The organism is Citrobacter sp. C13 (genome assembly GCF_014596815.2).
Taxonomy (GTDB): domain Bacteria; phylum Pseudomonadota; class Gammaproteobacteria; order Enterobacterales; family Enterobacteriaceae; genus Citrobacter; species Citrobacter portucalensis.
On sequence record NZ_CP115024.1, the window covers coordinates 229,918 to 345,260 of the forward strand.

107 protein-coding genes and 3 pseudogenes (2 of these 110 only partly in view) are annotated in these 115,343 nt (G+C 52.9%); 51 read left to right on the plus strand and 59 right to left on the minus strand.

Annotation, left to right across the window (positions count from 1 at the left end):
• Positions 1-76 carry the 3' portion of a universal stress protein UspB gene (gene uspB / locus IB222_RS01070; protein ID WP_003023371.1) on the plus strand. 260 nt of this gene lie to the left of the window's left edge, so the window shows 76 of its 336 coding nt (coding positions 261-336); its start codon lies off the left edge, out of view; it ends in the stop codon at positions 74-76.
• Between the two features lie 64 nt (positions 77-140).
• Here the strand turns inward: uspB and pitA are convergent, their stop codons facing one another.
• A complete protein-coding gene (gene pitA / locus IB222_RS01075) occupies positions 141-1,640 on the minus strand; it encodes an inorganic phosphate transporter PitA (protein ID WP_003827471.1) in 1,500 nt (499 codons plus the stop codon).
• Between the two features lie 229 nt (positions 1,641-1,869).
• Here pitA and IB222_RS01080 point away from each other — a divergent pair, with 229 nt between their 5' ends.
• The 4 genes from IB222_RS01080 to IB222_RS01095 all read left to right on the plus strand — a co-directional run bounded on the left by IB222_RS01080 (position 1,870) and on the right by IB222_RS01095 (position 8,402).
• The gene (locus IB222_RS01080) at positions 1,870-3,063 is read left to right on the plus strand and encodes an NAD(P)/FAD-dependent oxidoreductase (protein ID WP_008786394.1); all 1,194 of its coding nucleotides are present in this window, start codon (positions 1,870-1,872) and stop codon (positions 3,061-3,063) included.
• 403 nt (positions 3,064-3,466) lie between these two features.
• Positions 3,467-4,534: an HlyD family efflux transporter periplasmic adaptor subunit gene (locus IB222_RS01085; RefSeq protein ID WP_003827499.1), complete on the plus strand. Its 1,068-nt coding sequence runs from the start codon at positions 3,467-3,469 to the stop codon at positions 4,532-4,534.
• Entirely contained in the window at positions 4,531-7,278 is a 2,748-nt protein-coding gene (gene rbbA / locus IB222_RS01090; RefSeq protein WP_149384394.1) for a ribosome-associated ATPase/putative transporter RbbA, read from the plus strand. The genes IB222_RS01085 and rbbA overlap by 4 nt, the downstream gene beginning before the upstream one ends.
• Positions 7,278-8,402, plus strand: coding sequence for an ABC transporter permease (locus IB222_RS01095; protein ID WP_071687967.1), 1,125 nt, complete (start codon positions 7,278-7,280; stop codon positions 8,400-8,402). Before rbbA ends, IB222_RS01095 begins: the two co-directional genes overlap by 1 nt.
• A gap of 97 nt (positions 8,403-8,499) precedes the next feature.
• Here the strand turns inward: IB222_RS01095 and nikR are convergent, their stop codons facing one another.
• The 3 genes and pseudogenes from nikR to IB222_RS01110 form a co-directional block, all read right to left on the minus strand.
• Positions 8,500-8,901 carry a nickel-responsive transcriptional regulator NikR gene (gene nikR / locus IB222_RS01100; protein ID WP_003827507.1) on the minus strand — a complete coding sequence of 134 codons (402 nt, stop codon included), beginning with the start codon at positions 8,899-8,901 and terminating at the stop codon, positions 8,500-8,502.
• A gap of 14 nt (positions 8,902-8,915) precedes the next feature.
• Positions 8,916-8,996: pseudogene (nikE, locus tag IB222_RS01105) on the minus strand (nickel import ATP-binding protein NikE); the annotation flags it as partial.
• The gene (locus IB222_RS01110) at positions 8,993-9,853 is read right to left on the minus strand and encodes a LysR family transcriptional regulator (RefSeq protein WP_003827509.1); all 861 of its coding nucleotides are present in this window, start codon (positions 9,851-9,853) and stop codon (positions 8,993-8,995) included. The pseudogene nikE and the gene IB222_RS01110, both read right to left, overlap by 4 nt.
• Before the next feature lie 99 nt (positions 9,854-9,952).
• Between IB222_RS01110 and IB222_RS01115 the strand changes: the two genes are divergently transcribed.
• The gene (locus IB222_RS01115) at positions 9,953-10,459 is read left to right on the plus strand and encodes a phenolic acid decarboxylase (RefSeq protein ID WP_008786388.1); all 507 of its coding nucleotides are present in this window, start codon (positions 9,953-9,955) and stop codon (positions 10,457-10,459) included.
• On the opposite strand, the gene acpT is transcribed toward IB222_RS01115, so the two are convergent.
• The 20 genes and pseudogenes from acpT to IB222_RS01215 form a co-directional block, all read right to left on the minus strand.
• Complete coding sequence (gene acpT, locus IB222_RS01120; RefSeq protein WP_149384395.1) at positions 10,451-11,041, minus strand: 4'-phosphopantetheinyl transferase AcpT; 591 nt, start codon at positions 11,039-11,041, stop codon at positions 10,451-10,453. The genes IB222_RS01115 and acpT overlap by 9 nt on opposite strands.
• A gap of 1 nt (position 11,042) precedes the next feature.
• The gene (locus IB222_RS01125) at positions 11,043-12,272 is read right to left on the minus strand and encodes a beta-ketoacyl-ACP synthase (RefSeq protein WP_003827516.1); all 1,230 of its coding nucleotides are present in this window, start codon (positions 12,270-12,272) and stop codon (positions 11,043-11,045) included.
• Complete coding sequence (locus IB222_RS01130; RefSeq protein WP_003827518.1) at positions 12,269-13,000, minus strand: 3-ketoacyl-ACP reductase FabG2; 732 nt, start codon at positions 12,998-13,000, stop codon at positions 12,269-12,271. The genes IB222_RS01125 and IB222_RS01130 overlap by 4 nt, the downstream gene beginning before the upstream one ends.
• On the minus strand, positions 12,997-13,473 hold the full coding sequence (locus IB222_RS01135; protein WP_003827520.1) for a 3-hydroxy-fatty acyl-ACP dehydratase: 477 nt from the start codon (positions 13,471-13,473) through the stop codon (positions 12,997-12,999). The genes IB222_RS01130 and IB222_RS01135 overlap by 4 nt, the downstream gene beginning before the upstream one ends.
• A complete protein-coding gene (locus IB222_RS01140; protein WP_149280761.1) occupies positions 13,470-14,639 on the minus strand; it encodes a beta-ketoacyl-[acyl-carrier-protein] synthase family protein in 1,170 nt (389 codons plus the stop codon). The genes IB222_RS01135 and IB222_RS01140 overlap by 4 nt, the downstream gene beginning before the upstream one ends.
• Position 14,640: 1 nt before the next feature.
• On the minus strand, positions 14,641-15,225 hold the full coding sequence (locus IB222_RS01145; RefSeq protein ID WP_149280760.1) for a DUF3261 domain-containing protein: 585 nt from the start codon (positions 15,223-15,225) through the stop codon (positions 14,641-14,643).
• Complete coding sequence (locus IB222_RS01150; RefSeq protein WP_149384396.1) at positions 15,218-17,539, minus strand: MMPL family transporter; 2,322 nt, start codon at positions 17,537-17,539, stop codon at positions 15,218-15,220. Before IB222_RS01150 ends, IB222_RS01145 begins: the two co-directional genes overlap by 8 nt.
• Positions 17,508-18,113, minus strand: a complete 606-nt coding sequence (locus IB222_RS01155) for an outer membrane lipoprotein carrier protein LolA (protein WP_003827526.1) — start codon at positions 18,111-18,113, stop codon at positions 17,508-17,510. The genes IB222_RS01150 and IB222_RS01155 overlap by 32 nt, the downstream gene beginning before the upstream one ends.
• Positions 18,110-18,532 (minus strand): thioesterase family protein, encoded by a 423-nt coding sequence (locus IB222_RS01160; protein WP_003827529.1) that lies wholly within the window; start codon positions 18,530-18,532, stop codon positions 18,110-18,112. The genes IB222_RS01155 and IB222_RS01160 overlap by 4 nt, the downstream gene beginning before the upstream one ends.
• A 3-nt stretch (positions 18,533-18,535) precedes the next feature.
• Positions 18,536-20,227 carry a glycosyltransferase gene (locus tag IB222_RS01165; protein ID WP_149384397.1) on the minus strand — a complete coding sequence of 564 codons (1,692 nt, stop codon included), beginning with the start codon at positions 20,225-20,227 and terminating at the stop codon, positions 18,536-18,538.
• Positions 20,218-20,571 carry a hydroxymyristoyl-ACP dehydratase gene (locus IB222_RS01170; RefSeq protein ID WP_003827533.1) on the minus strand — a complete coding sequence of 118 codons (354 nt, stop codon included), beginning with the start codon at positions 20,569-20,571 and terminating at the stop codon, positions 20,218-20,220. The genes IB222_RS01165 and IB222_RS01170 overlap by 10 nt, the downstream gene beginning before the upstream one ends.
• Positions 20,558-21,919, minus strand: a pseudogene (locus IB222_RS01175) (AMP-binding protein). The gene IB222_RS01170 and the pseudogene IB222_RS01175 overlap by 14 nt, the downstream one beginning before the upstream one ends.
• Positions 21,916-22,497: a hypothetical protein gene (locus IB222_RS01180; RefSeq protein WP_003827535.1), complete on the minus strand. Its 582-nt coding sequence runs from the start codon at positions 22,495-22,497 to the stop codon at positions 21,916-21,918. Before IB222_RS01180 ends, IB222_RS01175 begins: the two are co-directional and overlap by 4 nt.
• Before the next feature lie 6 nt (positions 22,498-22,503).
• Entirely contained in the window at positions 22,504-22,755 is a 252-nt protein-coding gene (locus IB222_RS01185) for an acyl carrier protein (protein ID WP_003827536.1), read from the minus strand.
• Positions 22,756-22,767: 12 nt separating this feature from the next.
• Entirely contained in the window at positions 22,768-23,025 is a 258-nt protein-coding gene (locus tag IB222_RS01190; RefSeq protein ID WP_003827537.1) for a phosphopantetheine-binding protein, read from the minus strand.
• A complete protein-coding gene (locus tag IB222_RS01195) occupies positions 23,006-23,821 on the minus strand; it encodes a lysophospholipid acyltransferase family protein (protein WP_003827538.1) in 816 nt (271 codons plus the stop codon). Before IB222_RS01195 ends, IB222_RS01190 begins: the two co-directional genes overlap by 20 nt.
• On the minus strand, positions 23,818-24,540 hold the full coding sequence (locus tag IB222_RS01200) for a beta-ketoacyl synthase chain length factor (protein WP_003827539.1): 723 nt from the start codon (positions 24,538-24,540) through the stop codon (positions 23,818-23,820). The genes IB222_RS01195 and IB222_RS01200 overlap by 4 nt, the downstream gene beginning before the upstream one ends.
• A gap of 40 nt (positions 24,541-24,580) precedes the next feature.
• The gene (locus IB222_RS01205; protein ID WP_003827540.1) at positions 24,581-25,642 is read right to left on the minus strand and encodes a class I SAM-dependent methyltransferase; all 1,062 of its coding nucleotides are present in this window, start codon (positions 25,640-25,642) and stop codon (positions 24,581-24,583) included.
• Positions 25,643-25,710: 68 nt separating this feature from the next.
• Positions 25,711-26,088, minus strand: a complete 378-nt coding sequence (locus IB222_RS01210) for a hypothetical protein (RefSeq protein ID WP_149384430.1) — start codon at positions 26,086-26,088, stop codon at positions 25,711-25,713.
• Between the two features lie 470 nt (positions 26,089-26,558).
• A complete protein-coding gene (locus IB222_RS01215; protein WP_003827543.1) occupies positions 26,559-27,605 on the minus strand; it encodes an AI-2E family transporter in 1,047 nt (348 codons plus the stop codon).
• Positions 27,606-27,738: 133 nt separating this feature from the next.
• Between IB222_RS01215 and IB222_RS01220 the strand changes: the two genes are divergently transcribed.
• Positions 27,739-28,956 carry an MFS transporter gene (locus IB222_RS01220; RefSeq protein ID WP_149384398.1) on the plus strand — a complete coding sequence of 406 codons (1,218 nt, stop codon included), beginning with the start codon at positions 27,739-27,741 and terminating at the stop codon, positions 28,954-28,956.
• A 3-nt stretch (positions 28,957-28,959) separates the two neighbouring features.
• Here the strand turns inward: IB222_RS01220 and IB222_RS01225 are convergent, their stop codons facing one another.
• Both IB222_RS01225 and IB222_RS01230 read right to left on the minus strand, forming a co-directional pair.
• Positions 28,960-29,517, minus strand: a complete 558-nt coding sequence (locus IB222_RS01225; RefSeq protein ID WP_003827547.1) for a DcrB family lipoprotein — start codon at positions 29,515-29,517, stop codon at positions 28,960-28,962.
• 72 nt (positions 29,518-29,589) lie between these two features.
• Entirely contained in the window at positions 29,590-30,255 is a 666-nt protein-coding gene (locus IB222_RS01230; protein ID WP_149384399.1) for a 7-cyano-7-deazaguanine/7-aminomethyl-7-deazaguanine transporter, read from the minus strand.
• 168 nt (positions 30,256-30,423) lie between these two features.
• Here IB222_RS01230 and tusA point away from each other — a divergent pair, with 168 nt between their 5' ends.
• Positions 30,424-30,669, plus strand: coding sequence for a sulfurtransferase TusA (tusA, locus tag IB222_RS01235; RefSeq protein WP_003827551.1), 246 nt, complete (start codon positions 30,424-30,426; stop codon positions 30,667-30,669).
• 98 nt (positions 30,670-30,767) lie between these two features.
• On the opposite strand, the gene zntA is transcribed toward tusA, so the two are convergent.
• Together zntA and IB222_RS01245 are read right to left on the minus strand one after the other, a co-directional pair.
• The gene (gene zntA / locus IB222_RS01240; RefSeq protein ID WP_148361362.1) at positions 30,768-32,966 is read right to left on the minus strand and encodes a Zn(II)/Cd(II)/Pb(II) translocating P-type ATPase ZntA; all 2,199 of its coding nucleotides are present in this window, start codon (positions 32,964-32,966) and stop codon (positions 30,768-30,770) included.
• 74 nt (positions 32,967-33,040) lie between these two features.
• A complete protein-coding gene (locus IB222_RS01245; RefSeq protein ID WP_148361363.1) occupies positions 33,041-33,667 on the minus strand; it encodes a lysoplasmalogenase in 627 nt (208 codons plus the stop codon).
• A gap of 141 nt (positions 33,668-33,808) precedes the next feature.
• Here IB222_RS01245 and IB222_RS01250 point away from each other — a divergent pair, with 141 nt between their 5' ends.
• The 6 genes from IB222_RS01250 to IB222_RS01275 all read left to right on the plus strand — a co-directional run bounded on the left by IB222_RS01250 (position 33,809) and on the right by IB222_RS01275 (position 37,881).
• A complete protein-coding gene (locus IB222_RS01250; RefSeq protein ID WP_148361364.1) occupies positions 33,809-34,165 on the plus strand; it encodes a DUF2500 domain-containing protein in 357 nt (118 codons plus the stop codon).
• A gap of 233 nt (positions 34,166-34,398) precedes the next feature.
• Positions 34,399-34,878, plus strand: a complete 480-nt coding sequence (locus IB222_RS01255; protein WP_149384400.1) for an Hcp family type VI secretion system effector — start codon at positions 34,399-34,401, stop codon at positions 34,876-34,878.
• 6 nt (positions 34,879-34,884) lie between these two features.
• Positions 34,885-35,766, plus strand: coding sequence for a hypothetical protein (locus IB222_RS01260; protein ID WP_249415460.1), 882 nt, complete (start codon positions 34,885-34,887; stop codon positions 35,764-35,766).
• A complete protein-coding gene (locus tag IB222_RS01265) occupies positions 35,750-36,277 on the plus strand; it encodes a DUF1240 domain-containing protein (protein WP_223240771.1) in 528 nt (175 codons plus the stop codon). Before IB222_RS01260 ends, IB222_RS01265 begins: the two co-directional genes overlap by 17 nt.
• 211 nt (positions 36,278-36,488) lie before the next feature.
• The gene (locus tag IB222_RS01270; protein ID WP_232794693.1) at positions 36,489-37,370 is read left to right on the plus strand and encodes a hypothetical protein; all 882 of its coding nucleotides are present in this window, start codon (positions 36,489-36,491) and stop codon (positions 37,368-37,370) included.
• Entirely contained in the window at positions 37,354-37,881 is a 528-nt protein-coding gene (locus tag IB222_RS01275; protein ID WP_223240772.1) for a DUF1240 domain-containing protein, read from the plus strand. Before IB222_RS01270 ends, IB222_RS01275 begins: the two co-directional genes overlap by 17 nt.
• Before the next feature lie 52 nt (positions 37,882-37,933).
• On the opposite strand, the gene IB222_RS01280 is transcribed toward IB222_RS01275, so the two are convergent.
• Together IB222_RS01280 and rsmD are read right to left on the minus strand one after the other, a co-directional pair.
• Complete coding sequence (locus tag IB222_RS01280) at positions 37,934-38,209, minus strand: DUF1145 family protein (protein ID WP_149384401.1); 276 nt, start codon at positions 38,207-38,209, stop codon at positions 37,934-37,936.
• Positions 38,199-38,795 (minus strand): 16S rRNA (guanine(966)-N(2))-methyltransferase, encoded by a 597-nt coding sequence (gene rsmD / locus IB222_RS01285; protein ID WP_003827565.1) that lies wholly within the window; start codon positions 38,793-38,795, stop codon positions 38,199-38,201. The genes IB222_RS01280 and rsmD overlap by 11 nt, the downstream gene beginning before the upstream one ends.
• 151 nt (positions 38,796-38,946) lie before the next feature.
• Between rsmD and ftsY the strand changes: the two genes are divergently transcribed.
• From ftsY to livJ, 5 genes are all read left to right on the plus strand, one after another.
• Positions 38,947-40,488, plus strand: coding sequence for a signal recognition particle-docking protein FtsY (gene ftsY / locus IB222_RS01290; protein ID WP_149384402.1), 1,542 nt, complete (start codon positions 38,947-38,949; stop codon positions 40,486-40,488).
• A 2-nt stretch (positions 40,489-40,490) separates the two neighbouring features.
• A complete protein-coding gene (gene ftsE, locus IB222_RS01295) occupies positions 40,491-41,159 on the plus strand; it encodes a cell division ATP-binding protein FtsE (RefSeq protein ID WP_003023420.1) in 669 nt (222 codons plus the stop codon).
• On the plus strand, positions 41,152-42,210 hold the full coding sequence (gene ftsX, locus IB222_RS01300) for a permease-like cell division protein FtsX (RefSeq protein ID WP_149384403.1): 1,059 nt from the start codon (positions 41,152-41,154) through the stop codon (positions 42,208-42,210). The genes ftsE and ftsX overlap by 8 nt, the downstream gene beginning before the upstream one ends.
• Before the next feature lie 270 nt (positions 42,211-42,480).
• Positions 42,481-43,335 carry an RNA polymerase sigma factor RpoH gene (gene rpoH / locus IB222_RS01305; RefSeq protein WP_003023425.1) on the plus strand — a complete coding sequence of 285 codons (855 nt, stop codon included), beginning with the start codon at positions 42,481-42,483 and terminating at the stop codon, positions 43,333-43,335.
• A 320-nt stretch (positions 43,336-43,655) separates the two neighbouring features.
• Positions 43,656-44,759, plus strand: coding sequence for a branched chain amino acid ABC transporter substrate-binding protein LivJ (livJ, locus tag IB222_RS01310; RefSeq protein ID WP_140389828.1), 1,104 nt, complete (start codon positions 43,656-43,658; stop codon positions 44,757-44,759).
• Positions 44,760-44,842: 83 nt separating this feature from the next.
• Here livJ and IB222_RS01315 read toward each other — a convergent pair.
• Positions 44,843-44,969 (minus strand): annotated as a pseudogene (locus IB222_RS01315) (hypothetical protein).
• Positions 44,954-45,337, minus strand: a complete 384-nt coding sequence (gene panM / locus IB222_RS01320; RefSeq protein WP_003827573.1) for an aspartate 1-decarboxylase autocleavage activator PanM — start codon at positions 45,335-45,337, stop codon at positions 44,954-44,956. The pseudogene IB222_RS01315 and the gene panM overlap by 16 nt, the downstream one beginning before the upstream one ends.
• A gap of 423 nt (positions 45,338-45,760) precedes the next feature.
• Between panM and livK the strand changes: the two genes are divergently transcribed.
• The 11 genes from livK (at position 45,761) to ugpQ (ending at position 56,226) form a co-directional block, all read left to right on the plus strand.
• Entirely contained in the window at positions 45,761-46,870 is a 1,110-nt protein-coding gene (livK, locus tag IB222_RS01325; RefSeq protein ID WP_003023433.1) for a high-affinity branched-chain amino acid ABC transporter substrate-binding protein LivK, read from the plus strand.
• A 61-nt stretch (positions 46,871-46,931) separates the two neighbouring features.
• Complete coding sequence (gene livH, locus IB222_RS01330; RefSeq protein WP_003827575.1) at positions 46,932-47,858, plus strand: high-affinity branched-chain amino acid ABC transporter permease LivH; 927 nt, start codon at positions 46,932-46,934, stop codon at positions 47,856-47,858.
• On the plus strand, positions 47,855-49,132 hold the full coding sequence (gene livM / locus IB222_RS01335) for a branched chain amino acid ABC transporter permease LivM (RefSeq protein ID WP_048215381.1): 1,278 nt from the start codon (positions 47,855-47,857) through the stop codon (positions 49,130-49,132). The genes livH and livM overlap by 4 nt, the downstream gene beginning before the upstream one ends.
• Positions 49,129-49,896 carry a high-affinity branched-chain amino acid ABC transporter ATP-binding protein LivG gene (gene livG / locus IB222_RS01340; RefSeq protein WP_003023438.1) on the plus strand — a complete coding sequence of 256 codons (768 nt, stop codon included), beginning with the start codon at positions 49,129-49,131 and terminating at the stop codon, positions 49,894-49,896. Before livM ends, livG begins: the two co-directional genes overlap by 4 nt.
• Before the next feature lie 17 nt (positions 49,897-49,913).
• Positions 49,914-50,627, plus strand: coding sequence for a high-affinity branched-chain amino acid ABC transporter ATP-binding protein LivF (livF, locus tag IB222_RS01345; RefSeq protein WP_003827581.1), 714 nt, complete (start codon positions 49,914-49,916; stop codon positions 50,625-50,627).
• 101 nt (positions 50,628-50,728) lie between these two features.
• The gene (locus tag IB222_RS01350; protein WP_149280753.1) at positions 50,729-51,010 is read left to right on the plus strand and encodes a hypothetical protein; all 282 of its coding nucleotides are present in this window, start codon (positions 50,729-50,731) and stop codon (positions 51,008-51,010) included.
• 247 nt (positions 51,011-51,257) lie between these two features.
• Entirely contained in the window at positions 51,258-52,574 is a 1,317-nt protein-coding gene (ugpB, locus tag IB222_RS01355) for a sn-glycerol-3-phosphate ABC transporter substrate-binding protein UgpB (RefSeq protein WP_003827583.1), read from the plus strand.
• 110 nt (positions 52,575-52,684) lie between these two features.
• Complete coding sequence (gene ugpA / locus IB222_RS01360; RefSeq protein ID WP_126956409.1) at positions 52,685-53,572, plus strand: sn-glycerol-3-phosphate ABC transporter permease UgpA; 888 nt, start codon at positions 52,685-52,687, stop codon at positions 53,570-53,572.
• A complete protein-coding gene (ugpE, locus tag IB222_RS01365; protein ID WP_003023450.1) occupies positions 53,569-54,414 on the plus strand; it encodes a sn-glycerol-3-phosphate ABC transporter permease UgpE in 846 nt (281 codons plus the stop codon). Before ugpA ends, ugpE begins: the two co-directional genes overlap by 4 nt.
• A 1-nt stretch (position 54,415) precedes the next feature.
• Positions 54,416-55,486: a sn-glycerol-3-phosphate import ATP-binding protein UgpC gene (locus IB222_RS01370; RefSeq protein ID WP_149384404.1), complete on the plus strand. Its 1,071-nt coding sequence runs from the start codon at positions 54,416-54,418 to the stop codon at positions 55,484-55,486.
• Positions 55,483-56,226, plus strand: coding sequence for a glycerophosphodiester phosphodiesterase (gene ugpQ, locus IB222_RS01375; RefSeq protein WP_149384405.1), 744 nt, complete (start codon positions 55,483-55,485; stop codon positions 56,224-56,226). The genes IB222_RS01370 and ugpQ overlap by 4 nt, the downstream gene beginning before the upstream one ends.
• Here the strand turns inward: ugpQ and IB222_RS01380 are convergent.
• Entirely contained in the window at positions 56,223-56,663 is a 441-nt protein-coding gene (locus tag IB222_RS01380; RefSeq protein WP_149384406.1) for a DUF2756 family protein, read from the minus strand. The genes ugpQ and IB222_RS01380 overlap by 4 nt on opposite strands.
• A gap of 118 nt (positions 56,664-56,781) precedes the next feature.
• Here IB222_RS01380 and ggt point away from each other — a divergent pair, with 118 nt between their 5' ends.
• Positions 56,782-58,527, plus strand: coding sequence for a gamma-glutamyltransferase (ggt, locus tag IB222_RS01385; RefSeq protein WP_188055341.1), 1,746 nt, complete (start codon positions 56,782-56,784; stop codon positions 58,525-58,527).
• Positions 58,528-58,571: 44 nt separating this feature from the next.
• Here the strand turns inward: ggt and IB222_RS01390 are convergent, their stop codons facing one another.
• The 6 genes from IB222_RS01390 to yhhY form a co-directional block, all read right to left on the minus strand.
• On the minus strand, positions 58,572-59,606 hold the full coding sequence (locus tag IB222_RS01390) for a phosphotriesterase (protein WP_003827595.1): 1,035 nt from the start codon (positions 59,604-59,606) through the stop codon (positions 58,572-58,574).
• Complete coding sequence (locus tag IB222_RS01395; RefSeq protein ID WP_149384407.1) at positions 59,603-60,574, minus strand: DMT family transporter; 972 nt, start codon at positions 60,572-60,574, stop codon at positions 59,603-59,605. The genes IB222_RS01390 and IB222_RS01395 overlap by 4 nt, the downstream gene beginning before the upstream one ends.
• A gap of 53 nt (positions 60,575-60,627) precedes the next feature.
• Positions 60,628-61,389 (minus strand): glutamine amidotransferase, encoded by a 762-nt coding sequence (locus IB222_RS01400; RefSeq protein ID WP_149384408.1) that lies wholly within the window; start codon positions 61,387-61,389, stop codon positions 60,628-60,630.
• A 15-nt stretch (positions 61,390-61,404) separates the two neighbouring features.
• Positions 61,405-62,619, minus strand: a complete 1,215-nt coding sequence (locus IB222_RS01405; RefSeq protein ID WP_003827600.1) for a PfkB family carbohydrate kinase — start codon at positions 62,617-62,619, stop codon at positions 61,405-61,407.
• A 324-nt stretch (positions 62,620-62,943) separates the two neighbouring features.
• Complete coding sequence (locus IB222_RS01410; RefSeq protein WP_149384409.1) at positions 62,944-63,828, minus strand: hypothetical protein; 885 nt, start codon at positions 63,826-63,828, stop codon at positions 62,944-62,946.
• Between the two features lie 46 nt (positions 63,829-63,874).
• Positions 63,875-64,363: an N-acetyltransferase gene (gene yhhY, locus IB222_RS01415; RefSeq protein WP_003827604.1), complete on the minus strand. Its 489-nt coding sequence runs from the start codon at positions 64,361-64,363 to the stop codon at positions 63,875-63,877.
• Positions 64,364-64,791: 428 nt separating this feature from the next.
• On the opposite strand from yhhY, the gene IB222_RS01420 reads away from it, so the two are divergent.
• The 5 genes from IB222_RS01420 (at position 64,792) to gntU (ending at position 69,950) form a co-directional block, all read left to right on the plus strand.
• A complete protein-coding gene (locus IB222_RS01420; RefSeq protein ID WP_149384410.1) occupies positions 64,792-65,829 on the plus strand; it encodes an oxidoreductase in 1,038 nt (345 codons plus the stop codon).
• Between the two features lie 123 nt (positions 65,830-65,952).
• The gene (gene yhhW, locus IB222_RS01425; protein ID WP_003023472.1) at positions 65,953-66,648 is read left to right on the plus strand and encodes a quercetin 2,3-dioxygenase; all 696 of its coding nucleotides are present in this window, start codon (positions 65,953-65,955) and stop codon (positions 66,646-66,648) included.
• 294 nt (positions 66,649-66,942) lie between these two features.
• Positions 66,943-67,938 carry a gluconate operon transcriptional repressor GntR gene (gntR, locus tag IB222_RS01430; protein ID WP_003023473.1) on the plus strand — a complete coding sequence of 332 codons (996 nt, stop codon included), beginning with the start codon at positions 66,943-66,945 and terminating at the stop codon, positions 67,936-67,938.
• Positions 67,939-68,079: 141 nt separating this feature from the next.
• Positions 68,080-68,610, plus strand: coding sequence for a gluconokinase (gene gntK / locus IB222_RS01435; protein WP_003023475.1), 531 nt, complete (start codon positions 68,080-68,082; stop codon positions 68,608-68,610).
• Complete coding sequence (gene gntU, locus IB222_RS01440; protein WP_003827609.1) at positions 68,610-69,950, plus strand: gluconate transporter; 1,341 nt, start codon at positions 68,610-68,612, stop codon at positions 69,948-69,950. The genes gntK and gntU overlap by 1 nt, the downstream gene beginning before the upstream one ends.
• 95 nt (positions 69,951-70,045) lie before the next feature.
• Here gntU and IB222_RS01445 read toward each other — a convergent pair whose 3' ends face one another.
• A complete protein-coding gene (locus IB222_RS01445) occupies positions 70,046-70,492 on the minus strand; it encodes a hypothetical protein (RefSeq protein WP_003827612.1) in 447 nt (148 codons plus the stop codon).
• Between the two features lie 454 nt (positions 70,493-70,946).
• The gene (gene yhgN / locus IB222_RS01450) at positions 70,947-71,540 is read right to left on the minus strand and encodes an NAAT family transporter YhgN (protein ID WP_003023480.1); all 594 of its coding nucleotides are present in this window, start codon (positions 71,538-71,540) and stop codon (positions 70,947-70,949) included.
• A 190-nt stretch (positions 71,541-71,730) separates the two neighbouring features.
• Between yhgN and asd the strand changes: the two genes are divergently transcribed.
• The 6 genes from asd (at position 71,731) to glgP (ending at position 82,480) form a co-directional block, all read left to right on the plus strand.
• Positions 71,731-72,837: an aspartate-semialdehyde dehydrogenase gene (gene asd, locus IB222_RS01455; RefSeq protein ID WP_003827614.1), complete on the plus strand. Its 1,107-nt coding sequence runs from the start codon at positions 71,731-71,733 to the stop codon at positions 72,835-72,837.
• 273 nt (positions 72,838-73,110) lie between these two features.
• A complete protein-coding gene (gene glgB, locus IB222_RS01460; RefSeq protein WP_149384411.1) occupies positions 73,111-75,294 on the plus strand; it encodes a 1,4-alpha-glucan branching enzyme in 2,184 nt (727 codons plus the stop codon).
• Entirely contained in the window at positions 75,294-77,270 is a 1,977-nt protein-coding gene (gene glgX, locus IB222_RS01465) for a glycogen debranching protein GlgX (protein WP_149384412.1), read from the plus strand. The genes glgB and glgX overlap by 1 nt, the downstream gene beginning before the upstream one ends.
• A gap of 14 nt (positions 77,271-77,284) precedes the next feature.
• Positions 77,285-78,580, plus strand: coding sequence for a glucose-1-phosphate adenylyltransferase (glgC, locus tag IB222_RS01470; RefSeq protein WP_003827621.1), 1,296 nt, complete (start codon positions 77,285-77,287; stop codon positions 78,578-78,580).
• The gene (gene glgA / locus IB222_RS01475) at positions 78,580-80,013 is read left to right on the plus strand and encodes a glycogen synthase GlgA (RefSeq protein WP_003827622.1); all 1,434 of its coding nucleotides are present in this window, start codon (positions 78,580-78,582) and stop codon (positions 80,011-80,013) included. Before glgC ends, glgA begins: the two co-directional genes overlap by 1 nt.
• A gap of 19 nt (positions 80,014-80,032) precedes the next feature.
• Positions 80,033-82,480: a glycogen phosphorylase gene (gene glgP / locus IB222_RS01480; RefSeq protein WP_003827624.1), complete on the plus strand. Its 2,448-nt coding sequence runs from the start codon at positions 80,033-80,035 to the stop codon at positions 82,478-82,480.
• 142 nt (positions 82,481-82,622) lie between these two features.
• Here glgP and glpD read toward each other — a convergent pair whose 3' ends face one another.
• Complete coding sequence (gene glpD / locus IB222_RS01485) at positions 82,623-84,131, minus strand: glycerol-3-phosphate dehydrogenase (protein ID WP_148361378.1); 1,509 nt, start codon at positions 84,129-84,131, stop codon at positions 82,623-82,625.
• Between the two features lie 198 nt (positions 84,132-84,329).
• Between glpD and glpE the strand changes: the two genes are divergently transcribed.
• The 3 genes from glpE (at position 84,330) to IB222_RS01500 (ending at position 86,511) form a co-directional block, all read left to right on the plus strand.
• Positions 84,330-84,656 carry a thiosulfate sulfurtransferase GlpE gene (gene glpE, locus IB222_RS01490; protein ID WP_003827629.1) on the plus strand — a complete coding sequence of 109 codons (327 nt, stop codon included), beginning with the start codon at positions 84,330-84,332 and terminating at the stop codon, positions 84,654-84,656.
• A 170-nt stretch (positions 84,657-84,826) separates the two neighbouring features.
• Positions 84,827-85,657: a rhomboid family intramembrane serine protease GlpG gene (glpG, locus tag IB222_RS01495; protein WP_003827632.1), complete on the plus strand. Its 831-nt coding sequence runs from the start codon at positions 84,827-84,829 to the stop codon at positions 85,655-85,657.
• A 95-nt stretch (positions 85,658-85,752) separates the two neighbouring features.
• The gene (locus IB222_RS01500; RefSeq protein WP_003023499.1) at positions 85,753-86,511 is read left to right on the plus strand and encodes a DeoR/GlpR family transcriptional regulator; all 759 of its coding nucleotides are present in this window, start codon (positions 85,753-85,755) and stop codon (positions 86,509-86,511) included.
• A gap of 41 nt (positions 86,512-86,552) precedes the next feature.
• Here the strand turns inward: IB222_RS01500 and malT are convergent, their stop codons facing one another.
• The 6 genes from malT to IB222_RS01530 all read right to left on the minus strand — a co-directional run bounded on the left by malT (position 86,553) and on the right by IB222_RS01530 (position 92,259).
• Positions 86,553-89,258, minus strand: coding sequence for an HTH-type transcriptional regulator MalT (gene malT / locus IB222_RS01505; protein ID WP_148361379.1), 2,706 nt, complete (start codon positions 89,256-89,258; stop codon positions 86,553-86,555).
• Between the two features lie 394 nt (positions 89,259-89,652).
• Complete coding sequence (locus tag IB222_RS01510) at positions 89,653-90,000, minus strand: DUF1240 domain-containing protein (protein WP_187392912.1); 348 nt, start codon at positions 89,998-90,000, stop codon at positions 89,653-89,655.
• A 96-nt stretch (positions 90,001-90,096) separates the two neighbouring features.
• Positions 90,097-90,456, minus strand: a complete 360-nt coding sequence (locus IB222_RS01515; protein ID WP_148361381.1) for a hypothetical protein — start codon at positions 90,454-90,456, stop codon at positions 90,097-90,099.
• Positions 90,443-90,784 carry a DUF1240 domain-containing protein gene (locus tag IB222_RS01520; protein ID WP_187392913.1) on the minus strand — a complete coding sequence of 114 codons (342 nt, stop codon included), beginning with the start codon at positions 90,782-90,784 and terminating at the stop codon, positions 90,443-90,445. The genes IB222_RS01515 and IB222_RS01520 overlap by 14 nt, the downstream gene beginning before the upstream one ends.
• A gap of 99 nt (positions 90,785-90,883) precedes the next feature.
• The gene (locus IB222_RS01525; RefSeq protein WP_149384413.1) at positions 90,884-91,750 is read right to left on the minus strand and encodes a hypothetical protein; all 867 of its coding nucleotides are present in this window, start codon (positions 91,748-91,750) and stop codon (positions 90,884-90,886) included.
• A gap of 29 nt (positions 91,751-91,779) precedes the next feature.
• Positions 91,780-92,259, minus strand: coding sequence for an Hcp family type VI secretion system effector (locus tag IB222_RS01530; RefSeq protein ID WP_148361384.1), 480 nt, complete (start codon positions 92,257-92,259; stop codon positions 91,780-91,782).
• 393 nt (positions 92,260-92,652) lie between these two features.
• Here IB222_RS01530 and malP point away from each other — a divergent pair, with 393 nt between their 5' ends.
• Together malP and malQ are read left to right on the plus strand one after the other, a co-directional pair.
• A complete protein-coding gene (gene malP / locus IB222_RS01535; protein ID WP_148361385.1) occupies positions 92,653-95,046 on the plus strand; it encodes a maltodextrin phosphorylase in 2,394 nt (797 codons plus the stop codon).
• Positions 95,047-95,055: 9 nt separating this feature from the next.
• On the plus strand, positions 95,056-97,143 hold the full coding sequence (malQ, locus tag IB222_RS01540) for a 4-alpha-glucanotransferase (protein WP_148361386.1): 2,088 nt from the start codon (positions 95,056-95,058) through the stop codon (positions 97,141-97,143).
• An 87-nt stretch (positions 97,144-97,230) separates the two neighbouring features.
• Here the strand turns inward: malQ and gntT are convergent, their stop codons facing one another.
• The 3 genes from gntT to gntX all read right to left on the minus strand — a co-directional run bounded on the left by gntT (position 97,231) and on the right by gntX (position 100,244).
• A complete protein-coding gene (gntT, locus tag IB222_RS01545) occupies positions 97,231-98,547 on the minus strand; it encodes a gluconate transporter (RefSeq protein WP_003023507.1) in 1,317 nt (438 codons plus the stop codon).
• A gap of 379 nt (positions 98,548-98,926) precedes the next feature.
• A complete protein-coding gene (gene nfuA / locus IB222_RS01550) occupies positions 98,927-99,502 on the minus strand; it encodes a Fe-S biogenesis protein NfuA (protein ID WP_003023509.1) in 576 nt (191 codons plus the stop codon).
• Between the two features lie 58 nt (positions 99,503-99,560).
• The gene (gene gntX, locus IB222_RS01555; RefSeq protein WP_148361387.1) at positions 99,561-100,244 is read right to left on the minus strand and encodes a DNA utilization protein GntX; all 684 of its coding nucleotides are present in this window, start codon (positions 100,242-100,244) and stop codon (positions 99,561-99,563) included.
• 37 nt (positions 100,245-100,281) lie between these two features.
• On the opposite strand from gntX, the gene bioH reads away from it, so the two are divergent.
• Positions 100,282-101,052 carry a pimeloyl-ACP methyl ester esterase BioH gene (bioH, locus tag IB222_RS01560; protein WP_126956377.1) on the plus strand — a complete coding sequence of 257 codons (771 nt, stop codon included), beginning with the start codon at positions 100,282-100,284 and terminating at the stop codon, positions 101,050-101,052.
• A 44-nt stretch (positions 101,053-101,096) separates the two neighbouring features.
• On the opposite strand, the gene IB222_RS01565 is transcribed toward bioH, so the two are convergent.
• The 6 genes from IB222_RS01565 to greB form a co-directional block, all read right to left on the minus strand.
• The gene (locus IB222_RS01565; RefSeq protein WP_148361388.1) at positions 101,097-102,047 is read right to left on the minus strand and encodes an Rpn family recombination-promoting nuclease/putative transposase; all 951 of its coding nucleotides are present in this window, start codon (positions 102,045-102,047) and stop codon (positions 101,097-101,099) included.
• 245 nt (positions 102,048-102,292) lie between these two features.
• Positions 102,293-102,529 carry a [Fe-S]-dependent transcriptional repressor FeoC gene (gene feoC, locus IB222_RS01570; protein ID WP_003023516.1) on the minus strand — a complete coding sequence of 79 codons (237 nt, stop codon included), beginning with the start codon at positions 102,527-102,529 and terminating at the stop codon, positions 102,293-102,295.
• Positions 102,530-102,540: 11 nt separating this feature from the next.
• Positions 102,541-104,859 (minus strand): Fe(2+) transporter permease subunit FeoB, encoded by a 2,319-nt coding sequence (gene feoB, locus IB222_RS01575; RefSeq protein ID WP_149384414.1) that lies wholly within the window; start codon positions 104,857-104,859, stop codon positions 102,541-102,543.
• Between the two features lie 18 nt (positions 104,860-104,877).
• Complete coding sequence (feoA, locus tag IB222_RS01580) at positions 104,878-105,105, minus strand: ferrous iron transporter A (RefSeq protein WP_003023519.1); 228 nt, start codon at positions 105,103-105,105, stop codon at positions 104,878-104,880.
• 432 nt (positions 105,106-105,537) lie between these two features.
• Positions 105,538-107,871 carry a Tex family protein gene (locus tag IB222_RS01585; protein ID WP_148361389.1) on the minus strand — a complete coding sequence of 778 codons (2,334 nt, stop codon included), beginning with the start codon at positions 107,869-107,871 and terminating at the stop codon, positions 105,538-105,540.
• 98 nt (positions 107,872-107,969) lie between these two features.
• The gene (gene greB, locus IB222_RS01590) at positions 107,970-108,443 is read right to left on the minus strand and encodes a transcription elongation factor GreB (protein WP_003023524.1); all 474 of its coding nucleotides are present in this window, start codon (positions 108,441-108,443) and stop codon (positions 107,970-107,972) included.
• Between the two features lie 225 nt (positions 108,444-108,668).
• Between greB and ompR the strand changes: the two genes are divergently transcribed.
• Positions 108,669-109,388 carry a two-component system response regulator OmpR gene (ompR, locus tag IB222_RS01595; protein WP_001157751.1) on the plus strand — a complete coding sequence of 240 codons (720 nt, stop codon included), beginning with the start codon at positions 108,669-108,671 and terminating at the stop codon, positions 109,386-109,388.
• Positions 109,385-110,737 (plus strand): two-component system sensor histidine kinase EnvZ, encoded by a 1,353-nt coding sequence (gene envZ / locus IB222_RS01600; RefSeq protein WP_003827658.1) that lies wholly within the window; start codon positions 109,385-109,387, stop codon positions 110,735-110,737. The genes ompR and envZ overlap by 4 nt, the downstream gene beginning before the upstream one ends.
• Before the next feature lie 74 nt (positions 110,738-110,811).
• Here envZ and pckA read toward each other — a convergent pair whose 3' ends face one another.
• Complete coding sequence (gene pckA, locus IB222_RS01605) at positions 110,812-112,434, minus strand: phosphoenolpyruvate carboxykinase (ATP) (protein ID WP_003023529.1); 1,623 nt, start codon at positions 112,432-112,434, stop codon at positions 110,812-110,814.
• A gap of 378 nt (positions 112,435-112,812) precedes the next feature.
• On the opposite strand from pckA, the gene IB222_RS01610 reads away from it, so the two are divergent.
• Positions 112,813-114,531, plus strand: coding sequence for a DUF4153 domain-containing protein (locus tag IB222_RS01610; protein WP_126956373.1), 1,719 nt, complete (start codon positions 112,813-112,815; stop codon positions 114,529-114,531).
• A gap of 109 nt (positions 114,532-114,640) precedes the next feature.
• On the opposite strand, the gene hslO is transcribed toward IB222_RS01610, so the two are convergent.
• On the minus strand, positions 114,641-115,343 hold the 3' portion of the coding sequence (hslO, locus tag IB222_RS01615; protein WP_003023531.1) for an Hsp33 family molecular chaperone HslO. 176 nt of this gene lie beyond the right edge of the window; 703 of the gene's 879 nt are visible here — the last part of the coding sequence; its start codon lies off the right edge, out of view — the gene reads right to left on this strand; it ends in the stop codon at positions 114,641-114,643.

The following is a 115,343-nucleotide window of genomic DNA, read 5'->3' on the forward strand; positions in this document are numbered from 1 at the left end:
CGGTCAGTTCATTCTCACCAGCGCGCTATGTGGCCTGGTGCTAATCAGCATGGTTGCGCTGATTATCTGGCACTGATTCCAACAACAGATACAAAAAAAGCGGGTCAGCTTCCTGACCCGCTTTTTTACCGTGCATTCGCTTAGATAAGCTTCAGGGACAGCCAGTACAGCACCCCGGAAAGAATAATCGCAGCCGGCAGGGTGAAGACCCAGGCCATCAGAATGCTGGTTACCGTTTTACGCTGCAATCCGCCGCCATCAACAACCATCGTCCCCGCAACGGAAGAAGAGAGAACGTGGGTGGTGGAAACGGGCATACCGGTGTAGCTGGCGAGGCCGATAGAGACTGCGGCGGTCATCTGCGCCGACATCCCCTGGGCATAAGTCATGCCTTTCTTACCGATTTTCTCGCCGATGGTGGTGGCAACACGACGCCAGCCAATCATCGTACCAATACCCAGCGCCAGTGCGACGGCCATAATGATCCAGATAGGCGCGTACTCAATGGTGCTCAGCATGTCAGCTTTCAGTTTTTTCAGCAGACGCTGATCGTCAGCGCTTACGCCAGGCAGCTTAACCACTTTATCGGTGGTATCAGAGATGCACAGCATAATACGGCGCAGCTGACCACGCTGTTCGACGCTTAATTTGTCGTAGGTTTCCAGGTTCGCCAGCATACCTTTCGCACGTTCCAGCGCGTTGATGGTATTCGCCGGGTGGCAATGGAACTCTGTCGTCGTCGCGGGTGCCGCGTCCGTCGGGGACGGAATCAGCTGGTCTACGCCTGTGGCCTGTTTAAGCAGGTCAGGGCGCTGCTGGAAGAAGACTTCGACGTTATTGATTGCATCACGGGTACGGGTAATCTCGTAACCGGAAGCATTCATATTCACCACGAAGCCTGCAGGCGCTACGCCAATCAGCACCAGCATCACCAGACCAATGCCTTTCTGCCCGTCGTTAGCGCCATGAGAGAACGCTACGCCGATAGCGGAGAGGATCAGTGCAATACGGGTCCAGAACGGCGGCTTTTTCTTGCCATCTTTCTTTTCACGTTCTGCTGGCGTCAGGTGGATACGGGCACGTTTTTTTGTACCGCTCCAGTAACGACGCAGAATGAAAATAAGACCGCCTGCAACCACCAGACCAACAATTGGCGAGATGATAAGCGAAGCAAAAATACCGATAACTTTCGGAATGTTAAGTGCGTCCACCACCGAGGTGCCGGTCATCAGTGCATTGGTTAAACCAATACCGATAATGGCGCCAATCAGCGTGTGGGAGCTGGATGCAGGTAAACCAAAGTACCAGGTACCCAGGTTCCAGATAATTGCCGCCAGCAGCATGGAGAACACCATGGCAAGGCCATGTGACGATCCCATATTAAGCAGCAGATCCGTTGGTAGCATATGCACGATGGCATACGCCACGCTGAGACCACCCAGCAAAACACCAAAGAAGTTGAACAACGCAGCCATGACCACCGCCAATTGCGAACGCATTGCACGGGTATAGATCACGGTTGCGACAGCATTGGCTGTGTCATGGAAGCCGTTAATTGCTTCGTAGAACAGCACAAAAGCCAGAGCAAGCAATAGTAAAAGCCCGGTATGTAAATCCAGGCCAGCAAACAAATGTAGCATAGGACGTTACGCCATTTTGAGGACATGAACGCGGCGCATTATCAGTGACTTTGGCGGCGCGGGCAAAGTGAAATATAGAGTTTTTTTGATTTGTCTCCTGCTTTGTTTTACACCACTAAAGAATTATCCTATATATTTCAGTTAAATACCCTTTATCGGTAGTTTGGTGCTGGTGCGACCACTGAGGAATCTTTACAATTCACACCCGCTTTTTAGAGAGGATCGCAACGTGGAAAGGTTTGATACCGTTATTATAGGCGCTGGCGCAGCGGGTATGTTTTGTGCCGCGCAGGCAGGACAAGCAGGTAGTCGAGTACTGCTGATTGATAATGGTAAAAAGCCAGGGCGCAAGATTCTCATGTCTGGCGGGGGACGCTGCAACTTTACCAATCTTTATGTCGAACCGGCCGCCTATTTGAGCCAAAACCCCCATTTTTGCAAATCGGCACTTGCGCGTTACACGCAGTGGGATTTTATCGACCTGGTGGGCAAACACGGTATTGCCTGGCATGAAAAAACGCTGGGTCAGCTGTTCTGCGATGATTCCGCTCAGCAAATTGTCGATATGCTGGTAGACGAGTGTGAAAAAGGTAACGTAACTATGCGGTTACGGAGCGAAGTCCTGAGCGTGGTGCAGGATGATGAAGGTTTCACCCTCGAACTGAATGGCATGACGGTCGGCACGAAAAAACTGGTTATCGCTTCAGGTGGGCTTTCCATGCCGGGTCTGGGGGCAACGCCGTTTGGTTATAAAATTGCCGAACAGTTTGGTCTGAAGGTGTTGCCAACGCGCGCGGGACTGGTGCCCTTTACGTTGCATAAACCACTGCTGGAGCAGCTTCAGGTGCTCTCTGGCGTGTCGGTCTCCTCCGTTATCACCGCCGAAGACGGCACCGTATTTCGTGAAAATCTGCTCTTTACACACCGAGGACTTTCGGGCCCAGCTGTTTTGCAGATTTCCAGTTTTTGGCAGCCAGGCGAATTTGTCAGCATTAATTTGTTGCCGGATGTTGACCTTGCGAGCTTCCTCGACGAACAACGTAGCGCACATCCTAACCAGAGCTTAAAGAACACCTTAGCAATGCAGTTGCCAAAGCGTCTGGTGGAATGCTTGCAGCAGTTAGGGCAAATTCCTGACGTGTCTCTGAAGCAGCTTAACGTGCGCGATCAACAGACGCTGGTTGAAACGCTGACCGAGTGGCGGGTGCAGCCGAACGGTACGGAAGGGTATCGTACCGCTGAAGTCACGTTGGGTGGTGTCGATACTAACGAGCTGTCATCGCGCACGATGGAAGCCCGCAAAGTGCCAGGGCTCTACTTTATCGGCGAAGTGATGGACGTCACCGGCTGGTTGGGAGGCTATAACTTCCAGTGGGCGTGGTCGAGTGCCTGGGCATGCGCACAGGATTTGGTATCTGAATAAGCGAAGACGATACGTTGAGTGTGGACCCGCTGCGTTTTACATAAAGCTCACTTGTGAAATTTGCCCGGTAAATGGATTGCCGGGCACGATTTTTTTCCTGCAACATACCTGCTACAACCGAATAGACATATTGAATCCAGGTGTTAGTATTCAATAGACAGCAGTAATGAGTATGCGTGTTTCATTTCCGGCCAGGAACGCTGATGATGACAACATTACTACCCGATATCACAGCATTTTCATCATTCACTTCCTTCGCGGCGCAGGTTGCTTACATGCCTGTCTGCTCTCTGGCCATTGTTTCTCATTCCTTCTTATCCCGGATGGAATCTCCCGCTGAATAGCTGTTCAGTGGGCTTTGTGACACGCATCGTTTGATAACAGGGATTACGGCGGGTCGAATATGGATAAGTTTAAACGTCATATGATGTGGTGGGTGGCGGGCATCCTGGTCGTGGTGGCCGCGATAGCATGGTGGATGCTTCGTCCTGCGGGAATACCGGAGGGGTTTGCAGCCAGCAACGGCAGAATTGAAGCCACTGAAGTGGATATTGCCACCAAAATTGCCGGGCGAATTGACACGATCCTCGTGTCGGAAGGGCAGTTTGTTCGTCAGGGCGAAGTGCTGGCGAAAATGGATACCCGCGTGCTGCAGGAGCAGCGGCTGGAAGCGGTAGCCCAAATCAAAGAGGCCGAAAGTGCGGTGGCGGCGGCGCGGGCGCTGTTAGAGCAGCGGCAAAGTGAAATGCGCGCCGCGCAGTCGGTGGTAAAACAGCGTGAGGCGGAACTGCAGTCGGTCTCTAAACGCCACGTCCGCTCCCGTTCGCTATCTCAGCGTGGGGCTGTGTCTGAGCAACAGCTGGATGACGACAGGGCTGCGGCAGAAAGCGCACGCGCTGCACTGGAATCCGCAAAGGCGCAGGTCTCTGCGGCAAAAGCCGCCATTGAAGCCGCTCGTACCAGTATCATTCAGGCGCAAACCCGCGTAGAAGCCGCGCAGGCTACCGAACGTCGTATTGCGGCTGATATTGATGACAGCGAGTTGAAAGCCCCGCGCGATGGCCGCGTACAGTACCGCGTAGCTGAACCGGGCGAGGTGCTTTCCGCAGGCGGTCGCGTGCTGAATATGGTCGATCTCAGCGATGTCTACATGACGTTCTTCTTGCCAACCGAACAGGCTGGTTTACTGAAGATTGGCGGAGAAGCGCGGCTGGTGCTGGATGCTGCGCCGGATCTGCGTATTCCGGCGACCATCAGCTTTGTGGCTAGCGTCGCGCAGTTCACGCCGAAAACGGTCGAAACCAGCGATGAACGGCTGAAACTGATGTTTCGCGTCAAAGCGCGTATCCCGCCAGAGCTGTTGCAGCAGCATCTGGAGTACGTGAAAACCGGTCTGCCGGGCATGGCGTGGGTGCGTGTTGATGAAAGTCGCGCCTGGCCTGACGACCTGGTGGTGAGGTTGCCGCAATGACGCATCTGGCGCTGGTTCCCGTTCCTCCCGTGGCGCACCTTGACGGCGTGAGTCAGCATTACGGGAAAACGGTAGCGCTGAACAATATCACGCTGGATATCCCTGCCCGCTGTATGGTGGGGTTGATTGGCCCGGATGGCGTCGGAAAATCGAGCCTGCTGTCGCTCATCTCCGGCGCGCGGGTCATTGAACACGGCAACGTGATGGTGTTGGGTGGCGATATGCGCGACCCAAAACATCGCCGGGATGTCTGCCCGCGCATTGCCTGGATGCCGCAGGGGCTGGGGAAAAACCTGTATCACACGCTGTCGGTATATGAGAACGTCGATTTCTTTGCCCGCCTGTTTGGGCATGACAAAGCGGAGCGTGAGGCGCGGATTACCGAGCTGCTGAATAGCACCGGACTGGCACCGTTTCGCGACCGTCCTGCCGGGAAACTCTCGGGCGGGATGAAGCAAAAGCTGGGGCTGTGCTGCGCGTTAATCCACGACCCGGAACTGTTAATTCTCGATGAACCCACCACCGGGGTCGACCCGCTGTCCCGCGCCCAGTTCTGGGATCTGATTAACAGCATTCGCCAGCGGCAGACCAACATGAGCGTGCTGGTTGCGACCGCTTATATGGAAGAAGCCGAGCGCTTTGACTGGCTGGTGGCGATGAACGCCGGGGAGGTGTTAGCCACCGGGAGCGCGCAGCAGCTACGTGAGCAAACCAACAGCAACACGCTGGAGCAGGCGTTTATCGCGCTGTTACCTGAAGCCCAGCGGCAGGCGCATAAACCGGTAGTGATCCCGCCGTATCACGCTGAGCAGGAAGAGATTGCCATCGAGGCGAAAAACCTGACCATGCGCTTCGGTAAATTTGTGGCGGTGGACCACGTTAACTTCCGCATTCCGCGCGGGGAAATCTTCGGTTTTCTCGGCTCCAACGGCTGCGGTAAATCCACTACCATGAAAATGCTCACCGGGCTGCTGCCCGCAAGCGAAGGCGAGGCGTGGCTGTTTGGGCAAGCGGTTGACCCGAAAAATATCGATACCCGCCGCCGGGTAGGCTATATGTCGCAGGCATTTTCGCTCTACAGCGAGCTGACCGTCCGGCAAAACCTCGAATTACATGCGCGGTTGTTCCATATCCCCGAAGCAGAAATCCCTGGGCGGGTGCAGGAGATGAGCGAGCGCTTTTCACTGACCGATGTCGAAGATGCGTTGCCCGGTGCGCTGCCGTTGGGGATCCGTCAACGCCTGTCGCTGGCGGTGGCGGTGATCCATCGTCCGGAGATGCTCATTCTTGATGAACCGACCTCCGGGGTCGATCCGGTGGCGAGGGATATGTTCTGGCAACTGATGGTTGATCTATCGCGTCAGGACAAAGTGACCATTTTTATCTCCACCCACTTTATGAACGAAGCGGAGCGCTGCGACCGCATGTCGCTGATGCACGCCGGAAAAGTACTGGCCAGCGGCACGCCGCAGGAGCTGGTGAAACAGCGTGGAGCTGCCAGTCTGGAAGAGGCGTTTATCTCTTGGTTACAGGAAGCAGCAGGCCCTGCGCCGGAAGCGCAGTTAGCGCCAGCCAATGTCCCGACAGTGCATGAAAACAGTAAACCGCCGAGGCAAGGTTTTAGTCTGCGGCGCTTGTTCAGCTACAGCCGCCGCGAGGCGCTGGAGCTACGACGCGATCCGGTACGCTCCACGCTGGCGCTGATGGGCACGGTGATCCTGATGCTGATCATGGGCTACGGCATCAGCATGGATGTGGAGAACCTGCGTTTTTCGGTGCTCGATCGTGACCAGACTGTCAGTAGCCAGGCGTGGACGCTAAATCTGGCGGGATCGCGCTATTTTATCGAGCAACCGCCGCTCACCAGTTATGACGAGCTGGACAAACGGATGCGTTCGGGAGAAGTCGCGGTAGCAATTGAAATTCCGCCAAATTTTGGCCGCGACATCGCGCGTGGAACGCCGGTGAAGATCGGCGTCTGGGTCGATGGCGCAATGCCAAGCCGCGCTGAAACGGTCAGGGGTTACGTGCAGGCGATGCACCAGACCTGGCTGCAGGATGTGATGGCGCGTCAACCCAATGCCAGCGGGCAACACGGGCTGATGACCATTGAAACTCGCTATCGTTACAACCCGGATGTGAAGAGTCTGCCGGCGATTGTTCCGGCGGTGATCCCACTGCTGTTGATGATGATCCCTTCCATGCTCAGCGCCCTCAGCGTAGTGCGTGAGAAAGAGCTGGGGTCGATTATCAACCTGTACGTTACGCCCACGACCCGCAGCGAGTTTTTACTCGGCAAACAGTTGCCGTACATCGTGCTGGGCATGCTGAACTTCCTGCTGTTGTGCGCGCTGTCGGTGTTTGTGTTCGGCGTCCCGCATAAGGGGAGCTTTGTGACCCTGACGCTGGCCGCGCTGCTGTACGTCACCATTGCCACCGGGTTGGGGCTGTTTATCTCCACGTTTATGAAAAGCCAGATCGCGGCCATTTTTGGTACGGCGATTATTACGCTGATCCCGGCGACGCAGTTTTCCGGGATGATCGATCCGGTGGCTTCGCTGGAAGGGCCAGGACGGTGGATTGGTGAAATTTATCCGACCAGCCATTTTCTGACCATCGCGCGTGGAACGTTCTCTAAAGCGTTGGATCTGACCGATCTCTGGCCGCTGTTTATTCCGCTGGCGGTAGCCATTCCGGTGGTGATTGGTCTGAGCGTATTACTGCTGAAAAAACAGGAGGGGTGATGCGCCGATTACGCAATATTTATAACCTCGGCATCAAAGAGTTGCGCAGCCTGCTGGGTGACAAAGCGATGCTGACGCTGATCGTATTCGCCTTCACGGTTTCGGTTTATTCTTCCGCGACCGTCCTGCCGGGTTCGCTGCATCTGGCACCGATTGCTATTGCCGATATGGACCAGTCGCAGTTGTCGAATCGGATTGTGAATAGCTTTTATCGCCCGTGGTTTTTACCGCCGGAGATGATCACTGCCGATGAGATGGATGCCGGGCTGGACGCCGGGCGCTATACCTTCGCCGTAAACATTCCGCCTGACTTTCAGCGTGATGTGCTGGCCGGACGACAACCGGATATACAGGTTAACGTCGATGCCACGCGGATGAGCCAGGCGTTTACCGGCAACAGCTATATCCAGAATATCATCAGCGGCGAGGTGAACAGCTTTGTGGCGCGCTACCGCGATAACAATGAGCCGCCGGTGGCACTGGAAATGCGCATGCGCTTTAACCCTAATCTGGAACCCGCCCGTTTTGGCGCGGTGATGGCGATCATCAATAACATCACCATGCTGGCGATTGTGCTGACCGGTTCGGCGTTGATCCGCGAACGCGAGCACGGGACTATTGAGCATCTGCTGGTGATGCCGGTGACGCCGTTTGAGATTATGATGGCAAAAATCTGGTCGATGGGGCTGGTGGTGCTGGTGGTTTCCGGTCTGTCGCTGATGCTGATGGTGAAAGGCGTGCTCGGGGTGCCGATTGAAGGTTCAATTCCGTTGTTTATGCTGGGCGTGGCGCTGAGCCTGTTCGCCACCACCTCGATCGGCATTTTTATGGGCACGCTGGCGCGTTCCATGCCGCAGTTGGGACTGCTGATGATTCTGGTGCTGCTGCCGTTACAGATGCTCTCAGGTGGCTCCACACCGCGTGAAAGCATGCCGCAGGCGGTGCAGGACATTATGCTGACCATGCCAACGACCCATTTTGTCAGCCTCGCGCAGGCGATACTTTACCGTGGTGCCGGGTTTGGCATCGTCTGGCCACAGTTCCTGACGCTGCTGGCGATTGGCAGCGCGTTCTTCCTGATAGCACTACTGCGTTTCAGAAAGACGATTGGCACGATGGCGTAAACATTATTGCCGGGGGCGCTTCGCTTGCCCAGCCTACAGACGGTAACGGACGTAGGTCGGATAAAGCGCAGCCGCCATCCGGCAACGAAACAGGCAATTACTCTTCTTTCGGCAGGCACTGTAAATGGCCGTGGCGCACGCCGCGCTGGGAAATCACGTCATCGGCAAAATGCTGCACATCGCCCATGTCGCCTTTTAGCACGGCGATTTCCAGGCAGTCGTCATGGTTGATGTGCACGTGCAGCGTGGCGACCGATAAATCGTGATGGTGGTGTTGGGTAGAAACAATACGGCTGGCCAGATCACGCTTCTCATGCTCATAAACATACGAGAGCACCGCGAAGCCCTGAGTGCCGTGTTCAAGGGTAGTTTCCTGCGCCAGTGCGCCACGCAGAATATCGCGGATCGCTTCGGAACGGTTGTTGTAGCCACGGCGCTGACTCAGGCCGTCAAGCGTTTCCAGTAAATCGTCATCGAGGGTAATGGTGACTCGTTGCATCTGCAGTTAACCTTTCATGTGGCGCGTTGGCGCACAGGGAGTAAGGGGAATAGCGTATTTTGTAACACACGTCCGGCATCCGGGGAAAAGGTTAATGTTCTCGCAATAAACGCAGCAGAGTACTGACCTGTTCATCCAGCGGGGCAAGCGTATCTTTAACGATCAGATGCAAAGGCGTGGCGCGGCGAGCACCATGGCTTAACGGCAGTGGGCGTAAAAGCCCCTGATCAAGCTGCGTCTGAATACGTTCCTCAGGCAGCCAGCCGTAACCGACCTGATACATCACCGCATCAATCGCGGCATCAATGGTCGAGAAGGTCCAGGCATCACGAGCCGGTTGTTGTGGGTTATCGCGATCGGCAATGCGAATCAGCGGCCAGGCACGTAATGCGTCTTCATTCAGCGGCGCATCCAGCATGCAGAGTGGGTGATCGCGGTGGGCCACGGCCACGAAGTCAATATTCATCAGCCATTCGCCGCGTCCGGTGACATCCTGACGCCGGGTCAGGACCATTACGTCCGCATCGGCATGTGCTGCCAGTCGAGCATCACCATTCTCCAGGACTTCGGTCAGACGCACCTGCGTTTGCGGCCAGGCCTGCTGAAACTGTTTGAGAATGGCGAACAAGCGTTTGCGTGGGAAGATGCTATCTACCATCAAATCCAGCCGCGTTCGCGTACCGTTTTGTAACGTTGCGGCCCGGGTTTCCACCCATAAAAAGGCCTTCAGTAACGGTTTGACCTGATTGAGCAATAGCTCTCCGGCCGGGGTCAGGACAGCCCTGCGGCCTTCCGGGGTCAGCAGCGTTACGCCGAGCCGCTCCTGCAACAGTGCCAGATTGTAGCTCACCGAAGACTGGCTACGGTTGGTCTCTTCCGCCGCTTTAGCAAAGCTGCCCAGTTCCACCACTTTCTCCAATAGAGCCCACTGCTCGAGGGTTGTTTTGTGCATAACTCATCTAATAATTGAATGAATTTGATGCAAATATAGCGTTATTCATCCAATTTTTGAAGCGTTAAGATCCTCACATCAAGTAAGAGGAGAACGAATATGAGCGCGTTTGATAAACATGATTTGAGCGGATTTGTCGGCAAACATCTGGTCTATACCTACGATAATGGCTGGAATTACGAGATCTACGTGAAAAACGACACTACGCTGGATTACCGCATTCACAGCGGTATTGTGGGAAATCGTTGGGTGAAAGATCAGCGGGCCTATATTGTGCGGGTCGGGGAGAGCGTTTATAAAATTTCGTGGACCGAACCGACCGGGACCGACGTCAGCCTGATCGTAAACCTGGGTGACAAACTCTTTCACGGCACCATCTTTTTCCCTCGCTGGGTGATCAATAATCCGGAAAAAACGGTCTGCTTCCAGAATGACCATATTCCGCTGATGATGTCGTACCGCGATGCCGGCCCGGCGTATCCCACCGAGGTGATTGATGAGTTCGCGACCATCACTTTCGTACGTGACTGCGGCGCGAACAACGATGACGTTATTGCCTGTGCGGCGAGCGAGCTGCCGAAAAACTTCCCGGAAAATTTACGCTAAGGCTTCCAGGCGCTGCACGGCGTCTGCGGTTAGGGTAAACGGCGTGGGGGTGCACACCGCCAGGCTCAGGGTATCGAGCTGGCACTGGCTGACGGAGAGTGAGGAAGTTAGCGCGGTACTGTCGACGCTGAAGATTTGCCAGGCGCTACCGCCGCGCTGTTTCACGATAGCTTCTTTACGCGTCCAGATGCGCCAGAACGCCGCCAGCTGTTGCTCCGGGCGTTCGGCCTCGACTTCGGCATGTTCACCAAGACTGAATACCGTATTTGCCAGCGTTTGCCAGTTATCGCGCGGGCGCACGACTTCAATATCGCAGCCGACTTCCCCTTCGTCGCTGAGCAGCAGGGCGATATCATCACCGCTGTGGCTGAGATTGAACCACAGCGGCGTGTCAGCAGAAAAGGCCGGTTTTCCTTGCTCGCCATAGACGATGTCCGGTAATGGCGAAAGGGCATGGGAAAGCAGCACGCGACCTGCCAGCCAGCGCGCACGGCGAGCACCTTGCGGCGCTTGCTCACTCAGTGCGGCAGGCAGTGCGCCAGCGCTTAAAACAGAAACTTTCCCAAGAACGATCCGGTACATATCACGGCCAACGTTTAATGATGATAGAAGTATTTATGCCGCCAAACGCAAAGTTGTTGCTCTGCAAAAACTCGCAATCAATCTTGCGGGCTTCACCCATAATGTAATCCAGCGCGCCACAATTGGCATCTGGCTGACTCAAATTTAGCGTAGGCGCAAACCAGCCTTCACGCATCATTTGCAGACTCATCCAGGCCTCTAGTGCGCCACAAGCGCCAAGGGTATGTCCAAAATAGCTTTTAAGCGAGGATAGCGGAACATTATCACCATAAATTGCAGAGGTTGCCTGACTTTCTGCAACATCACCACGATCGGTTGCGGTTCCGTGCGCTGAAATATAGCCGATATCCCGGGCACTAATACCTGCCATATTCAGTGATTTTTCCATGCAAATCTGCATTGTTTCGCGCTGCGGCTGGGTGATATGGGCAGCATCGCAGTTAGTGGCAAAGCCAACGATTTCACCATAAATCGTTGCTCCGCGCGCTTTAGCGTGTTCCAGCTCTTCCAGCACTAGCGTACCTGCACCTTCTCCGATGACCAGACCATCGCGTTTTTCATCGAACGGGGATGGGGTGGTTTTCGGCTCGTCGTTGCGCTGGCTGGTTGCGAATAACGTATCAAACACGGCGGCTTCGGAAGGACACAGTTCTTCTGCGCCGCCGGCGACCATCACCGTTTGATAACCGTGTCGAATGGCTTCCCATGCATAACCAATTGCCTGGCTACCGGATGTGCAGGCGCTGGATGTCGGGATGACTCGCCCACGCAGACCGAAAAACAATCCGGTGTTAACGGCAGTGGTATGCGGCATCATTTGCACGTAGGTCGTGCCGGTGATGTTATTGGTGTGTTTCTCGGTCAGCATGGTCGCGAACTCGCTCACTGGACCGGTACTACCGGTTGATGAACCATAAGCGATCCCGGTTTCACCGTTAGTCAGTACCCGATCGCCAATCAGCCCGGCCTGCTCAAGCGCCAGCTCTGTTGCGCGGGTGGACATCAGCGATACACGCCCCATGGCGCGAATTCGCTTGCGGGTATAGTGTTCCGGCAGAGTGAAGTCGTCGATCGGCGCTCCCAGCAGTGTGTGCAGTCCGTCATAAACCTGCCACTCCGGCATTTTGCGTACCGCATTTTCATATGCCAATAACCTGGCGGAGACAGCCTGCCAGTTTTCCCCAAAGGCGGTGACGCCGCCCATGCCTGTAATCACGACACGACGTGTCATAACATCCCTCCATTGATGGAAATCACCTGGCGAGTTACATAGCCCGCCACATCCGACATTAAATAACTGGCAAGCCCGGCGACTTCTTCAGCCTGACCTATTCGTTTCATGGGAATCATCGACATCGCCTCTTTCAATGCGGCTTCTTCCATCTCGATCATCCCGGTATCAATGAGTCCCGGCGCAATGCAGTTTACGGTAATTTTGCGTTTTGCCAGTTCGATAGCCAGCGCTTTGGTGGCACCAATAATTCCGGCTTTTGCCGCACTGTAATTGACCTGACCGCGGTTGCCCATCACGCCCGAAACCGAAGACAGTGTGATGATACGGCCCCCCTGGCGTGCGCTGATCATCGGCATAATGCACGGATGAATGACGTTGTAAAAGCTGTCGAGGTTGGTATGGATTACCGAATCCCAGTCGTTATCACTGAGCGCAGGGAAAGCGGCATCCCGAGTGACTCCAGCGTTGCTGACAATGCCGTACCATGCGCCGTTTGCCTCAATATCTTGCGACAGTATTTCACGGCACTGCTCGCGATTGGCAACGTCAAATGTCAACAGGCGCCCTACGCCGCCAGCGGCGAGGATAGCATCCAGCGTTTCTTGTGCTCCTTGCACATCGCGATGATAGTGTACGCCGACCACAAAACCGTCCGCGGCCAGTTGTCTGGCGATGGCGCGACCGATACCTTTGCTGGCACCCGTAACTAAAACTGAACGGCTCATGTGGACGCTCCTTGTTGAAATAGCGTGTTAATTTCTTCTGATGTTGGCTGGAAGGTGTTGACTCGACCGGTTGCCAGCGTCTCGTTGTCTGCCTGGATGGCACATTCAAAGCTACCGAATCGTGCATCCTGCATCAGCAATTTGACATGGATGCTCAGCTTCTTCCCGGCAGGCAGAACACCTGTAGCACAGACTAACTCACGTGCGCCCAGTACCATGCCTAACGTAATACTCGCCTGACCTTGTTGCTGGCGGTGCCAGCCAGACCAGACGCCAATGGTCTGCGCCATCAGTTCTAGTGCGAACCAGCCAGGCAGATTGCCATCAGGGTCGAGAAAAGGGGCCAGTACGCTGTTTGCTGATACTGTCACGTGGCAGGTGGCGGTTTCGTCCGCCACACTGACGACCTCTTCAAGAAGCAGCATCGGCGCATCATGCGGTAAATAGTCACCCGGTGGTAAAAAGTGGCTCATGAGGTTCTCCCGAGCAGGATGCTGGCATTATTGCCACCGAAGGCAAACGAATTAGACAAGATAACCGGGCGAGTCAGCGACTGCGGCTGTTCAATGATGCCGCAGGCTGGCAATGTTTCATCGCGTGGCGATTGGCTAAAATCCTGCGGTGGCAGCGGCAGTTCGCGTTGCAGAATCAGCATACTGATCGCTGCTTCGGTGATCCCCGCAGCGCCCAGCGTGTGCCCGGTCAGATGTTTGGTTGAACTGCACGGGACCGTTTCGCCAAATAGCGCGCTCACGACGTTGGACTCAATCTGATCATTTAACGGTGTGGCGGTTCCGTGCAGATTGATATAGCCCACGTGTTCCGGCGTCATTCCTGCGTCGTTAAGCGCCTGGCCGATGGCGCGAATGGCACCTTCCCCCAGTGGATGGGGAGCCGAAATATGGTACGCGTCGCTGGATTCGCCGACGCCAAGGAGCGCGATAGGCTGTGGCTCGCGGGTTAATACCATCAATGCGGCGCCTTCGCCAATGGTGATCCCACAACGGTCGCGGCCAAACGGCTGACACAGCGTTGGGGAGAGTGATTCCAGACTGTGGAATCCGTTGATTGGCATTCGGCTTAGCGTATCCGCACCGCCGACAATGGCGATATCGACCAGACCTGATTCGATCAAACGACGTCCGCTCATGATAGCCCTTGCACTGGACGAGCAGGCGGTTGAGAGCGTAAAGGCCGGGCCATCCAGCGCCAGCCAGTGGCTAAGAAAACGCGACGGATCGCCCAGTTCCTGTTGCGGATAGCGCCAGTCAGTGCTCTCTTTGCCGTTGAGCATCAAATCTACGTGAACGTCACCCTCATCCAGACCGGAGGTGCTGGTGCCGAGAACAACAGCAATACGATCGCGACCAAATCTGGCGATAGCGTCGTCCACCTGTGGCTGGATTTGCATCAGTGCTGCCAGCAATAGCTGGTTGTTGCGCGAACGATGAGCGCTAAAGTGCTGAGGAATAGCGGGCAGCTCACCGTCAACGCCTGCTAACACTGCGGATGGGTGTCCTTGCAGCCAGCCCGTGCGCGGGCGCATTCCCGGCGCTACGCCACGAGTGAGGTTGGCTGCGATTTCATCAGTGTTATTGCCCAACGCATTAATCATGCCAACGGCAGAAATGTAGATCATCTCAGTCACCCAAGTATTGAATGGTGATGTGGTATTTAAAAACGTGCTGTTCAATGCTGATCGGTTCGCGTTTTCCTTTTCGATTCAGATACGTGATTTCCGTGACCACTTTGCCGCGGGCATTGCGCAGCTTACGCGTGTCACCCGTATCGACGAGCGTCCAGCCTGTGGGTAATTGCGGTTGCCAGGCGCTAATCGGCCAGTGACTGAGCATCACGTCAGCCAGCACCTGGCTGGCTGGCGGCAATTGTGGAACGATGATCGATTGCTCGGTGTGCAGTCCTTTTTCATCGTAAGTCACGAGGAACAGGCGAATGCCGACTGATGACAGCCCGGCAAGTGTGATTTTCTTGTCATCAGCATTGAGCATGACCAACAGTGACTGAGTTTTGCCGTTGAAACTTCCGGTTAGTAGCTGTTGTGAATTCACCGCGGGAGAAATCCCCGGGGCAGGTAGCGTTACACGAGTCCCCGGCTCTAACCAGGCTTGCGGGCGGCCTTTCTGTTCCGGCTGCGAGTGGCTGCAACCGGCCAGCAGCAACGTGGCGACGAGCGCAGCGGTACGCCAGAATGTCTGTTTAATCATCTTCTTTTTTTCTCTTTTTTCCTGGCATAGCCAGCGGTGACAGCAGGAAGGCGGTGAAAATACCGCTCACTAGCACAATGCCAAAACTGCTGATTGCCTGAGTGGCGCTAAAGACCAGCATGCCGAGCGTCAGGAGCGTGGTCATCATCGCCAGCGTGATAGCCAGCAGCGATGTCAGTGGCGTACCGCGTGGATTACTAAAAAACAGCGTGTAGTTAATGCCAATTCCCAGTACCAGCACCAGTGCCAGCAGCGAGAACAGGTTGAGCGCATGACCGCTCAGGGCCAGTACCGCCAGACCGCAACCTAAAGACAGCACTGAGGGGACCAGGCTAATTAAGCCCTTACGCCAGCCAAGCCGAATGACGGCGCCACAGGCAATCACCGCCAGCGCAATGCACAGCAGACCGGTCAGAATATGGCGATAAAGGGCAAACAGGTTGTCAAAGCTGCTCTTACGATCCACCCACGCCACGCCGGAATATTTCGCGCTGAGCGTATTTAAAGCATCACTTTGTTTCACCCCTTCAACGGGAACCAGTACGCTGCTTTCGCCATCAGCCAGAGACAACCATAGCAAGCGCCAGCCTTCACTGGCCGGGCTGGCAAGCCAGGCATCGACGGTTACGGGCATGGCGCTAAGATCGGGGTTCACCGTTGCCAGATCGGCGTTGTTTAAGGCTTTCGTGATGGCGGGCGCGGCATCTTTTAGCAGAGACAGATCCTGCTGTTGCCGGGCGAGTGAATTCAGCGGAATGGTGCGATATCCGCTGAGTAACCCGTCTTTTTTTGCCTGTTCCAGCGCGGGGATAAAGGTTTCCAGCCGCTCCAGCGTTTGCTGAGCGGATTTGCCGTACACCACAAACCACTTCTGGTCGACGCTTTGCCCGGTCAGGGCGGTAATCGCTTTTTCCTGAGCAAGAATTTCCTGCGGCAGCGCCTGTAACTGGGAGATATCATCGTCTACGCGTAGCGTCGCCATACCTGCCAACGAGAACAACGCCAGCGCCACCGGCAGGCCAACGGATAATTTCTTATTCCGCCGCCATGCAGCAAGCCAGCGTAGCATGAGTACCATTGCCGGCACTGGGCGTACCGGCAACCGACGACACAACCACGGGTGCCAGAAAATGACTGTCAGGCAGGAGGCGCTCAGACCTACCGCCGCGAATACCGCCATCTGGCGAATACCGGGGAAGGGGGCCAGCATCATAATCAGATAAGCCGCTACGGTGGTGAGTAGAGCCAGGAGCAGGGCATTGCGCACTTTGGCAAGGCTTTGCCATGGCGATGTTTCCGCACCGTGCACCATCCGTTCGGTCAAATAGTAGAGCGTATAGTCGGCGGAAATACCGATGATGCTCATGCTCATCACCAGCGTCATCAGATGGAGCTCGCCAAAAATCAGCAGCGTGACGACGGTCCCCGCCAGCGCACCAATGCCAATCGAAATCAGGCACAGCAGCAGCGGACGCAGCGAACGAAATACAGCCACGATGAGCAGGATCACCCCGAGCACAGTGGCTATGCCGAGGGTAGAGATATCTTGTTTCGCCTGCTGGCTGGCGTAATCGCTATAGAACAGCGTCCCGCGAGACAGCAGTTGAGCCTGTGGATAGTGGGCTTTGAGCTCACCTTCCAGCGTATTCAGCGTGGTGACCAATTGATGCGTCTGTTGCATATCAAACGATGAGCCGGTCAACTCGCCATGTAACAGATACCAATAGTTGCCTTGCTCATCCTGGGTGACAAGCCAGCCGTCCATCAGGCGCAGACGCTGCCCGGTTTTGGCCATGGCCAGCTGCGAGCCTCGCATCAGCATGAAAGGATCGTTTTGTAGCTCTTTGCCACTGACGCCGGAGAATGCGGAGTAAAGTTGGGACAGGATCCACTGGCCCTGTGCTTCGCCGCCGTTTTGCAGCCGGGCGCGGGTCTCGTTATCTATCAGTCCGTTACGATGTTGCCAGAAGAATGCCCCCCAGGCCTGCTGGCTGTCGGCATCCATTGGACCTTTTACCTGGGCTAGCGCGTGCGATTTTTGCAGTAAAGCCAGCCAGTCCCGGGCTATCGCTGGGTCCGGTTGCTTACCGGGACTCACCAGCCAGACCACCTGACGGTCAAGGCGCTGCATAAATCCCTCGTTCAGATCCGGAGGTATAGCGCCCAGCGTCTGCTTTGGCAACATGGCCAGCACGCTGCTGTTAAGGCGGGCCTGAGGTAGCAACGTCAGAAAGATGCCCAGCAGAAGCAGGCAGACGACTCCCCATAACAGCGCGGGGCGTTTACTGGGCGGCAAAGCGTTGGCGTTCGTCATCGGTCAGTTGCGCTGGCGTTAGTTGGTGTTGGGAAAGCGCGATATCGGTGCGATCCCCCTGCTTATCGTTGAGATGAATGCTCTCCAGGTAAGTCTTTCCGGCTAAATCAATCGTCGCAAAAATCTTATCCAGCGGTGTGGTGATTGGCGTCAGGCGTAGCGTCCAGCGACCTTCTCCTAAGTCTGCAAACTCCACGCGGAAGTTTTGTTCCAGCACTTTACGATCCGCCTGGAATAACGCCCGTAGCAGATGATTAAACTGGAACATTTGCGGGTTATTCTCAGCGGTAATGGTCTGCGGTGGTTGACCGTTAATTGCCTGAACCATCCGTTTGTCGTCCAGCAGCAGCTGCATCGGGAACGGGGACGTTTGATCCCACAGCAACCCCTGGTCGCGGGCGATCAACATCTTGCCCTGAGATCGCAGCGGCTGCGGCAGATCCTTTATCGTCCGGGTTTGATCGAAGTGGGCGCGAACCACCGGTTGTTCGGTAAAACGCTGTTGTAGGGAGTCGAGCGTCAGGGCACTGACGAAAGGGCTGACGAGCAGCACGAGCAATGGCCATAATTTCATGGTGTCACTCCCATCCGTTCAAACAGAATATCCGGGCTGACAAAGCACAGTTCACGGCTTTTTTCGTCGACGGCGACCTGGATGGTGTAGCCTGTTGTGGCGCGTTTACCTGTTTCGGCATCAAAAATTTCGTAGCCGATACGCAGGCGATTTTCGTACTCTTTAATTTGGGCGCGTACACGGATACGCTGCTCGAAAGTCAGCGCATTGCGATACTTCACCCGAGTGTCGACCACGGGCCACAGATAGCCAGATTCTTTCATCTGCCGATAGCCATAATCGAATTGGTTCAGCAGTGCCTCACGGGCAATCTCGAAGTAACGGAAGTAGTTACCATGCCACGCTACGCCCATCATATCGACGTCGTGAAACGGAATAGTTAGCTCGACTTCAGCCGTAAAGCGGGGATCGTTAAGCACCCTTTACTCCTTGTCATTGGTATCCGGCAGTTGCCAGAAATCGAAAAAGTTAAACCAGTCGAGGGGCGACTGAAGCGCATAGTGCTCAAGGCGTTCGGCGTAGCGATCGACAGTATTCTGTAATGCCTGTTGTCGTGTGGCGCGCGGTAAGAGCAGTGGGTCGGCAAACGGTTCGCAGTAGATGTGGAGTTTCTCCTGCTGGCGCAGGGCAAAAATCAGATCTACAGGGCAGCGTAAAATAGACGCGAGAATAAACGGGCCCTGAGGGAATGGCGCGTTTTGCCCCATAAAGCGGCTCCAGCACACGCGCCACTCGCCGCCGCGTTGGGGATTGACTGCGATGCGATCGCCTACGATGGCTACCCATTCACCGCGCTCCAGTTTCTCTTTGAGCAGAATGACAGTATCTGGACCAATACTGTTCACCGGGAGCAGATTTAATCCAGCCTGCGGGGCCATCTCTTGCATGATTTGTTTAAAGCGTTGGGCGTTATCGCTAAATACCAGCGCATTGATTGTTTTACTGCCCTGTAGCTGGGCCAGTGCCCGACAGGCCTCGACATCGCCAAGATGTGAAGCCAGTAGCAGTTTTCCCCGAGGATCGCTGATATTCAGCGTCGTTTCTGCTCCTGGTGCAAAAATCACATCGCGACCGAAGTGCAGCTCACCGCGCCAGCTGGCAATCTTATCCAGCATCGCGCCGCCAAAACGCAGGAAATGCCGATAACTGGTCAGGTTTGGCGGTACTGGCATCCGGCGTGTGATCAGTTGCGCCCTTACGCGGCTAATCCAGCGTTGAGAGGCTTTTCGGGCAGTTGAAGCGCTGAGCCAGTATACGCCGACGACAGGATACAGCAGCAGGGAGAAGGCTTTGCGACCCAGTACACGCCAGACCAGTAGCATCAGGCGCATTCCCCACAACCCTTTGACTTCCTGTTGCTGCGCCCAGTGTGTCGATGAACGACGACAAAGCAGGGAGGGGATGCGTGGCAACATGCCAAAGAACAGGCGAGTGTGCATCAATGAAATGTGCAAATTGTCTTTAAGCGCGTCGAAATGGGATAGCCCGTCCTGCGGATAGGTGACTCGCGTGGGGATAAAATAGCTGGTGTTGCCTTGCCAGTAGAGGCGCACCATCACTTCAGTATCAAAATCCATCCGTTTGCCGAGCGTTACGCGCTGTGCAAGTTGCAGTGTAGGGGCCACCGGATATACCCGGAAGCCGCACATACTGTCTTTGAGTTGCAACGAGAGCGTTTCTATCCACACCCAGATATGGGTTACCCAACGACCGTACAGGCGCGAGCGAGGAACCGAATCATCGTAAATCGGTTGTCCGGAAATCAGTGCTGTCGGATGTTCTTTTGCCAATGCAAGCAGCCTGGGAATATCTTCAATGGCATGTTGCCCGTCGGCATCAACCTGCACGGCATGACTGAACCCGGCATCTGCCGCCGTCTGCATTCCGCGAATAACCGCTGCGCCTTTGCCTGCGTTAATGGGCAGGCGAATTAGCGTCAGATTGCTGTATTCTGCCGCCAGGCGTGCCAGTTCATCTCGTGTAGTCTCGTCGCTGCCATCGTCCACCACAATGCAGGGGAGATTGAACGGCCGAAGACGATCCAACACGTCTGACATCATCGCGCCGTGGTTGTAGCAGGGGATCAACACGCACGGGGAAAAGGTCAGCGGCATAACCGAATCTTCCCGCTGCTGGCGGTATGGCGCACGTCACCGTCGTGGCGCTGGTAGCTAAAAGAGAGCATCTGACGCGCTTCCTGCCAGCTCAGACTCAGGGTGACGGTGGCCTCTGGCAATAGCGGTGACTGGAACTTCACGTTTTGAATACTGTGAAAACGCCAGCCTGGGACCAGCAGCGTGGTGGCGTAATCCATCGCCCAGTTCAGCTGTGCAACGCCCGGCAGCAGTGGCTGCACGCTAAAATGCCCGCTGAACCAAAACAGAGACGGGTCGAGTTGTAAAACAATCTCAGCCTGATGAGGCAGTGCCTGATGGCGCTCGATTTCATGGGGTTTCATGAAATAACTCCTGTAATTGCGCATAGACACGCTTGTTCATACTGTTGACCGGAATCTCATCAATCACCCGCCAGTAGCGGGGAACCGCGACAGGCTCCAGCCAGGGCAGCAGCGAACGTCGCCAGGTCAGTTCTTGCGGTTTACCACCGCACTCAAGCCAGCGTTGCCGGGCTTCGTCATTCAGTACCAGCAGGACGCCAACGCCCTGACGTCCTCCACGTGAGACCGGCAATGCCGCGACTTCACAGATACCATCCAGTGCCAGTAAACGTTGCTCCACTTCGCTGAGTGAAATGCGTTTCTCTTCAATTTTGACCACCCGCCCGCGTCTGCCCATCAGGCGGAACTGTCCGTTTTCGATAAACTGCAGAACATCATCGAGTAACAGGCCATCATCAGCGTTAATTAGCGGTGAAAACACACGAAATGCGTCGTCTTCTGGCTGGAATCTGACGCCGGGAAAAGGCAGCCATGCCACATCATCCTGATGGCGATAGCGCCACGCAAGGATCCCGGTTTCAGTGCTGCCGTAGATCTCATCGGGCCAGACATTAAGCCAGTCAGCAGCCTGCGTGACGTCCTGCCAGGGCAGCATACCGCCCGCAGACAGAATCAGTTCTACCGGCGGCGGTGTCAGGTTGTGGTCGAGGCGTTTCAGAAACGCCGGGCTGCTGATAAACGCATACCGATGCTCAGCGCTCAGCACCGCCAGTTGTTCGGCATACCAAAGCATCGCCGCGTGCAGCGGCAGGCCTAAGGCCATCGGCAAAAAAATACGGAATGTCAGGCCATACAGATGTTGCGGTACCACTGACGCGACCACCCGGCAACCTGCCAGACGATCGGCAAAGCGTGTAGCGAGCAATGCCGCTTCGCTATCCAGACGAGCGATCGGTTTGATCACGCGTTTCGGCTGGCCGGTCGAACCGGAAGTGAATAGCTCCACAAAGGCGTCACTGCGTATTGCCGGGAACGTGATGTCGTGAGCCACGGATGTCATGGCGGAGCTGACCACCCGCAGCGTTCCCTGCCAGTCCATCGCTTTATCGCTCAGTACGCCGTCAAACAGCAAGTGCTGCTCGTTTAACAACGAAACGCGACAATGTCCTGGGATCACCGGTGTTTTGCCGGCATGGAGTGTTGCCAGCAGTGCGACGATGAATAAATAGCTGTTCTCGAAGCACAATGCCCAGCGTTCACCTTCCTGCTGTCGCAGATATGCTATCAAATGGGCCACATCATGGCGCAGATGGCCAAGCGTCTAGGTATGCTCTTCCTGCCACGCAACAGGAACGTCGTCCGGACGTGGGGCACAGAGCCATTGAGCGAGTGTGAGGGGCTGCTTCATTGGGTATCTCGTTTTATCACCAGTTGGCGAATTAACCACTCGCCTACCATCAATGTTCCCATTAGCAGATAGGAAACCATGCCGTTCCAGGTGGTCCACAGGGTCATATCGCCATTCAGTGCGGTAAAGAGCGCAACGCTGCCATTGATGATGAAAAAGGCGCACCAGATTTGTGTCACACGGCGCGTGTAGCGCACGCCCGCATCGGGCAGATTTGGGTCGCGCAGTCGTGCCAGACGTTCAACAATGGGCATTGCTGACCATAACGATCCACCAAAAACCGACAGCATAACGGCGTTTACCACTACCGGATAAAACAGCAGCAGCTGGTGCGTTTTGAGCAGATAACTGGCAATGCACAAGGTTATACCCGCGACCGCCACTACCTGTGTCACGACGCGCAGCGGCCCCGCCTGTCGCCGGGTCTGGCGAAAGCGTAAAAAAAGGAGTAGCGCCATCAACGGTAGCAACCAGTGCAGACTGTTATGCGCCAGGCCAAACCAGATCAAAAACGGCCAGGCCAGCAACAGTAGACCTGTCAGCAGTTGTACGACTGGCAACGAGCGTGTGCCCGACACGGAGAATTACGCTTCTTTGAGAAGGCGTTCTACCGCATCGACGACATCTTGTACGGTGCGTACTGCTTTGAACTCTTCCGGCTTGATTTTCTTACCGGTTTTCTTTTGCAGATGCACGATCATGTCGACGGCATCGATGCTATCGAGTTCCAAATCTTCGTACAGGCGCGCCTCAGGCTTGATATCTTGCGGATCAACTTCAAACAGCTTGACCAGCAGCGAGGAAACTTCAGCGTAAATGGCTTTTTGTTCGGTCATAACGGACTATCCTCAGGCACGTTGCGCGTGAATGAAAGATGCCAGCGTGGCGACGGAGAAGAAGTGCTGACGCATTTCTTCGCTCTCTGCTGAGAGGATCACGCCATACTCGTTTTTCACCGCCAGACCCAGCTCCAGGGCATCGATTGAGTCCAGACCTAAGCCATCGCCAAAGAGTGCCGCTTCGGTTTCAATATCATCAGCTGTCAGTTCGTCGAGATTCAATGTCGTTATAATGAGATTTTTGATTTCAAGATAAAGCGCTTGCATCATTAATTCCTGAAAGAGGTAAAGTACCTGGTTGTAATTGAAGCAAAAGATGCCGGTTCAACTGCCTTGCGGCCAGCGCCGGTTCTTGTGAGTTTGCGTCGTAAAATTGGTCGATCTTAACCCGTTCGTGTACTGAAATGGTAAACATCGGTTTTACAGATGGGACGTTGTACCATTGGCTTTCTTTATCCAGCATTTGTTCGCTGCAGTTAATAGTCACTATGCGTAAATCACTGCTGCAGCGCACGGCGATATTTGCTGCACCACGCTGTAACGTCATTGCTTCTCCGGGGCGTGTACGGGTTCCCTCGGGGAAAATTAAAATGGTATCGCCTTGCTCCAGACGTTGCTGGCAAGCGGGCAATAGCGCATCAGCCTGGCTGTTAATCAGATAATCTGCGGCCCGGACTACGCCGCCGAGAAAAGGATTTTTTAGTAGTGCACTTTTCACCAGACAGTCGGTTTCTGGCATGACCGAGGCCAGTAGGACATAGTCGATGAGCGTCGGGTGGTTGGCGACGACAAGACACCCTTGTTCGTTGCGTAAAATGTCTCGTCCTTCAATTTGGTAATCCAGCACGCCTAGCCGCTTCGCCACGGTTAAGAAGAGACGAAAACTGGCAGCGATACTGCGTCTGGCGATACGCCGACGTCGGGCTTTATCCCATACCGCGATCAGCAGGACGTTAAACCAAATCGTAGACAGGAGGAGCCCGCCGAGGCCAAACAGGGCAAAGCAAAAACCGGTCATCACCAGTCGCCATACCCGGTTAAGCCGCAGGATCATCGTGCTCATCCCTGACTCCACTGCCACTGTACGCGTTCGCCAGGCAGGGTAAACGCCCTGGCATCTTGTAAGTAATGTTGTAAAAACAACAGGCTTTGCGGCAATGTTGTCTCGCTCTGTGCGCTGTGTGGACGGGTTTCACATTGCCAGCTATCACCGGATTCAATAACCAGCGCGACGGCAAACGGCCATGTTGGCATGTCTGGTGGTAACTGTGGGTGATAAAACTCGGGCAGAAAACCGTCGAAATCGACCATCAATACGCGCTGATATCCCGCCTGCAACAGCCCGATGACTTCGCATAACCCCTGCTGGAATGTATCCCTGCCAGCAGAAAGCGAGGAGGAGACAATCGGTTTTTTCGCGGCGATGGTCAGGTTACCCACAGCAGAGTTATGGACAGAGAGGGCGAAATCGGTCGGTGAGAGCGCCTGCTCAGTCGCGAGAGCGTGCAGGATCCTGTAGTTACGCTCCAGTTCACCATGGCGGCTGGTATACAAAACGGCATTGATATCATGACGACGTAACATCGCCAGACCGCAATCGACGGCCAGTTTGCTGCCGGAACTGAGGCGGCGAGCTGTCATCATCGGTAACTCATTGAGCTTAGCCAACGGCGCGGTGGGATCGATGGCGTGCGAAAGCCGTGACCATTCATGCCACTGTTCTGTTTCGCTTAACCCAGGCGCCCTGGCCTGCCAGTCGATAATATTGAAAGCAAATTTCATCAACGCGTATCCGCGGTAAATCGGTTGTTCCGATTGTTTCTTATTTTTTCTTCTGACATATCAATAAAGTATGCCCAACACCTAAGTTATCGTGGCGTTCATCTACCTGAAAACCTGCCTGATTCAGATAGTGATAAAACTTCTCTACGCTGTAGAAACGGCTGTTGCCATTCGCCATACAGGTAAAATAAAGCGAAGACGCATTCAGGCTAAATGAGGCCGCCTCAAATTTTTGGGCATCCCAAAACAGCTCCATAATGCACAGCTTCGCGCCTGGCTTCATCACCCGAGCAACGTTGCTTAGCATAGCGATAATTTGTTCCGGGGAAAAACAGTCCAGGAATTGACTCATCCACCAGATATCAGCGCCGTCAGGTAAAGGCGAGTCGCTAAGCATATCCACAGCATGGAAATTTATGCGATGAGATAATCCTGCATTTTCTATATTTTCGCGGGCAAGTGCAATTTGTTGCGGCAAATCTAAGAGGGTGACTGTAATATTGTCATCATGTTGACAACAACGTAATGCCCATTTTCCGGTATTTCCGCCGACATCGTACAGGGTTGCAGGGGCGCTGGCGAATACATATGGCAATGCGGCATCAAATGCGCCATCTGAATAGTAATGATCAAAAGCAAACCAACTTTCACGCGCAGCCAGCGGTAATTGTGATAGCGCAGGATAGATTGTTGGCCAGTCGCCAAAAATTTTTAGTCCCGCGGGTTTTCCATCTTTCAACGCATTTTCAAGATAGAACAATCCTTGGTAGCAAACATCCTGAGTGAAGTCCATATTCACGCGCGTCATCGTGTCATGTAAAAGAAAATGACCGACTTTAGCGAGGTAATAATATCCTTCTTTGTGGGTAATGATTCGCCCACTTAACCCCATATCCAACAGGATGCTGGCGGCATATTCGTTGATGGTGCTGTTTTCGGTAATTTCGTCGAGCGTGGCGCCGCGTTTACCTTGCTTGTCTAGCCAGGTGAGTACTCCCGCATTTCGCAGACACAACGCGGTTTGAAAAAGCATAGGGGCAAAGGCGATACGTTGTGCTTCAGTAATGGCATCCAGTGCGCTAAGCGAATCCTGTTCGTACATGTGGGGACAACCTGTTAAATGGCAGATAATAAGAGTATCGGGCCTTTTCGGCCCGACTTTAGGCATAATTACAGATTGGCACCGGCTGACAGATTAAGCTGGATGTCTTTATCCAGATTGCGTACCCAGCGGTTATAGTTTTTGTGAATTTTTCCACCAGAGGCCTGCAGGTTGAGGCTGCTGTCGTATTTGATGTCATAGCTGGTGGCGGCATAAGTGATACGGACTTCAGCCACATGATCGCGGGTTTGTTGGCGAGCTTTAATAACACCTGGTCCGGCTTCAGACATGACCCATTGGCGTTGAATACCGGCTTTCAGGATCGCGGTTTTAACCTGGTCCTGAGTATGTCCCGCGCTCACACTGGTATGAACTTGATCAATCGGCGCAGTACGTGCGCAACCCGCCAGAGCACCGACAACGGCAATGGCCGCAAACCACTTAATATACTGTTTCATTAAAGCTCCCTATCAAAGTACCGTTTATACGTGTTAAATAATAAACTCCGAAATCATGGGCACCTTGTATTGCCTATGATTATATTTAAGCTAAATTAGCATTTTATTTCATATGATTGGTAGCAAGGTAATGAGATGACCGGATAGTAATACCCCAGGACTTTCTTCAACGGAAATTTTTCAGCATCATCATTGGCGAGAAGTATAGATTTTTAGAGAAAATGTATCAAATAAAATAACCTTTAAAGATAAGTAGATAGTTTACGTTAAATGCTTTGGGGGGATTCATTTTTTTTATGCGTTTTGGCAAAGAAACCATCATCTTGGCTTATGTATTTTCTTTATAAAGAATGAAATCCCTTTCACTCTTTATTTAAGATAAGCTTCTATATATAACTACGTTGGCGTCATTTTAACGGTCATATAAAAATATAAAAACTACCTCGGTTGGTAGTTTTTCAGGGAAGCCGACTTTTGGGCCTGCCTGGCCCCAGCAAAATGGCCAGTTTGCTGCCGCCTGTGGTCGTTTCCATCCAGATTTTACATACGCTGGTTAACGGCACGGAGAGCAACATGCCGACCGGACCGAGCAGCCATCCCCATACCAACAGAGAGAGGAAGACGATTAGCGTCGATAATCCCAGCCGATGCCCCATCATTCGGGGTTCGAGAATGTTGCCAATCACCATATGCACCACCAGAAACAGTGCGCCAACCAGCACGCATTCGTAAATGCCATTAAATAGCAGTGCCTGGATCATGGGCGGGACGGCGGAAATGACCGAGCCAATGTTGGGCACGTAGTTCAACAGGAATGCCAGTACACCCCACATCAGAGCAAACTGAATCCCCATCAGTGCCAGTCCCAGCCAGATTATGGCACCGGTCCATAAGCTGAGCAGCGTTTTCAGCGCCAGATAGTGTGACACGCCCTTCAGCGCCCGATGTAGCCCCGCAATGTGGATTTGCGGATTATTCAACGCAAAACGCATCTTATAGGGGACATGACGCACCTCAAACAGCATAAAAACTACCGTCATCACCAGCAGAAAGACGCTGGCCATGGCACCAGAAAGACTCGTCATCAGCGTGGTTGTGAAGGTCATCAGCTTGTCAGAGTCCATGCGTTGCAGCATGCGCTCCGGGGACATATGCAGATTCAGAAAAGGCACCATCTCTTGCAAATACAGAACCTTGCGCGTTAGCTCCTTATTATATTTTGGCAGCAGGTCCATGAATTCAGTGATTGATGACGCCAGCACGCCAACCAACGCCGTAAGAACGATCAGCATCACCACCACGACTAAGGTAATAGCGATTGGGCGACCGACTCCCCGGCGGATAAACCAGGTGACCAGTGGATTCAATACAATGGCAAAAAAGAGGGCCAGCAGCAGCTGCACAATGATATCCGCCGCAGCATGGATACCTGCGAGGATCACCACCAGAGCGGCCAGTTTGAGCAAAATGTGCAAACCCGTTTTATCGGGCTGGGTGGTTATCATGTCTTCTTCCTGTTTGCGTTTTTGCATTAAGTGTAGCGGCTGGCTTGCGACTGATATTCCTAAACTGGCTACTGATTTCTGCTCTGCAACATGGTAGAAATGAAACACTGTTGTGAAAACGTGGTGACCCTCCATGCCCGAACCCGTCGCTGAACCGACGCTTAGCGGTTTACGCCTGAACCTGCGTATTGTTTCTGTGGTGATGTTTAACTTCGCCAGCTACCTGACCATCGGCCTGCCGCTCGCGGTGTTGCCTGGCTTCGTCCATGATGTAATGGGATTTAGCGCTTTCTGGGCTGGGCTGGTCATCAGCCTGCAATATTTCGCTACGCTGCTGAGCCGTCCGCATGCCGGTCGCTATGCCGATCTGCTGGGGCCAAAGAAAATTGTGGTATTTGGGCTGTGCGGCTGCTTTTTAAGTGGCCTGGGCTATTTACTGGCGGGATCAACGAACGGCTGGCCGTTGGCCAGTTTGCTGCTGCTATGTCTGGGGCGCGTGATTCTCGGGATCGGGCAAAGCTTTGCCGGGACCGGCTCTACGCTGTGGGGCGTGGGGGTGGTTGGCTCAATGCACATCGGACGGGTGATTTCCTGGAATGGCATCGTGACCTATGGCGCGATGGCGATAGGCGCGCCGCTGGGTGTTCTGTTTTATGCCTGGGGTGGCTTACAGGGGCTGGCGCTGACCGTGATGGGCGTGGCGCTGTTGGCAATCCTGCTGGCGCTCCCTCGTCCGGCGGTGAAGGCCAGCAAAGGCAAACCGTTGCCATTTCGCGCGGTGCTTGGGCGCGTCTGGTTGTACGGCATGGCGCTGGCCCTGGCCTCCGCTGGATTTGGGGTAATCGCTACCTTCATTACCTTGTTCTATGATGCCAAAGGCTGGGATGGCGCCGCATTCGCGCTGACGCTTTTTAGCTGCACGTTTGTCGGTACTCGTTTGTTGTTCCCAAATGGTATCAACCGCTTAGGCGGGCTGAATGTGGCGATGATCTGCTTTAGCGTCGAGATTGTCGGGCTGTTACTGGTCGGGATGGCTTCGATGCCGTGGATGGCGAAAATCGGCGTTCTGCTGGCCGGGGCTGGGTTCTCACTGGTTTTCCCGGCGCTGGGCGTGGTGGCGGTAAAAGCCGTTCCTCAGCAAAATCAGGGCGCTGCGCTGGCGACCTACACGGTGTTTATGGATTTATCGCTGGGGGTTACCGGGCCGCTGGCCGGGCTGGTCATGACGTGGGCGGGTGTGCCGGTTATCTATCTGGCGGCGGCAGGGCTGGTAGCGGTGGCGTTATTGCTGACCTGGCGGTTAAAAAAACGGCCTCAGGTGGTGTCACCGGAGGCCGCGTCATCGTCTTAACCGTTACTGGATAACCAGCGTGTTAATGATGTTTTCTGCGGTAGTCTGCGCTTTTTGCTGATCGTCAGCAGGCAGCGTGATTTGCAGCGTCAGCAGTTGGTTGTCCACTTTACCCAACACCACGGAAGAGTATGCGGTCTGGCCTTTGGCCGAGATGATGCTGTCTAACTGCTGCAGCGTGTGGCCTTTCAACTCAATAGATTTATTGGTGACGACCTGCAGCTGAGGGTCACGGCTACGCTGCTGATCTTCCAGACGTTTTGCCAGCACAGCCAGATCTTCGTTGGTGTTGTCGCCAACAATCACAATCACCGCTTTCTGGCCGGTTGCGTCAGAATATACGTGCATATTGTTCGCCTGGGTGCCTAGCTTGCCGCTCTGATCGGTCATATCAGCTGGCAGGGAAAAACTGAGTTTGCCGTCCAGCAGGCTGACCGGTTGTCCGGTGGCGTTACTTTCTGCGGCAGCACCCTCGGCTGGCGCTTTTGTATCGCTATTATCACAGGCCGCAAGCCCCATAACCAGCAGGCCAATACCGACATATTTAACCAGATTGCGCATTGACTTCTTCCTTTCGATAAACGGCCATAACGGCTCATTCGTCCATCTTATCACAACTCGGAAAATGAACCTTTAACTCGTCTGCAATGCAGAGATTTCAGATTTATCTGCCAGCCTTTTCAGTAACATATTCAGCAGCACGCCATACATTGGCAGGAAGAAAATAATGCTGATCAGCACTTTGAAGCAGTAATCGACCAGTGCGATTTCCATCCAGTGCTCGGCCATAAAGGCATCCGGGCTGCGCCAGAAGGCGATAAAGAAGAAGGCCAACGTATCGCTGATATTGCCAAACAGCGTGGACGCCGTCGGTGCCAGCCACCAGCGACGGTTCTGACGCAGGTGGTTAAAGACATGCACATCCAGAATTTGTCCCAGCGCGTAAGCCATAAAGCTGGCAGCGGCGATACGGGCGACAAACAGATTAAAGTGCAGCAGTGCGCCGAATCCTTGCCACGATCCCATATAGAACAGTGATGAAACGACATAGGAGATCAGCAGCGCGGGGATCATAACCGCAAAGATGATACGTCGAGCCAGCGGCGCGCCAAAAATACGCACGGTCAGGTCGGTCGCGAGGAAAATAAACGGAAAGCTAAACGCGCCCCATGTGGTATGGAAACCAAAAATGGAGATTGGAAGCTGCACCAGATAGTTGCTGGAGGTGATCACCAGCAGATGAAATAGCGATAGCCAGAACAACGCTTTTACGCGCTGAGTTTGTGTAAACGGAGTCATATTGTGACCTTTTTGTTGGATGGGGTGAGGGAACCCAATAAAAAACCGTCGCATGATACTGCTTTAAGAGCACATTGCAATGGTTGTTTTTCACGCAATCGTTAACCTGATTGGCTTACGCCACAACAGAGCGTAAAATAACGCCGTTTTTGTATGAATGAGACGACGATGAGCGACCTGTTTACTTCCCCCGACCATACTCTTGATGCCCAGGGGCTGCGCTGCCCGGAACCGGTAATGATGGTGCGTAAAACCGTACGCGGCATGCAGGCCGGTGAAACGCTGCTGATTGTCGCCGACGATCCGGCAACAACCCGCGATATTCCTGGCTTCTGTACCTTTATGGAACATGAGTTGGTGGCCAAAGAGACCGACTCGCTGCCGTACCGCTATCTGGTGCGCAAAGGGCAGTAATCTTGTTATGCCGGATGGCGCTAACGCTTCTCCGGCCTATAAAGACTGAGTAACCTGTAGGCCTGATAAGCGAAGCGCCATCAGGCGAGAAACAGGCACTACCCTTTACGCAACAACCGCAGCGCGTTCGCGGTCACCAGCACCGTCGCCCCCGTATCCGCCAGCACTGCCAGCCACAGTCCGGTCATCCCGAGCAGCGTGGTGACGAGGAAAATCCCTTTCAGACCCAGCGCAATCGCAATGTTCTGGCGAATATTGGCGTGGGTGGCCCGCGCCAGCTGAATCATTTGCACCAGACCACGCAGACGGTTGTGGGTCAGGGCTGCATCGGCGGTTTCCAGCGCGACGTCGGTCCCGCTTCCCATCGCAATACCAATTGTGGCCGCTTTCATTGCCGGAGCGTCGTTGATGCCGTCGCCGACCATCGCCAGCGGCGACTGTTGGTTAAGATGGGTAACGGCCTGCACCTTATCTTCCGGCAAGAGTCCCGCTTTGAATTCGAGGCCCAGTTCACCGGCAATGGCGGCCGCCGCACGCGGGTTATCGCCGGTCAGGATCACGCCTTTCACGCCAATCTGATTAAGCTCGCTGATGGCGCTGCGAGCGTCATCGCGCAGCGTGTCCTGTAGGGCCAGCACGCCGAGAACGGCATCGTTACGTAGCACCAGCACCACCGTTTGGCCCGCGCTTTCCAGCTCGCTAATCTGTCCGGCAAAGGCGTCGGCAGGCTGTTTGCCTGCGGCGCAAATTAGCACGCGCTCGCCGTCGACCAGCGCTTCAATTCCAGAGCCAACCAGCGCCCGTTGCTCTTTTGCGACAGGAATAGTCAGTTCGCGCGTTTGCGCTTCCCGAACAATTGCTTGTGCCAGCGGGTGCGTCGCGCCTTGTTCTACCGCTGCCGCCAGTGCCAGCAGTTCAGCCTCACCAATACCGCTTGCCGGATGAATCGCCGTGACGCGTGGTTTACCGACGGTCAGGGTGCCGGTTTTATCAAACGCCACCTGCGTAACTCTACCTAACTGTTCCAGCGCGGCCCCGCCTTTGATTAACGCCCCACGACGCGCCGCGGCGGCCAGACCAGAGGTAATGGCTGCGGGCGTTGAAATCACCAATGCACAAGGGCAGCCAATCAGCAGCAGCGTCAGCCCTTTATAAATCCACTCCTGCCAGGATGCGGCAAACAGCAGTGGCGGTACGAGGGTGACCAGCAGCGCAACCGCCATAATGGCTGGAGTGTAAATCCGGCTGAAACGGTCAATAAAGCGCTCAATGGGAGCGCGGCGTTCTTCCGCTTCTTCAATCAGCTTCAGAATACGGTCAATGGCGCTGGCACCCGGTTCTGAGAGCACTTCCAGCGTTACCAGACGATCCACGCTGGTGGCACCCGCCGGGACTTTCTCGCCGGTGGCGCGTTCAACCGGGATCGATTCGCCGGTCAGGGCGCTCTCATCAAAGCTGGCAAAGCCGGAGACCAGTTTGCCATCGGCAGGTAAACGCCCACCCGCGGCAACTTCAATAACATCGCCAGGGCGGAGGGTATTGATAGCCACCTCTTCGCGCTCGCCGTTACGCAGGCGTGTGGCGGTTTCCGGTTTGAGCGCCATCAGTGCGCTGACACCTTTACGGGCGCGGCTGGCGGCCCAACCTTCCAGACGCTCGCCAATTAAAAACAGCAGCAGCACCATAGCGGCTTCCGCCGTCGCGCCGATAAACAGTGCGCCAATGGCGGCCACGCTCATCAACGTTTCAATGGCAAAGTAGCTGCCGGTTTTCATCAGACGCAGAGCCTGACGGGCAATGGGATACAGACCAACCAGCGTGGTGGCGATAAACGCTATCTGACCGAAGGGATGATTGAACTGCTCCAGGCCCCAGCTAATCGCCATCATGATAATCAGCGAAATTAGCGGCAGGTTTTCTTTAAAACGTGACTCGGGGGCGGCGTCCGCCGCGTACTCATCGCGCAGGGTATAGCCTGCTTTTTGCACCGCGTTTTCAACTTGCTGGCGGATATCGGAACCGGCATCGACCACCAGTTTTTCAGTGGCGAAAAGAACCTGGACCTGGTTGACGCCGCTGACCTGGCGGACCGCATTCTCTACTTTGCGGGCGCAAGCTGCACAGTCCATGCCCGCCACTTTCCAGGAATAGCGGGTACCTATTACGGTATCGGATACGGTTGGTGTTGTGGAGCAGCTTCCTTCGCAGCAGCAGTCATCCACCTTTTGTGGCGCAGGCGCTGGCTTGAAAGAAGAGAATTGTGGGACTTTTTTGCCACGGGTATCGGGTGTCGACATGGCATCCTCCGGTTGATAATCATTTCGTATTAACCGGAGGATACACTCTGGAGTCGACTCCAGAGTCAAGCGTTTTAAAGATACAACGAACGAACAATCAGGAAATGTCCGGCGAAGTAGCAGGCGGCGGCAATAGCGTTATCGGCGCGGAAGCGGCGACGGTAATGGCTACCCAGCCAGACAATGTTGCCGATGAACAGGAGGGATGCGCCCATAAATGCCGACAGCGCCGGGGCGGTCGGTCGAAAGAACCACAGCTCACCGGCCATCCAGACCATCATCAGCGTGATGCCGATAAAGGTGCAGATAGCGACACGCAGCTCTTCCAGACGCGTCCAGATCACGGCGATCAGCAACGCCCCCAGCACTACCAGCACCAACGGCAAAGGCCAGAAGAACGACAGCGTAATTTGGCTGGCGAAGTAAATGGTATAAAGCAGATGCGACAGGAAGAATGCCCCCACGGCGTACAGCAGGCGTTGGCGCGGTAACAGCGTCAGCGCATCGCCCAGCAGCGAGGCAAGCAGGCCAGCCAGCACCAGATAGCTGATAGCGTTAAACATTGGCGCCTGCCAGGCCAGCAGCGCCAGCAGGAGTAACGTCAGGGGCTTAAAGACCCAGCGTTGCCAGGCAGGTCCACGATAGGAAGCATCCACGAACAACCATGCGGAAAGACAGACAGCGATAAACGACCAAAGCATCTTAGTTCCTTGAATTCGTTATTTTTTCGTAAGCGGGGTGCTCACGGCTCTACTGTCCAGTGTAGAGGTCGACACAGCCAGATGACAACACCATAACAGGCGATGTATGCTTATTTCCGCATTTTCTGATGGGTTAATAATATGAGCAAACCACCACTTTTTTTCATTGTTATCATTGTCTTAATCGTTGTCGCTGCGTCGTTTCGCTTTGTTCAGCAGCGGCGAGAAAAAGCCGATAATGATGCGGCGCCGCTGGTGCAAAAGCAGGTGGTGGTAAGTAATAAACGGGAAAAACCGCTAAACGATCGGCGATCCCGCCAGCAGGAAGTGAGCCCGGCAGGAACCAGCATGCGCTATGAAGCCAGCTTTAAGCCACAAAACGGGGGGATGGAGCAGACGTTTCGTCTGGATGCCCAGCAGTACCACGCGTTAACGGTCGGGGATAAAGGCACGCTGAGTTACAAAGGTTCGCGATTTGTTGATTTTAAGCCTGGGTAATAACGCCGATCGGCACTGTGCTTATCTTTCCAGTGCCGATAATAAATTCAACTGAAATATATAATGCCATTCAAGTATAGTTATTATTTGTTTTTTCTGAACTAATGTCATTGTTATTGTGTGGCTAAAATATCGGTTGTATCACTATTCTGCTATCCGCTTTTCACTATCCTATTATTTAAATGTTATCGCAGGTATATAAATATGTAATCTAAAATGGCTAAGGAATTGAAATGGCGAATACAATATGGTTGACCTTAAATGGGCAGGCTCAGGGATTGATTTCTGCTGGATGCGCATCGGTAAACTCGATAGGAAATAAATCACAAACTGCCCATCGTGATCAGATAATGGTAATGACAGTTAATCATGGCATGAGCCGAGTACAAAATGTGAACCATCAATGTTTGACGTTTATAAAGCCAATAGATAAATCCTCGCCGTTATTAGGGAAAGCCATAACTGACAATGAAACATTGAACTGTGAATTTAGCTTCTATCGCACGAGTCCGGCGGGTTTAAATGAGTGTTATTACGCGATAAAACTTATTAATGCCAGAATATCCAGTATCCATTTACAGGTGCCTCATACTGTCGATGACAGTGCGGGTCAGCCAGAAGAAATCATTGAGCTTTCTTATGAGTCAATTACCTGGGAGCACATTATGGCGGGAACCAGTGCATACAGCCTTTGGGATGAGCGAATTTATTAAGGAGTAATGATGGAAAGGTATTATGACTGGATAGGGAATCACCGTGAAGATATTCTTAGAGGAAATAACTGGCAACGTAATCAGCGTGTTGAGAACGAAATCAGAACGCTGAGAAATAATCTGAATAGCAATACACAACACATTATGCTGCTAACGCTTGAAGAGGCACAGGACGTGATTGATGATGTACTGGACAGCAAACCCGTCAGTTTTTCGACCAATTATGCCGGTAATATCAAAGATGCGGCTGATGCGACTAAAAAGCTGTCGAAGCTTTTTTCTTATCAACAGGCCGGAAAGATAGTCTTCACCTTAAAAGGCCTTGGGATTAAAGCAACGCAATATGCTTATCAGGGAAAGCTGTATGTGAAGATTACGGGCTATCCTTCTCTGCGGCGTGTTCTTAACGGAACCCGTTACCGGATAAATCATCCTAAAGTACTTGAAGTGGGCATTGGCAGCGCCGGGTTTCGAAATGGCATAATGTCAGGGGCCAAATTCTGTATCTGGTTTTCCGCATGCTGGCGGTTGATTGAGCTGGCCTTTAAATCAGAGCATGACGTTGCCGCATTGCTGGGAAACGTGACGATGGATGTGGCGAAGGTGATTGTAAGTATTTTTGTCTCAAGATTATCAGGTAATGTTATTCGTTGGGGCGTCTCTTTTTTTGTAACGAGTGCGGCTGTTCCCATTTGGGGAGAAATTGTTGGTGCTGTTGCATTAGGTTTCTTCATCGCTTATGCCCTCAATGAAGTGGACGAAAAATACGAGCTATCAGACAAGCTGATAGCGTGCATTCGTCAGGGACTTATAGAACGACAAAGAATTGAAGAGTGGAACGCCCAACGCCTGGGGCGCAGAAGCTCTCTTTATGGCGGAATTTATTGATATGAATTTTAATATTAATCTGGAGAAAATTAAGAAAAGATGTTGTTTGTTTCTTTTTATGATTTTTGTTGGTGGGATTAGTTGGGGTTTTTATCATGCCAGTGTGCCAGACATTACCGATCTTATTGAATCCAGGAGCATTGTTTATTTTTTCTGGGGTTCATTTTCTCTGCTGCTTATGTTTCCTGTGGGGTTTTTCTTTGTTTTATGTATTGCCTACGTGACCTTTACGAAAAACATGCAGCCGCCCAAATTCTTCGACAGGGCATTTACCATTGGTATCCATGTTGCGGGGGTAGGATTTGTTATTGGTAATATCCTCTCTTTTATTGTCATTTTTTATCCTCTTGGTACTAACTATGTTTTATGTGAGCGTCCAGGCCCGACGTCTGGCACCTATTACACCCGGACCGAAGAGATTTGCGAGCAGGTGAAACACCTGCGGAAAACAAGAGCCAGTAAAGATATTCCAAAACTGAAAGATCAACTGGACGGTATATTACCACCGTGATGACGTTTTGCTGGCCCGGCTCGCTACTTCAGTGTACCAAAGTGTGAGCTTGGTTGAGCGGTACTGCGCACTTATGCACCTGATAAACGTAATTTATTTAAATGTATTTTATCCAATAATAACTGTGGATGATATTTTGTCGGACTGGCATTGGGATTGTTTCTGAACCTACGTATACAGTATGTGGGATGAGCGAATTTATTAAGGAATAATGATGGAAAGGTATTGTGACTGGATAGAGAATCACCGTGAAGATATTCTTAGAGGAAATAACCGGCAACGTAATCAGCGTATTGAGAACGAAATCAGAACGCTGAAAAATAATCTGAATAGCAATGCACAACACATTATGCTGCTAACTCTTGAAGAGGCGCAGGGCGTGATTGATGATTTGCTGGGCAGCAAATCCGTCAGTTTTTCGACCAATTATGCAGGTAATATCAAAGATGCGGCTGATGCGACTAAAAAGCTGTCAAAGCTTTTTTCTTATCAGCAGGCCGGAAAGATTGTCTTCACCTTAAAAGGCCTTGGGATTAAAGCAACGCAATATGCTTATCAGGGAAAGCTGTATGTGAAGATTACGGGCTACCCTTCTCTGCGGCGCATTCTTAACGGAACCCGTTACCGGATTAACCATCCTAAGGTACTTGAAGTGGGCATTGGCAGCGCCGGGTTTCGAAATAACATAATGTCAGGGGCCAGATTCTGCATCTGGTTTTCCGCCTGCTGGCGGTTCATTGAGGTGGTGTTTAAATCCGAGCATGACGTCGCCGCACTGCTGGGAAACGTGACGATGGATGTGGCGAAGGTGATTGTAAGTGTTTTTGTCTCGCAATCAGCGGGTAGTGCTCTTAGGTTCGTTGTACCTCTATTTATCTCTAGCGGGGCCGTTCCGGTTTGGGGAGAAATCGTTTGTGTCGTTGTATTAGGTTTTATTATTGCTAAGACACTGAATGAAGTGGACGAAAAATATGAGCTATCAGATAAAGTTATAGCGTGCATTCGTGAGGGGATGAAAGAGCGGCAAAGAATTGCAGAGTGGAACGCCCAACGGCTGGGGTACAGAAGTTCCCTATATGGCGGAATTTATTGATATGAACTTCAATATAAATCTGGAGAATATTAAGAAAAGATGCAAGTTGTTTCTTTGTATGTTCTTTTTTGGAGGCATGACCTGGGTGGGGTATATTGCCAGCGTACCTGATCTCACCGATCTCATTGAATCCAGAAGCATCGTCTATTTTTTCTGGGGTTCATTTTGCATATTATTCATGTTTCCGGTGACGGGGTGCTTTACTTTGGGCACTGCCTATCTGGCTTTTGCGAAAAGCATGCAGCCGCCAAAATTCTTCGACAGGACATTTACCATTGTTTTCCACGTCGCGGGGGTAGGATTTGTTATTGGTACTATCCTCTCTTTTATTGTTATTTTTTATCCTCTTGGTACTAACTATGTTTTATGTGAGCGTCCAGGCCCGACGTCTGGCACCTATTACACCCGGACCGAAGAGATTTGCGAGCAGGTGAAACACCTGCGGAAAACAAGAGCCAGTAAAGATATTCCAAAACTGAAAGATCAACTGGACGGCATATTACCACCGTGATGACGTTTTGCAGGCCCGGCTCGCAACGCGCCGCCGGGCGAAAAGATCGCAGTTACTTCTTCAACTGATCTTTAATCTTCTTCTGCCACACCAGTAGCTCAAAGACGCCGAACAGAAAAATACGGATTTTCTCTCCGTTGGTCATCTGCGGGCCATCTTTAGGCATGGTGCTTTTTAGCAGCGCCAGCTGAATGCCGTGCATCAGCACCATAAATATCAGTGCGACGTTAACGAAGATGTTAAGCGGGCGTGGAAAGGGTTGGAAAATATTCAGTAGTAAAAATGCCCAGACGCACAGCATCAGCAGGCGTCCCAGGTTAATCAGCATCGTGTTCTCCTCGTGCTTCACGTTGGTACAGGCGATAGGCGACCTGTCCGGCGACTTTCTCACGGTATAGCGACCAGTTCACCGGAACCGGCGGCAAACCGTTTTCTACTTCGCTTTCAACGTAAATATACGCTTCATTTGCCAGCCAGCCATGAGTTTCCAGAAGAGTTAATGTTTCTTCCAGTAATCCTTTGCGAAACGGCGGGTCAACAAATACCACGTTATGCGGCGTACCTGCCTGAGCCAAAAATGTCAGCGTATTGGTATTGACGACGCGGGCATGGGAGGCTTTCAGCGTGGCGAGATTCTTTTGTAGCTGCTGAGATACCGCGCGATCCATCTCCAGAAGCGTCGCATTTGCCGCATAGCGAGAGAGGGCTTCCAGCCCCAGCGCGCCGCTGCCGGCGAAGCAGTCCAGACAGTGAGCATCGACCATTACCGGAGCCAGCCAGTTAAACAACGTTTCGCGCACACGGTCGGTGGTCGGACGTAAGCCGGGGCTGTCCGGAACCGGGAGTTTACGGCCACGCCATTGCCCGCCAATAATGCGGATCTGGCCGCTACCAGAGTGATTCGGTTTTTTCATTTCTATTATTGCTCAATCCGCCTATAGCATGTCATTCCAGGCGGTGATGTGAGTTAAGTTAAGTGATAGACTATTTCATCATTTTTTTAGCTGCTATGTACATAGCGTTGACGCTGTGCCATGAAGCAACAGCGGGGGAGTGTAGTCGCAAATGGCGAAAGAGAAAAAACGTGGCTTTTTTTCCTGGCTGGGCTTTGGTCAAAAAGAGCAGGCACCGGAAAACGAGACAGAAGTAAAAAACGAAGAACAACAACCGGTTGCTGAAGAAACTACCGTCGTTGACGAACAGCCGCGCGCCGAGGAAACCCGTAGCGAGGCTGAAACACAAGCCTTTGCAGCTGAAGTCGTTGAAGTAACTGAACAGGTTGCGGAAATCGAAAAACTGCAGCCGGAAGAAGAACCTGTCGCCGAACAAGCGCAGCCGGAGATTGAGCCGGTTGCTGAACCCGTTGCTGAAACTGTAGTGGAAACGCCAGCAGCGGTGGTTATCGAACGCGAAGAATTGCCGCTGCCGGAAGAGGTGAAAACCGAGGAAGTTTCTGCCGAAGAGTGGCAGGCCGAAGCGGAAACCGTGGAAATCGTTGAGGCGGCTGAAGAAGAAGCCGAAAATGAACCGCAACTGACCGACGAAGAGCTGGAAGCGCAGGCGCTGGCCGCCGAGGCTGCTGAAGAAGCGGTTATGGTGGTGCCGGTAGAAGAACCTGCTGTAGAAGAATCGGTAGAAGAAGAACCGGTAGAAGAAGAGGCGGTCCAGGAGCAGGAAAAACCAACCAAAGAAGGTTTCTTTGCGCGCCTGAAACGCAGCCTGCTGAAAACAAAAGAAAACCTCGGTTCCGGATTTATCAGTCTGTTCCGTGGTAAAAAAATCGACGATGATCTGTTTGAAGAGCTGGAAGAGCAGCTGCTGATCGCCGATGTGGGCGTAGAAACGACCCGCAAGATCATTGCGAATCTAACGGAAGGCGCCAGTCGCAAGCAGCTCAAAGATGCGGAAGCGCTGTACGGTCTGCTGAAAGAAGAGATGGGCGAGATTCTGGCGAAGGTTGACGAACCGCTGAATGTTGATGGCAAAACACCATTTGTTATCTTAATGGTAGGCGTCAACGGTGTGGGCAAAACCACCACTATCGGTAAGCTGGCGCGTCAGTTTGAGCAGCAGGGTAAATCGGTAATGCTGGCGGCGGGCGATACTTTCCGTGCGGCGGCGGTAGAACAGCTGCAGGTCTGGGGTCAGCGTAACAATATCCCGGTGATTGCTCAGCATACCGGTGCGGATTCCGCGTCCGTTATCTTTGATGCCATCCAGGCGGCGAAGGCGCGTAACGTAGATGTGCTGATCGCTGATACCGCAGGGCGTTTGCAGAATAAATCGCACCTGATGGAAGAATTGAAAAAAATCGTTCGCGTCATGAAGAAGCTGGACGAAGATGCGCCGCATGAAGTTATGCTGACTATCGACGCCAGCACCGGGCAGAATGCGATAAGCCAGGCCAAACTGTTCCATGAAGCGGTGGGCTTAACCGGTATCACCCTGACCAAGCTGGACGGTACGGCGAAGGGCGGGGTTATCTTCTCGGTTGCCGATCAGTTTGGCATCCCTATCCGCTATATCGGTGTGGGTGAACGTATCGAGGATTTACGTCCGTTTAAAGCGGACGATTTTATAGAGGCACTTTTTGCCCGAGAGGATTAACAATGATTCGCTTTGAACATGTCAGCAAGGCCTATCTCGGTGGGAGACAAGCGCTGCAGGGAGTGACCTTCCATATGCAGCCTGGCGAGATGGCGTTTCTGACCGGCCACTCCGGCGCGGGGAAAAGTACCCTGCTGAAGCTGATTTGTGGAATTGAACGGCCCAGCGCCGGGAAAATCTACTTTAGCGGGCATGACATCAGCCGTTTGAAAAACCGTGAAGTGCCGTTTCTGCGTCGTCAGATTGGCATGATTTTTCAGGATCACCACCTGTTGATGGACAGAACCGTGTTTGACAATGTGGCAATCCCGCTGATCATCGCGGGCGCCAGCGGGGACGATATTCGTCGTCGCGTGTCAGCGGCGCTGGATAAGGTCGGGCTGTTGGACAAAGCGAAAAACTTCCCGATTCAGCTCTCCGGCGGTGAACAACAACGCGTCGGCATCGCCCGCGCGGTGGTGAACAAACCTGCGGTGCTGCTGGCGGATGAACCAACGGGGAACCTGGATGACGCGCTGTCAGAAGGGATCCTTCGCCTGTTCGAAGAGTTTAACCGCGTCGGGGTCACGGTATTAATGGCCACTCACGATATTGGCCTGATCTCCCGTCGCTCCTATCGCCAGATGGTTTTGAGCGATGGACATCTGCATGGAGGCCTGGCGCATGAATAGACGTGACGCTATTAACCAAATCAAACAGTTCGGTGGCCGACTGGATCGCTTTCGTAAATCGGGCGGTGCGTCGGGTGACGGCGGTCGCAACGCGCCAAAGCGTGCGAAAGCCGCGCCAAAGCCGAATTCGCGTAAAACCAATGTCTTTAACGAGCAGGTACGTTATGCGTTTCAGGGCGCGTTACAGGACCTGAAAAGCAAGCCGCTGGCGACGTTTCTGACGGTGATGGTCATTGCCATCTCCCTGACGCTGCCTAGCGTGTGCTACATGGTTTATAAGAACGTAAACCATGCGGCAAGCCAGTATTATCCGTCTCCGCAGATCACCGTTTATCTGCAAAAAACGCTGGATGATGATGCGGCGGCGCGGGTGGTTGGTCAGTTGCAGGCCGAACAGGGCGTGGAGAAAGTGAATTATCTTTCCCGCGACGACGCGCTGGGTGAATTCCGTAACTGGTCCGGTTTTGGCGGCGCGCTGGATATGCTGGAAGAGAACCCGCTGCCGGCCGTGGCGGTGGTGATCCCGAAACTGGACTTCCAGGGTACGGAGTCGCTGAACACGCTGCGTGACCGCATCGCGCAAATCAACGGTATTGATGAAGTGCGGATGGATGACAGCTGGTTCGCTCGCCTGGCGGCGCTGACGGGCCTTGTCGGACGCGTTTCCGCGATGATTGGCGTGCTGATGGTGGCGGCGGTATTCCTCGTCATCGGTAACAGCGTGCGCCTGAGTATTTTTGCGCGTCGCGATACCATTAACGTGCAGAAACTGATTGGCGCGACGGATGGATTTATCCTGCGTCCGTTCCTCTATGGCGGGGCACTGCTCGGTTTTTCCGGTGCATTTCTTTCACTGATTTTGTCAGAAATTTTGGTGATGCGTCTGTCGTCAGCGGTGACTGAAGTGGCACAGGTATTTGGAACCAGGTTTGATATCAATGGCTTATCATTCGACGAGTGCCTGTTATTGCTGCTGGTGTGCTCGATGATTGGCTGGGTGGCAGCCTGGCTTGCCACGGTTCAACATTTACGCCACTTTACCCCCGATTAAAAAATCTCTGGTATAATCTTTCCCTGCACTGAGTAGTTCGCTCTGCAGGGAAAGAGTCCCTGTGATCTCTTCCCGGCGTATTCATTGTGATGTCACATTTTGTGCGTAATCTATACACATTACGACATGGAACTTGTGGATAAAATCACTGTCTGATAAAAGATTGAATGATATTCTCGTTGCTCATAAGCTCTGGCATGGTTGTTGCTACTGGTTTTTGTTAATTAGTTTTTAGCCAATGCGCCAGATGAAAAGATTGAGAGGATTTGAATGACCAAAGAAATGCAAAATTTAGCTTTAGCCCCTGTTGGTAACCTGGAATCTTACATCCGGGCTGCGAACGCGTGGCCGATGTTGTCGGCTGACGAGGAGCGGGCACTGGCTGAAAAGCTGCATTACCAGGGCGATCTGGAAGCAGCTAAAACGCTGATCCTGTCTCACCTGCGCTTTGTTGTTCATGTTGCTCGTAATTATGCGGGCTATGGCCTGCCGCAGGCGGATCTGATTCAGGAAGGTAATATCGGCCTGATGAAAGCCGTGCGCCGTTTCAACCCGGAAGTGGGTGTGCGCCTGGTTTCCTTCGCCGTGCATTGGATCAAAGCTGAGATCCACGAATACGTTCTGCGTAACTGGCGTATCGTTAAAGTCGCGACCACCAAAGCGCAGCGTAAGCTGTTCTTTAACCTGCGTAAAACCAAACAGCGTTTGGGCTGGTTTAACCAGGACGAAGTTGAAATGGTTGCTCGCGAGCTGGGTGTTTCCAGCAAAGACGTGCGCGAAATGGAATCCCGTATGGCGGCACAGGACATGACGTTTGACATGTCTTCAGACGATGAGTCTGACAGCCAGCCGATGGCCCCGGTGCTGTATCTGCAGGATAAATCTTCTAACTTTGCCGACGGCATTGAAGAAGATAACTGGGAAGATCAGGCCGCGAATAAACTGACCCACGCAATGGAAGGCCTGGACGAGCGCAGCCAGGACATCATTCGTGCCCGTTGGCTGGACGAAGACAACAAGTCGACGTTGCAGGAACTGGCCGATCGCTACGGCGTTTCCGCTGAACGTGTTCGTCAGCTTGAAAAGAACGCCATGAAAAAACTGCGTGCGGCGATCGAAGCGTAATCTTCGCGCATTGCCAATGAACCCTCGAATGTGAATTCGGGGGTTTTGTTTTTTGTAGGCCGGATAAGGCGTTTACGCTGCCATCCGGCAACACCTTTGCCCGATGGCGCTTTGCTTATCGGGCCTATGACCTTTCCTCCCCTCCACAGACACGAATTTGTTATCTGGATGTAAATTTAGCTATTCCAAAATAATAAAAATCGGGTATGTTTTAGCAGAGTATGCTGCTAAAGCACGGGTGGCTATCCAATAATCGAAATAAAGTGCTGAACAACAACATCACAACACACGTAATAACCACAATAATGGGGATTGTCAGGATGAATATGAAGGGTAAAGCGTTATTGGCAGGATGTATCGCCCTGTCTTTGAGCAATATGGCGTTTGCTAAGGATATTAAAGTTGCCGTCGTCGGCGCGATGTCCGGTCCGGTAGCGCAGTATGGCGATCAGGAATTTACTGGCGCAGAGCAGGCGATCGCAGATATCAACGCCAAGGGCGGCGTGAAGGGTGACAAACTGGTCATGGTGAAATATGACGATGCCTGTGACCCGAAACAAGCGGTAGCGGTTGCTAACAAAGTGGTCAACGACGGGATTAAATACGTTATTGGTCACCTGTGCTCTTCTTCCACTCAGCCTGCATCAGACATCTATGAAGACGAAGGTATTCTGATGATCACCCCAGCGGCAACGGCGCCAGAACTTACCGCGCGCGGCTATAACCTGGTGTTGCGTACCACCGGTCTGGATTCCGATCAGGGCCCAACTGCGGCGAAATATATCGTCGATAAAGTGAAGCCGAAGCGCATTGCCATCGTTCACGACAAACAGCAGTACGGCGAAGGCCTGGCGCGCTCCGTGCAGGACAACCTCAAGAAAGCCAACGCTGATGTGGTGTTCTTCGACGGTATCACCGCCGGCGAAAAAGATTTCTCTACGCTGGTGGCGCGTCTGAAGAAAGAAAATATTGATTTCGTTTACTACGGTGGTTACCACCCGGAAATGGGGCAGATTCTGCGTCAGGCGCGCGCTGCTGGCCTGAAAACCCAGTTTATGGGACCGGAAGGGGTAGCGAACGTATCGCTGTCTAACATCGCGGGCGAGTCTGCGGAAGGTTTACTGGTGACGAAACCGAAGAACTACGATCAGGTTCCGGCGAACAAACCCATCGTAGATGCTATTAAAGCCAAGAAACAGGATCCGAGCGGCGCATTCGTCTGGACCACCTACGCCGCGCTGCAATCCTTACAGGCCGGCCTGAACCAGTCTGACGATCCGGCTGAAATTGCCAAATACCTGAAAGCAAACTCAGTGGAAACCGTAATGGGGCCGCTGTCATGGGATGCGAAGGGCGATCTGAAAGGCTTCGAGTTCGGCGTGTTTGACTGGCATGCAAACGGGACGGCGACCGACGCCAAATAATTTTCCTGGCGCCTTTCGCGCTGCAGATGCGTTGGTTACGTTATTCAACCCCGGTCACTTACTTATGTAAGCTCCCGGGGACTTCATAACTTGCCGCCTTCCTGCAACGTGAAATTCTTGGAAAATTGCGAGGTGGTTTTTTTTTTTTTCTCCCAGCATGTAGGCCGGATAAGCGTCAGCGCCATCCGGCTTTTTTATCTTTTTTCCCAGCCATTCTCCTGGGCTGTAAACCCTAACGCTTGCATAAACGCGGCCATCACGCTGCGGTCTTCAACGCCGACGTCGGCCATCCACCATGAACTCACATCAGGGTTTTCCCGGATGACTTCTTCGATCAAATACTGCCCGACGCCGCGACGGCGGGTGATATCGCGTACGCGCAATGAATCTAATGCACCTTGCGTGCCGCTCAGGGTTACGCGAACTGCGCCTAACAGACGCTCGTTAAAGCGTGCGGCGTAGATCCGGTGCGTTTCATCTACGCTTAACGATGAGGCGGAATATTCCGGCCAGATTTTGCCCAGATCAATCTGGTCCTGGTCGCTAAAGTTATCTAAACGAACGATGGTCAGCTTCATTAACAGCATGTCCAAATCACAAAAGATGGAATGAGTGTACCGAAATAATTCACCCGGATGCTTTCTCTTTTTTATGTGAATAACCAGATTAATAATTTTGTAACAACGGTAATGACAGTTTGAAACCGTAGAGATTGAAAAATAGGCAGAATAATACCCTGGGATGCAGCATTTTATTCGGCTCTTTGTACCGTTATTTTATGCTGACAAACGTGCTTTTTTTTGTTTATCTATAGTGAAAAGCAGAATATTATCTTTTCTTAATCGACTGAAAAATAGAGATTTTAGCCTGATTTTGCTTAAAAAACTGCGCTAAACCATTAATGAGACTGGTAAAAATAGTGCAGTTCAAAAAAAGCACAGACTGCTTTTTAACCACATAAATACAAAATATTAATTACGTCACGAATGGGGATTCAGGTAATGAAACGGAATGCGAAAACAATCATCGCAGGGGTGATAGCACTGGCAATGTCACACGCGGTCATGGCGGAAGATATCAAGGTCGCTGTTGTCGGCGCGATGTCAGGTCCGGTCGCGCAGTGGGGCGATATGGAATTTAATGGCGCACGTCAGGCCATTAAAGATATCAATGCCAAAGGCGGGGTCAAAGGCGACAAACTGGTTGCTGTGGAATATGACGACGCCTGCGATCCGAAACAGGCCGTTGCGGTAGCGAACAAAATCGTCAATGACGGCATTCAGTACGTTATTGGTCATCTGTGCTCATCTTCCACGCAGCCCGCATCAGATATCTATGAAGATGAAGGCATTCTGATGATTTCTCCGGGTGCCACAAACCCGGAACTGACCCAGCGCGGTTACGCTCACATTATGCGTACAGCGGGCCTGGACTCCTCTCAGGGGCCGACCGCCGCGAAATACATTCTGGAGAAGGTGAAGCCACAGCGTATCGCCATCATTCACGATAAACAGCAATACGGTGAAGGCCTGGCGCGTTCGGTGCAGGACAGCCTGAAAGCGGGCAAAGCCAACATCGTTTTCTTTGACGGTATCACCGCCGGGGAAAAAGATTTTTCTGCGCTGATCGCTCGCCTGAAAAAAGAAAATATCGACTTTGTTTATTACGGCGGCTACTACCCGGAAATGGGGCAAATGCTGCGCCAGGCGCGTTCCGTCGGGCTGAAAACCCAGTTTATGGGACCTGAGGGCGTCGGCAATGCGTCGCTGTCTAACATCGCCGGTGATGCTGCTGAAGGCATGCTGGTAACCATGCCAAAACGCTATGACCAGGATCCGGCGAATAAGGCTATCGTCGATGCGCTCAAAGCTGACAAGAAAGATCCAACCGGACCATACGTGTGGATCACTTATGCAGCCGTCCAGTCATTGGCGACAGCAATGGATCGCAGCGGTAGCAAAGAGCCGTTGGACCTGGTGAAAGATCTGAAAGCACACGGGGCTGATACCGTGATTGGGCCGCTGAAATGGGACGAAAAAGGCGATTTGAAGGGATTTGAGTTTGGTGTCTTCCAGTGGCATGCAGACGGTTCTTCGACCGTCGCGAAGTAATACCTGAAGACGAGTTATCCCACCGCCCGTGCAAAACGGGCGGGTTTAAAAAGGTTACCTTATGTCCGAGCAGTTCCTCTATTTCTTGCAGCAGATGTTTAACGGCGTCACGCTGGGAAGCACCTACGCGCTGATCGCCATCGGTTACACGATGGTGTACGGCATTATCGGCATGATCAACTTCGCCCACGGCGAGGTGTATATGATCGGCAGCTATGTCTCCTTTATGATCATCGCAGCGCTAATGATGATGGGCATCGATTCCAGCTGGCTACTGGTCGCGGCGGGCTTCGTCGGCGCAATTGTGATTGCCAGCGCCTACGGCTGGAGCATTGAACGCGTGGCGTATCGGCCCGTGCGCAGCTCCAAGCGCCTGATCGCGCTGATTTCCGCTATCGGGATGTCCATCTTCCTGCAAAACTACGTCAGCCTGACGGAAGGTTCGCGCGACGTGGCGCTGCCCAGCCTGTTTAATGGCCAGTGGACTGTCGGCAGTAGCGATAACTTCTCTGCTTCCATCACCACCATGCAGTTGGTTATCTGGATCGTAACCTTCCTGGCGATGCTGGCGCTGACGCTGTTTATCCGTTACTCCCGTATGGGCCGCGCCTGCCGTGCCTGTGCCGAAGACCTGAAGATGGCCAGCCTGCTCGGCATTAACACCGATCGCGTGATTGCGTTGACCTTTGTGATTGGTGCGGCAATGGCGGCGGTAGCGGGCGTGCTGCTCGGTCAGTTCTATGGCGTAATTAACCCATACATCGGCTTTATGGCCGGGATGAAGGCCTTTACCGCGGCGGTACTGGGCGGCATCGGCAGCATTCCAGGGGCGATGATCGGCGGCCTGATTCTGGGCGTTGCGGAAGCGCTCTCCTCTGCTTATCTGAGTACTGAATACAAAGACGTCGTTTCATTCGCGCTGCTGATTCTGGTGCTGCTGGTGATGCCAACCGGTATTCTGGGTCGCCCGGAGGTAGAGAAAGTATGAAACCGATGCATTTTGCAATGGCGCTGCTCTCTGCCGCTATGTTCTTCGTCCTGGCGGGCGTCTTTATGGGCGTTCAGTTAGAGCTGGACGGTACCAAGCTGGTAGTCGATACCGCTGCGGATATCCGCTGGCAGTGGGTGTTTATCGGCACTGGCGTGGTCTTTCTCTTTCAGCTGTTGCGTCCAGCCTTCCAGAAAGGCCTGAAGAGCGTCTCCGGGCCGAAGTTTATTCTGCCGGCGATTGATGGCTCCACCGTTAAACAGAAGCTGTTCCTGGTGGCGCTGCTGGTGATTGCCGTGGCGTGGCCGTTTATGGTTTCGCGCGGAACGGTGGATATCGCCACGCTGACGATGATTTATATCATCCTCGGCCTCGGCTTAAACGTGGTGGTAGGACTTTCGGGCCTGCTGGTGCTGGGCTACGGCGGCTTCTATGCCATCGGCGCTTACACCTTCGCGCTGCTGAACCACTATTACGGACTCGGCTTCTGGACTTGTCTGCCGCTGGCGGGACTGGTTTCCGCTGCTGCGGGCTTCCTGCTCGGCTTCCCGGTATTGCGCCTGCGTGGTGATTATCTGGCGATTGTGACCTTAGGCTTCGGCGAAATCGTCCGTATTCTGCTGCTCAACAACACCGAAGTAACCGGCGGTCCAAACGGTATTAGCCAGATCCCGAAACCGACCTTTTTCGGTCTGGAGTTCAGCCGTACTGCCCGTGAAGGCGGCTGGGATACCTTCAGCAACTTCTTTAACGTCAAGTACGATCCGTCTGACCGCGTCATTTTCCTCTATCTGGTGGCGCTGCTGCTGGTGGTCTTCTCGCTGTTTGTTATCAACCGTTTGCTGCGTATGCCGCTGGGTCGCGCGTGGGAAGCGCTGCGTGAAGATGAAATCGCCTGTCGTTCTCTGGGCTTAAACCCTACGCGCATCAAGCTGACAGCCTTTACCATCAGCGCCGCGTTTGCCGGTTTTGCCGGTACGCTGTTTGCCGCGCGCCAGGGCTTCGTCAGCCCGGAATCCTTCACCTTTGCCGAGTCGGCCTTTGTGCTGGCAATTGTGGTATTGGGCGGAATGGGGTCACAGTTCGCGGTGATTCTCGCGGCCATCCTGCTGGTAGTGTCACGCGAGCTGATGCGTGATTTCAACGAATACAGCATGTTAATGCTGGGTGGTTTAATGGTACTGATGATGATCTGGCGTCCGCAGGGCTTGTTGCCGATGACCCGTCCACAGTTGAAGCTGAAAAACGGGGAAGCAAAAGGAGAGCAGGCATGAGTCAGCCATTATTATCCGTTAACGGCCTGATGATGCGCTTCGGCGGTCTGCTGGCGGTAAACAACGTTGAACTGGAACTGCGGCCGCAGGAGATTGTCTCGTTAATCGGGCCAAACGGCGCGGGAAAAACCACGGTTTTCAACTGCCTGACTGGTTTTTATAAGCCGACCGGCGGGACGATTAAGCTGCGCGACCAGCACCTGGAAGGGCTGCCGGGTCAGCAAATCGCGCGTATGGGCGTGGTGCGTACTTTCCAGCACGTGCGTCTGTTTCGTGAGATGACGGTGATTGAAAACCTGCTGGTGGCGCAACATCAGCAACTGAAAACCGGCGTCTTCTCCGGTCTGTTGAAAACTCCGTCGTTCCGTCGCGCGCAGAGTGAAGCGTTGGATCGCGCCGCCACCTGGCTGGAACGTATTGGCTTGCTGGAGCACGCCAACCGTCAGGCGAGTAACCTGGCCTACGGCGACCAGCGCCGTCTGGAGATTGCCCGCTGCATGGTGACCCAGCCGGAAATCCTGATGCTCGACGAACCCGCTGCGGGACTCAACCCGAAAGAGACCAAAGAGCTGGACGAGCTGATTGCTGAACTGCGTAACCATCACAACACCACCATTTTGTTGATTGAGCACGATATGAAGCTGGTGATGGGGATTTCCGACCGTATTTACGTGGTGAACCAGGGCACGCCGCTGGCGAATGGGACGCCGGAACAGATTCGTAATAACCCGGATGTTATCCGCGCCTATTTAGGTGAAGCATAATGGGGGCGAGGCTTAATATGGATAAAGCGATGTTATCGTTCGACAAAGTCAACGCCCACTACGGCAAGATACAGGCGCTGCACGACGTCAGCTTGTATATCAATCAGGGTGAAATCGTTACTCTGATTGGTGCCAACGGCGCGGGAAAAACCACGCTGCTCGGCACATTGTGTGGCGACCCGCGAGCGACCAGTGGGCGAATCGTCTTTGATGGTAAAGACATTACCGACTGGCAGACGGCGAAAATCATGCGCGAAGCGGTAGCGATTGTGCCGGAAGGGCGTCGCGTGTTTTCCCGTATGACGGTGGAAGAGAACCTGGCGATGGGCGGCTTCTTTGCCGAAAAGGACCAGTTTCAGGAACGCATCAAATGGGTGTATGACCTGTTTCCCCGTCTGCATGAACGTCGTATTCAACGTGCGGGAACGATGTCCGGCGGTGAACAGCAGATGCTGGCGATAGGCCGTGCGCTGATGAGCCAGCCGAGGCTGCTGCTGCTTGATGAACCGTCGCTGGGTCTGGCGCCGATTATCATCCAGCAGATTTTTAACACCATCGAACAGCTGCGCGAACAGGGGATGACCATCTTCCTCGTCGAACAGAACGCTAACCAGGCGCTGAAGCTCGCCGATCGCGGCTACGTGCTGGAAAACGGTCATGTGGTGCTGGAAGACACCGGTGATGCGCTACTGGCTAACGAAGCGGTGCGAAGCGCGTATCTGGGCGGTTAATCATTCTCTGAATAGACAAGGGGCCTGCTGTGGCCCCTTTTTATTGCTCTATGTTATTATTGAGAATAGTTATCAATAATAAAAATGAACATGGAGAAAGGATGATTCGTTCAGGTACCTGCATGATGATTGGCAGTTTGTTTTTGACGCTTTCACTAACCACCCAGGCCTCAACACCGCCAGCGTTTGACCCGCGCGATCCCTCTATCTGGGAAGAGAAACCGGCCAACCCGTTAGCGCAATCCGACTCGCCCTGCGAAGTGTTTACCAGCTCGGTATGCCCAGGCTGGGATGATGATAAATCGGATATCCAACGTGAACGTGAGCGGCGAGAGCAGCAGCGTTTACAGAATGAATATGAACGACGCTGGCGTCGGGATTAATCTTCCTTGCTGGAGCTGCAGATAACGCCATCCAGGCCGGAGAAGGTATAGCGATATCCGGCTTTGTTGTGCACCACCCCGCATTTTCCTGTCACTACGCTTTCACCGCCTTGCCATCTGTTTGTCGCCTTACTATCTTTTTTTTGTAATAAAAAAGTTATTTTTCTGTCATTCGAGCATGTCATGTTACCCCCGCGAGCATAAAACGCGTGATATCGCGCATCCGGCACAACAAGAGAGATAACCGATGATATCGTTACGACATACAGCTTTAGGACTGGCACTTAGCCTGGCATTTGCAGGTCAGGCACTGGCGGTCACCACTATCCCGTTCTGGCACTCAATGGAAGGCGAACTGGGTAAAGAAGTTGATTCACTGGCGCAACGTTTTAATGCAGCCAATCCCGACTACAAAATTGTTCCGCAGTACAAAGGCAACTATGAGCAGAGCCTGAGTGCAGGAATTGCTGCTTTCCGTACCGGAAACGCGCCTGCGCTGCTGCAGGTTTATGAAGTGGGCACGGCAACCATGATGGCCTCAAAAGCCATTAAACCGGTCTATGAAGTATTCAAAGAGGCTGGCATTAACTTCGATGAGTCTCAGTTCGTACCGACCGTTTCCGGTTACTACACCGACTCTAAAAGCGGACACTTGCTCTCCCAGCCGTTTAACAGCTCCACTCCGGTGCTGTACTACAACAAAGATGCCTTCAAAAAAGCCGGTTTAGACCCGGAGCAGCCGCCGAAAACCTGGCAGGATCTGGCGGAATATACCGCGAAGCTGAAAGCCGCAGGTATGAAGTGCGGTTACGCCAGCGGCTGGCAGGGATGGATTCAGATTGAAAACTTCAGCGCCTGGAACGGTCTGCCGGTAGCAACCAAAAACAATGGCTTTGACGGTACTGACGCGGTGCTGGAGTTCAATAAACCGGAACAGGTGAAACACATCGCTCTGCTGGAAGAGCTGAACAAAAAAGGTGATTTCAGCTACTTCGGGCGTAAGGACGAATCCACTGAGAAGTTCTACAACGGGGATTGTGCCATTACCACCGCCTCTTCCGGTTCGCTGGCCGACATCCGCCACTACGCTAAATTCAATTATGGCGTCGGGATGATGCCGTACGATGCCGATGTGAAGGGCGCGCCGCAGAATGCGATTATCGGTGGGGCCAGCCTGTGGGTGATGCAGGGTAAAGATAAAGCAACCTACGAAGGCGTGGCGCAGTTCCTCAACTTCCTGGCGAAGCCTGAAATCGCTGCCGAATGGCACCAGAAGACCGGCTATCTGCCGATCACTACCGCTGCCTACGACCTGACCCGTGAACAGGGCTTCTATGAGAAGAACCCTGGGGCTGATATCGCCACCCGCCAGATGCTGAACAAGCCGCCGTTGCCATTCACCAAAGGACTGCGTCTGGGCAATATGCCGCAGATCCGCACTATTGTGGATGAAGAGCTGGAAAGCGTCTGGACCGGGAAGAAAACCCCGCAGCAGGCACTGGATGCCGCCGTTGAGCGTGGCAATCAGTTACTGCGCCGCTTTGAGCAATCGACCAAGTCTTAAGTGTATAAGTGCCGGATGGCGCTGCGCTTATCAGGCCTACAAGTTCGTAGTTTGTAGGCCGGATAAGGTGCTTGCACCGCCATCCGGCACCTTCCAGGAAAAGAACCTACATGTCTTCATCCCGTCCGGTATTCCGCTCGCGTTGGCTTCCCTATTTGTTGGTGGCTCCGCAGCTGGTTATCACCGTTATTTTCTTTATCTGGCCCGCCGGTGAAGCGCTGTGGTACTCGCTACAATCCGTTGATCCGTTTGGTCTTTCCAGCCAGTTTGTCGGACTGGAAAACTTTGTCGCGCTGTTTCATGACCCGTACTACCTCGACTCATTCTGGACCACCATTAAGTTCAGTACGTTAGTCACGGTAAGTGGTCTGCTGGTGTCGTTATTTTTTGCGGCGCTGGTGAATTACGTGGTACGTGGCAGTCGTTTTTACCAGACGCTGATGCTCTTGCCCTATGCCGTCGCGCCTGCCGTCGCCGCCGTATTGTGGATCTTCCTGTTTAACCCAGGTCGCGGGCTGATTACCCATTTTCTCGGTGAGTTTGGCTATGACTGGAACCATGCGCAAAACAGCGGTCAGGCAATGTTTCTGGTGGTGTTCGCGTCGGTCTGGAAGCAGATTAGTTACAACTTCCTGTTCTTCTTTGCCGCACTGCAGTCTATCCCGCGGTCGCTGATCGAAGCCGCTGCGATTGATGGCGCGGGGCCGGTTCGTCGCTTCTTTAAGCTGGCGCTGCCGCTGATAGCCCCGGTTAGCTTCTTTCTGCTGGTGGTGAATCTGGTTTATGCCTTCTTTGATACCTTCCCGGTGATCGATGCCGCCACGGCGGGTGGACCGGTACAGGCGACCACGACGTTGATTTATAAGATCTATCGCGAAGGCTTTGTTGGGCTGGATCTCTCCGCCTCGGCTGCGCAATCGGTGGTGCTGATGTTGCTGGTCATTATTTTGACGGTGGTGCAGTTCCGCTATGTGGAAAGTAAGGTGCGTTACCAATGATTGAGAACCGTCGTGGGCTGACAATATTCAGCCATGCCATGTTGATTATGGGGATCATGGTGATCCTGTTTCCGCTGTACGTCGCGTTTGTCGCGGCGACGCTGGACAACAAAGCGGTGTTTGAGACGCCGATGACGCTGGTTCCCGGCACGCAGTTGCTGGAGAACATGAAATATATCTGGGTCAACGGCGTGGGCGTCAACAGCGCGCCGTTCTGGTTGATGATGCTTAACAGCTTCATCATGGCGTTCAGTATTACGGTAGGGAAAATCACCGTCTCCATGCTTTCCGCATTCGCCATCGTCTGGTTCCGCTTTCCGCTGCGTAACCTGTTCTTCTGGATGATTTTTATCACCCTGATGCTGCCGGTTGAAGTGCGAATCTTCCCGACGGTGGAGGTTATCGCCAACCTGAAAATGCTCGACAGCTATGCGGGTCTGACGCTGCCGTTGATGGCATCGGCTACTGCGACCTTCTTGTTCCGCCAGTTCTTTATGACCCTGCCGGATGAACTGGTTGAGGCGGCGCGTATTGACGGCGCATCACCGATGCGTTTTTTCCGCGATATCGTACTACCGCTGTCAAAAACCAATCTGGCGGCGCTATTCGTTATTACCTTTATCTACGGCTGGAACCAGTATTTGTGGCCGTTGTTAATTATTACCGATGTCAATTTGGGCACTGCGGTGGCGGGTATCAAAGGCATGATCGCCACCGGTGAAGGCACCACGCAGTGGAACCAGGTAATGGCCGCCATGCTGCTGACGCTCATACCTCCGGTAATCATCGTGTTAGCCATGCAGCGCGCGTTTGTGCGTGGTTTAGTGGACAGTGAGAAATAAAATGGCAGGACTCAAACTACAAGCAGTAACCAAAAGCTGGGACGGCAAAACCCAGGTAATTAATCCGCTGACGCTGGACGTCGCGGACGGGGAATTTATCGTGATGGTTGGGCCATCCGGCTGCGGAAAGTCTACGCTGCTGCGGATGGTGGCCGGGCTGGAGCGGGTGAGCGGTGGCGATATCTGGATTGATAATAAACGCGTTACCGAGATGGAGCCGAAGGATCGCGGCATAGCGATGGTCTTTCAAAACTACGCGCTCTACCCGCATATGAGCGTGGAAGAAAACATGGCCTGGGGGCTGAAAATCCGCGGGATGGGCAAGGAGCACATTGCTGAGCGGGTAAATGAGGCGGCGCGTATTCTCGAGCTGGGTGAGCTGCTCAAGCGCCGTCCGCGCGAACTTTCTGGCGGTCAGCGCCAGCGCGTAGCGATGGGACGAGCGATTGTGCGCGACCCGGCGGTATTCCTGTTCGATGAGCCGCTTTCTAACCTTGATGCCAAGCTGCGCGTACAGATGCGTCTGGAGTTACAACATCTGCATCGCCGCCTGAAAACCACTTCGCTATACGTGACGCACGACCAGGTTGAAGCGATGACCCTCGCCCAACGGGTGATGGTGATGAATAAAGGCATTGCCGAGCAGGTAGGTACGCCGGTTGAGGTGTATGAAAAGCCAGCCAGCCGCTTTGTGGCGAGTTTTATCGGCAGCCCGGCGATGAACCTGCTAGACGGGCGCATCAGCGCCGCGGGTACCCATTTTGAACTGGACGGCGGCATGACGTTACCCATCGGCAGAAGCGCGAAAGAGGCTATTGGGCGTAACATGACGTTGGGTATCCGCCCGGAGCATATTGCGCTAAGCTCGCAGGCCGAAGGCGGCGTGCCGTTAGTCGTCGACACGCTGGAAATGCTGGGTGCAGATAACCTGGCACACGGACGCTGGGGTGAGCAAAAGCTGGTGGTGCGACTGGCGCATCAGCATCGCCCGACGGCTGGCAGCACGCTGTGGCTGCATCTGCCAGAAAATCATCTGCATCTTTTTGATGGCGAAACAGGACAACGCGTATGAGTAACTGGCCTTACCCCCATATTGTCGCCCATCGTGGCGGCGGTAAGCTGGCCCCGGAAAACACCCTGGCGGCGATCGACGTGGGGGCGCGATACGGGCATACCATGATCGAGTTTGACGCTAAATTGTCGAAAGACGGTGAGATCTTCTTACTGCATGACGACAACCTGGAGCGAACCAGCAATGGCTGGGGTGTGGCAGGCGAGCTGAACTGGCAGGATTTATTGCGCGTGGACGCCGGCGGCTGGTTTAGCGGTGAGTTTAAAGGTGAACCGCTGCCACTGCTCTCGCAAGTGGCCGAGCGCTGCCGTCAGCACGGTATGATGGCAAATATTGAAATTAAACCCACAACTGGCACTGGAACATTAACCGGCAAAGTTGTGGCGCTGGCCGCGCGGGAACTGTGGGCGGGAATGACGCCTCCGCTGTTGTCATCCTTTGAAATTGATGCGCTTGAAGCGGCGCAGCAGGCGGTACCTGAACTGCCGAGAGGCTTGCTGCTTGATGAATGGCGCGAGGACTGGCACGAGCTGACCACGCGGCTTGGCTGCGTCTCTATTCATCTTAATCACAAACTGCTGGATGAAGCGCGTGTGGATGCGCTGCGCGATGCGGGGCTACGTATTCTGGTATATACCGTCAACCGACCCCAGCGCGCGGCGGAACTGCTGCGCTGGGGCGTGGACTGCATCTGTACCGATGCCATTGATACGATTGGTCCGGATTTCCAACCTTTTTAAGGCCCAATCGTTTTTAACGGAACGTTAGGCTGCGGCGTGCTGGAGGGCTTCAGCATGTCGCCGTTCTTTTTCTCTGACAGCATATGTTGCTTATTCAGAGAGCTGTCCGGGTTACGGGTTCCACTCAACATCCCACCGTTGCTGTTGGGCAGCATTTGCTGCTGATCGGAATTTAGCTCGCCTGGCTGAGACTGAAGGACCCGCTGGGAGTTGGTGTTAATTTGGTTTTCCAGATGCTGTTGCTGCATACGCGTCTGCGTTTGCAACTGCTGGTTGAGCATCCCTTTCTGCTGAATTTGCTGCGTTTGCATTTGGGTTTGCATACGCTGCTGACTCGGGATCTGATAACCGGGTTGGTTCGGGTTATTCATGGTGTTGATGGGCTGTGCAAAGCCTGCAAACGGCAACAGCATGGCTAAAAGTAAGAGTCGTTTCATCGCTTTTCTCCTCTCGGGGATCTCTTAAGTTTACTCCTTTCTCGCCGTTACGATGATTATTTCAGAGTTATGCACCAGGCTTAGTGGGGGCCGACCCCCATACATCTGGAGAATAACGATGATAAAACCGACGTTTTTACGCCGGGTAGCCATTGCTGCTCTGCTCTCAGGAAGTTGTTATAGCGTTGCTGCCGCGCCGGCTGCACCACCACCGGTATCTTACGGAGTCGAGGAAGATGTGTTCCATCCCGTACGTGCTAAGCAAGGGATGGTGGCCTCTGTGGATGCTTTAGCTACCCAGGTTGGTGTGGACATTCTTAAACAGGGTGGGAATGCCGTCGATGCCGCCGTGGCCGTTGGCTATGCGCTGGCGGTGACGCATCCCCAGGCGGGCAATCTGGGCGGCGGTGGTTTTATGCTGCTGCGTACCAAAGACGGTAACACCACAGCGATCGATTTTCGTGAAATGGCGCCTGCTGGCGCGACCCGTGACATGTTCCTCGATGAGCAGGGCAACGCCGATGCGAAAAAGTCGCTGACGTCGCATCTGGCATCCGGTACGCCGGGTACCGTGGCGGGTTTCTCGCTGGCGCTGGAGAAATACGGCACGATGCCGCTGAACAAAGTGGTGCGCCCGGCGATGAAGCTGGCGGAAGAGGGCTTTGTGGTTAATGACGCGCTGGCCGACGATCTGAAAACCTATGGCAGCGAAGTGCTCCCTAATCACGAGAACAGCAAAGCCATTTTCTGGAAGGACGGCGAGCCGCTGAAAAAGGGCGACAAGCTGGTGCAAAAGAATCTGGCGAAAAGCCTGGAGATGATTGCCGAGAATGGCCCGGATGCGTTTTATAAAGGGGCGATTGCCGATCAGATAGCCGGAGAAATGCACAAGAACGGCGGGCTGATGACTAAAGAGGATTTAGCCAGCTATAAAGCCGTGGAGCGTACGCCAATCAGCGGTGACTATCGCGGGTATCAGGTCTTCTCCATGCCGCCGCCGTCCTCTGGCGGTATTCACATCGTGCAGATCCTCAATATCCTCGAAAACTTCGATATGAAGAAGTACGGGTTTGGCAGCGCAGACGCCATGCAGGTCATGGCTGAAGCGGAGAAATATGCTTACGCCGACCGTTCAGAGTATCTGGGCGACCCGGATTTTGTGAAAGTGCCGTGGCAAGCGCTGACCAACAAAGCCTATGCTAAAACGCTTGCCGATCAGATTGATATCAACAAGGCTAAGCCTTCCAGCCAGATCAAACCTGGCAAGCTCGCCCCATATGAAAGCAACCAGACCACTCATTTCTCAGTGGTGGATAAAGACGGCAATGCCGTGGCGGTGACGTATACCCTGAATACCACCTTCGGGACAGGCATCGTGGCGGGTAACACCGGCATTCTGCTCAATAATGAAATGGACGATTTCTCCGCCAAGCCGGGCGTGCCGAACGTTTATGGACTGGTGGGCGGTGATGCCAACGCGGTTGGGCCGAAAAAGCGTCCGCTGTCATCGATGTCGCCGACTATCGTGGTAAAAGACGGGAAAACCTGGCTGGTGACCGGCAGCCCAGGTGGAAGCCGAATCATCACTACTGTGCTGCAAATGGTGGTCAACAGCATTGATTTCGGGATGAACGTCGCCGAAGCGACCAACGCGCCACGTTTCCATCATCAGTGGTTGCCGGATGAACTGCGCATCGAGAAGGGCTTCAGCCCGGATACAATCAAGCTGCTGGAGCAAAAAGGACAGAAAGTGGCGCTGAAAGAGGCGATGGGCAGCACGCAGAGCATCATGGTTGGACCGGATGGCGCACTGTATGGTGCTTCTGACCCGCGTTCCGTGGATGATTTAACGGCGGGATACTGATTTTTGATTAATAGCCCGGTGTCAGGCACCGGGCGTTTTGTTGGCTATGCCGTGAGTAACCGCGCTGGATTATCAATACAGAGCTTGCGAAGAGTATCGTTGTCTACTCCACGGGCAGCCAGATAGGCGAGGAAAACATTCGGGACAAACCCCCAACCGTTCCCCCCATTTTTTGCCCACATCTGTTTGAGAAAAACATCATGGCTTAAAACTATCTGATCGGCGTAACCCAGTTCAATCAGATGAGCTACCGCATCTGCGGTCTCCTGAACGCCTGGGGCGATACCTTCTTTAGGGAAGGTAATGTCCAGACCAATCATGTCAAATTCAAGCCACACGCCGCGGTCGAGCATTTTACGTTGATAGGCAACATCTTTTCCTGACGGGTCCGAGTGTGCCAGCGAAACTTTTGCCGGAGAGACGTTCATCTCTTCAAGGACAATATCCAGTACCTCATCACCCAGCCGCAGCCACCCTGGCATATGGATATTCATCGCCGTATGGGGATTATTACGTTGTGCCAGAGACGCCGCCCGCAGACTGTTACGTTCCGCTTGGGTAAATGCGGGTGACACGCCAATTTCACCGATCATACCGGCGCGAATATCCGTCTCGCCAATCCCCTGATTCAGTTCCTTATCAATCAGTGCGGCTAATGAATCGACAGGTTTATGGATCCTGGTGCTTTCAAACTTCTCCAGATAAGGTCCTGATGAAGCAACGATATTCAAACCGGTTTTTATTGCCACTTCCCGTAACGATGAAGCGTCCCGACCGATAGACTCAGAACCCGTCGCGTCGACAATCGTTCTGCCTCCTAGTGACATAAAATTATTGATTTCAAAGATGACATCATCAATCTCTTTTCTGTCCATGTTATCGGCGCAGCAGTATGGGTCGTGTTTCAGTCCCCACTGAAGGTCAGCACTGACTTTTTTTCCTACCAGTTGCTGTGAAAAAGCATAATGTGGTTCATCAACAACGGATGACAGATCGTTAAACAGATGCTCATGCGGGAGCGTTAGCCCCATATCAGTGTGCGCCACTGGGCCTGTCACGGTTTGCAGGAAACCTTTCATCCTGACACCTCCATTTTTTGCGCCATTTTGGATGCTCTGTATTCAGGAATGGTGGTAACAATTGCGCCCACTAACGCGAACAACGTGCCGATGATGGTGACCAGATAGACCGTATTGCCTAAGGATGGGATCAATTCATCAATCAATACCGACCCAAGCAACTGGCCTGCGGTAGACGCTACCCCCAGCATTAGCAGACCTAAGCCTCTGACCAGAATCGCCATCAGCCCGATGGACAGCAGACCCAGCGGGCCACCGAGATACATCCACCACGTATTGGGTAACTGGACGGTGACATGGCCTAATGCGACACGTATCGCCAGTGCAGCGCCCAGCACACAAAAGCCGACAATGAAGTTCCAGGTAATGGAAACCAGCATAGAGCCCGTGGCCTCGGCAACTTTGGCATTTCCAGCAGGCTGCCAGCCAGCGAGTAATCCTGCCAAAAATGGAAGGATAGCGAGCAGGATAAAGGAGGTTGAATGCCACTGTGGCGACACGACAAAAATCGTGGCAATAACCGCGAACAATGCGCCAGCAACGCGCCATGGGGTGAAATATTTCTTCTCATCCACACCGACACCAAAACGGTCGCACAGTAGGCCGGAAAGGAGCAGGGCGGAAATTAATGCAGTTTGAAACGTGGCAACGCCCAACGCGCTGGCTGATGCCCCTTCCGAAAATACAACCATCGCTCCACATAATCCGGCAAACCAATTCCACAGCGGGATTTTTCTCTTTTTAATCAGCGTCGGGATCGATGCGAATTGCTGGCGTGTTTCTTTACGCGCAATAATAATGAAAAACATGACGACCAGACCGCTGGCGAACGAGATTACTGCACAAGCATTACCATCTTGCAACCAGTGTCCCAATTGCCCATTAACGGCAGACTGCATTGGGGAAAGCATACCGGCTAAGATGGTTGCAAGCATCAGTAAGGGAGTTGAGTACTTATTTTTGTTCATACATCAATCCTTGTATTTTATAAAAGGAGTAACTTTCGTTACTCCATTGTTTTTTATTTTCTGGCGATGAATTGAAGCGTGTTAACCCACAGGTCGGTATAAAACGGCCAGGACATAAATTGCTGTGTTCCCCAGTGTGGCGAACAGTCGCTCATGAAGCAGGCGGTTTTACCATGTTGGTATTCACCGAACACTAACAGCGGGTCATTATTTATTGTTAAAACAACATCGGCATCTTCTCTGGCGACAACCTGGTTATATCCAAGAAATACCGGGTAGTCTGAGAATCCGTTAACGACAGGATGTTCTGGGGAGATAGCCTCAGCGCAGATACCCTCTGGTTTTTCTACCCGGTCATCGCCGTCAAGCATAATAACTGGCAAAACCTCGGCAAGAATGGTGTTCTTGTAATTAGCCTTGGCCTCAATGCCCATAAATGACAGATAGCCGCCAATCATGAGCAGACCACCACCATTTCTGACATACTCTTTAATTGATTCCAGAGCATTTGGCTTTATTTTTAGCTGATAGAACGTCTCGTTTTGCAACAGGAACGTATTGCTGCCGATATCGCTAATGACAATGACATCATAACGGTTTAGTTCATCAATGCTTTCTGGAAATGCAATTTGCACGGTGTGAGCCGGCATATAATCAATTTCTACACCACCTTTCTTTAAGCATTCAAGCAACCATGTAGCACCTTCTTCATATTTACTGGAGGTAAAACTGTCATAGCCTTTTGAATGAATCATGTGAATATGCCAGGATTCTCCAATAAAGAGCACCTTTAGTTTTTTCTGCGTATTGTTCATAGTCTGCTCCTTGATTTAGTGAGTAGAGATAGTTTGTTTGTAATGTGAGCCCTGAATGCGATGAAGAACGGATTCGTTTTCTGGCATGTCAGAGGCATTGGGTGTTTCAACAGCAAGCGAGGCGAATGCGCTCGCGTAGCACAATGCAGATGCCAGTGATTTTCCTTTAGCAAGGCCAGACGCGAGTGCGCCATTGAAGGCATCGCCAGCGCCAGCCGTATTTTTTACAACGGCCGGAAATGCCGGAGAATAGATGAATTGCGTTCCGTCATAAGCGAGAGAACCTTTGCTACCCAATGTGATAATGGTATTTTTGACACCTTTTTGATGAATAATCTTTGCTGCACATTTGGCTGATTCAATATCGTTGACGGACATGTTTGCCAGCAGACCAGCTTCGGTTTCATTTGGCGTGATATAATCGATGTCATCAATGATGGTATTAACCATTTCATTATATGGCGCTGGGTTAATAATGACCGGGATATCATTTTTCTGTGCGAGACGAATGGTTTGTTGAAGTGCTTCGTAATTTGTCTCCAGTTGTACGAGAACAATATCTGAATGAACGATGGCTTCTTTTTGTATGGTGATTTCATCAGGTGAAATTGTCATGTTAGCACCTGGATAGATAGCGATGACGTTATCCCCGGTATCTCCATTCACCATAATAGTCGCTGTACCTGTCTGTGTTTCTTTGGTCTGATAGATAACGCTTTTATGGATTTTTGATGAGTTTATAAAATTAATGGCGTAATCACTGAAATGGTCTGACCCTACTTTAGTAATAAAATGCACATCAGAATCGGCATAGCTTGCCGCTAATGCCTGATTGCATCCTTTACCACCGGGCGAAAAAATAAATTTATCGGCAAGCAATGATTCGCCTGTCGAGGGTAGCCTCGGTAGATAACTGATAATATCAACATTGAACGAGCCAATAACACATACATTATTCTTCATGGCAGAGAGACCTTTTTTTATTTTCTGCGCTGATTCATATTTTTCCAGCACATAAGCAATTTCGTTTTTTGCAACGTTATCAAGAGAGTCAAGGGTAATAAATGCACCACCATGACAGCGAGTGAGATATCCCTGCCCGGCAAGTTCATTGAGATCTGAGCGAATAGTTTCCTTTGTTACCTTGAGACTTTTCGCCAGATTTGAAACTTTTACAACTCCCGAAATACTGATTTCTTTCAATATTCTATGATGGCGTTCAAATTTCATTTTTTACCTCACCGTGGTTAAGTTAGTCCCAGGGGAAGTATATTGTTGTGATTGTCACCATAAAGTGATGGCAGAAACCAAAAAAAAACAAAAATGTAATATTAATATTATTAAAGTTACGAAAAATAGCGATGAAGATAGAAAGCTGAATAACCATATAATTCAGGTGGTTGTTAAGCCTGAACATGACGGTGGGGGAAGGCGATAGGCTGTAATCAACAACTCTATGTCAGGACTGGATGGCGCTTCCGTTCTTGAATTTTTCGGTGGGATATAAAAAGAATGGCCTACAGCGTTTTGAACGATGTAGGCCTGACTGGTAGGTTATGGCGCATATCGCTGCAGTGATTCGGACCAGCGGAATATTTGGCTGCTTTTATCCTGTAGGTTAACGCGCTCTAAGTCATAAAACCTGTGCGTCTTTGCCGAGCGCATTTTAAGAATGTACTTACTTTCGCTGATGTCGTGCTGCCTTGTGCCGTCTTTATTCCAGTCTCCAGCAATGTCCGAATAGTAATAAACAAGGTCAGAAAACACGTTGATTATCTTGCTGTCTTTGATGGTGTAGAGTTCCAGCACTTCATAAAATGCGCCGCCGCCGGAGTAGGCATCGGAGTATCCACCTCGTACCCCGAATGCCAGGGTATCGGGGGCGATCCGGTACGGTGCCAGATCCAGTTTTGTATAATAAGCCAGCGGTCTGACGGACTCATCATCGCTCTCTTTTTCTGCGGCTTTATTCCACTCTGAGAGCTGGTTTAACGGTTTTTCCGAGCGTGCAATCGGCGTTAGCTGTGGATTCTGCCAGGAAAAAACGCCGAGATATAATTTATTAGCGCGCCCGTTGCTGTAGTTTTCCGGGCAGGTGTTATCCGCGTATTTTTTTGCTTGCTCGGCGTCAGCCTTATTATCGGCAAAACAAGCAATGCCAATATATTTACCGTCTTTTCCCCAAGATTTAGCACCGGTCAGGATTAGGTTGTCAGGATCTTCATTCGGTGCAACCCATGCAATCCACTGCTTTTCAGATAAGCCCTGAGGAAGCTCACCAAATCCTTTCGCAGGGGTTGCTCCTGCCATTTGCTCAGCAAAAATCTGTTTACCTTCCGGATGTTGGATGGCACTGGGTACAGAATCGAGATTTTGTACGGTAGTGGCAAAAGCAGGGGAGAGCGAGGCCAGCAACACCAGGGGAAGAAACTTTTTCACTATTGCGTCCTTTCAATAAGCAGGGCGATATGACTCGCCCTTAAATTTATTTCACGCGCGCCATAAAGTAGGCATCAACATACTCACCGTTGCGCAGGCCGTATTTCTTACCGGTGCCTTCGATTTCAAAGCCGTACTTCTTATAGACTGCTACAGCAGGCTCATTATCAACAAATACCGTCAGCTCAATGCGCTCGACGCGCAGCCAGTTGTCGCACATGTCGATCATCGTACGAATCAGCGCGCTGGCAACGCCACGATTGTGCCACCTGGCATCCACGCAGATACCAAAATCGGCCACGTGGCTGCGGCGCGGGCGCTGCGCGACCTCAATACAGAGATGCCCCACGACGATACCGTCAATGCAGGCAACCAGTTGTTTGACACCGGCTTGCTCGGTTAGCCGTGCTTGCCACATTTCGAGGGAAGGATGAGGAACCTGTAGCGTGTTGTGGTACACCTCCGGCTGGGCGTGGATCTGACGAATTGCGTCGTAATCTTTCGGTTCAGCGTGGCGTATCACTATCTCACTCATTCCTTATCTCCTGCAGGGTTAATTGTGCATTTACACTCGCTGAGAAAGAAAAATCCGTCAACTGCATTTTTTTGCAAAAAGAAGTAGACAAGTGCGAATGAGAATGATTATTATTGCTCTGCGTTCAGGGGAACCCCTACGGAGAACCTGAAAGCACGACATTGCTCACATTGCTTCCAGTATTACTTTAGCCAGCTTTTGCTGGCTTTTTTTTTGGGGTTTTGTTTCAGCCTGGCTTACTTGTCATTTTGTCCCCGGGGTGGGGCGACTGATGCCGGATGGCGCTTGCGCTTATCCGGCCTACAGCTGAGACCTGGGTTTTGTAGGCCGGATAAGGCAACGCCGCATCCGGCATGATGACAGGATGGATTCAGTCTCCAGCCGCTTTGCGCTATGGTGTAGACAATCATCTTCAAAAGGATCGTCTCATGACCTTACACTGCGCATTTATTGGTTTTGGTAAAAGCACCACCCGCTACCATTTGCCGTACGTCCTCAACCGCAAAAATAGCTGGCACGTCGCGCATATTTTCCGCCGCAACGCCAGGGCGGAAGAGCAGGCGCCGCAGTATTCACATATTCACTTCACCAGCGACCTCGACGAGATCTTAAACGATCCGCAGGTGAAGCTGGTGATCGTCTGTACCCATGCTGACAGCCATTTTGAATACGCCAAACGCGCGCTGGAAGCGGGTAAAAATGTGCTGGTTGAGAAACCCTTCACCCCAACGCTTGCGCAAGCAAAAGAGTTGTTTGAGCTAGCGCAAAGCAAAGGGCTGACCGTTACGCCGTATCAGAATCGTCGTTTTGACTCCTGTTTCCTCACCGCTAAAAAAGCGATTGAGAGCGGCAAGCTCGGCAAGATTGTTGAGGTTGAAAGCCATTTCGATTACTACCGTCCTGAAGCAGAAACCAAGCCGGGACTGCCGCAGGACGGCGCGTTTTATGGTCTGGGCGTACACACCATGGATCAGATTATCTCGTTGTTCGGACGCCCCGATCATGTGGCCTACGACATCCGCAGCCTGCGCAACAAAGCGAACCCGGACGATACCTTTGAAGCGCAGCTGTTTTACGGCGACCTGAAAGCCATTGTTAAAACCAGCCATCTGGTGAAAATCGACTATCCGAAGTTTATCGTGCATGGCACCAAAGGCTCGTTTGTGAAGTACGGTATCGACCAGCAGGAAACCAGCCTGAAGGCTAATATCATGCCGGGTGAGCCAGGTTTCGCTGCCGATGATTCCATTGGAATGCTGGAATATGTCAACGATGACGGCATCACGGTGAAAGAAGAGGTGAAGCCGGAAGTGGGGGACTACGGTCGCGTCTATGATTCGCTGTACCAGACGCTAACCGCCGGTACGCCTAATTACGTCAAGGAATCTGAAGTTCTTACCAACCTGGAGATCCTCGAACGCGCCTTTGAACAGGCAACGCCTGCCACGATAACCCTCGCCAAATAGCCTGCACAGACTCCTCTGGTCTTGTTCATATTTTTTGAACAGAGGAGTCAATTTTCACCCTCTATGATCCCAGACGGATTGAGTCCACACTTACTCCATCGAAAACATCTGGGGATGAACACAATGATCTACTTACGCAAAGCTAACGACCGTGGCCACGCTAATCATGGCTGGCTTGATTCCTGGCATACCTTCTCTTTTGCCAACTACTATGACCCGAACTTTATGGGGTTCTCGGCACTGCGCGTGATTAACGATGACGTGATCGATGCAGGCCAGGGCTTTGGCACCCACCCCCATAAAGACATGGAAATCCTGACCTACGTGCTGGAAGGCGCGGTAGAGCATCAGGACAGCATGGGCAATAAAGAGCAGGTTCCGGCCGGTGAGTTTCAGATTATGAGCGCCGGGACGGGGATCCGTCACTCGGAGTACAACCCGAGCAATACTGAGAAGCTGCATCTGTATCAGATCTGGATCATGCCGCAGGAGAACGGTATTACTCCGCGTTATGAACAGCGTCGTTTCGATGCCGCTCAGGGTAAACAACTGGTGCTGTCGCCGGATGCCCGTGATGGTTCACTGAAAGTGTACCAGGATATGGAGCTGTACCGTTGGGCGCTGGTCAAAGATGAGCAGTCGGTGCATCAGATTGCCGCTGAACGCCGCGTCTGGATCCAGGTCGTAAAAGGTAACGTGACGATTAACGGGACCAAAGCGACCACCAGCGACGGTCTGGCAATCTGGGATGAACAGGCAATTTCTATTCATGCCGACAGCGACAGTGAAGTGTTGTTGTTTGATCTGCCGCCAGTATAAAAATACACGTCATCCTTCAAGCTGCATCTGTGTTGGCTTTCCTCGCTCACCCCGGTCGCGTACTTAATGTACGCTCCCGGGGATTTAATGAGGGACATCCTTGTCCCTCACCAGAGGCAACCTTCGGTTGTTCAAATTCGTTCCTGACGAATTTGTCACTGCGTCGCCGCCTTGATGCAACTCGAATGATTTTGTGTATTTATCACAATAAAAAACTCCTTTTTTTCTCTGCGAAGGTTCACGCACGTCCGTGGTAAACTGGGGGAATCTATCCCTTTTTAACGCTTCAGGACGATGAAAAAGAAAAGACCCGTACTTCAGGATGTAGCCGACCGCGTGGGCGTGACCAAAATGACGGTCAGTCGCTTTTTGCGTAATCCGGAGCAGGTCTCCGTGGCGCTGCGGGGCAAAATTGCCGCTGCACTTGATGAGCTGGGTTATATTCCCAATCGCGCTCCTGATATCCTTTCTAACGCCACCAGCCGCGCTATCGGCGTGCTGTTACCGTCTCTCACTAACCAGGTTTTTGCTGAAGTGCTACGCGGCATTGAGGCCGTCACCGACGCCCATGGTTATCAAACCATGCTCGCGCACTACGGCTATAAGCCTGAGATGGAACAAGAGCGCCTGGAATCGATGCTGTCGTGGAATATCGATGGCCTGATCCTCACCGAACGTAGCCATACGCCCCGTACGCTGAAAATGATTGAAGTTGCCGGTATCCCGGTGGTTGAATTGATGGACAGCCAGTCTCCGTGTCTGGATATCGCCGTCGGTTTCGACAACTTCGAAGCCGCGCGTCAGATGACTGCCGCTATTATCGCCCGCGGGCACCGTCATGTAGCCTATCTTGGCGCACGTCTTGATGAACGTACTATCATCAAACAGAGAGGCTATGAGCAGGCAATGCGAGATGCCAACCTGGTGCCGTACAGCGTGATGGTGGAACAGTCTTCTTCCTACTCCTCCGGTATTGAACTCATCCGTCAGGCGCGACGTGAATACCCGCAGCTCGACGGCATTTTCTGTACCAACGATGACCTGGCGGTAGGGGCGGCCTTCGAATGCCAGCGTTTAGGGCTGAAAATCCCGGATGACATGGCGATTGCCGGATTCCACGGTCACGACATCGGGCAGGTGATGGAGCCGCGTCTGGCGAGTGTGCTCACGCCGCGTGAACGGATGGGCAGCATTGGCGCAGAACGCCTGCTGGCGCGCATTCGTGGTGAAGCAGTCACGCCTAAAATGTTAGATTTAGGTTTCACCTTGTCACCGGGCGGATCTATTTAAGCCAACAACTTTGAAGTAGCTCACACTTATACACTTCGAGCACGAATGGATATTGCTTCTCTATTTATCCGGCTGGACAATGTTACCGATAACAGTTACCCGTAACAATTTCCTGATTCTTGTACCAGTGGGGGCAACGCTTTGAGCACGACTAATCATGATCACCACGTTTACGTTCTGATGGGCGTATCGGGCAGCGGTAAATCTGCTGTCGCCAGCGAAGTGGCGCATCAACTGCAGGCCGCGTTTCTTGATGGCGATTTTCTCCATCCGCGCAGCAACATCATGAAAATGGCTTCCGGTGAGCCACTCAACGATGACGACCGTAAACCGTGGCTACAGGCGCTGAATGACGCCGCTTTTGCGATGCAGCGTACCAACAAGGTTTCGCTGATCGTCTGTTCTGCCTTGAAAAAAGTCTACCGCGACCAGTTGCGCGACGGTAACCCGAACCTCTCTTTCATTTATCTGAAAGGGGATTTTGACGTTATCGAAAGCCGTCTGAAGGCGCGTAAAGGCCACTTCTTCAAAACACAGATGCTGGTTACCCAGTTTGAAGCGCTGGAAGAACCGGGTGCGAATGAAAACGATGTACTGGTGGTCGATATCGATCAACCACTGGACGGTGTGGTCGCCAGCACCATTGAGGTTATTAACCAAGGCAGTAAGTAGTGAGCACATTAACGCTTGTTTTAACAGCAGTAGGGTCCGTTTTATTACTGCTGTTTTTAGTGATGAAGGCGCGTATGCACGCCTTCGTTGCTTTGATGGTGGTATCCATTGGTGCAGGTCTCTTTTCCGGTATGCCGCTCGATAAAATCGCGGCGACCATGGAAAAAGGGATGGGAGGCACGCTCGGTTTCCTGGCGATTGTGGTGGCGCTGGGGGCGATGTTCGGCAAGATTTTGCATGAGACCGGCGCGGTCGATCAGATTGCCGTCAAAATGCTGAAATCCTTCGGTCACAGCCGCGCACATTACGCGATTGGCCTGGCCGGTCTGATTTGCGCGCTGCCGCTGTTCTTTGAGGTGGCGATTGTGCTACTGATTAGCGTAGCGTTTTCAATGGCACGCCATACCGGTACTAACCTGGTTAAGTTGGTCATTCCGCTGTTTGCGGGCGTGGCGGCTGCCGCAGCGTTCCTGCTGCCGGGGCCTGCGCCGATGCTGCTGGCCTCTCAGATGCACGCCGACTTTGGCTGGATGATCCTGATTGGCCTGTGCGCTGCGATTCCGGGCATGATTATCGCCGGGCCGCTGTGGGGTAATTTCATCAGCCGTTACGTTGAGCTGCATGTACCGGAAGACATTACCGAGCCGCATCTGGGCGAAGGCAAAATGCCCTCCTTTGGCTTCAGCTTATCGCTTATCCTGCTGCCGCTGGTGCTGGTTGGTCTGAAAACCATCGCCGCACGCTTTGTTCCGGTCGGTTCTTCAACCTACGAATGGTTCGAGTTTATCGGTCATCCGTTTACCGCGATTCTGGTTGCCTGTCTGGTGGCGATTTATGGTCTGGCGGTGCGCCAGGGCATGCCAAAAGACCGCGTGATGGAGATCTGCGGCCATGCGCTGCAGCCAGCGGGAATTATTCTGCTGGTGATTGGCGCGGGCGGTGTGTTCAAACAGGTACTGGTGGATTCCGGCGTTGGTCCGGCGCTGGGCGAAGCGTTAACCGGTATGGGCTTGCCGATTGCCATCACCTGCTTCGTGCTGGCGGCGGCGGTGCGTATCATTCAGGGTTCCGCGACCGTGGCCTGCTTAACGGCGGTCGGTCTGGTGATGCCAGTGATTGAGCAACTGAACTATTCCGGTGCTCAGATGGCAGCGCTGTCTATCTGTATCGCGGGCGGCTCTATCGTGGTCAGCCACGTTAACGATGCCGGTTTCTGGTTGTTCGGTAAATTTACCGGCGCGACCGAAGCGCAAACGCTGAAGACCTGGACGATGATGGAAACCATCCTCGGTACGGTCGGCGCGATTGTCGGTATGATTGCCTTCCAGCTGTTGAGCTGATGGCATTGCCCGGTGGCGCTTGCGCTTACCGGGCCTGGAAACGAGCATATATCAACACCGTAGGCCGGGTAAGGCGAAGCCGCCACCCGGCTTTTTTACAGCACCATCACACCATCCTCGGTTTTCAACCAACGCGGCGCTTTTAACGTATCGGCGAAATAGCCTACCAAATCCTGCAGTAAATCGCCCGCCACGCGTTCCATCTCGTCAGACAGCGTTTTGCTCATCAGTAAATGCGTCAAAAGCTGGCAGTAACGCCCCATCTGATCTGGTTCGGGTTCAAAGAGGGGAGTGCGGGTCGGTAAGGTTTCTACCGTCAGGCTGGCCTGTAGATGCTGCGGTACAGGTTCCGTTAAGGTTGGTTGTAGTAGTGCCAGACAGGCCGACAGGCGCGCACATATCGCCAGTTTTTCAACAGGGTCATGACATTCAACAAGCCCTTCGACAAAACGCTCACAGTTATCTGCCAGCTCGGTAAAATCCGTTGCATGGCTAAAGGGCAGGGTAAATAAAGAGTGTGAAAAGAGAGGGGTAGTCGCCATAGGGCAGCCTCCAATGAGTGAAATTTACCACCACCGAAGGGACCAACCTTTTGGTGGCGGGCTGAACGGAGTTGGTCCTACCGGCCTCATTGGATACCGGTGCGTCTTGTGACGCCACCGTCCAGCCCACCATTGAGGTGTAGCTGGTCGCACGACAAAAGTGAATTTTATCGCGAATGAGGTAATCAGGGGACCAATCCTGGCACCTGATTTTGCAGGTGCAGCGAGAAGATAATGCTTATCCGTGATGCTGACAAGAGGGCATTCCGGAAGGCGCTTCGCAGAAATGAAAATACGCTTTTTCAGAGAGTTAAATGATTGAGGTGTTTCTCATAAACACATTCACGGCGCTGATTGCCCGGTGGCGCTTGCGCTTACCGGGCCTACAAACGAGCATATATCAACACCGTAGGCCGGGTAAGGCGAAGCCGCCACCCGGCATAAAGTGAGTGCGTTACCCCTTCATCCACATCCGAACGCCGTCGAGGAACATCTGGGTTGCCATCATCACCAGAATCAGCCCCATCAGGCGCTCCAGCGCGTTAACCCCTTTCTCTCCCAGCAGGCGTAAAAATAGCGAAGACTGCAGCAAAATCACGAATGTGCCGCCCCAGGCGATCAGCAGCGCAATCACCAGGTGCCCCATCTGGTTTGGATACTGATGCGACAACAACATTAATGAGGCCAGGATTGTCGGCCCGGCTACCAGCGGAATCGCCAGCGGTACGATAAACGGCTCTTCACCAGCCGGAAGCCCGGTGCTATTCCCGGTGGCGCTGGGGAAAATCATCTTAATGGCGATCAGGAACAGAATGATGCCCCCGGAGATCGATACGGTTTCTGCACGCAGGTTAAGAAATGCCAGAATTTTCTCGCCCGCAAACAGGAATATCAGCATCACCAACAGCGCAATAAACAGCTCGCGAATCATAATCGCGCGGCGACGTTTTGGTTCGGTATGTTTCAATACGGACATGAAAATGGGCAGATTTCCGAGCGGATCCATAATCAGGATCAATAAAACTGCCGCTGAAATGATTTCATTCATAACTCAAATTCCCTGATAATTACCGCGGACTTTCTGCTTGCTTGCGCAGCGGGATAAGTCGCATTACTGATGGCTTCGCTATCATTGATTAATTTCACTTGCGACTTTGGCTGCTTTTTGTATGGTGAAGGATAGGCCAGTAGGATACTGGTTAGCATACACAGCACACATCTCTGCAGGAAAAAACGCTATGAAAAATGTTGGTTTTATCGGCTGGCGCGGTATGGTCGGCTCTGTTCTCATGCAACGCATGGTTGAGGAGCGTGACTTCGACGCCATTCGCCCTGTTTTCTTTTCTACTTCCCAGCTTGGGCAGGCGGCACCGACGTTCGGTGGCACCGCGACCGGCACACTTCAGGACGCTTTTGATCTGGATGCGCTGAAGGCGCTCGATATCATCGTGACCTGTCAGGGCGGCGATTATACCAACGAAATCTATCCAAAGCTTCGTGAAAGCGGTTGGCAAGGTTACTGGATTGACGCAGCCTCTTCGCTGCGTATGAAAGACGATGCCATCATTATTCTCGATCCGGTTAACCAGGATGTCATCACCGACGGCCTGAATAAAGGTATTAAGACCTTTGTCGGCGGCAACTGTACCGTTAGCCTGATGCTGATGTCTCTCGGTGGCCTGTTTGCCAATGACCTGGTTGACTGGGTTTCCGTGGCAACCTATCAGGCGGCTTCCGGCGGCGGCGCGCGCCATATGCGTGAACTGCTGTCTCAGATGGGGCATCTGTATGGCCATGTGGCCGAGGAACTGGCGACCCCTTCCTCTGCTATTCTCGACATCGAACGTAAAGTGACGACCCTGTCCCGCAGCGGCGAACTGCCGGTTGATAACTTTGGCGTACCGCTGGCCGGTAGCCTGATTCCGTGGATCGACAAACAGCTCGATAACGGTCAGAGCCGCGAAGAGTGGAAGGGACAGGCGGAAACCAACAAAATTCTCAACACGTCTTCCGTGATCCCGGTTGATGGTCTGTGCGTGCGCGTCGGCGCGCTGCGCTGCCACAGCCAGGCGTTCACCATTAAACTGAAAAAAGATGTGTCTATTCCGACCGTGGAAGAACTGCTGGCGGCGCACAATCCGTGGGCCAAAGTTGTACCAAACGATCGGGATATCACCATGCGTGAGCTAACCCCGGCGGCCGTCACCGGCACGCTGACCACGCCAGTAGGCCGTCTGCGTAAGCTGAACATGGGACCGGAGTTCCTGTCAGCCTTTACCGTGGGCGACCAGTTGCTGTGGGGTGCTGCGGAGCCATTGCGCCGTATGCTGCGCCAATTGGCGTAATAGTTTGTTAACGATCAAGGGGTGAGGAATCACCCCTTTTTTTGCGTAATACAGGAGTAAGCGCAGATGTTTCATTTTTTACCAGGAGTAAGATAAAGCATTGGCTATTCTTTAAGGGTGACTTAGTACCGGAGGTATTAAGTTGTTGCCTGAAGGTGGGACGACGCAGAGAGGATGCACAATTGTGCTGCGCCGTTCAGGTCAAAAAAAGTGTCACTACCTGATGTCGAAAATCAGTTGGAAGGGGTGACACCATAAAACAGGATGACAACCATGTCCGTTCGTATCGATAGAGACGTGATTAATGCGCTAATTGCAGGCCATTTTGCGGATCCTTTTTCCGTACTCGGTATGCACCAAACTGATGCTGGACTCGAAGTCCGCGCCCTATTACCTGACGCCACCGAAGTGTGGGTGATCGAACCCAAAACCGGACGCAAAGTCGGCAAGCTGGATTGCCTCGACTCTCGCGGTTTTTTCTGTGCAGTACTTCCCCGCCGTAAAAATTTCTTTCGCTATCAGTTGGCCGTTGTCTGGCATGGACAGCAGAATCTGATTGATGACCCTTATCGTTTTGGCCCGCTGATCCAGGATATGGATGCATGGCTGTTATCTGAAGGTACGCATCTGCGACCTTACGAAACGCTGGGTGCGCATGCGGATACCATGGATGGCGTCACCGGTACTCGTTTCTCCGTCTGGGCACCCAACGCCCAGCGTGTTTCGGTGGTTGGTCAGTTCAACTACTGGGATGGCCGTCGCCACCCGATGCGCCTGCGTAAAGAAAGCGGTATCTGGGAGTTGTTTATCCCCGGTGCGCAGCATGGTCAGCTGTATAAATACGAGATGATCGATGCCAACGGTAAGCTGCGGATTAAAGCCGACCCTTACGCGTTTGAAGCGCAAATGCGCCCGGAAACCGCGTCACTTATTTGCGGTCTGCCGGAAAAAGTGGTGCAAAGCGAGGAGCGTAAAAAAGCCAATCAGTTTGATGCGCCGATCTCTATCTATGAAGTACATCTGGGTTCATGGCGTCGTCATACCGATAACAACTTCTGGCTGAGCTACCGCGAGCTGGCGGATCAGTTAGTGCCTTACGCCAAGTGGATGGGCTTTACCCACCTCGAACTGTTGCCGATTAACGAGCATCCGTTCGACGGTAGCTGGGGTTACCAACCTACCGGCATGTATGCGCCGACCCGTCGCTTCGGGACTCGCGATGATTTCCGCTATTTCGTGAATGCTGCGCATCAGGCGGGGCTGAACGTCATTCTCGACTGGGTGCCGGGCCATTTCCCATCGGACGACTTTGGTTTGGCAGAGTTTGATGGCACTAACCTTTATGAGCACAGCGACCCGCGCGAAGGGTATCACCAGGACTGGAACACGCTGATCTACAACTACGGTCGCCGTGAAGTCAGCAACTACCTGGTGGGTAATGCTCTGTACTGGATTGAACGTTTTGGGATCGACGCGTTGCGCGTGGATGCCGTGGCATCGATGATTTATCGCGACTACAGCCGCAAAGAAGGGGAATGGATCCCAAACGAATTTGGTGGTCGTGAAAACCTTGAAGCCATTGAGTTTTTGCGCAATACCAACCGCATTCTTGGCGAGCAAGTTCCGGGCGCGGTGAGCATGGCGGAAGAGTCCACCGACTTTGCCGGCGTTTCAAGACCACAGGATATGGGCGGTTTAGGGTTCTGGTATAAGTGGAACCTCGGCTGGATGCACGACACGCTGGACTACATGAAGCTGGACCCGATTCATCGTCAGTACCATCACGACAAGCTGACCTTCGGCATGCTGTACAACTACACCGAAAACTTTGTCCTGCCGCTGTCGCATGATGAAGTGGTACACGGTAAAAAATCCATTCTCGATCGCATGCCGGGAGACGCATGGCAGAAGTTTGCCAACCTGCGCGCCTACTACGGCTGGATGTGGGCCTTCCCGGGCAAAAAACTGCTGTTTATGGGCAACGAGTTTGCGCAGGGACGTGAATGGAACCATGACGCCAGCCTCGACTGGCACCTGCTGGAAGGTGGCGATAACTGGCACCACGGCGTACAGCGTCTGGTGCGCGATCTGAACCACACCTACCGTCATCACAAAGCGCTGCACGAGCTCGACTTTGACGCCTATGGCTTTGAGTGGCTGGTGGTAGATGACAATGAACGTTCGGTGCTGGCTTTCGTGCGTCGTGACAAGGTCGGCAATGAAATCATCGTGGTCAGTAACTTTACGCCTGTGCCCCGCCACGGCTATCGCTTCGGTATCAATCAGCCAGGCAAATGGCGTGAGATCCTCAATACCGACTCGATGCATTACCACGGCAGCAATACCGGTAACGGCGGTGCGGTGCACAGCGATGAAATCGCCAGCCATGGTCGTCGGCACTCACTGAGCCTCACGTTACCGCCGTTGGCAACGATTTGGCTGGTCCGGGAGGGGTAATGACGCAACTGGCAACCGGCAACGCCACCCCCCATGGTGCAACGTATGACGGCCATGGTGTCAATTTCACACTCTTCTCGGCCCACGCTGAACGCGTTGAATTATGCGTATTCGATGAGCAAGGGTGCGAACTTCGCTATGACCTGCCGGGGCGTAGCGGTGATGTCTGGCATGGCTATCTGGCCAACGCCCGGCCCGGTCTGCGCTATGGCTATCGTGTTCATGGCCCATGGCAACCGCAGCAGGGCCACCGGTTTAATCCGGCCAAGCTGCTGCTTGACCCTTGCGCCCGTCGGGTGGATGGCGAGTTAAAAGATAACCCGCTGCTGCACGGTGGGCTAAATGAACCGGATCATCATGATAATGCCACCATCGCGCTGAAGGGCGTGGTGGTGTCCGATCATTATGACTGGGAGGATGATGCCCCGCCGCGCACGCCGTGGGGCAATACCGTGATTTACGAAGCGCATGTCAAAGGGTTGACGTATTTGCATCCTGAGCTGCCGGAAGAGATTCGCGGAACCTACAAAGCGCTGGGCCATCCAGTGATGATCGATTACTTCAAGCGCCTCGGCATTACCGCGCTGGAGCTGCTGCCGGTGGCGCATTTTGCCAGCGAACCACGGCTTCAGCGGCTGGGGCTGTCGAACTATTGGGGCTACAACCCGGTAGCGATGTTCGCGCTGCATCCGGCCTATGCCTGTTCGCCGGAGAGTGCGCTTGATGAGTTTCGCGACGCGGTAAAAGCGCTGCACAAAGCGGGGATTGAGGTCATTCTCGATATCGTTTTGAACCACAGCGCCGAGCTGGATCTCGAAGGCCCCGTCTTCTCGCTGCGCGGAATTGATAACCGTAGCTATTATTGGATCAGGGACGATGGTGATTACTACAACTGGACCGGTTGTGGGAACACCCTCAATCTGAGCCATCCCGGCGTTGTGGAATACGCATGTGAATGCCTGCGCTACTGGGTTGAAACCTGCCATGTGGATGGTTTTCGTTTTGATTTGGCTTCCGTCATGGGGCGTACACCTGCGTTTCGTCAGGATGCGCCGCTGTTTACCGCGATCCAAAACTGTCCGCAGCTCTCACGCGTTAAGCTGATTGCGGAACCGTGGGATATTGGTGAAGGCGGCTATCAGGTGGGGAATTTCCCTCCGCCGTTTGCCGAGTGGAATGACCATTTCCGCGATGCGACCCGACGCTTCTGGCTCCAGCGTAATCTCTCGTTGGGTGAGTTTGCCGGGCGTTTTGCCGCATCAAGCGACGTGTTTAAACGCAATGGTCGCAAACCCAGCGCGACGGTCAATCTGGTGACTGCGCACGACGGTTTTACGCTACGCGACTGTGTGTGCTTCACAAATAAGCACAATGAAGCGAATGGTGAGGAAAATCGCGACGGCACTAGCAATAACTACAGCGACAATCATGGTAAAGAAGGATTAGGCGGCACGCTGGACCTGATTGAGCGGCGGCGCGACAGCATTCATGCGCTGTTAACCACGCTGTTGCTCTCCCAGGGGACGCCGATGTTGCTGGCGGGCGATGAGCATGGTCATAGCCAGCACGGCAACAATAACGCTTACTGCCAGGATAACGTCCTAACCTGGCTGGAATGGCAGCAGGCAAACAGCGGACTAACCACATTTACCGCAGCCCTGATCCATCTTCGTCAGCAAATTCCTGCATTAACGGGTGATCGCTGGTGGGAAGAGGGCGATGGCAATGTTCGTTGGCTGAATAAGTACGCACAACCCTTAAGTGCGGATGAGTGGCAAAACGGCCCGAGGCAGATGCAAATCCTGCTTTCAGACCGTTTTCTGATTGCAATAAATGCCACGCTTGAGGTGACAGATATCGTTTTACCTGAAGGGGGATGGTGCGCCGTTCCCCCATTTGCCGGAGAGGATAATCCGGTGCTTACGGCTGTCTGGCAGGGACCTGCGCACGGACTGTGTGTGTTCCAGAGAAGATAAAAAAGGAGTTAGTCATGGTGAGTTTAGAGAAGAACGATCGTGTAATGTTGGCGCGCCAGCTGCCATTAAAATCTGTTGCCCTGATCCTGGCCGGTGGCCGCGGTACCCGCTTAAAAGATTTAACCAACAAACGTGCCAAACCTGCTGTGCACTTTGGCGGTAAGTTCCGCATTATCGATTTTGCCTTATCCAACTGTATTAACTCCGGGATCCGCCGTATTGGCGTGATCACTCAGTACCAGTCCCACACGCTGGTGCAGCATATTCAGCGCGGCTGGTCGTTCTTTAGCGAAGAGATGAACGAGTTCGTCGATCTGCTACCTGCCCAGCAGAGAATGCAGGGTGAAAACTGGTATCGCGGCACGGCGGATGCGGTGACCCAAAACCTGGACATCATTCGACGCTATAAAGCGGAATATGTGGTGATCCTCGCGGGCGATCATATCTACAAGCAGGACTACTCACGCATGCTGATCGACCACGTCGAGAAAGGCGCGCGTTGCACCGTGGCCTGTATGCCAGTGCCTATTGAAGAGGCCAGCGCGTTTGGCGTGATGGACGTGGACGACACCGATAAAATTATCGAGTTCGTTGAAAAACCCGCCAACCCGCCAGCCATGCCTGGCGACCCGACCAAATCTCTTGCCAGTATGGGGATCTACGTTTTCAACGCCGATTATCTGTATGAATTGCTGGCGGAAGATGACCTTGATGAAAACTCCAGTCACGATTTCGGTAAAGACATTATCCCGAAAATCACCGAAGCTGGCATGGCGTATGCACATCCATTCCCGTTGTCCTGCGTGCAGTCTGACCCGGAATCCGAGCCGTACTGGCGTGACGTGGGTACGCTGGAAGCCTACTGGAAGGCGAACCTCGATCTGGCTTCGGTGACGCCTGAACTGGACATGTACGACCAGGACTGGCCAATCCGTACGCACATGGAATCGCTGCCACCGGCAAAATTTGTTCAGGACCGTTCCGGCAGCCACGGAATGACGCTGAACTCGCTGGTTTCTGGCGGATGCATAATTTCAGGTTCAGTGGTGGTGCAGTCCGTTCTGTTCCCGCGAGTGCGGGTGAATTCATTCTGTAACATTGATTCGGCAGTGTTGTTACCTGAAGTGTGGGTGGGACGTTCGTGCCGCTTACGTCGTTGCATTATCGACCGCGCCTGCGTTATTCCCGAAGGCATGGTGATTGGTGAAAACGCGGAAGAAGATGCGCGTCGTTTCTACCGTTCAGAGGAAGGTATTGTGCTGGTCACGCGTGAAATGCTACGCAAACTGCAGATCAAACAGGAGCGATAATGCAGGTTTTACACGTTTGTTCAGAGATGTTCCCCCTGTTAAAAACCGGGGGACTGGCGGATGTTATTGGGGCGTTACCCGCAGCGCAAATAGCGGACGGCGTGGATGCCCGCGTGCTGCTTCCGGCGTTTCCTGATATTCGTCGCGGCATTCCCGATGCGCAGGTAGTGACGCGTCGGGATACCTTCGCCGGACGTATCACGCTGCTGTTCGGGCATTTCAACGGCGTGGGTATTTACCTGATTGACGCGCCGCATCTCTATGACCGCCCCGGTAGTCCGTATCACGACACTAACCTGTTTGCTTATACCGATAACGTGCAGCGTTTTGCATTGCTGGGCTGGGTTGGCTGTGAAATGGCCTGTGGCCTTGACCCATTCTGGCGCCCGGATGTGGTGCATGCGCACGACTGGCATGCGGGTCTGGCTCCGGCGTATCTGGCGGCGCGCGGCCATCCGGCGAAATCGGTGTTCACCGTCCACAACCTGGCGTATCAAGGCATGTTTTATGCAAAGCATATGGATGACATCCAATTGCCATGGTCGTTCTTTAATGTGCACGGACTGGAGTTTAACGGGCAGATTTCGTTTCTGAAGGCAGGGTTGTACTACGCCGACCACATTACGGCGGTCAGTCCGACCTACGCGCGGGAAATTACCGAGCCGCAGTTTGCCTACGGCATGGAAGGTCTGTTGCAGCAACGTCATCGCGAAGGGCGCCTTTCCGGCGTGCTGAACGGCGTTGATGAAAAAATCTGGAGCCCGGAAACCGATCTCCTGCTGGCATCGCGATATACGCGCGACACGCTGGAGGAGAAGGCAGAAAACAAACGTCAGCTTCAGATAGCGATGGGACTTAAGGTCAACGATAAAGTACCGCTGTTTGCTGTGGTGAGCCGTCTGACCAGTCAAAAAGGGCTGGATCTGGTGCTGGAAGCGCTGCCGGGGTTGTTAGAGCAGGGTGGACAGCTGGCATTGCTAGGCGCGGGCGATCCGGTATTACAGGAAGGATTCCTCGCCGCAGCGGCGGAACATCCAGGACAGGTGGGTGTGCAGATCGGCTATCACGAAGCCTTCTCGCACCGCATCATGGGTGGGGCCGATGTGATATTGGTTCCCAGCCGTTTTGAGCCGTGTGGCTTAACGCAGTTGTATGGACTGAAGTACGGCACGCTGCCGCTGGTGCGGCGCACCGGTGGGCTGGCTGATACAGTCTCTGACAGTTCGCTGGAAAACCTGGCGGACGGTATCGCCAGTGGGTTTGTATTTGAAGATAGTAATGCCTGGTCGCTGTTACGCGCGATCCGGCGTGCTTTCGTATTGTGGTCCCGGCCTTCGCTTTGGCGGTTTGTACAACGTCAGGCCATGACCATGGATTTTAGCTGGCAAGTCGCGGCGAAGTCATACCGTGAGCTTTACTATCGCTTGAAATAGATATCCAGGAATCACCTATATGAATGCTCCATTTACTTATGCATCGCCCACACTCAGCGTAGAGGCACTTAAGCATTCTATTGCCTATAAGCTGATGTTCACGATTGGTAAGGACCCGGTCATTGCCAATAAACATGAGTGGCTGAACGCCACGTTGTTCGCGGTGCGCGACCGTCTCGTGGAGCGCTGGCTGCGTTCTAACCGTGCGCAATTATCTCAGGAAACTCGTCAGGTCTATTACCTGTCTATGGAGTTTCTGATTGGCCGCACGCTTTCCAATGCACTGTTATCGCTGGGCATTTATGACGATGTCAAAAATGCGCTGGAAGGAATGGGGTTGGATCTTGAAGATCTGATCGACGAAGAAAACGACCCGGGTCTTGGCAATGGCGGTCTCGGGCGCCTGGCGGCCTGCTTTCTGGACTCTCTGGCAACGCTGGGATTGCCGGGACGCGGCTACGGTATTCGTTATGACTACGGCATGTTCAAGCAGAACATTGTTGATGGCCGCCAGAAAGAGTCGCCGGACTACTGGCTGGAATACGGTAACCCGTGGGAATTCAAACGCCACAACACGCGCTACAAAGTGCGTTTTGGCGGGCGCATTCAGCAGGAAGGTAAGAAAACGCGCTGGATAGAAACCGAAGAGATCCTCGCGGTCGCCTACGACCAGATTATCCCCGGCTACGACACCGACGCCACCAACACGCTGCGTCTGTGGAATGCCCAGGCCAGTAGCGAGATTAATCTCGGTAAATTTAACCAGGGCGACTACTTTGCGGCGGTGGAAGATAAAAACCACTCCGAGAACGTCTCCCGCGTACTGTACCCGGACGACTCCACCTATTCAGGACGTGAACTGCGGCTGCGCCAGGAGTATTTCCTGGTCTCCTCCACGGTGCAGGACATTCTGAGCCGTCATTACCAGCTGCACAAAACCTACGACAACCTGGCGGATAAAATTGCCATTCACCTCAACGACACCCATCCGGTGCTGTCGATCCCAGAGCTAATGCGTTTGCTGATCGATGAGCATAAGTTCAGCTGGGACGATGCGTTTGAGGTCTGCTGCCAGGTCTTCTCGTATACCAACCACACTTTGATGAGCGAAGCGCTGGAGACCTGGCCTGTCGATATGCTGGGCAAAATTTTGCCGCGCCATCTGCAAATCATCTTTGAAATCAACGACTACTTCCTGAAAACGTTACAGGAACAGTATCCGAACGATACCGCTCTGCTGGGGCGGACGTCGATTATCGATGAATCTAACGGCCGTCGTGTGCGTATGGCATGGCTGGCGGTGGTGGTGAGCCACAAGGTTAACGGCGTTTCCGAGCTGCACTCCAACCTGATGGTGCAGTCACTGTTTGCTGATTTTGCGAAGATTTTCCCGACTCGTTTTTGCAACGTCACCAATGGCGTGACGCCGCGTCGCTGGCTGGCGCTAGCCAACCCGTCGCTCTCTGAAGTGCTGGATGAGAACATTGGACGCACCTGGCGAACCGATCTCAGCCAGCTCAGTGAGCTTGAGCAGCACTGCGATTACCCGCTGGTAAATCAGGCGGTGCGCCGCGCGAAGCTGGAGAATAAAAAGCGTCTGGCCACGCTTATTGCCCAGCAGCTGAACGTGGTGGTGAACCCGAAATCGCTGTTTGATGTGCAGATAAAGCGTATTCACGAATACAAACGTCAGTTGATGAACGTGCTGCATGTGATTACCCGCTACAACCGCATTAAGGCCGATCCTGACGCTGAGTGGGTACCGCGTGTGAATATCTTCGCAGGTAAAGCGGCTTCTGCTTATTACATGGCGAAACACATCATTCACCTGATCAACGACGTCGCGAAAGTGATCAACAACGATCCGCAAATTGGCGACAAGCTGAAAGTGGTGTTTATCCCCAACTACAGCGTCAGCCTGGCGCAGGTGATTATTCCTGCTGCCGATCTGTCTGAGCAGATTTCTCTGGCCGGGACCGAAGCCTCCGGTACCAGTAATATGAAATTTGCTCTTAACGGCGCGCTGACCATCGGGACGCTGGACGGTGCCAACGTTGAGATGCTGGAGCATGTGGGCGCAGAAAATATCTTTATCTTTGGTAATACGGCGGAAGAGGTCGAGGCTTTACGCAGCCAGGGCTACAAGCCGCGTGAGTATTACGAGAAAGATGAAGAGCTGCACCAGGTGCTGACGCAGATCGGCAGCGGCGTATTCAGCCCTGAGGAGCCGGGACGCTATCGCGACCTGGTGGATTCGCTGATTAACTTTGGCGACCACTATCAGGTTCTGGCGGATTATCGCAGCTACGTTGATTGCCAGGATAAGGTTGATGAACTGTATCGTCATCCGGAAGAGTGGACCACCAAGTCGATGATTAATATCGCCAACATGGGGTACTTCTCGTCGGACAGGACGATCAAAGAGTACGCCGAAAACATCTGGCATATTGATTCGGTGCGGTTGTAATAAGGGATAGGACTACCTGTAGGCCGGATAAGGCGCTAGCCGCCATCCGGCAAAAGGCCCGATAGCGATGACGCTTACCGGGCCTACAGGGCGCTCGTTGCCGGGGGCGCTTCGCTTGCCCGGCCTACGTTCGTGTACTTGCTTACGACGCCAGCGACAGCTGGTGTTTCTCGATATACTCCGCCAGCCACTGGGTCATGCGTGACTGCTGCTCAGCGTTCAGCCACATACCTTCTTTCGTGCGACGCCACAGCGCATCTTCCGCGCGACGAACCCATTCGTGATCGACCAGATATTTCAGCTCGGCCTCATAAAACTCATGGCCAAAGTCTTCACCTAACTCGGCAAGCGAGGTGGCTTCGCCGATGATCCATTCGGTGTTGCTGCCGTAGGTGCGAGAATAATGGCGTGCCAGCGACTCGGTCAGGAACGGGTATCGACGGCGCAGTTTGGCTGCGTAATCTTCGCGATCGCCGCCAATGTCGCCGCCAGGCAGAATGCACTCTTTCGTCCATGCCGGACCAATTCCCTGATAGTACGACGCCAGTTTTTCCATCGCGTGTTCAGCCAGCTTACGATAGGTCGTCAGCTTACCGCCAAAGACCGACAGCAGCGGCGCCTTGCCGTTTTCGTCGTGGATATCCAGCGTGTAATCACGGGTGATCGCCTGCGGTGAGTCAGACTCGTCATCGCACAGCGGACGCACGCCCGAGTAAGTCCAGACGATATCATCACGGCCCAGCTGTTTCTTAAAGTGCGCGTTGTAGACCTTCAGCAGGTAATTGATTTCGCTTTCATCAATTTTCACTGTTTTCGGATCGCCTTTGTATTCAACGTCTGTCGTCCCAATGATCGAGAATTCATCCATCCATGGGATAACAAACACAATACGTTTATCTTCGTTTTGCAGAATATAAGCTTGCTTCTGGGTATGTACGCGCGGCACTACGATGTGGCTGCCTTTGATCAGGCGAATACCGTACGGCGATGGCAGGTGCATACCGTCGTCGAAGAACTCTTTCACCCACGGACCGGTGGCGTTGACCAGGCCACGCGCCTGCCAGGTGTGTTTTTTGCCGGTATCGATATCTTCAGCTTCAACAATCCACAAACCGTTTTCACGGCGAGCAGAGGTGGCGCGAGTGCGGGTTAATACTTCTCCGCCTTTGCGTACGACCATTTGGGCGTTTGCCAAAACCAGTCGCGCATCGTCTACCCAGCAGTCAGAATATTCGAAACCGCGCACAATCTCAGGTTTCATTACGGAATCTGCGCCAAAACGCAAACCGGTAGAACTTGGCAAACTGGTGCGTTTGCCCAGATGATCGTACATAAACAAACCAATGCGGATCATCCACGCCGGACGCAGGTGCGGGCGGTGGGGCAGACGAAAGCGCATCGGGAAGGCGATATGCGGTGCCATTTTCAACAGCACTTCACGTTCGGCCAGCGCTTCGCTTACCAGACGAAATTCGTAGTGTTCCAGGTAGCGCAGGCCACCGTGGATGAGTTTGGAGCTAGCGGAAGAGGTGGCGCAGGCTAAATCCTGCGCTTCCAGCATCAGCACGGATAAACCGCGTCCAGCGGCATCTGCCGCGATACCGGCACCGTTGATGCCTCCACCTATCACAATCAGATCTTTGGTTTCCATGCTGGCCTCTCGCACTTTCGTTATAGCTCATTAATGTTCGTTATCGAGCATAATAGCAAAGAATCGCGCCATTGGTAACATCGGATAAACAATTTACAGTGATACATATAACATTATGGTGTTTAACTGCCGTCGGGACGTACACTAAGCAGTAACATGTCCGAAAAGCGTCACCTGCCATATAAAGAAGAGAGAGCAATGGATCAGTTTGAATGTATTAATGTCGAAGAAGCGCATCAGAAGCTGCATCAGGGGAGCGCGGTGTTAGTGGATATCCGTGATCCGCAAAGCTATGCCATGGGTCATGCCCCGCAGGCGTTTCATCTGACGAACGACACGCTGGGGTCATTTATGCGCGAGCATGATTTCGACACCGCCGTGTTGGTGATGTGTTATCACGGCAACAGCAGTAAAGGCGCGGCGCAATATCTTCTTCAGCAGGGCTATGACGCGGTTTACAGCGTTGACGGCGGCTTCGACGCCTGGCATCGACATTTTCCGGCAGAAGTGGCATACGGTTCGTAAGGCTATACCCAAATTAATTCGAGTTGCATCGCGACGGCGACGCAGCGAATCTCCGGGAGCGTACGAACAGTACGTGACCGGAGTGAGCGAGGAAAGCCAACAAAGATGCAGCTCGAAGTAAGAAGGGTATATATACTGTCCTCTTTTGTGTGGATGAAGCGACAGCAACCATGTTGATGATTACCTCTTTTGCTAACCCCCGCGTGGCGCAGGCATTTGTTGATTATATGGCGACACAGGGCGTTATCCTGACGATTCAACAACATCAGCAAACGGATGTCTGGCTGGCGGATGAGTCCCAGGCCGAGCGCGTGCATGCTGAACTGGCTCGATTTCTGGAGAATCCGGGCGATCCGCGCTACCTCGCGGCAAGCTGGCAGTCGGGTCAGACCGACAGCGGTCTGCACTACCAGCGTTATCCGTTCCTGGCCACATTGCGCGAACGCGCAGGTCCGGTAACCTGGTTGGTGATGGCCGCGTGTGTGCTGGTGTTTATTGCGATGAACGTGCTGGGCGACCAGGCGGTGATGCTCTGGCTGGCATGGCCGTTTGACCCTTCGCTGAAATTTGAATTCTGGCGTTATTTCACCCACGCTTTTATGCACTTCTCGCTGATGCATATTCTGTTCAACCTGTTGTGGTGGTGGTATCTCGGCGGTGCGGTTGAAAAGCGTCTGGGCAGTGGAAAACTGATTGTAATTACCGTGATCAGCGCCCTGTTGAGCGGCTATGTTCAGCAGAAATTTAGCGGCCCGTGGTTTGGTGGACTGTCTGGCGTGGTATATGCGCTGATGGGCTACGTGTGGTTGCGCGGCGAACGCGATCCGCAAAGCGGTATTTTCCTGCAGCGTGGTTTGATTATCTTTGCTTTGATCTGGATTGTTGCCGGCTGGTTTGATCTATTCGGCATGTCGATGGCGAATGGCGCTCATATCGCCGGATTGGCCGTGGGTCTGGCAATGGCGTTTGCCGATACTATAAATGTACGAAAACGAACTTGACTCAAGTTTTGTGGTGCCGGAAGGCGGTGTGCGTTTGGACCAATTTGTAGGCCGGATAAGCGTCAGCGCATCCGGCAAAATTTCAGGGAACCATAATGAAGCAAACACAACGACATGACGCGATCATCGAGCTGGTAAAAAAACAGGGATACGTCAGTACTGAAGAGCTGGTGGAGCATTTCTCCGTCAGCCCGCAGACGATTCGCCGCGATCTTAACGATCTGGCCGATCAGAACATGATTTTGCGCCATCACGGCGGCGCGGCGTTGCCATCCAGCTCGGTCAACACCCCGTGGCATGACCGTAAAGCGACGCAGACTGCGGAAAAAGAGCGCATTGCCCGCAAAGTTGCCACGCAGATCCCGAACGGCTCTACGCTGTTTATTGATATCGGAACCACGCCGGAAGCGGTGGCTCACGCGCTGCTTAATCACAGCAATTTACGTATTGTGACCAACAACCTCAATGTGGCGAACACGCTGATGGCGAAAGAGGATTTCCGCATAATCCTCGCTGGTGGTGAACTGCGTAGCCGCGACGGCGGTATTATGGGCGAAGCGACCCTCGACTTTATTTCTCAGTTCCGTCTGGACTTCGGCATCTTAGGGATCAGCGGCATCGACAGCGACGGTTCTCTGCTGGAGTTTGATTATCACGAAGTTCGCACCAAACGCGCGATCATTGAGAATTCACGGCATGTGATGCTGGTGGTGGACCACTCGAAGTTTGGGCGTAACGCGATGGTGAATATGGGCAGCATCAGCATGGTGGATGCGGTGTATACCGACACGCTGCCGCCTGCTGGTGTGATGCAGGTGATTGCTGACCATCATATCCAGTTAGAGCTGTGCTAAGGTAATTCCCGGCCTGATAAGCGTTGCGTATCAGGCATTAACTAAACGCCGTACCCCATCATCTTCAGCAGCTTCTGCGCATGTTGTACCGCATCCTGGCGATGTGCGACGCCAAGTTTTTGGTACAAATTGCGGATGTGCGTCTTGATGGTCGTGGCCGCGACGGCCAGCTCTCCGGCGATCTGCTCGTTGCTGTAGCCCGAATAAATCAGTCCCAGAACCTGCCATTCGCGCTGGGTCAGCGGGCTGGTGCGGATAAGCTCCGGCACTTCCGGGTGAGTAAGCAGACGCTCAACGAATCCTTCATCGAAGTGGGCGAATTTATGGCGGTGGTGCTGGTTAATCTCACGCAAAATGCGCTGGGCGCGGTGCTGATCGAGCTCCGGTAAGGTATTAAGCTGAATCAGCTGACGCAGTTGTTGCGCCATGGCTTCGCCTTCGATAACAAAGTGGCTGATAAACCCGGTGCGGTTCGCCAGCTGTAGGGCGTCGAGTAACACACGCTGGGCGTCATTTTTGCGCCCTGCCTGCCAGTAGAGCTGATTAAGCAGCAGCAGGTTACGGTTCAGATCGCTCATCAGGCGCAGATTGCGCGCATTTTCATTCAACTCTTCCAGCACAATTTCAGCCGGTTCAAACTCGCCGAGCAGGATTTGTGCGCGAGCGATGTTGCGCCACTGGCTTTGCAGGAAGTGGTTATTGGCGAATTCTGGTTTTGGCGTGTGGCGCAGCCAGTTGGCGGCCGAGTTTTTGTCGCCCACCATTTGCCAGTAAATCACCCGCACCTTATCGGCGTTGGAGATCCAGTCGCTGTGATAGTGACCGTTACCCAGCAGGTTTTCCAGGCGGTTGAGCAGGCTGCGAGCGTTATCGAGATCGCCCCGTGCCAGTGAACACTGAACCAGCAGCGCCAGACACTGTAGCTGTTGCTGCGGCTGGAAGGTGGAAAGCAGTTCAATACCGCTACGGGCAGAGGCTTCTGATTCGTCCAGACGCGCCCATGCCCACAGTAGTTGTGCGCGAATACGTACCAGGAATTCGTGCATCGGCAGCTGTTCCAGGTGCTGCTCTTTGATCAGCTGGAATGCTTTTTCCTGAGTTTCCCAGGCGGCCTGTAAAAAGCCCTGGGCAAACAAAATTTCGCTTTGCTGGATAAGACTCCACAGCGCGTAATGCCAGACGTCATGATGACGCGCCATTTGCTCGGTTTGCTGCATTAACGCCAGAGAGCGCGTGAGATCGCCCTTACAGTGCAGGACTTCGCCGTGCACCGAGGTGGCGACGATCCGGCTATAGAACCAGGCGATGGGTAACTCATCCAGGGCCAGTTTCGCCAGGCGTTCGGCTTCGTCAGGGTTGCCGTCGTTAATCGCTACCTGCGCCCGTAAAGCGTTGAATTCGGCGTGCAGTGTCGGCTCCATGTCGCCTTTCATTTCCTGCTCTGCGCGCGCCAGCAAGGTGTTAACCTCTCCGTAGCGGTGCTGGCTTTGCATCAGCCAGGCTTGCAACAGAACCAGACGCGGATTTTCCAGCAGGCTTTCCCACGGCAGGGCTTTCAGCGACTCTTCCAGTAACGTCAGCTCGCTATGGTTAAACAGTCCCCACGCATGATTCAGCAGGATATCGCGTAGCATATGGGCGTCGCCGGCTGCCAGCGCGTGGTGGATAGCTTCGCTGGGGAAGCCTTGCGCCATCCAGCTTTCGGCGGCGGCGCGGTGTATTTCGGACAGTTCGTTCGCCAGCTCCCATTGGCAGCGCTGGCGTAAAAAGCTGCCAAACAGCGGGTGATAGCTGAACCACTCGCCAACGTCATCCATCCGCTGCAGGAATAACCCCTGGCGCTCAATTTCTTCCAGCCGCATCTGGCCGTTTTCTTCCCCGGTAACGCGGACGATCAGCGCATCGTTCATGGAACGCAGAATGGCGCTTTTCAGCAGGAAGTGACGGGTGCCGAGGTCGACGCTGTCCAGCACTTCATCAACCAGATAATCGGACAAATGGCTGGCGTTGATCCCGGCGAGGCGTCGTGCCGACTGGTGAGCAGAGTTATTGTTCTGACGGGCGGAAAGGGCGATCAGTTGTAACGCTGTGGCCCAGCCAGCAACGTCATCGCACATCCGGCTGCTTTCTGCCGCTTCGATGGGGGAGGACAAACGTCGGTCGAAAAATTGTTTGGCTTCCTGATGGTTAAAGGCCAACTGTTGGCTGCCTATCTCCAGCAGTTGATCGCGTACCCGCAGGTTGGCAATACCCAACTGCGGCAGATTGCGCGACAGCACGACCAGCGTGAGGTTCTCAGGCTGGTGACGCAGGAAGAAACGCATCGCTTCGTGAATGGCCGGGTTAGAGATCAGATGATAATCATCTACTACCAGGTAGAGCGGGCGGTGCCACTCGGCCAGTTCGATAAATAGCTGGGCAAACAGTGACGTCAGGCTGGCGTACTGACGTTTTTGCACCATTGCTTCACTGGTGGTGCAGTGTCCACCTGTTGCCTGTTGGATAGCGGCGATCAGATAACTGGCAAAGCGCTCTTGCTGATTATCGCCCTCATCCAGAGAATACCAGCCTAAATCATTTTTCCCTGCCGCCCATTGTGAAACCAGCGTCGTTTTTCCATAACCAGCAGGACTTGTTATCAGGGCAAGCCTGAAATTGTTCGCGCCGGAAAGTTTAGCCAACAGGCGCTCACGAACCACCGTATGGTCGAGTCGAACCGGACGACTTAATTTAGACGGAATCAACATAAGTTAGTCACTTCACTGTGTGAAAATAGGGAAGAATGATTTTTTTTGCGCTTCGTAATTAATAGATATAAGGTCGGCCAGATTAAGATTTATTGCAAGTTATGTCCGGGATTGGACTGTCTTATTTTGCGCTATGTCACAAATTCTTAAGATGATAGACACGTACTGAAACCGGTGTCAGGATGCGCGGCTGTTGAAGTGTTTGACCAAGGGCGGCGATTGAACCCCTTCTGACGAAGCATGATTTGCTGTTATAGAATTATCTTAATTGTTACTGTTGGTGATAATTTTTAATGTAAATCATTGGTGACTATAGATTTTGCAGAGTTCTATACTCATTTTCTTTGAAAATAACGATTCAATTCCTTAAATTAATAAAAGTATGATGAATCCGTTACCACAAGCCACGTTTATCTACGATAGTTTTACACAGTTCGATATCTGTAACGTAGAAATCCTGAAGCTTCTTCTGGGGGCAGGATGTGTATGATAATCCAAGCAATAAAAAGGGAATAAGACAGTTAGCAATAATGCCTATGAGAAAGGAAATTACTACAATCATTGTCATCCATAACTCTATTGTAGTGGGCATTTTTTTCAAACGACCTTCCTTACTAAATAATGCGAAAACAGAAAGTATTGAAAATAGAAATATTGTTGGTATTCCTCCTACTATTGCGCATGTATTTTTGTTATAGGAAATTACATCACCCATTCTAATTAGTGAAAGAAAATTTTCCATTATGCTCCCAGTGAATATCATATAAAGGAGACTACAGAAAAAAATAGTAAGAGAGAAAGATATCAGGCGCAAATGGAGCTTAGTCATTCGCTTTCCTTAAAAAGAGTAAAAATAAGGGCTATTAAAACCATAATTTTCATGTTTACTATGGTGAAGATAGTCGCGAAGTTTGTTCTTTAATGAAACTGATAGCCCTATTTTATCGTCCAGGTCATTTAATTCATAGTTGAAAAATAACCCTACGATAATAATACCAAGAGTCGTGATTACTACAGGAACACTAAATATTGCCAATACTCCAGTAACCATCACTCCAATCACTACTCCCGATACCACCGCTTTTGCTGCATCCATTGAGATATCTACCAAAAAATCCACCAGATCATAATCAGACTTAAAGATCGGTATTGTTGCCCACAAAAGAAGCATCTGCATGAGACTATTACCAATATCCACGGTTATCTACGATAGTTTTGCACAGTTCGATATCTGTAACGTAGAAATCATGAAGCTTCTTCTGGGGGCAGGACGTGTACGATAATGCCATAAGTAAAAAAGGTAGTAGGCAGTCCGCAATAAAACCAATTACAAAAGGAATAATGGTTATAATTATTAATGCGTTATTCATTGAATCAGGGGTTTTTGCATGTGCCTCTTTATTAAATAAAGCTACAATAGAAAGAATTATAAAAAGTAACACCAGAGGTATGCCGCCTATTAAAGTACATGTTTTATTATAAGATATAATATCTCCAGCTCTGACTAATGATAAAAAATCAACCATTGGAATTCCATGTATCAAGAAAATAAATATGCTAATGAAACATATTAAAAGACATAGTGCTATAAGTCGTAGATGTATTTTTCTCATAAATTTAATCATCTAAAAGGAATAAAAGTACGGGGTGTCGGAATAGTAATTATAAGACTTGCTGTTTCGTTTTATATGGTCGCGTAGGTTTTTCTTTAATTCATTAGATAGTCCATTTGCGTCATCTATTTTATTTAATACTATATTTAGAGAAAGTCCCAATATGACAATAATGCCAGTTGTCACTACTATTGGAACACTAAATATTGCTAATACTCCAGTAACCAGCACCCCAATCACTACCCCCGATACCACCGCTTTTGCAGCATCCATTGAGATATCTACCAAAAAATCCACCAGATCATAATCAGACTTAAAAATCAGTTCAATTGCCCGCCAGGCAAGTGAGAAGTAGATGCAGTATTTGACACCATTTCGGATATTGTTATAAAGCCCACGTTTACCCAATGCCATTTCCAGCATCTGTGGATGGCTTGCTCCGTAGCGGGTTCCGTTAAGAATCCGGCGCAGGGCGGGATACCCGGTAATTTTGATGTAGGTTTTACCGCCGACTTTGTATTCAATGGCTTTAATGCGGATTGCACTGAAATTAAAGACCAACTCCTGTGCGGAATTGTAATAGGTAGTAAGCTTAGAGAGACTGCGGAAGCCATCCAGGCCATCTTTGAAATTGCCGGGTGCTGCGCGGTAGGAAAAAAATTTATCCACTCCACCGATTAAATCGTCCGTCACCTGCTGTGCTTCTTCGAGAGTGAGCAGAAGGATGTGATGACTTTGCGTAATAAATGAGCCATCCATAAGGGCCATATCGCGCTGTACAGGGTTCATGGTATGCCAGCTATTAAAATCACTTGCCTGCGGTCGTTCGTCCTGCAACCTGAGTGAGTTGCCATTTAATGCGTTGTTGCGTTTGCGCATGATTTTTCCTTATTAAGGGATGTCTGGCGTCAGAAAGTACGTTCACTCCATAAGCTATAAGCGCTGGTACTTGCCATGCAGTGTTCCCAACTAATCGATTCATAAATAAAAGAAACGCGTTCTTGTGCTTCGTTACCGTTTTCAATGATATTGTGAGGAGCTATTAATTTAATGTTTGATATATGAGCTTTGAATAATTTAATTTTATAATAGACTTCTTGCATTCCTGTAGGTGTTGTTCGATAGAGGAATATTTCGCACTCCAGCGTTTCGTTATCGTTGATCGCTTTGTTCAGCAAAGGGGACGAACGATCAACCGGTTTAATAATCTGGAGTTCGTGGTGATTAACGTTCTGCTGACGCGTTGTTTCATGCTCAAGTCCATAAATCATAATTTGGTTGAGATGGTTTGTCTGAGATTTATTTCCTATAGAGTACCTGGAGCCGCAGTTTTCGGAAATATTACCCTGTAATTCACCTTTCAGAGTAATCCAAGATAAGTTTGCCATATATATCCTTGGATAGTATTTGTTTGATTTATTTTTATGTCGAAGATTTATCTTAGTGTGCTCTTGAATTATTTTGATTTCAACCGTCTTGTTATTTTAAAAATAGCGGCTGTAGTAATTGTTGTAAAAGTTATAATTATTAATTTGTCATCTCGTCTTACAAGGTATTATGCTGATTCTTGTCAAATCAGGCGAGGCGTCTCAGGTACAGTGCACTGCGAAGTCAGTCGATTTATTGGCGTAGTTGGTAATAATAAAGTGGCGGCGATCACACTTTTATGCTCATCCCCGCTCCTCCTCCCTCCCTAATCCGTGCCAGGATGAGGAATGTCAACAACGAGCCAGGCAAACTAGCGATAACGTTGTTTTATTACCTAAGGATCTGGAACCCCTATGTCACAGCCTACTTTCAACAAAGATCAATTTCAGGCTGCCCTGACGCGTCAGTGGCAGCGCTTCGGTTTACTGTCGGCTCAAGAAATGACGTCGCGCCAGTGGTGGCAGGCAGTGAGTGGGGCGTTGGCTGAGTTACTCAGCGCTCAGCCTGCGGCGAAACCGGCAAAAAATCAGCGTCACGTTAACTACATCTCGATGGAGTTTTTGATTGGTCGCCTGACCGGCAACAATTTACTCAACCTCGGCTGGTATCAGGTGGTGAGCGATGAGCTGAAAGCGCATGACGTCAGCCTGACAGACCTGCTGGAAGAAGAGATCGATCCGGCGTTGGGTAACGGTGGACTGGGGCGCCTGGCGGCCTGCTTCCTTGATTCAATGGCGACAGTCGGCCAGTCGGCGACGGGCTACGGCCTCAACTACCAGTATGGTCTATTCCGTCAGTCCTTTGCCGATGGCCAACAGATGGAAGCCCCGGATGACTGGCATCGCGGCAGCTACCCGTGGTTCCGTCACAACGAGGCGCTGGATGTGCAGGTTGGGATTGGCGGCAAGGTCACCAAAGAAGGGCACTGGGAGCCAGGGTTTACCATCACCGGCCAGGCATGGGATCTGCCGGTTCTCGGCTACCGTAACGGCGTAGCGCAACCGCTGCGTCTGTGGCAGGCCAGCCATGTGCACCCGTTTAACCTGACCAAATTTAATGACGGCGATTTCCTGCGCGCAGAGCAGCAGGGCATCGACGCTGAAAAACTGACGAAAGTGCTGTACCCGAACGATAACCACACCGCGGGTAAAAAGCTGCGCCTGATGCAGCAGTACTTCCAGTGCGCCTGCTCCGTAGCCGACATTCTGCGCCGCCATCATCTGGCAGGGCGTAAGCTGCACGAACTGGCTGATTACGAAGTCATTCAACTTAACGATACTCACCCGACTATCGCGATCCCTGAACTGCTGCGCGTGCTGATTGATGAGCACCAGATGAGCTGGGACGATGCGTGGGCGATTACCAGCAAGACCTTCGCTTACACCAACCACACCCTGATGCCGGAAGCGTTAGAGTGCTGGGATGAGAAACTGGTGAAAGCACTCCTGCCGCGCCACATGCAAATCATCAAAGAGATTAACGACCGCTTTAAGACGTTGGTTGATAAAACCTGGCCGGGTGATGCTGAAGTCTGGGCGAAGCTGGCAGTGGTGCACAGTAAACAGGTGCGTATGGCCAACATGTGCGTGGTCAGCGGTTTTGCGGTCAACGGTGTGGCGGCGCTGCACTCCGATCTGGTAGTGAAAGATCTGTTCCCGGAATATCACCAGCTCTGGCCGAACAAATTCCATAACGTCACCAACGGGATTACTCCGCGTCGCTGGATTAAGCAATGCAACCCGGCGCTTGCCGCACTGCTGGATAAATCGCTGAAAAAAGAGTGGGCTAACGATCTCGATCAGCTGATCAATCTGGAAAAATACGCCGACGACGCGAAGTTCCGCCAGCAGTATCGTGACATCAAACTGGCGAACAAAGAGCGCCTGGTGAAGTTTATTAAAGCGCGTACCGGTATTGAAATAACGACTAACGCTATCTTTGATATTCAGATTAAACGTCTGCATGAGTACAAGCGCCAGCACCTGAATCTGCTGCATATTCTGGCGTTGTACAAAGAAATCCGTGAGAACCCGCAGGCAGATCGCGTGCCGCGCGTATTCCTGTTTGGCGCAAAAGCTGCTCCGGGTTACTACCTGGCGAAAAATATCATCTTCGCCATCAACCAGGTTGCACAAACCATCAATAACGACCCGAAAGTCGGCGACAAGCTGAAGGTCGTCTTCCTGCCGGATTATTGTGTCTCGGCGGCGGAAATGCTGATTCCGGCGGCGGATATCTCTGAACAGATTTCAACCGCAGGGAAAGAGGCTTCCGGCACCGGTAACATGAAGCTGGCGCTGAACGGTGCGTTAACCGTAGGTACGCTGGATGGAGCAAACGTCGAAATCGCCGAGAAGGTGGGTGACGAGAATATCTTTATCTTTGGTCATACCGTGGAAGAGGTGAAGGCGCTCAAAGCCAAAGGCTACGACCCGGTGAAATGGCGTAAAAAAGACAAAGTGCTGGATGCTGTCCTGAAAGAGCTGGAAAGCGGGAAATACAGCGATGGCGACAAGCATGCCTTTGACCAGATGCTGCACAGTATCGGCAAGCAGGGTGGCGACCCGTATCTGGTGATGGCGGACTTCGCGGCCTACGTTGAAGCTCAGAAGCAGGTTGACGTGTTGTATCGTGACCAGGACGCCTGGACCCGGGCGGCGATTCTGAATACCGCGCGTTGCGGCATGTTCAGCTCGGATCGCTCCATCCGCGATTATCAGGCTCGTATCTGGCAGGCGAAACGTTAAGGAATCGCGATGGAAAGCAAACGTCTGGATAATGCCGCGCTGGCGGCGGGGATCAGCCCCAATTACATTAATGCCCACGGTAAACCGCAGTCTATTGGCGCCGAAACCAAACGGCGTTTGCTTGACGCCATGCATCGCACCACCGCTGCCACTCAGGTGGCGGTAACCCCGGTGCCGAATGTCATGGTCTATACCGCTGGCAAGAAAATGTCGCTGGCGGTTGAGGGAAGCGGAGAGTTTAACTGGCTGCTGACCACCGAAGAGGGCGTGCAGCACAAAGGGCATGCCGTCGGCGGTAAATCTTTTAACCTTCCGGCGAAGCTGCCGGAGGGGTATCACACGTTGACCCTGACCCAGGGCGAGCTGCGTTCCCATTGTCGTATCATCGTGGCACCAAAGCGCTGCTATGAACCGCAGGCGTTGTTAGCCGGGCAGAAGCTGTGGGGGGCATGTGTTCAGCTCTACACCCTGCGATCGGAAAAGAACTGGGGGATTGGCGACTTCGGCGATCTCCGCACCATGCTGGTGGATGTGGCGCAACGCGGCGGCGCGTTTATCGGGCTTAATCCGATTCACGCGCTGTATCCGGCGAATCCGGAGAGCGCCAGCCCGTACAGCCCGTCGTCACGCCGCTGGCTGAACATTATTTATATTGATGTGAACGCCGTAGATGATTTCCGTCTGAGTAAAGAGGCGCAGGCGTGGTGGCAGAAACCCGCGACTCAGCAAGCTCTGCAACGCGCGCGCGATGCAGAGTGGGTTGATTATTCTGCTGTTACCGCACTGAAGATGACGGCGCTACGTATGGCGTGGAAAAGCTTCTCTGCGCGTGATGATGAGCAGATGGCGGCATTTCGCCAGTTTGTGGCTCAGGAAGGGGATAGCCTCTACTGGCAGGCGGCCTTTGATGCGCTGCATGCGCATCAGGTGAAAGAGGACGCATTGCGCTGGGGCTGGCCGGTGTGGCCAGAAGCTTTCCAGTCAGTGGACTCGCCAGAGGTAAAACGCTTCTGCGAAGAACATCGTGATGACGTAGATTTCTACCTGTGGTTACAGTGGCTGGCGTATACCCAGTTTGCTGACTGCTGGAAAACCAGCCAGGGCTTTGCAATGCCGATAGGGCTGTATCGCGACCTGGCCGTTGGCGTGGCCGAAGGCGGGGCGGAAACCTGGTGTGACCGCGAGTTGTATTGCCTCAAAGCTTCAGTTGGCGCACCGCCGGATATTCTCGGTCCGCTTGGGCAAAACTGGGGGCTGCCGCCGATGGATCCGCACATCATCGCGGCACGTGCTTACGAACCGTTTATCGAACTGCTGCGCGCCAATATGCAGAACTGCGGCGCGTTGCGTATCGACCATGTCATGTCGATGCTGCGTCTGTGGTGGATCCCTTACGGTGAAACTGCCGATCACGGTGCCTACGTGCATTATCCGGTCGACGATCTGCTGTCAATTTTGGCGCTGGAAAGTAAACGTCACCACTGCATGGTGATTGGTGAAGATCTGGGTACCGTGCCGGTGGAGATCGTCAGCAAGCTGCGTGACAGCGGCGTCTACTCCTACAAAGTGCTTTATTTTGAGAATGACCATGAGAAAAACTTCCGTGCGCCGAAAGCGTACCCGGAACAATCAATGGCAGTCGCGGCGACGCATGACCTTCCTACGCTTAAAGGTTATTGGGATAGCGGCGATCTGACGCTGGGTAAAGTACTGGGCCTGTATCCGGATGAAGTCGTGCTGCGCGGGTTGTATCAGGACCGGGAACTGGCGAAACAGGGGCTGCTGGACGCGCTGCACAAATACGGCTGCCTGCCAAAACGTGCCGGTCACAAGGCTTCCCTGATGTCGATGACGCCGATTCTGAATCGCGGCATGCAACGCTATATCGCTGACAGCAACAGTGCGTTGCTGGGCCTGCAACCGGAAGACTGGCTGGATATGGCTGAGCCGGTCAACATTCCGGGGACCAGCGACCAGTACAAAAACTGGCGGCGTAAGCTCACCGCCACGCTGGAGCAGATGTTTGCCGATGAGGGCGTGAATAAGCTGATTAAGGATTTGGATAAGCGGCGAAAAGCGGCCGCGAAGAAGAAGTAAGAAAGCCGGGGATTTCCCCGGCTTTTTTATGGTGATGGCTCGTAGCACGTAGGCCTGATAAGCGTAGCGCCATCAGGCACAGTTTTATCAGACCACCATACCCAGCAGCAGACACCCTACCAGACCGCAGACGGAGATAATGGTTTCCAGCATTGACCATGACTTGATGGTTTCACCGATGGTCAGGTTGAAGTACTCCTTGAACAGCCAGAAGCCAGGATCGTTCACGTGGGAGAAGATGACGGAACCGGAGCCAACCGCAATAACCATCAGCTCAGGGCTTACGCCGGTCGTTGCAATCAGCGGTGCCACAATCCCACCTGCAGTAATCGCTGCAACGGTTGCGGAACCCAGTGCGATACGCAGTACTGCAGCGATAGACCATGCCATCAGCAGCGGAGAAACGTTAGAGCCGTGCATCATTGAGGCGATGTATTTGTCCACGCCGCTATCAACCAGAACCTGTTTAAAGGCACCGCCACCACCGATGATCAACAGCATCATCGCGATGATTTTGATTGAGGACACCAGCGTGTCGTTAATCTGATCCATCGAACGTCCGCGGTTCAGACCAAAAGTGAACATCGCAATCAGCACCGCAATCAACGTTGCCATGACCGGGTCACCGAGGAATTCTGCAACCGTCAGGAAAGCATGGCCTTTCGGCAGAATCATCTCCGCCACGGCGCGCATTGCCATCAGGATAACCGGGACCAGAGAGGTCCAGACGCTGACGCCAAAGCCTGGCATCTCTTCTTCAGTGAAGGTTTTTGCGCTGTACAGACCTTCCGGGATTGGCTTATCGATGCCTTTCAGGAAACGCGCGTATACCGGACCGGCGAGAATAACGGTCGGGATTGCCAGAATCGTACCAAACAGCAGAGTTTTACCCATATCTGCGTGGAAAATGGTGGCAATAGCGGTTGGACCCGGGTGCGGTGGCAGGAAGCCGTGAGTAACGGACAGCGCAGCCGCCATCGGCACACCAACGTACAGCAGCGGGATGTTAGCAGCGGCAGCAATGGTGAATACCAGCGGCAGCATCAGCACGAAGCCAACTTCGTAGAACAGGGCAAAACCGACGGTGAAGCCGGTTAATACCACCGCCCACTGAATGTGTTTTTTGCCGAATTTAGCAATCAGCGTGGTTGCGATGCGCTGTGCGCCGCCGCAGTCCGCCAGCATTTTGCCCAGCATGGCGCCAAAACCCATAATCAGGGCGAGGCTGCCAAGGGTTCCGCCGACGCCGGCTTTAATCGAACCGATGACTTTATCCAGTGGCATCCCTTGCATCAATCCGACAGCAAGCGCCACCAGGACGAGAGCGATGAAGCCGTTCATTTTGAAACGGATCATCAGGAGGAGTAACAAGATTACACCGATAGCAACGATGACTAATGGCATGATTTACCTGGCCTTTACTTTGTTATGGGTAACGTCAGTGTTTAGATGACAAATTCCGATTGTCCCGACCGGGAACAGAGTATTCTCAGCACCAATGCTGGTTGCCTTCAAAACTAATCAGTTTAACTGGCTATTATGTGTGTGTTAGGTGCTGATACGAATGATACGGGTAACATGCTGCGCTTGAAAATCACCTGGACAGGCAAAATTTAAAATATGAGAGGCTGGTCAAATTATGCAGGGGATTGTTGCAGGATAAATGCGAAAAAATGTTGGGACGTAAGCCGGAGTCAGCGATTACGCTACCACCCGGCATTAATGCCCGATAGCGACGCGGGGGCGTCTTATCGGGCCTACGGATACTCTACAGGTTCAGGCGTTAGTAGTAAGAGTGCTCGCCGCGCTGGTGTTCGGTTAAATCGCGAACGCCTTTCAGTTCAGGGAATTCAGCCAGCAGCTGCTTCTCGATACCTTCTTTCAGCGTTACATCTACCATTGAACAGCCGTTACAGCCGCCGCCAAACTGCAGAATGGCGTAGCCTTCATCGGTGATTTCCATCAGAGAGACACGACCACCGTGGCCAGCCAGCTGTGGGTTGATCTGCGATTGCAGCATGTACTCCACGCGTTCCATCAGCGGCGCATCATCGGCAACTTTACGCATTTTGGCGTTTGGTGCTTTCAGGGTCAGCTGGGAGCCTAACTGGTCGGTAACGAAATCGATTTCTGCATCTTCCAGATACGGTGCGCTCAGTTCATCAACATATGCGGTCAGCAGGTCAAATTTAATGGCGGTGTCGGTTGCTTCCACGGCGTCCGGCGGACAATAAGAAACGCCGCATTCAGCGTTAGGCGTGCCGGGATTAATCACAAATACGCGGATTTGTGTCCCTTCTTCCTGATTTGCCAGCAGTTTGGCAAAATGCGCTTGTGCAGCATCGGAAATATGGATCATAGTAATGGCCTAATAGTTGACTATTTTACTTGGTTATAATACGCCCATCATCGAGGCTCTACAAGGTTCGACACAGGCACCATACCTGGACAGTCGCCGCGCCGTTGCGTAAAAGCAGCTGCGCGATTTCCGCGACGGTACTTCCGGTAGTGACGACATCATCCACAATAACCATATGGAGTCCCTGCACCGGCAATTCAAGGCGAAAGGCATTTTTCAGGTTTTGTTTACGTAATCGGGCGCTGAGATGGTGCTGTGTGGCGGTTGCCCGAACCCGCGAGATGGTCCGGCTGTCCCAGTCGCAACCCAGCCAGCGTGCCAGCGGACGGCACAGTAAATCGCTCTGATTAAACCCTCTGCGCCAGTGTCGGCGTTGCCAGAGCGGGACGCTGACCAGCCTGTCCGGTAGAAGAAGGCCGCTGGCGCGCTGGGCCTGTAGTACCTCCAGCAATAACAAACGTGAAAGAGCTGAGGCTGTTTCGCTGCGTCGTGAAAACTTGAGCTGGTGGATAAGCCCGCTCAACGGCGGAACATAGTCGCTGACGGTAACCAGTCTCTGCCACGGCGGCGGTTTTTGCAGGCAGCGCCCACAGGGAATGACGGTATGAGCGGCAGGGAGTCCACATTGAGGGCACAGGCTGGCGTGTTGACGCGTTGCCCGCGTACAGACTGAGCAGATCCCCCAATGCCCTAACGTCAGGGGCATTCGGCATAGCCAGCACAATCCCGGTACTGTTAGCATAGATGCATCCTTTCAGGCTAAAAGAGAACAATAACTGATGAATGACATCTGGTGGCAGACCCAGGGTTCGGGAAATTGCCATCTTGTGCTGCTGCACGGATGGGGACTGAATGCGCAAGTGTGGCATTGCATAAGCGAGGAACTGAGCTCGCATTTTACGCTGCATCTTGTCGACTTACCGGGATTTGGTCGTAGCCAGGGTTTCGGTGCAATGTCGCTGGAAGAGATGGCTGAGCGGGTATTGAAACAGGCACCGGAGAAAGCTATTTGGCTCGGCTGGAGTCTGGGTGGGCTGGTCGCGAGTCAGGTAGCGTTAACGCATCCTGAGCGTGTTCAGGCGCTGGTGACCGTCGCGTCTTCCCCTTGCTTTAGCGCGCGGGATGAGTGGCCGGGAATCAAGCCAGAGGTGCTGGCAGGTTTCCAGCAGCAGCTGAGCGAAGATTTCCAGCGTACGGTGGAGCGTTTTCTGGCATTGCAAACGATGGGCACAGAAACTGCGCGTCAGGATGCGCGAGCGCTGAAGAAAACGGTACTGGCTTTACCCATGCCGGACGTCGAGGTGCTCAATGGTGGACTTGAGATCCTGAAAACGGTCGATCTGCGAGAACCGCTGTGCGCGGTGGCAATGCCTTTCCTGCGGTTGTATGGCTATCTTGACGGGCTGGTGCCGCGCAAAGTCGTCCCGATGCTGGATGCACTGTGGCCGCAGAGCGAGTCTTTGGTGTTTGCCAAAGCGGCGCATGCGCCGTTTATCTCGCATCCCGCCGAATTTTGTGCAGCGCTTGTGGCGTTAAAACAGAAACTATAAATTTGATGTGTTGCCCGGTGGTGCCATGCTCGCCGGGCCTGAGATTAATGGCTGCGCGTAGCCAGATCCTCAGCGGTCAGGCCAGTAATTCTGAAGATGGTTAGTGGGTCTATACCATCAGCCTGCATAGTTGATGCAATACGTAATGCTTCCTCTCGTTTGCCTTGTTGCAGACCCGTTTGTAACCCTTCTTGCAACCCTTTCCTATGGCCTTCCTGAAGACCATTAAGGTGCCCTTCCTGTCGTAATCTTTCGGCGATAGTCATCAACTTGTCCTTATGTTGGGGTAAACGTTCGGCGACTTCATGAAGAAACTCGCCAAAATGTGTGGTGTTACCGGCCTGCATTAAATAATTAAACAAGGCTTTCAACTGGTTGTCATTAGCGTGTCCTTTAACAAGCAGGATGGCCAGTTTTTCTACCAGCCCCATCAAATCGCGTTTACGAATATGCTTTTGGATGAGCTCCAACAGCGCCATCCGGCGATGCTGCATAATCTCGTCATCGGGCACAACAGTGATATCGATCAGTGGAAACGCGGTGCTATAAAGTTGTCTGGCGGACTCCGGGTCATCAAACTCGTCCAGCCAACAAAGTGAATAGGGGTATGGGCTTGCTGAGCCATGATAAAAAAGCATGGGTATCACCAGCGGGAGTTTCTTGTGGCCTGCCGCCAAATGACGATGCATTACCGCAATGGCGTAACGCATCAGTCGAAATGCCATATGGCTATCCGTGGTGCTCTGATGCTCAATGATGGTATAAATATAGCCATCACCTTCGCGAGTTTTTAACGACCACAGCACATCAGAGTAGTACGCGCGCAAATCGTCCTCAATAAAGCTACCCGATTCCAGTTGCAGCGTTTTAAGATCGCAAAGTTTTTGCAAAGAGGCTGGAAGATGAAGCTGAAGAAAGTCGCGTGCGGTCGCCGGGTGGTTTAAGAACGTTTTGAAAATCGCGTCATGCGGCGTAGCAGTCGTGTCAGTATTCATGGCGATCCGTCACCTGAGAAAAAAGATGACGAGACTCTACTTCCCAGGTTACCAGTAATCATCCACGAATTAATAACGATGCGTGGCTGGCTGGAGGATAGATCTTTTTTGCTGAAATAATGAAATCTGCGTGGAATCCATTTCGCAAAAAAGCCGGATATCAGCGTAAACGCGTTATCCGGCCTGGACGTTTGCATCATTTGTAGGCCGGATAAGCGTAGCGCCATCCGGCAAAGAGCATCTGATTAGCGTAAAGCCCACCACTCGCGCAGGCAGGCTTTACCTTCTGGGCAACTTTTGCAGCTTCCGGAAAGACACCCGTCGGCATCTTCCTGAATCCGCACCGCTTTGCCCATCTTTTCTAACTGATTCAGCATGGCGTCAATCATGGGCTGCGGGGTATGCAGCGTGTGGCTAATTTGTGTCGCCTCCATGCGCCCCCGCAAAGCCAGTAAATCACGAACCTGAATAAGCGATGCCATTGTCGATAACCTTAGTGGCAATCGCCAGTCGTGCTGGAACAGCAGGAACTCGCCGTTCTGTTGGTTGCCAGCAGTGCGAGGTCCACGCGGCTACGAGCGCGACGCAGCAGGCCCAGCAACACGATGTTAAACAGGATGACCGCTAAAATGCACACCAGGCTGTAGGTCGGGTGCTCTTTGTAGCTGACCGTCTGATAAAACAGCGTCGACAGAGAGTAGGCGATATTCAGGCCCCACAGAATCGAGAAGCTCATCCAGCCACGGCTGGATTCACGTGCGATAGCGCCCATCACTGAAATGCACGGTACATACAGCAGAACAAAGATCAGATAGCTGTACGCGGCGGCGGCCCTGCCAAATTTCTCGCCCATCACGCCCATTGCACCGGTAGCCATTTCACCGTCGCCCTTGCTGGCTTCGATAGGGTTAGCCAGCACGCTCAGGCTGAAAGTGTCTTTCAGGCTTTGCCAGGTTTCATCTACCGCGCCGAGCAGCTCGTCACCGAGGTGGAAATCTGCCGGGTTGAACTCTTCTTCCTGAATGTTTTCTGCGGTATAGAGCGTGTTCAGCGTACCGACAACCACTTCTTTCGCCATCGCGCCGGTGAACAGACCTACGGTTGCCTGCCAGTTATCTTCGTGAACACCAATCGGCTTAAAGACTGGGGTAATGACGCGGCTAACGGAAGCCAGAGCAGAGTCGTTGATGTTGTCGACGATTTTTCCGCTCAGTGAGAAGCTGTTAAACGCGCTGAGGAAAATGCTGACGATGATGATGACTTTACCTGCACGCAGAACGAAGCCTTTCAGACGTTGCCAGGTTTGAATGATCAGACTCTTAATGTGCGGTACGTGATATACCGGCAGCTCCATCACGAACGGCGTTGCTTCGCCACGCATGATGGTGTGTTTGAGCATCAGGCCGGTCAACACCGCCATAACGATACCCAGCACGTACAGCGAGAAGACCGCCAGCGCGCCGTTCTGACCAAAGAACGCGGCGGCAAAGACGGCGAAAATCGCCAGACGTGCGCCACAGGACATAAACGGCGCCATCATGATGGTCATCAGACGCTCACGCGGGGCGTCCAGCGTACGTGCGCCCATCACTGACGGTACGTTACAACCAAAGCCGACGATCAGCGGGACAAATGATTTGCCCGGCAGTCCCAGCGCCTGCATTAGACGGTCCATCACAAATGCGGCGCGCGCCATGTAGCCGGAGTCTTCAAGGAAAGAGAGGAACAGATACATCATGCCGATTTGCGGTACCAGCGGCAGCACGGTGTTAATCCCGCCGCCAAGGCCCTGGGCCAGGAAGATAGTCAGCCAGTCCGGGAAATGCAGCGTATAGCCAATCCACTGAATACCATGGATAAAGAGCGCCACGGAGCCAACATCAAACAACGGCTGCAGCGCGCCGCCAATGTTGATGGCAAGCAGGAACATCAGGTACATCACGAACAGGAAAATCGGCAGACCGAGGAAGCGGTTGAGGATAATTTTATCTACCGCTGTGGTGAAACGGCTCGGCTCTGCCGTCAGGGTATTACTGACGGTATCGCAGATAGCGGCAATGCACTGGTAACGTGCATCGGCAATATGTAGCGCCGGGTCGTCCATTGTCTCACTCAGGCGAGCAACAGCGGCATCAAGGTTTTGTGCTGCATCACCGGCGTAAGCACGGCTGTAGATATCGCCTTCGAGCATCTGCAGGCCTAGCCAGCGGCGCTGTTTGAGCGGCATATCTTTGGCCATTGCGTCGGCGAGGGAATCAGCTTCTTGCAGCAGCGGCTGGGCATAATGGACCAGCTCGACGGTGTCGTTTTCTTTGTAGCGATCGATCGCCAGCTTCAGTGCTTCAATGCCGCGCGCACGAGTGGAAACCAGTGGAACCACCGGACAGCCAAGACGAGCGGAGAGGGCGTCGATATCGATACGGATTTGCTGTTTCTCAGCAATATCCAGCATGTTCAGTGCAACGATACAGGGAATACCCAGCTCAAGCAGTTGCAACGTCAGGTAGAGGTTGCGTTCAAGGTTTGAAGCATCGACCACGTTGATCAACAGATCCGCGTCGCCGCTTAAAATATAGTGGCAGGCAATCTGCTCATCGAGAGAGGTTTGGGATGAGATTGTCGTCAGAGAATAAGTGCCGGGTAAATCGACCAGCGTGACCTGGTGGTCCGTCGTGGCGAAATGGCCTTCTTTACGCTCAACGGTAACGCCAGCCCAGTTGCCTACACGCTGGCGCGCGCCGGTGAGCTGGTTGAATAAAGTTGTCTTGCCGGAATTAGGATTACCAATTAAACCAATGGTTAGTTTTTTCATTTTTATAGACTCACTGTATTAACAGGAAACCGCTTCCACTTCTAATAACGCCAAATCCTTCTTACGCAATACCAGACTTACACGACGCGTTTCGATATGGATAGGATCGCCGAGCGGGGCGACGCGTACCACGTTGAAGGATGAGCCGGGTAGCATGCCAAGTGACAACAGTTTCTGACGATAAGCCGGGCTGATTTCACGGGCAAAACCGGTAATTTTCCACGCACTGTCAGGAGTGAATTGCATAGGGACCTACTTATATCTCGCTAACTGGATGATTACCTCATGGGGCGACAGGGCGGCATGAGACCAGATGATTAGCCAACGTAAGGGAAGAGTAAATAATCAACAAATCAATGATAATGAGAATGGTTTCTATCATCAATAGAATAAATGTGACGGAATGTACAATTGGATAATAATTTGAGCCAATTTTGATATTCCTCAATATTTATTCTGGTTGGAAACGAGTGATTCGCGGAAGTAATTATTGGGGATCTTAATGTTTAATTAAGGTTTCATCTGTTAATGAAGTGATAAATATATTGTGGTGCAAAGCGGGGCATAGATTAAATATGCCGGATGGCGACGCTCATGCGTCTTATCCGGCCTGCAAATTAATTGCGATAACCTGGCCGGACAGGGCGTTTACACCACCATCCGGCACAGGGTTTAAACTTAGCGTTTTTTACCCATCGCCGCCGCCAACGCATCCATCATCGCACTGTTGCCTGTAGGCTGTGCGTCACGGCCACGCGGTTTCGCCGCTTTTGGTGCCGGGCGATTGCCCTGAGCGCGATCGTTATTCCCGCCGCCGCGGCGCGCATTGGTTTCACCCGGCTGCTCGTCCAGACGCATGGTCAGCGCGATACGCTTACGTTGCAGGTCCACTTCCAGCACTTTCACCTTCACAATGTCGCCCGCTTTCACCACGGTGTGTGGATCTTCGACGAACTTATTCGACAGTGAAGAGATATGCACCAGACCATCCTGATGAACGCCGATATCAACAAACGCTCCGAAGTTGGTGACGTTGGTGACTGCCCCTTCCAGAATCATTCCCGGCAGTAAGTCGTTCATGGTTTCGACGCCATCAGCAAACTGTGCGGTTTTAAATTCAGGACGCGGATCGCGGCCCGGCTTTTCCAGCTCTTTGATGATGTCGGTGACGGTCGGCACCCCGAAGCGTTCGTCGGTAAAATCAGCGGGTTTCAGATTGCGCAATTCGCTGCTGTTACCCATCAGATCACGCAACGATTGCTCGGTGGCGGCCAGAATGCGTTCCACAACCGGATAAGCTTCCGGGTGGACGGTAGAGGCATCCAGCGGGTTATCGCCGTGGTTGATACGCAGGAAGCCCGCGCACTGTTCAAAGGCTTTAGGTCCAAGGCGGCTGACTTTTAACAGTTGCTGACGGTTCTGGAATTGACCGTTCTCATCACGCCAGGCAACGATATTCTGCGCCATCATGCGCGTCAGACCAGCAACACGGGTCAGCAGCGGTACGGAGGCGGTATTCAGATCGACGCCGACGGCGTTCACGCAGTCTTCCACCACCGCATCCAGCTTACGCGCCAACTGAGTCTGGCTTACGTCGTGCTGATACTGGCCCACGCCGATAGATTTCGGATCGATTTTCACCAGCTCAGCCAGCGGATCCTGCAGACGACGGGCGATAGACACCGCGCCACGCAGAGATACGTCGAGGTCCGGGAACTCCAGCGCCGCCAGTTCGGATGCAGAGTAAACCGACGCGCCGGCTTCACTGACGATCACTTTCTGCGCGGTCACTTGCGGGAACTGCTTTTGCACGTCGAGGAAGAAACGCTCGGTTTCGCGCGACGCCGTACCGTTACCAATCGCCACCAGTTCAACGTTGTGTTTTTCACACAGCGTCGCAACGGCAACGGCGGCTTTGGCGGCCTGACCGGTATGCGGATAAATGGTGTCGGTCGCGACCAGCTTGCCGGTACCGTCAACCACTGCCACTTTTACACCGGTACGCAGACCTGGATCGAGGCCCATGGTGGCGCGCAGCCCGGCCGGAGCGGCCATCAGCAGGTCATGCAGGTTACGGGCAAAGACGTTGATAGCTTCATCTTCCGCACGTTCGCGCACGGTACCCATCAGCTCCGTTTCGAGGTGCATCAGCACTTTGATGCGCCAGGTCCAGCTAACCACGCCTTTACGCCAGCTGTCTGCTGGGGCGTTGTTCAGGCGTAGTCCCAGGTGATCCCGGATAATCTGCTCGCCGTGGCTCTCTTTTGGTGGCTCATCGAATTGTGGATCGGCATTTAGTGAAAGTTGCAACACGCCTTCGTTACGGCCACGGAACATGGCCAGCGCACGGTGGGATGGCACGGTAGAAATCGGTTCGTGGTGATCGAAGTAGTCGCGGAACTTAGCGCCTTCTTCTTCTTTACCGCTTACCACGGTGGCGACCAGGTGGGCGTTTTTCCACAGATAATCACGTACTTTCGCCAGCAGAGCAGCATCTTCAGCGAAGCGCTCCATTAGAATGTAGCGCGCGCCGTCGAGGGCGGCTTTGGTATCCGCCACGCCGTTTTCGGCGTTGAGATATTTTGCGGCTTCCGTTTCCGGGTCGTGAGACGGTTCGTTCCACAGCAGGTCTGCCAGCGGCTCCAGTCCAGCCTCAATGGCGATCTGCCCACGGGTGCGGCGCTTTGGTTTATACGGCAGATAGAGATCTTCGAGTTCGGTCTTACTTAACGTGCCGTTGATCGCTTTCGCCAGATCGTCAGTCAGTTTGCCTTGCTCGCCGATAGATTTCAGGATTGCCTGACGGCGGTCTTCCAGTTCACGCAGATATCCCAGACGGGTTTCCAGATTACGCAGTTGCGTATCGTCCAGACCGCCGGTGATTTCCTTACGATATCGTGCGATAAACGGCACGGTGTTCCCTTCGTCAAGCAGGCGAACGGCAGCTTCTACCTGTTCAGCACGAGCCTGAATTTCACCTGCGATAATGCGGCAGAAAGAATCATTCATCATGGATAGCTTCGTCTATAGGATAAAAAATCAGGGGATAGTTATACGGATTGACTGGCAAAAATGCCAGCCATCTGCCGGGGCTTCGGATTGTTCCGGTCTCACTTCACGTATTCAATCTCATTCACGTACCAGCTGGCTTCGCCACCTGGGGTGTTTACTACTGCGAGATCGCCGACCTCTTTTTTCAATAGCGCCCGCGCCATTGGTGAGTCGATTGAGATGTAATCCTTACGACCGAAGATCTCATCGTAGCCAACAATACGGAATTTGCGGATGTCGCCATCGTCATTTTCAATCTCAACCCATGCGCCAAAGAAGACTTTGCCTTCCTGCTGCGGGGAGTAATCGACGATTTTTAGATTCTCCATGCACTTGGTCAAATAACGGACGCGGCGGTCGATCTCACGCAGGCGCTTTTTATTATACTGGTAGTCGGCATTTTCGCTGCGGTCACCCAGACTTGCAGCCCAGGTAACTTTTTTGGTGACTTCCGGGCGCTCTTCACGCCAGAGATAATTCAGCTCTTGTTTAAGTTTTTCATACCCTTCACGGGTTATCAGGGGCGTTTTCATCTTATTGTTTTACCTTCGACTCTGTGATGATGCGCACAATTAGTATTACGTGAGCATATCAACAGAATAAATAATGTATTGCGAGAAACATTGTATACTTAAGCTGCTGTTTAATATGCTTTGTAACAATTTAGCCTGGAATTCATACCAGAATTCGCTGGTGACTCACGTTAGCTTTCTTAAGAATATACACTTAATTGTTGCGAACCTTTGGGAGTAATAACAATGCAAGAGAACTATAAGATTCTGGTGGTCGATGACGACATGCGCTTGCGTGCGCTTCTGGAGCGTTATCTGACCGAGCAGGGCTTCCAGGTTCGAAGCGTCGCAAACGCTGAGCAGATGGATCGTCTGCTGACCCGTGAGTCCTTTCACCTGATGGTGCTGGATTTAATGCTGCCTGGAGAAGATGGCCTGTCTATTTGCCGTCGCCTGCGCAGCCAGAGCAACCCGATGCCGATCATTATGGTCACAGCGAAGGGTGAAGAAGTTGACCGTATCGTAGGGCTGGAAATCGGTGCCGACGATTACATCCCGAAACCGTTTAACCCGCGTGAGCTGCTGGCTCGTATTCGCGCAGTCCTGCGTCGTCAGGCGAATGAACTGCCGGGCGCACCTTCTCAGGAAGAAGCGGTTATCGCTTTTGGTAAGTTCAAGCTGAACCTCGGTACGCGTGAAATGTTCCGCGAAGATGAGCCGATGCCGCTCACTAGCGGGGAATTTGCAGTACTGAAAGCGCTGGTAAGCCACCCGCGCGAGCCGCTGTCGCGAGACAAGCTGATGAACCTCGCCCGTGGTCGTGAATATTCTGCGATGGAACGTTCTATCGACGTCCAGATCTCCCGTCTGCGCCGCATGGTGGAAGAAGATCCGGCTCATCCACGCTACATTCAGACCGTATGGGGTCTGGGCTACGTCTTTGTTCCGGACGGTTCTAAAGCATGAGGCGAATGCGCTTCTCGCCACGAAGTTCGTTTGCCCGCACGTTATTGCTCATCGTCACCTTGCTGTTTGCCAGCCTGGTGACGACATACCTGGTAGTGCTGAACTTCGCGATTCTGCCGAGCCTCCAGCAGTTTAATAAGGTCCTGGCGTACGAAGTTCGTATGCTGATGACCGATAAACTGCAGCTGGAGGACGGTACGCAACTGGTGGTGCCGCCCGCATTCCGCCGGGAAATTTATCGTGAGCTGGGTATTTCCCTCTATTCCAACGAGGCCGCTGAAGAAGCCGGACTGCGTTGGGCGCAACACTATGAATTCTTAAGCCATCAGATGGCGCAGCAACTGGGTGGCCCAACGGAAGTCCGCGTTGAGGTAAACAAAAGCTCGCCGGTCGTGTGGTTGAAAACCTGGCTGTCGCCCAATATCTGGGTACGCGTGCCGCTTACGGAAATTCATCAGGGCGACTTCTCGCCGCTATTCCGCTATACGCTGGCGATTATGCTGTTGGCTATCGGTGGGGCCTGGTTGTTTATCCGTATCCAGAACCGGCCATTGGTGGATCTTGAACATGCGGCGCTGCAGGTGGGGAAAGGTATCATTCCGCCGCCGTTGCGTGAGTATGGCGCTTCGGAGGTGCGCTCCGTAACCCGAGCCTTTAACCATATGGCTGCGGGCGTGAAGCAGCTGGCCGATGACCGTACGCTGTTAATGGCGGGCGTGAGCCACGATTTACGTACCCCGCTGACGCGTATTCGTCTGGCGACGGAAATGATGGGCGAAGAGGACGGTTATCTTGCGGAGTCCATCAATAAGGACATCGAAGAGTGTAACGCCATCATCGAGCAGTTCATCGATTACCTGCGTACCGGTCAGGAGATGCCAATGGAGATGGCAGATCTGAACTCGGTGCTGGGTGAAGTGGTTGCGGCAGAGAGCGGCTACGAACGTGAAATCGAAACTGCACTGCTGCCGGGCAGCATTCAGGTGAAGATGCACCCGCTGTCGATCAAGCGTGCGGTTGCCAATATGGTGGTTAACGCCGCCCGCTACGGCAACGGCTGGATTAAGGTCAGTAGCGGAATGGAGCAGCATCGCGCCTGGTTCCAGGTAGAAGATGATGGTCCGGGCATCAAGCCGGAGCAGCGTAAACACCTGTTCCAGCCGTTTGTCCGCGGAGACAGCGCGCGCAGTACCAGCGGTACGGGCCTGGGGCTGGCGATTGTGCAGCGTATTATTGATAACCATAACGGTATGCTGGAGATTGGTACCAGTGAACGCGGTGGGTTGTCGATTCGTGCATGGCTTCCGGTTCCCTTCACTCGCGCGCCGGGCAACACGAAAGACGCATAACAAAGGGAGGCAAAATGCCTCCCTTTTTGTTGCTGTAGGCCGGATAAGGCGAAACCGCCATCCGGCACTTTTCGTTACAGCTTCGGTCCGGCGCTAACCAGCGCTTCACCTGCAGGGGTGTCGGTATATTTCTCGAAGTTCTCGATAAACAGTTTCGCCAGTGCGTTGGCTTTTTCCTGCCACTGCTCCGGAGATGCGTAGGTATTACGCGGATCAAGAATGCGAGTGTCCACACCCGGCAGCTCGGTCGGGATAGCCAGGTCAAACATCGGCAGACGGAACGTTTCCGCGTCATCCAGCGAACCGTTCAGGATGGCATCGATAATCGCACGGGTATCTTTGATAGAGATACGCTTGCCGGTACCGTTCCAGCCGGTGTTAACCAGATACGCCTGCGCACCTGCCGCCTGCATACGTTTCACCAGTACTTCTGCGTACTGCGTTGGATGCAGAGACAGGAATGCTGCGCCGAAACAGGCAGAGAAGGTCGGGGTCGGTTCGGTGACGCCGCGTTCGGTACCGGCCAGTTTGGCGGTGAAGCCAGACAGGAAGTGGTACTGCGTTTGGTCTGCCGTCAGGCGAGAAACCGGCGGCAGCACGCCAAATGCGTCGGCGGTCAGGAAGATCACTTTGGTAGCATGGCCCGCTTTTGACACCGGCTTAACGATATTATCGATGTGATAAATCGGGTAGGAAACGCGGGTGTTCTCAGTTTTTGAACCATCATCGAAATCGATGGAACCATCTTCGCGCACGGTGACGTTTTCCAGCAGCGCGTCACGACGGATCGCGTTGTAGATTTCCGGCTCGGCATCTTTAGACAGTTTGATGGTCTTCGCGTAGCAACCGCCTTCGAAGTTAAACACGCCGTCGTCATCCCAGCCGTGTTCGTCATCGCCAATCAGGCGACGTTTCGGGTCGGTGGACAGCGTGGTTTTACCGGTGCCGGACAGGCCAAAGAAGACTGCCACATCGCCTTTTTCCCCAACGTTTGCTGAGCAGTGCATGGAGGCAATGCCTTTCAGCGGCAGCAGGTAGTTCATTACGGAGAACATACCTTTCTTCATTTCGCCGCCGTACCAAGTGCCACCAATCAACTGGATACGCTCAGTCAGGTTGAAAGCCACGAAGTTTTCGGAGTTCAGACCCTGCTCTTTCCACTGCGGGTTGGTGCATTTAGCGCCGTTCATCACGATGAAATCAGGTTTGAAATCAACCAGCTCTTCGTCGCTTGGGCGGATGAACATGTTTTTGACAAAATGCGCCTGCCAGGCAACTTCGGTAATGAAGCGCACGGAAAGACGGGTATCGGCGTTAGCGCCGCAGAAAGCATCAATGATAAACAGGCGCTTGCCGGAAAGTTGCTGGGTGACTAATCCTTTCAGATGCTGCCAGGTTTCCGGGGAGAGCGGTTTGTTGTCGTTCTTACCTTTACCTTTGTCGGACCACCACAGCGTGTCGCGCGTGGTGTCGTCACGGACAATGTACTTATCCTTTGGCGAACGTCCGGTAAAGATACCGGTATCAACGGCAACGGCGCCCAGATTCGTTAACACGCCACGTTCATAACCTTCCAGGTTTGGATCAAGTTCTTCCTGGAAAAGCGTGTCGTAGTCTGGATTGTAAACGATATCCTGAACGTCATTGATACCATAAGCCTTGAGATCTTGCGGGGTTAAACTGTTGTTCACACGCATTTCACTGCTCCTTAGCCAATATGTATTACCTGGAATAGTAAGGTTTTTTAGGGATTGTTAACCGCGACAAGGCTCATAGATTTACGCATCCGGGAAAAACACGGGCGACCGAATGCGCTGCGACTCCTGTCACAAAGAGGCAGATATTATGGCAGGAAACCCTTTTTTGTTGTGGAAAATGTTCTTAAAACGTTAATGGAGAGTGTTTTTGGCGGAAATCTTGTGAGTGTAATCGCATTCATGTAAGAAATGAGCGTGGGTTATACATAAACAATATCGATTCACTTCCCGTCGTCGTAGTCCGAAATCGTTCTACCAATGCTCAAAATTGTGAAGTTGATGCGATAATTAGCTTTTCCCTTCATTCTGGAAACTGACATGGATAGTGCTGAAATTTCACGTACGACGCGTTGGGGCATGATATTTATCGGCCTGTTGCAGGGGACATTATGCTATCTGCTGATGACATATCTGGCGCCCCATAATGACGGCTGGCTGTTCTATGGCATGCCTGCGACGATTGCGATCACCTCGGCCCTTTTGCTTACTGTTGTTTCTTTCAAACAACGCGCGCTGTGGTACTGGATGGCGTTGATCTTTATTGTCGTGCTGGCGATGAGTGTCTGGCTAAAGTGGCAAGTCGAGGACAGTGATAAGTGGCGGCAACATGAAGTTTTTATGTTCTACGGTTGGCGCTTACTGCTGATGGCGATGCTGGCTTTGCCCTGGATTCAGTACTCGCTTCATGTCTCTCGTGAGCAGGCGCGTTACCCGCATTTTTATCGGCAATTGTGGCTTAATGCGTTGACGTTGCTGATTGTCTTTGTCGCCAACGGTCTGTTCTGGCTGGTGCTCTTGCTATGGAGCGAGATGTTTAAGCTGGTCGGTATTCCCTTCTTCAGCACGCTCTTCTTTGATACCGACTGGTTTGGCTATGTGGCCTTTGGTCTGATTACCGCACTGGCAGTGGTACTGGCCCGTACACAGTCGCGTCTGGTCACGGCGGTACAAAAATTACTGACGTTTATCGCCACCGGTCTGTTACCTCTGGTCGCGCTGTTGGCGCTGATGTTCATACTGACCTTACCCTTCACCGGGCTGGAGGCTATTTCGCAACGTGTGTCTGCGGCCGGGCTGATGTCAACGCTGACGCTGCTCCTGTTGCTGTTGATAGCTATCGTGCGTGAACCGCAAAAAGAGGCGTTACCCTATCCTGGCGCGTTACGCTACCTGATCAAATGCTCTCTGATTGTCGCGCCCATCTATATGCTGATTGCCGGTTGGTCACTGTGGGTGCGAATACAGCAGTACGGTTGGACGCCTGAGCGCGTTTATGGCGTGCTGGTGGTCGTGGTGCTGCTGGTATGGTCGTTTGGCTATTTGGCCAGCATTTTGCGCCGCGGGCGCAATCCGCTTGAGCTTCAGGGGCCGGTCATTCTTGGCGTTTCGTTGCTGGCGTTGGGGCTGTTGGTTCTGCTGTCATCGCCGGTTATTGATGCCTGGCGCATCAGCGTTAACAGCCATATGGGGTTGTATCACAGCGGGAAAATTAAACCGGATCAAGTCAGCCTGTATATGTTGGATCACAGCGGAAAACCGGGGCGCGCAGCGTTGGAAGCATTACAAAAAGATGTGGCGTTTAATCAAGACAGTAAACGCAGACGCGACTTGAATTCTCTGCTGCAAGGGCGCCGGGATCCGGTTAAAGAGCTAACCGCAACACAGTTAGTATCGAAGGTTGTGATGGCTCCGGGGAGCCAGAAGCCAGACGATGCGTTCTGGGCGTTTGTCAAAACACAGGGGTATCGCATCACCTCTTGTGCTGAGCAGAATGCGTGCGTACTGGTGAGTCAGGACCTCAATGCGGATGGTCATCCTGAGCAGGTGTTATATGCCTTTGGCGATGGGGAGAGTCTGGTCTTCGGCATGCAGAAAAACAAATGGGATTTGTTAGCGGTCGCCACGCTACCTGAAGGATTCACTAAGGATAAATTGCTGCAGGCGGTAGCGAATCAGCAACTGGGCTCAACCCCCAGAATCTGGCGGGATATCACTATTGATGGCAAAAGACTGCCGATGACTTATTACACCGAGTGAGTGTGTTGCCGACATCGTTTTTGCCGGATGGCAGCGTGAACGTCTTATCAGGCCTACGACAGTTTTTCCGTAGGCCTGATAAGCGCCGTGCCATCAGGCAAGACAGTGATTAATGCACCTGGGGATCGGCAGGGGAGGCATTGCTGCGGATCTCAGCAATATCCATGGCGTTAAACAGATAGTGACTACCGCAGTAATCGCAGTGCATATCGATCTCGCCTTCTTCCGCCAGAATGCTGTCCACTTCTTCGTCCGGCAACGTTTTCAGTGCGCCTGCGCAGCGTTCGCGTGAACAGGTGCATTTGAACTCAACGTCCTGCGGATCGTAGAGAGTAACTTCTTCTTCGTGGTACAGGCGCCACAGCACTTCGTTGGCCGGCAGCGTCAGCAGCTCTTCGGCTTTGATGGTTTCAGTCAGGGCTGTCAGGTGATCGAAATCATCTGCCTGCGCGTTTTGCGCCGGCATTACCTGCAGCAGCATTCCGCCAGCAGCGGGTTTGCCATCAACGTCGCCAGTGCGGATGAACAGGCGTGTCGGCAGCTGTTCAGAACGCATGAAGTAATCTTCCAGACACGCTGCCAGCGTGTCACCTTCCAGACCGACCACGCCTTGATAACGCTCGCCTTCTTCCGGGGTAATGGTGATCACCAGGTAGCCGTTGCCCACCAGCGTTTTCAGGTCGGCATCTTCAGGAATATCACCCTGCATGCGGGCCACGCCGCGCATCTGCTGATTGTTGTTGCCGTTGATGACGGCCAGGCTCAGCGGACCATCGCCCTGCAACTGCACAGTGATATCACCGGCAAATTTC

What these genes read in the sequence shown, in the direction of transcription:
- pitA (WP_003827471.1), bottom strand. Translation starts at nt 1,640, where the DNA reads ATGCTACATTTGTTTGCTGGCCTGGATTTACATACCGGGCTTTTACTA.
- IB222_RS01085 (WP_003827499.1), top strand. Translation starts at nt 3,467, where the DNA reads ATGGATAAGTTTAAACGTCATATGATGTGGTGGGTGGCGGGCATCCTG.
- rbbA (WP_149384394.1), top strand. Translation starts at nt 4,531, where the DNA reads ATGACGCATCTGGCGCTGGTTCCCGTTCCTCCCGTGGCGCACCTTGAC.
- IB222_RS01095 (WP_071687967.1), top strand. Translation starts at nt 7,278, where the DNA reads ATGCGCCGATTACGCAATATTTATAACCTCGGCATCAAAGAGTTGCGC.
- nikR (WP_003827507.1), bottom strand. Translation starts at nt 8,901, where the DNA reads ATGCAACGAGTCACCATTACCCTCGATGACGATTTACTGGAAACGCTT.
- IB222_RS01110 (WP_003827509.1), bottom strand. Translation starts at nt 9,853, where the DNA reads ATGCACAAAACAACCCTCGAGCAGTGGGCTCTATTGGAGAAAGTGGTG.
- IB222_RS01115 (WP_008786388.1), top strand. Translation starts at nt 9,953, where the DNA reads ATGAGCGCGTTTGATAAACATGATTTGAGCGGATTTGTCGGCAAACAT.
- acpT (WP_149384395.1), bottom strand. Translation starts at nt 11,041, where the DNA reads ATGTACCGGATCGTTCTTGGGAAAGTTTCTGTTTTAAGCGCTGGCGCA.
- IB222_RS01125 (WP_003827516.1), bottom strand. Translation starts at nt 12,272, where the DNA reads ATGACACGTCGTGTCGTGATTACAGGCATGGGCGGCGTCACCGCCTTT.
- IB222_RS01130 (WP_003827518.1), bottom strand. Translation starts at nt 13,000, where the DNA reads ATGAGCCGTTCAGTTTTAGTTACGGGTGCCAGCAAAGGTATCGGTCGC.
- IB222_RS01135 (WP_003827520.1), bottom strand. Translation starts at nt 13,473, where the DNA reads ATGAGCCACTTTTTACCACCGGGTGACTATTTACCGCATGATGCGCCG.
- IB222_RS01140 (WP_149280761.1), bottom strand. Translation starts at nt 14,639, where the DNA reads ATGATCTACATTTCTGCCGTTGGCATGATTAATGCGTTGGGCAATAAC.
- IB222_RS01145 (WP_149280760.1), bottom strand. Translation starts at nt 15,225, where the DNA reads ATGATTAAACAGACATTCTGGCGTACCGCTGCGCTCGTCGCCACGTTG.
- IB222_RS01150 (WP_149384396.1), bottom strand. Translation starts at nt 17,539, where the DNA reads ATGACGAACGCCAACGCTTTGCCGCCCAGTAAACGCCCCGCGCTGTTA.
- IB222_RS01155 (WP_003827526.1), bottom strand. Translation starts at nt 18,113, where the DNA reads ATGAAATTATGGCCATTGCTCGTGCTGCTCGTCAGCCCTTTCGTCAGT.
- IB222_RS01165 (WP_149384397.1), bottom strand. Translation starts at nt 20,227, where the DNA reads ATGCCGCTGACCTTTTCCCCGTGCGTGTTGATCCCCTGCTACAACCAC.
- IB222_RS01170 (WP_003827533.1), bottom strand. Translation starts at nt 20,571, where the DNA reads ATGAAACCCCATGAAATCGAGCGCCATCAGGCACTGCCTCATCAGGCT.
- IB222_RS01185 (WP_003827536.1), bottom strand. Translation starts at nt 22,755, where the DNA reads ATGACCGAACAAAAAGCCATTTACGCTGAAGTTTCCTCGCTGCTGGTC.
- IB222_RS01190 (WP_003827537.1), bottom strand. Translation starts at nt 23,025, where the DNA reads ATGCAAGCGCTTTATCTTGAAATCAAAAATCTCATTATAACGACATTG.
- IB222_RS01195 (WP_003827538.1), bottom strand. Translation starts at nt 23,821, where the DNA reads ATGAGCACGATGATCCTGCGGCTTAACCGGGTATGGCGACTGGTGATG.
- IB222_RS01200 (WP_003827539.1), bottom strand. Translation starts at nt 24,540, where the DNA reads ATGAAATTTGCTTTCAATATTATCGACTGGCAGGCCAGGGCGCCTGGG.
- IB222_RS01205 (WP_003827540.1), bottom strand. Translation starts at nt 25,642, where the DNA reads ATGTACGAACAGGATTCGCTTAGCGCACTGGATGCCATTACTGAAGCA.
- IB222_RS01215 (WP_003827543.1), bottom strand. Translation starts at nt 27,605, where the DNA reads ATGATAACCACCCAGCCCGATAAAACGGGTTTGCACATTTTGCTCAAA.
- IB222_RS01220 (WP_149384398.1), top strand. Translation starts at nt 27,739, where the DNA reads ATGCCCGAACCCGTCGCTGAACCGACGCTTAGCGGTTTACGCCTGAAC.
- IB222_RS01225 (WP_003827547.1), bottom strand. Translation starts at nt 29,517, where the DNA reads ATGCGCAATCTGGTTAAATATGTCGGTATTGGCCTGCTGGTTATGGGG.
- IB222_RS01230 (WP_149384399.1), bottom strand. Translation starts at nt 30,255, where the DNA reads ATGACTCCGTTTACACAAACTCAGCGCGTAAAAGCGTTGTTCTGGCTA.
- tusA (WP_003827551.1), top strand. Translation starts at nt 30,424, where the DNA reads ATGAGCGACCTGTTTACTTCCCCCGACCATACTCTTGATGCCCAGGGG.
- zntA (WP_148361362.1), bottom strand. Translation starts at nt 32,966, where the DNA reads ATGTCGACACCCGATACCCGTGGCAAAAAAGTCCCACAATTCTCTTCT.
- IB222_RS01245 (WP_148361363.1), bottom strand. Translation starts at nt 33,667, where the DNA reads ATGCTTTGGTCGTTTATCGCTGTCTGTCTTTCCGCATGGTTGTTCGTG.
- IB222_RS01250 (WP_148361364.1), top strand. Translation starts at nt 33,809, where the DNA reads ATGAGCAAACCACCACTTTTTTTCATTGTTATCATTGTCTTAATCGTT.
- IB222_RS01255 (WP_149384400.1), top strand. Translation starts at nt 34,399, where the DNA reads ATGGCGAATACAATATGGTTGACCTTAAATGGGCAGGCTCAGGGATTG.
- IB222_RS01260 (WP_249415460.1), top strand. Translation starts at nt 34,885, where the DNA reads ATGATGGAAAGGTATTATGACTGGATAGGGAATCACCGTGAAGATATT.
- IB222_RS01265 (WP_223240771.1), top strand. Translation starts at nt 35,750, where the DNA reads ATGGCGGAATTTATTGATATGAATTTTAATATTAATCTGGAGAAAATT.
- IB222_RS01270 (WP_232794693.1), top strand. Translation starts at nt 36,489, where the DNA reads ATGATGGAAAGGTATTGTGACTGGATAGAGAATCACCGTGAAGATATT.
- IB222_RS01275 (WP_223240772.1), top strand. Translation starts at nt 37,354, where the DNA reads ATGGCGGAATTTATTGATATGAACTTCAATATAAATCTGGAGAATATT.
- IB222_RS01280 (WP_149384401.1), bottom strand. Translation starts at nt 38,209, where the DNA reads ATGCTGATTAACCTGGGACGCCTGCTGATGCTGTGCGTCTGGGCATTT.
- rsmD (WP_003827565.1), bottom strand. Translation starts at nt 38,795, where the DNA reads ATGAAAAAACCGAATCACTCTGGTAGCGGCCAGATCCGCATTATTGGC.
- ftsY (WP_149384402.1), top strand. Translation starts at nt 38,947, where the DNA reads ATGGCGAAAGAGAAAAAACGTGGCTTTTTTTCCTGGCTGGGCTTTGGT.
- ftsE (WP_003023420.1), top strand. Translation starts at nt 40,491, where the DNA reads ATGATTCGCTTTGAACATGTCAGCAAGGCCTATCTCGGTGGGAGACAA.
- ftsX (WP_149384403.1), top strand. Translation starts at nt 41,152, where the DNA reads ATGAATAGACGTGACGCTATTAACCAAATCAAACAGTTCGGTGGCCGA.
- rpoH (WP_003023425.1), top strand. Translation starts at nt 42,481, where the DNA reads ATGACCAAAGAAATGCAAAATTTAGCTTTAGCCCCTGTTGGTAACCTG.
- livJ (WP_140389828.1), top strand. Translation starts at nt 43,656, where the DNA reads ATGAATATGAAGGGTAAAGCGTTATTGGCAGGATGTATCGCCCTGTCT.
- panM (WP_003827573.1), bottom strand. Translation starts at nt 45,337, where the DNA reads ATGAAGCTGACCATCGTTCGTTTAGATAACTTTAGCGACCAGGACCAG.
- livK (WP_003023433.1), top strand. Translation starts at nt 45,761, where the DNA reads ATGAAACGGAATGCGAAAACAATCATCGCAGGGGTGATAGCACTGGCA.
- livH (WP_003827575.1), top strand. Translation starts at nt 46,932, where the DNA reads ATGTCCGAGCAGTTCCTCTATTTCTTGCAGCAGATGTTTAACGGCGTC.
- livM (WP_048215381.1), top strand. Translation starts at nt 47,855, where the DNA reads ATGAAACCGATGCATTTTGCAATGGCGCTGCTCTCTGCCGCTATGTTC.
- livG (WP_003023438.1), top strand. Translation starts at nt 49,129, where the DNA reads ATGAGTCAGCCATTATTATCCGTTAACGGCCTGATGATGCGCTTCGGC.
- livF (WP_003827581.1), top strand. Translation starts at nt 49,914, where the DNA reads ATGGATAAAGCGATGTTATCGTTCGACAAAGTCAACGCCCACTACGGC.
- IB222_RS01350 (WP_149280753.1), top strand. Translation starts at nt 50,729, where the DNA reads ATGATTCGTTCAGGTACCTGCATGATGATTGGCAGTTTGTTTTTGACG.
- ugpB (WP_003827583.1), top strand. Translation starts at nt 51,258, where the DNA reads ATGATATCGTTACGACATACAGCTTTAGGACTGGCACTTAGCCTGGCA.
- ugpA (WP_126956409.1), top strand. Translation starts at nt 52,685, where the DNA reads ATGTCTTCATCCCGTCCGGTATTCCGCTCGCGTTGGCTTCCCTATTTG.
- ugpE (WP_003023450.1), top strand. Translation starts at nt 53,569, where the DNA reads ATGATTGAGAACCGTCGTGGGCTGACAATATTCAGCCATGCCATGTTG.
- IB222_RS01370 (WP_149384404.1), top strand. Translation starts at nt 54,416, where the DNA reads ATGGCAGGACTCAAACTACAAGCAGTAACCAAAAGCTGGGACGGCAAA.
- ugpQ (WP_149384405.1), top strand. Translation starts at nt 55,483, where the DNA reads ATGAGTAACTGGCCTTACCCCCATATTGTCGCCCATCGTGGCGGCGGT.
- IB222_RS01380 (WP_149384406.1), bottom strand. Translation starts at nt 56,663, where the DNA reads ATGAAACGACTCTTACTTTTAGCCATGCTGTTGCCGTTTGCAGGCTTT.
- ggt (WP_188055341.1), top strand. Translation starts at nt 56,782, where the DNA reads ATGATAAAACCGACGTTTTTACGCCGGGTAGCCATTGCTGCTCTGCTC.
- IB222_RS01390 (WP_003827595.1), bottom strand. Translation starts at nt 59,606, where the DNA reads ATGAAAGGTTTCCTGCAAACCGTGACAGGCCCAGTGGCGCACACTGAT.
- IB222_RS01395 (WP_149384407.1), bottom strand. Translation starts at nt 60,574, where the DNA reads ATGAACAAAAATAAGTACTCAACTCCCTTACTGATGCTTGCAACCATC.
- IB222_RS01400 (WP_149384408.1), bottom strand. Translation starts at nt 61,389, where the DNA reads ATGAACAATACGCAGAAAAAACTAAAGGTGCTCTTTATTGGAGAATCC.
- IB222_RS01405 (WP_003827600.1), bottom strand. Translation starts at nt 62,619, where the DNA reads ATGAAATTTGAACGCCATCATAGAATATTGAAAGAAATCAGTATTTCG.
- yhhY (WP_003827604.1), bottom strand. Translation starts at nt 64,363, where the DNA reads ATGAGTGAGATAGTGATACGCCACGCTGAACCGAAAGATTACGACGCA.
- IB222_RS01420 (WP_149384410.1), top strand. Translation starts at nt 64,792, where the DNA reads ATGACCTTACACTGCGCATTTATTGGTTTTGGTAAAAGCACCACCCGC.
- yhhW (WP_003023472.1), top strand. Translation starts at nt 65,953, where the DNA reads ATGATCTACTTACGCAAAGCTAACGACCGTGGCCACGCTAATCATGGC.
- gntR (WP_003023473.1), top strand. Translation starts at nt 66,943, where the DNA reads ATGAAAAAGAAAAGACCCGTACTTCAGGATGTAGCCGACCGCGTGGGC.
- IB222_RS01445 (WP_003827612.1), bottom strand. Translation starts at nt 70,492, where the DNA reads ATGGCGACTACCCCTCTCTTTTCACACTCTTTATTTACCCTGCCCTTT.
- yhgN (WP_003023480.1), bottom strand. Translation starts at nt 71,540, where the DNA reads ATGAATGAAATCATTTCAGCGGCAGTTTTATTGATCCTGATTATGGAT.
- asd (WP_003827614.1), top strand. Translation starts at nt 71,731, where the DNA reads ATGAAAAATGTTGGTTTTATCGGCTGGCGCGGTATGGTCGGCTCTGTT.
- glgB (WP_149384411.1), top strand. Translation starts at nt 73,111, where the DNA reads ATGTCCGTTCGTATCGATAGAGACGTGATTAATGCGCTAATTGCAGGC.
- glgX (WP_149384412.1), top strand. Translation starts at nt 75,294, where the DNA reads ATGACGCAACTGGCAACCGGCAACGCCACCCCCCATGGTGCAACGTAT.
- glgC (WP_003827621.1), top strand. Translation starts at nt 77,285, where the DNA reads ATGGTGAGTTTAGAGAAGAACGATCGTGTAATGTTGGCGCGCCAGCTG.
- glgA (WP_003827622.1), top strand. Translation starts at nt 78,580, where the DNA reads ATGCAGGTTTTACACGTTTGTTCAGAGATGTTCCCCCTGTTAAAAACC.
- glgP (WP_003827624.1), top strand. Translation starts at nt 80,033, where the DNA reads ATGAATGCTCCATTTACTTATGCATCGCCCACACTCAGCGTAGAGGCA.
- glpD (WP_148361378.1), bottom strand. Translation starts at nt 84,131, where the DNA reads ATGGAAACCAAAGATCTGATTGTGATAGGTGGAGGCATCAACGGTGCC.
- glpE (WP_003827629.1), top strand. Translation starts at nt 84,330, where the DNA reads ATGGATCAGTTTGAATGTATTAATGTCGAAGAAGCGCATCAGAAGCTG.
- glpG (WP_003827632.1), top strand. Translation starts at nt 84,827, where the DNA reads ATGTTGATGATTACCTCTTTTGCTAACCCCCGCGTGGCGCAGGCATTT.
- IB222_RS01500 (WP_003023499.1), top strand. Translation starts at nt 85,753, where the DNA reads ATGAAGCAAACACAACGACATGACGCGATCATCGAGCTGGTAAAAAAA.
- malT (WP_148361379.1), bottom strand. Translation starts at nt 89,258, where the DNA reads ATGTTGATTCCGTCTAAATTAAGTCGTCCGGTTCGACTCGACCATACG.
- IB222_RS01510 (WP_187392912.1), bottom strand. Translation starts at nt 90,000, where the DNA reads ATGGAAAATTTTCTTTCACTAATTAGAATGGGTGATGTAATTTCCTAT.
- IB222_RS01520 (WP_187392913.1), bottom strand. Translation starts at nt 90,784, where the DNA reads ATGGTTGATTTTTTATCATTAGTCAGAGCTGGAGATATTATATCTTAT.
- IB222_RS01525 (WP_149384413.1), bottom strand. Translation starts at nt 91,750, where the DNA reads ATGCGCAAACGCAACAACGCATTAAATGGCAACTCACTCAGGTTGCAG.
- IB222_RS01530 (WP_148361384.1), bottom strand. Translation starts at nt 92,259, where the DNA reads ATGGCAAACTTATCTTGGATTACTCTGAAAGGTGAATTACAGGGTAAT.
- malP (WP_148361385.1), top strand. Translation starts at nt 92,653, where the DNA reads ATGTCACAGCCTACTTTCAACAAAGATCAATTTCAGGCTGCCCTGACG.
- malQ (WP_148361386.1), top strand. Translation starts at nt 95,056, where the DNA reads ATGGAAAGCAAACGTCTGGATAATGCCGCGCTGGCGGCGGGGATCAGC.
- gntT (WP_003023507.1), bottom strand. Translation starts at nt 98,547, where the DNA reads ATGCCATTAGTCATCGTTGCTATCGGTGTAATCTTGTTACTCCTCCTG.
- nfuA (WP_003023509.1), bottom strand. Translation starts at nt 99,502, where the DNA reads ATGATCCATATTTCCGATGCTGCACAAGCGCATTTTGCCAAACTGCTG.
- gntX (WP_148361387.1), bottom strand. Translation starts at nt 100,244, where the DNA reads ATGCTAACAGTACCGGGATTGTGCTGGCTATGCCGAATGCCCCTGACG.
- bioH (WP_126956377.1), top strand. Translation starts at nt 100,282, where the DNA reads ATGAATGACATCTGGTGGCAGACCCAGGGTTCGGGAAATTGCCATCTT.
- IB222_RS01565 (WP_148361388.1), bottom strand. Translation starts at nt 102,047, where the DNA reads ATGAATACTGACACGACTGCTACGCCGCATGACGCGATTTTCAAAACG.
- feoC (WP_003023516.1), bottom strand. Translation starts at nt 102,529, where the DNA reads ATGGCATCGCTTATTCAGGTTCGTGATTTACTGGCTTTGCGGGGGCGC.
- feoB (WP_149384414.1), bottom strand. Translation starts at nt 104,859, where the DNA reads ATGAAAAAACTAACCATTGGTTTAATTGGTAATCCTAATTCCGGCAAG.
- feoA (WP_003023519.1), bottom strand. Translation starts at nt 105,105, where the DNA reads ATGCAATTCACTCCTGACAGTGCGTGGAAAATTACCGGTTTTGCCCGT.
- IB222_RS01585 (WP_148361389.1), bottom strand. Translation starts at nt 107,871, where the DNA reads ATGATGAATGATTCTTTCTGCCGCATTATCGCAGGTGAAATTCAGGCT.
- greB (WP_003023524.1), bottom strand. Translation starts at nt 108,443, where the DNA reads ATGAAAACGCCCCTGATAACCCGTGAAGGGTATGAAAAACTTAAACAA.
- ompR (WP_001157751.1), top strand. Translation starts at nt 108,669, where the DNA reads ATGCAAGAGAACTATAAGATTCTGGTGGTCGATGACGACATGCGCTTG.
- envZ (WP_003827658.1), top strand. Translation starts at nt 109,385, where the DNA reads ATGAGGCGAATGCGCTTCTCGCCACGAAGTTCGTTTGCCCGCACGTTA.
- pckA (WP_003023529.1), bottom strand. Translation starts at nt 112,434, where the DNA reads ATGCGTGTGAACAACAGTTTAACCCCGCAAGATCTCAAGGCTTATGGT.
- IB222_RS01610 (WP_126956373.1), top strand. Translation starts at nt 112,813, where the DNA reads ATGGATAGTGCTGAAATTTCACGTACGACGCGTTGGGGCATGATATTT.